General features: G+C 70.1%; 101 protein-coding genes and 1 pseudogene (2 of these 102 running past the window's edge). 53 read left to right on the forward strand and 49 right to left on the reverse strand.

Going from position 1 to position 114,281, the window contains the following annotated elements:
• A protein-coding gene (locus tag E5843_RS12900; protein WP_208542753.1) for a serine hydrolase domain-containing protein crosses the window boundary here: on the forward strand, window positions 1-801 show its 3' portion. 441 nt of this gene lie to the left of the window's left edge; the window shows 801 of its 1,242 coding nt (coding positions 442-1,242); its start codon lies off the left edge, out of view; the stop codon is at window positions 799-801.
• A 64-nt stretch (window positions 802-865) separates the two neighbouring features.
• Here E5843_RS12900 and E5843_RS12905 read toward each other — a convergent pair whose 3' ends face one another.
• The 3 genes from E5843_RS12905 to E5843_RS12915 form a co-directional block, all read right to left on the reverse strand.
• Window positions 866-1,705 (reverse strand): SDR family oxidoreductase, encoded by an 840-nt coding sequence (locus E5843_RS12905; RefSeq protein WP_141066063.1) that lies wholly within the window; start codon window positions 1,703-1,705, stop codon window positions 866-868.
• On the reverse strand, window positions 1,702-2,868 hold the full coding sequence (locus E5843_RS12910; RefSeq protein ID WP_141066064.1) for a catalase family protein: 1,167 nt from the start codon (window positions 2,866-2,868) through the stop codon (window positions 1,702-1,704). Before E5843_RS12910 ends, E5843_RS12905 begins: the two co-directional genes overlap by 4 nt.
• 180 nt (window positions 2,869-3,048) lie before the next feature.
• Window positions 3,049-3,756: an outer membrane protein gene (locus tag E5843_RS12915; protein WP_136412864.1), complete on the reverse strand. Its 708-nt coding sequence runs from the start codon at window positions 3,754-3,756 to the stop codon at window positions 3,049-3,051.
• A 274-nt stretch (window positions 3,757-4,030) separates the two neighbouring features.
• Here E5843_RS12915 and E5843_RS12920 point away from each other — a divergent pair, with 274 nt between their 5' ends.
• Window positions 4,031-4,867: a class I SAM-dependent methyltransferase gene (locus E5843_RS12920; RefSeq protein WP_136412865.1), complete on the forward strand. Its 837-nt coding sequence runs from the start codon at window positions 4,031-4,033 to the stop codon at window positions 4,865-4,867.
• 31 nt (window positions 4,868-4,898) lie between these two features.
• On the opposite strand, the gene E5843_RS12925 is transcribed toward E5843_RS12920, so the two are convergent.
• The 3 genes from E5843_RS12925 to E5843_RS12935 all read right to left on the reverse strand — a co-directional run bounded on the left by E5843_RS12925 (window position 4,899) and on the right by E5843_RS12935 (window position 9,244).
• The gene (locus E5843_RS12925; protein ID WP_244240785.1) at window positions 4,899-7,502 is read right to left on the reverse strand and encodes a bifunctional diguanylate cyclase/phosphodiesterase; all 2,604 of its coding nucleotides are present in this window, start codon (window positions 7,500-7,502) and stop codon (window positions 4,899-4,901) included.
• A gap of 891 nt (window positions 7,503-8,393) precedes the next feature.
• A complete protein-coding gene (locus tag E5843_RS12930; protein ID WP_136412866.1) occupies window positions 8,394-8,642 on the reverse strand; it encodes a hypothetical protein in 249 nt (82 codons plus the stop codon).
• 101 nt (window positions 8,643-8,743) lie between these two features.
• Window positions 8,744-9,244, reverse strand: a complete 501-nt coding sequence (locus E5843_RS12935; protein ID WP_136412867.1) for a hypothetical protein — start codon at window positions 9,242-9,244, stop codon at window positions 8,744-8,746.
• A gap of 302 nt (window positions 9,245-9,546) precedes the next feature.
• Here E5843_RS12935 and E5843_RS12940 point away from each other — a divergent pair, with 302 nt between their 5' ends.
• Complete coding sequence (locus E5843_RS12940; protein WP_136412868.1) at window positions 9,547-10,491, forward strand: manganese catalase family protein; 945 nt, start codon at window positions 9,547-9,549, stop codon at window positions 10,489-10,491.
• A 106-nt stretch (window positions 10,492-10,597) separates the two neighbouring features.
• Here the strand turns inward: E5843_RS12940 and E5843_RS12945 are convergent, their stop codons facing one another.
• Window positions 10,598-12,196, reverse strand: a complete 1,599-nt coding sequence (locus tag E5843_RS12945) for an MFS transporter (RefSeq protein WP_136412869.1) — start codon at window positions 12,194-12,196, stop codon at window positions 10,598-10,600.
• Between the two features lie 195 nt (window positions 12,197-12,391).
• On the opposite strand from E5843_RS12945, the gene E5843_RS14450 reads away from it, so the two are divergent.
• Window positions 12,392-12,742, forward strand: coding sequence for an excalibur calcium-binding domain-containing protein (locus E5843_RS14450; protein ID WP_141066066.1), 351 nt, complete (start codon window positions 12,392-12,394; stop codon window positions 12,740-12,742).
• Window positions 12,743-12,828: 86 nt separating this feature from the next.
• Here the strand turns inward: E5843_RS14450 and E5843_RS12955 are convergent, their stop codons facing one another.
• Both E5843_RS12955 and aceE read right to left on the reverse strand, forming a co-directional pair.
• On the reverse strand, window positions 12,829-13,644 hold the full coding sequence (locus tag E5843_RS12955) for a DUF4142 domain-containing protein (RefSeq protein ID WP_136412871.1): 816 nt from the start codon (window positions 13,642-13,644) through the stop codon (window positions 12,829-12,831).
• Window positions 13,645-14,130: 486 nt separating this feature from the next.
• A complete protein-coding gene (aceE, locus tag E5843_RS12960) occupies window positions 14,131-16,818 on the reverse strand; it encodes a pyruvate dehydrogenase (acetyl-transferring), homodimeric type (protein ID WP_141066067.1) in 2,688 nt (895 codons plus the stop codon).
• Window positions 16,819-17,146: 328 nt separating this feature from the next.
• Here aceE and E5843_RS12965 point away from each other — a divergent pair, with 328 nt between their 5' ends.
• From E5843_RS12965 to E5843_RS12980, 4 genes are all read left to right on the forward strand, one after another.
• Window positions 17,147-18,955, forward strand: a complete 1,809-nt coding sequence (locus E5843_RS12965) for a sensor histidine kinase (RefSeq protein WP_134674324.1) — start codon at window positions 17,147-17,149, stop codon at window positions 18,953-18,955.
• Window positions 18,952-19,392 (forward strand): response regulator, encoded by a 441-nt coding sequence (locus E5843_RS12970; RefSeq protein ID WP_134674325.1) that lies wholly within the window; start codon window positions 18,952-18,954, stop codon window positions 19,390-19,392. Before E5843_RS12965 ends, E5843_RS12970 begins: the two co-directional genes overlap by 4 nt.
• Before the next feature lie 2 nt (window positions 19,393-19,394).
• Entirely contained in the window at window positions 19,395-19,766 is a 372-nt protein-coding gene (locus E5843_RS12975; RefSeq protein ID WP_136412872.1) for a response regulator, read from the forward strand.
• 97 nt (window positions 19,767-19,863) lie between these two features.
• On the forward strand, window positions 19,864-21,126 hold the full coding sequence (locus tag E5843_RS12980) for a cation:proton antiporter (protein WP_141066068.1): 1,263 nt from the start codon (window positions 19,864-19,866) through the stop codon (window positions 21,124-21,126).
• A 250-nt stretch (window positions 21,127-21,376) separates the two neighbouring features.
• Here the strand turns inward: E5843_RS12980 and E5843_RS12985 are convergent, their stop codons facing one another.
• The 3 genes from E5843_RS12985 to rsgA form a co-directional block, all read right to left on the reverse strand.
• Window positions 21,377-23,668 carry an NADP-dependent malic enzyme gene (locus E5843_RS12985; RefSeq protein ID WP_134674328.1) on the reverse strand — a complete coding sequence of 764 codons (2,292 nt, stop codon included), beginning with the start codon at window positions 23,666-23,668 and terminating at the stop codon, window positions 21,377-21,379.
• A gap of 74 nt (window positions 23,669-23,742) precedes the next feature.
• Window positions 23,743-25,011 carry a peptidase MATCAP family protein gene (locus E5843_RS12990; RefSeq protein ID WP_136412873.1) on the reverse strand — a complete coding sequence of 423 codons (1,269 nt, stop codon included), beginning with the start codon at window positions 25,009-25,011 and terminating at the stop codon, window positions 23,743-23,745.
• 282 nt (window positions 25,012-25,293) lie between these two features.
• Complete coding sequence (gene rsgA / locus E5843_RS12995) at window positions 25,294-26,367, reverse strand: ribosome small subunit-dependent GTPase A (RefSeq protein ID WP_341867478.1); 1,074 nt, start codon at window positions 26,365-26,367, stop codon at window positions 25,294-25,296.
• A gap of 140 nt (window positions 26,368-26,507) precedes the next feature.
• On the opposite strand from rsgA, the gene E5843_RS13000 reads away from it, so the two are divergent.
• Genes E5843_RS13000 through E5843_RS13010 form a run of 3 tightly spaced genes read left to right on the forward strand, consistent with a single transcriptional unit; the run spans window position 26,508 to window position 29,120 of the window.
• Window positions 26,508-27,758, forward strand: coding sequence for an aminotransferase class I/II-fold pyridoxal phosphate-dependent enzyme (locus E5843_RS13000; protein WP_134674330.1), 1,251 nt, complete (start codon window positions 26,508-26,510; stop codon window positions 27,756-27,758).
• A complete protein-coding gene (locus E5843_RS13005; protein WP_134674331.1) occupies window positions 27,758-28,375 on the forward strand; it encodes an SGNH/GDSL hydrolase family protein in 618 nt (205 codons plus the stop codon). Before E5843_RS13000 ends, E5843_RS13005 begins: the two co-directional genes overlap by 1 nt.
• Before the next feature lie 31 nt (window positions 28,376-28,406).
• Window positions 28,407-29,120 (forward strand): methyltransferase domain-containing protein, encoded by a 714-nt coding sequence (locus E5843_RS13010; RefSeq protein WP_136412874.1) that lies wholly within the window; start codon window positions 28,407-28,409, stop codon window positions 29,118-29,120.
• Window positions 29,121-29,196: 76 nt separating this feature from the next.
• On the opposite strand, the gene E5843_RS13015 is transcribed toward E5843_RS13010, so the two are convergent.
• Window positions 29,197-30,174, reverse strand: coding sequence for a transaldolase (locus E5843_RS13015; RefSeq protein WP_136412875.1), 978 nt, complete (start codon window positions 30,172-30,174; stop codon window positions 29,197-29,199).
• A 255-nt stretch (window positions 30,175-30,429) separates the two neighbouring features.
• On the opposite strand from E5843_RS13015, the gene E5843_RS13020 reads away from it, so the two are divergent.
• Both E5843_RS13020 and E5843_RS13025 read left to right on the forward strand, forming a co-directional pair.
• Window positions 30,430-31,125, forward strand: coding sequence for a hypothetical protein (locus tag E5843_RS13020; RefSeq protein ID WP_136412876.1), 696 nt, complete (start codon window positions 30,430-30,432; stop codon window positions 31,123-31,125).
• 65 nt (window positions 31,126-31,190) lie between these two features.
• Window positions 31,191-31,451 carry a hypothetical protein gene (locus E5843_RS13025; protein WP_136412877.1) on the forward strand — a complete coding sequence of 87 codons (261 nt, stop codon included), beginning with the start codon at window positions 31,191-31,193 and terminating at the stop codon, window positions 31,449-31,451.
• Window positions 31,452-31,651: 200 nt separating this feature from the next.
• Here the strand turns inward: E5843_RS13025 and E5843_RS13030 are convergent, their stop codons facing one another.
• The gene (locus tag E5843_RS13030) at window positions 31,652-32,560 is read right to left on the reverse strand and encodes a polysaccharide deacetylase family protein (RefSeq protein WP_136412878.1); all 909 of its coding nucleotides are present in this window, start codon (window positions 32,558-32,560) and stop codon (window positions 31,652-31,654) included.
• A gap of 59 nt (window positions 32,561-32,619) precedes the next feature.
• Between E5843_RS13030 and grxD the strand changes: the two genes are divergently transcribed.
• A complete protein-coding gene (gene grxD, locus E5843_RS13035) occupies window positions 32,620-33,552 on the forward strand; it encodes a Grx4 family monothiol glutaredoxin (RefSeq protein ID WP_134674337.1) in 933 nt (310 codons plus the stop codon).
• A gap of 546 nt (window positions 33,553-34,098) precedes the next feature.
• Here grxD and E5843_RS13040 read toward each other — a convergent pair.
• Genes E5843_RS13040 through E5843_RS13050 form a run of 3 tightly spaced genes read right to left on the reverse strand, consistent with a single transcriptional unit; the run spans window position 34,099 to window position 36,010 of the window.
• Window positions 34,099-34,632, reverse strand: a complete 534-nt coding sequence (locus E5843_RS13040; RefSeq protein ID WP_136412879.1) for a DUF924 family protein — start codon at window positions 34,630-34,632, stop codon at window positions 34,099-34,101.
• Window positions 34,629-35,213, reverse strand: a complete 585-nt coding sequence (locus E5843_RS13045; RefSeq protein WP_208542755.1) for a DUF411 domain-containing protein — start codon at window positions 35,211-35,213, stop codon at window positions 34,629-34,631. The genes E5843_RS13040 and E5843_RS13045 overlap by 4 nt, the downstream gene beginning before the upstream one ends.
• A gap of 20 nt (window positions 35,214-35,233) precedes the next feature.
• A complete protein-coding gene (locus E5843_RS13050; RefSeq protein ID WP_134674339.1) occupies window positions 35,234-36,010 on the reverse strand; it encodes an AMP nucleosidase in 777 nt (258 codons plus the stop codon).
• Window positions 36,011-36,131: 121 nt separating this feature from the next.
• Between E5843_RS13050 and E5843_RS13055 the strand changes: the two genes are divergently transcribed.
• The 8 genes from E5843_RS13055 to E5843_RS13090 all read left to right on the forward strand — a co-directional run bounded on the left by E5843_RS13055 (window position 36,132) and on the right by E5843_RS13090 (window position 44,372).
• Window positions 36,132-37,556, forward strand: a complete 1,425-nt coding sequence (locus tag E5843_RS13055; RefSeq protein ID WP_136412881.1) for an amidohydrolase — start codon at window positions 36,132-36,134, stop codon at window positions 37,554-37,556.
• Window positions 37,553-38,845 carry an amidohydrolase family protein gene (locus tag E5843_RS13060; RefSeq protein WP_141066069.1) on the forward strand — a complete coding sequence of 431 codons (1,293 nt, stop codon included), beginning with the start codon at window positions 37,553-37,555 and terminating at the stop codon, window positions 38,843-38,845. The genes E5843_RS13055 and E5843_RS13060 overlap by 4 nt, the downstream gene beginning before the upstream one ends.
• Before the next feature lie 180 nt (window positions 38,846-39,025).
• Window positions 39,026-39,469, forward strand: coding sequence for an SRPBCC domain-containing protein (locus tag E5843_RS13065; RefSeq protein WP_136412882.1), 444 nt, complete (start codon window positions 39,026-39,028; stop codon window positions 39,467-39,469).
• 97 nt (window positions 39,470-39,566) lie between these two features.
• Window positions 39,567-39,998, forward strand: a complete 432-nt coding sequence (locus E5843_RS13070) for a DUF1801 domain-containing protein (RefSeq protein ID WP_136412883.1) — start codon at window positions 39,567-39,569, stop codon at window positions 39,996-39,998.
• A 398-nt stretch (window positions 39,999-40,396) separates the two neighbouring features.
• Entirely contained in the window at window positions 40,397-41,182 is a 786-nt protein-coding gene (locus tag E5843_RS13075; protein WP_136412884.1) for a hypothetical protein, read from the forward strand.
• Between the two features lie 132 nt (window positions 41,183-41,314).
• Window positions 41,315-41,785, forward strand: coding sequence for a hypothetical protein (locus tag E5843_RS13080; protein WP_136412885.1), 471 nt, complete (start codon window positions 41,315-41,317; stop codon window positions 41,783-41,785).
• Between the two features lie 198 nt (window positions 41,786-41,983).
• Window positions 41,984-42,376 (forward strand): CopL family metal-binding regulatory protein, encoded by a 393-nt coding sequence (locus E5843_RS13085; protein ID WP_141066070.1) that lies wholly within the window; start codon window positions 41,984-41,986, stop codon window positions 42,374-42,376.
• Window positions 42,377-42,473: 97 nt separating this feature from the next.
• The gene (locus E5843_RS13090) at window positions 42,474-44,372 is read left to right on the forward strand and encodes a copper resistance system multicopper oxidase (protein ID WP_136412887.1); all 1,899 of its coding nucleotides are present in this window, start codon (window positions 42,474-42,476) and stop codon (window positions 44,370-44,372) included.
• Here E5843_RS13090 and E5843_RS14455 read toward each other — a convergent pair.
• Window positions 44,321-45,145: a hypothetical protein gene (locus E5843_RS14455; protein WP_244240786.1), complete on the reverse strand. Its 825-nt coding sequence runs from the start codon at window positions 45,143-45,145 to the stop codon at window positions 44,321-44,323. The two genes, E5843_RS13090 and E5843_RS14455, sit on opposite strands and share 52 nt — an antisense overlap.
• Between E5843_RS14455 and E5843_RS13100 the strand changes: the two genes are divergently transcribed.
• From E5843_RS13100 to zupT, 3 genes are all read left to right on the forward strand, one after another.
• On the forward strand, window positions 45,137-45,775 hold the full coding sequence (locus E5843_RS13100) for a copper resistance protein B (protein WP_244240787.1): 639 nt from the start codon (window positions 45,137-45,139) through the stop codon (window positions 45,773-45,775). The two genes, E5843_RS14455 and E5843_RS13100, sit on opposite strands and share 9 nt — an antisense overlap.
• Before the next feature lie 118 nt (window positions 45,776-45,893).
• Complete coding sequence (locus E5843_RS13105; RefSeq protein WP_136412890.1) at window positions 45,894-47,177, forward strand: NAD(P)/FAD-dependent oxidoreductase; 1,284 nt, start codon at window positions 45,894-45,896, stop codon at window positions 47,175-47,177.
• Between the two features lie 98 nt (window positions 47,178-47,275).
• Window positions 47,276-48,097, forward strand: coding sequence for a zinc transporter ZupT (gene zupT / locus E5843_RS13110; RefSeq protein ID WP_136412891.1), 822 nt, complete (start codon window positions 47,276-47,278; stop codon window positions 48,095-48,097).
• Window positions 48,098-48,167: 70 nt separating this feature from the next.
• On the opposite strand, the gene rpoH is transcribed toward zupT, so the two are convergent.
• The 6 genes from rpoH to rhlB all read right to left on the reverse strand — a co-directional run bounded on the left by rpoH (window position 48,168) and on the right by rhlB (window position 54,479).
• The gene (rpoH, locus tag E5843_RS13115) at window positions 48,168-49,046 is read right to left on the reverse strand and encodes an RNA polymerase sigma factor RpoH (protein WP_134674351.1); all 879 of its coding nucleotides are present in this window, start codon (window positions 49,044-49,046) and stop codon (window positions 48,168-48,170) included.
• A gap of 181 nt (window positions 49,047-49,227) precedes the next feature.
• Window positions 49,228-49,986: a uracil-DNA glycosylase gene (ung, locus tag E5843_RS13120; protein ID WP_136412892.1), complete on the reverse strand. Its 759-nt coding sequence runs from the start codon at window positions 49,984-49,986 to the stop codon at window positions 49,228-49,230.
• A 5-nt stretch (window positions 49,987-49,991) separates the two neighbouring features.
• A complete protein-coding gene (locus tag E5843_RS13125) occupies window positions 49,992-50,870 on the reverse strand; it encodes a response regulator (RefSeq protein ID WP_136412893.1) in 879 nt (292 codons plus the stop codon).
• Between the two features lies 1 nt (window position 50,871).
• Window positions 50,872-51,825, reverse strand: a complete 954-nt coding sequence (gene ftsX, locus E5843_RS13130) for a permease-like cell division protein FtsX (protein WP_141066071.1) — start codon at window positions 51,823-51,825, stop codon at window positions 50,872-50,874.
• Entirely contained in the window at window positions 51,818-52,507 is a 690-nt protein-coding gene (gene ftsE / locus E5843_RS13135; RefSeq protein WP_134674355.1) for a cell division ATP-binding protein FtsE, read from the reverse strand. Before ftsE ends, ftsX begins: the two co-directional genes overlap by 8 nt.
• Before the next feature lie 112 nt (window positions 52,508-52,619).
• Entirely contained in the window at window positions 52,620-54,479 is a 1,860-nt protein-coding gene (gene rhlB, locus E5843_RS13140; RefSeq protein ID WP_136412895.1) for an ATP-dependent RNA helicase RhlB, read from the reverse strand.
• A gap of 242 nt (window positions 54,480-54,721) precedes the next feature.
• Here rhlB and trxA point away from each other — a divergent pair, with 242 nt between their 5' ends.
• Window positions 54,722-55,048: a thioredoxin gene (gene trxA, locus E5843_RS13145; RefSeq protein ID WP_141066072.1), complete on the forward strand. Its 327-nt coding sequence runs from the start codon at window positions 54,722-54,724 to the stop codon at window positions 55,046-55,048.
• A 182-nt stretch (window positions 55,049-55,230) separates the two neighbouring features.
• Window positions 55,231-57,000 carry a transcription termination factor Rho gene (rho, locus tag E5843_RS13150; protein ID WP_141066073.1) on the forward strand — a complete coding sequence of 590 codons (1,770 nt, stop codon included), beginning with the start codon at window positions 55,231-55,233 and terminating at the stop codon, window positions 56,998-57,000.
• Window positions 57,001-57,079: 79 nt separating this feature from the next.
• Here the strand turns inward: rho and E5843_RS13155 are convergent, their stop codons facing one another.
• The 6 genes from E5843_RS13155 to E5843_RS13180 form a co-directional block, all read right to left on the reverse strand.
• On the reverse strand, window positions 57,080-57,844 hold the full coding sequence (locus tag E5843_RS13155) for an energy transducer TonB (RefSeq protein ID WP_136412898.1): 765 nt from the start codon (window positions 57,842-57,844) through the stop codon (window positions 57,080-57,082).
• A 34-nt stretch (window positions 57,845-57,878) separates the two neighbouring features.
• Window positions 57,879-58,736 carry an energy transducer TonB gene (locus tag E5843_RS13160; RefSeq protein WP_136412899.1) on the reverse strand — a complete coding sequence of 286 codons (858 nt, stop codon included), beginning with the start codon at window positions 58,734-58,736 and terminating at the stop codon, window positions 57,879-57,881.
• Window positions 58,737-58,892: 156 nt separating this feature from the next.
• Entirely contained in the window at window positions 58,893-62,156 is a 3,264-nt protein-coding gene (locus tag E5843_RS13165; protein WP_141066074.1) for an ankyrin repeat domain-containing protein, read from the reverse strand.
• Complete coding sequence (locus E5843_RS13170) at window positions 62,149-62,421, reverse strand: YcgL domain-containing protein (RefSeq protein ID WP_136412900.1); 273 nt, start codon at window positions 62,419-62,421, stop codon at window positions 62,149-62,151. The genes E5843_RS13165 and E5843_RS13170 overlap by 8 nt, the downstream gene beginning before the upstream one ends.
• Window positions 62,422-62,572: 151 nt before the next feature.
• Window positions 62,573-63,586, reverse strand: coding sequence for a cytochrome d ubiquinol oxidase subunit II (cydB, locus tag E5843_RS13175; protein WP_134674363.1), 1,014 nt, complete (start codon window positions 63,584-63,586; stop codon window positions 62,573-62,575).
• Entirely contained in the window at window positions 63,586-65,013 is a 1,428-nt protein-coding gene (locus tag E5843_RS13180) for a cytochrome ubiquinol oxidase subunit I (protein ID WP_136412901.1), read from the reverse strand. The genes cydB and E5843_RS13180 overlap by 1 nt, the downstream gene beginning before the upstream one ends.
• Window positions 65,014-65,401: 388 nt before the next feature.
• Between E5843_RS13180 and E5843_RS13185 the strand changes: the two genes are divergently transcribed.
• On the forward strand, window positions 65,402-67,786 hold the full coding sequence (locus E5843_RS13185; protein WP_136412902.1) for a S9 family peptidase: 2,385 nt from the start codon (window positions 65,402-65,404) through the stop codon (window positions 67,784-67,786).
• A gap of 184 nt (window positions 67,787-67,970) precedes the next feature.
• Entirely contained in the window at window positions 67,971-68,903 is a 933-nt protein-coding gene (hemF, locus tag E5843_RS13190; RefSeq protein WP_136412903.1) for an oxygen-dependent coproporphyrinogen oxidase, read from the forward strand.
• Window positions 68,904-69,096: 193 nt separating this feature from the next.
• On the opposite strand, the gene E5843_RS13195 is transcribed toward hemF, so the two are convergent.
• Window positions 69,097-71,142, reverse strand: coding sequence for a S46 family peptidase (locus E5843_RS13195; RefSeq protein WP_136412904.1), 2,046 nt, complete (start codon window positions 71,140-71,142; stop codon window positions 69,097-69,099).
• 139 nt (window positions 71,143-71,281) lie between these two features.
• Here E5843_RS13195 and E5843_RS13200 point away from each other — a divergent pair, with 139 nt between their 5' ends.
• Both E5843_RS13200 and E5843_RS13205 read left to right on the forward strand, forming a co-directional pair.
• The gene (locus E5843_RS13200; protein ID WP_136412905.1) at window positions 71,282-71,527 is read left to right on the forward strand and encodes a hypothetical protein; all 246 of its coding nucleotides are present in this window, start codon (window positions 71,282-71,284) and stop codon (window positions 71,525-71,527) included.
• 79 nt (window positions 71,528-71,606) lie between these two features.
• Window positions 71,607-72,347, forward strand: a complete 741-nt coding sequence (locus E5843_RS13205) for an SDR family NAD(P)-dependent oxidoreductase (protein ID WP_244240788.1) — start codon at window positions 71,607-71,609, stop codon at window positions 72,345-72,347.
• A gap of 6 nt (window positions 72,348-72,353) precedes the next feature.
• Here E5843_RS13205 and E5843_RS14535 read toward each other — a convergent pair whose 3' ends face one another.
• Window positions 72,354-72,545: a universal stress protein gene (locus E5843_RS14535; protein ID WP_341867479.1), complete on the reverse strand. Its 192-nt coding sequence runs from the start codon at window positions 72,543-72,545 to the stop codon at window positions 72,354-72,356.
• Window positions 72,455-72,850: a universal stress protein gene (locus E5843_RS14540; RefSeq protein ID WP_341867480.1), complete on the reverse strand. Its 396-nt coding sequence runs from the start codon at window positions 72,848-72,850 to the stop codon at window positions 72,455-72,457. Before E5843_RS14540 ends, E5843_RS14535 begins: the two co-directional genes overlap by 91 nt.
• 90 nt (window positions 72,851-72,940) lie before the next feature.
• On the opposite strand from E5843_RS14540, the gene E5843_RS14180 reads away from it, so the two are divergent.
• Entirely contained in the window at window positions 72,941-73,117 is a 177-nt protein-coding gene (locus E5843_RS14180; RefSeq protein ID WP_166432767.1) for a hypothetical protein, read from the forward strand.
• Between the two features lie 7 nt (window positions 73,118-73,124).
• On the opposite strand, the gene uvrD is transcribed toward E5843_RS14180, so the two are convergent.
• Together uvrD and E5843_RS13220 are read right to left on the reverse strand one after the other, a co-directional pair.
• The gene (gene uvrD / locus E5843_RS13215; protein ID WP_136412906.1) at window positions 73,125-75,326 is read right to left on the reverse strand and encodes a DNA helicase II; all 2,202 of its coding nucleotides are present in this window, start codon (window positions 75,324-75,326) and stop codon (window positions 73,125-73,127) included.
• 38 nt (window positions 75,327-75,364) lie between these two features.
• Window positions 75,365-78,325, reverse strand: a complete 2,961-nt coding sequence (locus tag E5843_RS13220; RefSeq protein ID WP_166816028.1) for a bifunctional diguanylate cyclase/phosphodiesterase — start codon at window positions 78,323-78,325, stop codon at window positions 75,365-75,367.
• Between the two features lie 177 nt (window positions 78,326-78,502).
• Here E5843_RS13220 and E5843_RS13225 point away from each other — a divergent pair, with 177 nt between their 5' ends.
• The 6 genes from E5843_RS13225 (at window position 78,503) to E5843_RS13250 (ending at window position 86,085) form a co-directional block, all read left to right on the forward strand.
• A complete protein-coding gene (locus E5843_RS13225) occupies window positions 78,503-79,192 on the forward strand; it encodes a glutathione binding-like protein (protein WP_136412908.1) in 690 nt (229 codons plus the stop codon).
• A 51-nt stretch (window positions 79,193-79,243) separates the two neighbouring features.
• Window positions 79,244-81,484 carry a S9 family peptidase gene (locus E5843_RS13230; RefSeq protein WP_136412909.1) on the forward strand — a complete coding sequence of 747 codons (2,241 nt, stop codon included), beginning with the start codon at window positions 79,244-79,246 and terminating at the stop codon, window positions 81,482-81,484.
• A 91-nt stretch (window positions 81,485-81,575) separates the two neighbouring features.
• Window positions 81,576-82,778 (forward strand): beta-ketoacyl-[acyl-carrier-protein] synthase family protein, encoded by a 1,203-nt coding sequence (locus tag E5843_RS13235; RefSeq protein WP_136413112.1) that lies wholly within the window; start codon window positions 81,576-81,578, stop codon window positions 82,776-82,778.
• A 55-nt stretch (window positions 82,779-82,833) separates the two neighbouring features.
• Entirely contained in the window at window positions 82,834-83,625 is a 792-nt protein-coding gene (locus E5843_RS13240; protein WP_136412910.1) for a beta-ketoacyl synthase chain length factor, read from the forward strand.
• Window positions 83,618-84,448 (forward strand): glycosyltransferase family 2 protein, encoded by an 831-nt coding sequence (locus tag E5843_RS13245; RefSeq protein WP_136412911.1) that lies wholly within the window; start codon window positions 83,618-83,620, stop codon window positions 84,446-84,448. The genes E5843_RS13240 and E5843_RS13245 overlap by 8 nt, the downstream gene beginning before the upstream one ends.
• 2 nt (window positions 84,449-84,450) lie before the next feature.
• A complete protein-coding gene (locus E5843_RS13250) occupies window positions 84,451-86,085 on the forward strand; it encodes an NAD(P)/FAD-dependent oxidoreductase (RefSeq protein WP_136413113.1) in 1,635 nt (544 codons plus the stop codon).
• A 41-nt stretch (window positions 86,086-86,126) separates the two neighbouring features.
• Here E5843_RS13250 and E5843_RS13255 read toward each other — a convergent pair whose 3' ends face one another.
• The 10 genes and pseudogenes from E5843_RS13255 to E5843_RS13300 form a co-directional block, all read right to left on the reverse strand.
• The gene (locus E5843_RS13255) at window positions 86,127-86,579 is read right to left on the reverse strand and encodes a DUF4156 domain-containing protein (protein ID WP_134674376.1); all 453 of its coding nucleotides are present in this window, start codon (window positions 86,577-86,579) and stop codon (window positions 86,127-86,129) included.
• A 75-nt stretch (window positions 86,580-86,654) separates the two neighbouring features.
• Complete coding sequence (fabG, locus tag E5843_RS13260) at window positions 86,655-87,404, reverse strand: 3-oxoacyl-ACP reductase FabG (RefSeq protein WP_136412912.1); 750 nt, start codon at window positions 87,402-87,404, stop codon at window positions 86,655-86,657.
• A gap of 832 nt (window positions 87,405-88,236) precedes the next feature.
• A complete protein-coding gene (locus E5843_RS13265; RefSeq protein ID WP_141066076.1) occupies window positions 88,237-88,662 on the reverse strand; it encodes a hotdog family protein in 426 nt (141 codons plus the stop codon).
• Entirely contained in the window at window positions 88,659-90,995 is a 2,337-nt protein-coding gene (locus E5843_RS13270; RefSeq protein WP_141066077.1) for an MMPL family transporter, read from the reverse strand. Before E5843_RS13270 ends, E5843_RS13265 begins: the two co-directional genes overlap by 4 nt.
• Window positions 90,992-91,698, reverse strand: a pseudogene (locus tag E5843_RS13275) (LolA-related protein). The gene E5843_RS13270 and the pseudogene E5843_RS13275 overlap by 4 nt, the downstream one beginning before the upstream one ends.
• On the reverse strand, window positions 91,607-92,638 hold the full coding sequence (locus E5843_RS13280) for a lysophospholipid acyltransferase family protein (RefSeq protein ID WP_141066078.1): 1,032 nt from the start codon (window positions 92,636-92,638) through the stop codon (window positions 91,607-91,609). Before E5843_RS13280 ends, E5843_RS13275 begins: the two are co-directional and overlap by 92 nt.
• Complete coding sequence (locus E5843_RS13285; protein ID WP_134674381.1) at window positions 92,635-92,931, reverse strand: ApeI family dehydratase; 297 nt, start codon at window positions 92,929-92,931, stop codon at window positions 92,635-92,637. The genes E5843_RS13280 and E5843_RS13285 overlap by 4 nt, the downstream gene beginning before the upstream one ends.
• Before the next feature lie 84 nt (window positions 92,932-93,015).
• Window positions 93,016-93,771 (reverse strand): lysophospholipid acyltransferase family protein, encoded by a 756-nt coding sequence (locus E5843_RS13290; protein WP_134674382.1) that lies wholly within the window; start codon window positions 93,769-93,771, stop codon window positions 93,016-93,018.
• Between the two features lie 60 nt (window positions 93,772-93,831).
• On the reverse strand, window positions 93,832-94,515 hold the full coding sequence (locus E5843_RS13295) for a COG4648 family protein (RefSeq protein WP_244240790.1): 684 nt from the start codon (window positions 94,513-94,515) through the stop codon (window positions 93,832-93,834).
• 106 nt (window positions 94,516-94,621) lie between these two features.
• Window positions 94,622-94,906, reverse strand: a complete 285-nt coding sequence (locus tag E5843_RS13300; RefSeq protein ID WP_136412915.1) for a phosphopantetheine-binding protein — start codon at window positions 94,904-94,906, stop codon at window positions 94,622-94,624.
• Between the two features lie 96 nt (window positions 94,907-95,002).
• Between E5843_RS13300 and E5843_RS13305 the strand changes: the two genes are divergently transcribed.
• From E5843_RS13305 to E5843_RS13325, 5 genes are all read left to right on the forward strand, one after another.
• Window positions 95,003-96,358 (forward strand): NAD(P)/FAD-dependent oxidoreductase, encoded by a 1,356-nt coding sequence (locus E5843_RS13305; RefSeq protein WP_136412916.1) that lies wholly within the window; start codon window positions 95,003-95,005, stop codon window positions 96,356-96,358.
• The gene (locus E5843_RS13310; protein ID WP_166816030.1) at window positions 96,355-97,347 is read left to right on the forward strand and encodes a chorismate transformation FkbO/Hyg5 family protein; all 993 of its coding nucleotides are present in this window, start codon (window positions 96,355-96,357) and stop codon (window positions 97,345-97,347) included. Before E5843_RS13305 ends, E5843_RS13310 begins: the two co-directional genes overlap by 4 nt.
• Window positions 97,348-97,413: 66 nt before the next feature.
• Window positions 97,414-98,403 (forward strand): porphobilinogen synthase, encoded by a 990-nt coding sequence (gene hemB, locus E5843_RS13315; RefSeq protein WP_136412917.1) that lies wholly within the window; start codon window positions 97,414-97,416, stop codon window positions 98,401-98,403.
• A 108-nt stretch (window positions 98,404-98,511) separates the two neighbouring features.
• Window positions 98,512-99,381, forward strand: coding sequence for a shikimate dehydrogenase (aroE, locus tag E5843_RS13320; protein WP_134674385.1), 870 nt, complete (start codon window positions 98,512-98,514; stop codon window positions 99,379-99,381).
• A gap of 5 nt (window positions 99,382-99,386) precedes the next feature.
• Complete coding sequence (locus E5843_RS13325) at window positions 99,387-99,641, forward strand: YkgJ family cysteine cluster protein (protein ID WP_136412918.1); 255 nt, start codon at window positions 99,387-99,389, stop codon at window positions 99,639-99,641.
• Window positions 99,642-99,740: 99 nt separating this feature from the next.
• Here E5843_RS13325 and E5843_RS13330 read toward each other — a convergent pair whose 3' ends face one another.
• Window positions 99,741-100,283: a gamma carbonic anhydrase family protein gene (locus E5843_RS13330; RefSeq protein ID WP_136412919.1), complete on the reverse strand. Its 543-nt coding sequence runs from the start codon at window positions 100,281-100,283 to the stop codon at window positions 99,741-99,743.
• Window positions 100,284-100,483: 200 nt separating this feature from the next.
• Here E5843_RS13330 and xth point away from each other — a divergent pair, with 200 nt between their 5' ends.
• Entirely contained in the window at window positions 100,484-101,275 is a 792-nt protein-coding gene (gene xth / locus E5843_RS13335) for an exodeoxyribonuclease III (RefSeq protein WP_134674403.1), read from the forward strand.
• Between the two features lie 138 nt (window positions 101,276-101,413).
• Here the strand turns inward: xth and E5843_RS13340 are convergent, their stop codons facing one another.
• Entirely contained in the window at window positions 101,414-102,799 is a 1,386-nt protein-coding gene (locus E5843_RS13340) for an FAD-binding oxidoreductase (RefSeq protein ID WP_136412920.1), read from the reverse strand.
• 119 nt (window positions 102,800-102,918) lie between these two features.
• Between E5843_RS13340 and serA the strand changes: the two genes are divergently transcribed.
• A complete protein-coding gene (gene serA, locus E5843_RS13345) occupies window positions 102,919-104,163 on the forward strand; it encodes a phosphoglycerate dehydrogenase (protein WP_136412921.1) in 1,245 nt (414 codons plus the stop codon).
• Window positions 104,164-104,263: 100 nt separating this feature from the next.
• Here serA and E5843_RS13350 read toward each other — a convergent pair whose 3' ends face one another.
• Together E5843_RS13350 and E5843_RS13355 are read right to left on the reverse strand one after the other, a co-directional pair.
• A complete protein-coding gene (locus E5843_RS13350) occupies window positions 104,264-104,533 on the reverse strand; it encodes a GlsB/YeaQ/YmgE family stress response membrane protein (RefSeq protein WP_134674406.1) in 270 nt (89 codons plus the stop codon).
• A gap of 106 nt (window positions 104,534-104,639) precedes the next feature.
• A complete protein-coding gene (locus tag E5843_RS13355; RefSeq protein WP_136412922.1) occupies window positions 104,640-106,010 on the reverse strand; it encodes an AMP-binding protein in 1,371 nt (456 codons plus the stop codon).
• An 86-nt stretch (window positions 106,011-106,096) separates the two neighbouring features.
• On the opposite strand from E5843_RS13355, the gene E5843_RS13360 reads away from it, so the two are divergent.
• From E5843_RS13360 to E5843_RS13400, 8 genes are all read left to right on the forward strand, one after another.
• Window positions 106,097-106,732 (forward strand): 4'-phosphopantetheinyl transferase family protein, encoded by a 636-nt coding sequence (locus E5843_RS13360; RefSeq protein ID WP_136412923.1) that lies wholly within the window; start codon window positions 106,097-106,099, stop codon window positions 106,730-106,732.
• Between the two features lie 4 nt (window positions 106,733-106,736).
• Window positions 106,737-107,384, forward strand: a complete 648-nt coding sequence (gene rsmG / locus E5843_RS13365; RefSeq protein WP_136412924.1) for a 16S rRNA (guanine(527)-N(7))-methyltransferase RsmG — start codon at window positions 106,737-106,739, stop codon at window positions 107,382-107,384.
• 96 nt (window positions 107,385-107,480) lie between these two features.
• On the forward strand, window positions 107,481-108,302 hold the full coding sequence (locus tag E5843_RS13370) for a ParA family protein (RefSeq protein WP_134674410.1): 822 nt from the start codon (window positions 107,481-107,483) through the stop codon (window positions 108,300-108,302).
• An 82-nt stretch (window positions 108,303-108,384) separates the two neighbouring features.
• The gene (locus E5843_RS13375) at window positions 108,385-109,293 is read left to right on the forward strand and encodes a ParB/RepB/Spo0J family partition protein (RefSeq protein ID WP_134674411.1); all 909 of its coding nucleotides are present in this window, start codon (window positions 108,385-108,387) and stop codon (window positions 109,291-109,293) included.
• A 482-nt stretch (window positions 109,294-109,775) separates the two neighbouring features.
• Entirely contained in the window at window positions 109,776-111,587 is a 1,812-nt protein-coding gene (locus E5843_RS13380) for a DUF885 domain-containing protein (protein WP_425480749.1), read from the forward strand.
• 314 nt (window positions 111,588-111,901) lie between these two features.
• Complete coding sequence (gene rpmB, locus E5843_RS13385) at window positions 111,902-112,138, forward strand: 50S ribosomal protein L28 (protein ID WP_134674413.1); 237 nt, start codon at window positions 111,902-111,904, stop codon at window positions 112,136-112,138.
• Between the two features lie 13 nt (window positions 112,139-112,151).
• Window positions 112,152-112,316: a 50S ribosomal protein L33 gene (rpmG, locus tag E5843_RS13390; RefSeq protein ID WP_036137644.1), complete on the forward strand. Its 165-nt coding sequence runs from the start codon at window positions 112,152-112,154 to the stop codon at window positions 112,314-112,316.
• A 445-nt stretch (window positions 112,317-112,761) separates the two neighbouring features.
• Window positions 112,762-114,281 carry the beginning of a hybrid sensor histidine kinase/response regulator gene (locus E5843_RS13400; protein ID WP_141066079.1) on the forward strand. 1,918 nt of this gene lie beyond the right edge of the window, so 1,520 of the gene's 3,438 nt are visible here — the first part of the coding sequence; its start codon is at window positions 112,762-112,764; its stop codon lies beyond the right edge, outside the window.

Here is a 114,281-nt window from a genome sequence, read left to right on the forward strand (position 1 = left end):
GCCGCGCATGCGCCAGGGCAGTACTTCCGCTACGCCAACCTCAACTTCCCGATCGTCGCCTCGGTGATGGAACGCGCCACCGGCGAGCGCTTCGACCTGTTGATGCAGCGGCTGCTGTTCGCGCCGCTGGGGCTGTCGGCCTGCTACGGCTGGGCCAGCTGCGACGACGCCCGCGTGTCGCGCGCGGTGATCCTCTACGACAGCGACCGCGAGTCCGGTACCGACGACATGCGTGCGGGCCGTCCTGCATGTGCGGTGCGCCCGGCCAGCGATGGCAGCTGCGACCTCGCGCACTGGCAGGCGGGTCGCAACGGCGCGTTGTTCTCGCCGCAGGGCGGACTGCGCATTTCAGCGCGCGAGCTCGCCACCATCGGGCGCCTGCTGCTGGGCGATGGCGAGGTCGACGGCGTGCGCCTGCTGTCGCCGGCATCGGTGGCGACGCTGCTGGCACCCGCATGGACGCGCGCCGGCGACAACGGCGTCACCGCGGAAGAGGACGCCAGCGGGCAGTCGCGCGAGGGCTTCTTCTGCCGCTACGGCCTGGCGGCGCAGACCCTCGCGACCGCCATGCCCGGCTGCCGCGACGATCCCTTCGGCGATGGCCGCGAGCGCGTCGGCCACGCGGGCTCCGCATACGGCCTGCTGTCCGGGCTGTGGCTGGACCGCGCCGACGGCACCGGCGTGGTGTACTTCGCCACCGGCATGCACGACGCCGCGCCGGGCACGCGCTCCGCGTTCACCGCGATCGAAGAGCGTCTTGCCGCCGGCGGGATTCCCGCCGCCACCACCGGCAGCGAATAGCCGTAGCCCGGAGGACAAGCGCAGCGCATCCGCGAGGCGCCTGCCCGTAGCAACCGATCCGCGTTTACAGGATCGGCGTGCCACCGGTGACCGCGTAGCGCCCACCCGTCATGTAGCTCGCCTCGTCGGAGGCCAGCAACACGAAGATCGGCGCCACTTCCGCCGGCTGGCCCGGACGCTTCAACGGCACCTGGTTGCCGAACTCCTTCACTGAATCCGGCGGCAGCGTGGCCGGGATCAGCGGCGTCCAGATCGGGCCCGGTGCCACCGAGTTCACCCGGATGCCCTGGTCGGCCAGCATCTGCGCCAGGCCCGCGGTGAAGTTGGCGATCGCGCCCTTGGTCGCGGCGTACGGCAACAGCCCCGGGTTGGGCTTGTCGGAGTTGATCGAGGTGGTGTTGATGATCGACGCGCCCGACTTCATGTGCGGCACCGCGGCCTTGCACAGGTGGAACATCGCGGTGATGTTGACCTGGAAGGTGTAGTCCCACTCCTCGTCGGGGATGTCGTCCAGCGACTCGCGCGACATCTGGAAGGCGGCGTTGTTGACCAGCACGTCGATGCGGCCGAATTCATCGACCGCCTGCTGCACGATCGCGCGGCAGTGCGCGGGATCGGCGAGTTCGCCGGGCACCAGCACGCAGCGGCGACCGGCCTCCTCGACCCAGCGCTTGGTTTCCGCGGCGTCCTCGTCCTCGCTGAGATAGCTCACCAGCACGTCGGCACCTTCGCGTGCAAACGCGATCGCGACGGCACGGCCGATGCCGCTGTCGCCACCGGTGATCACCGCGACCTTGCCCTCGAGCCGGCCGCTGCCGCGATAGCTGGTCTCGCCATGGTCGGCCGGCGGATCGAGCTTCTTCTCGACGCCGGGGACTTCCTGCTGCTGTGCGGGCTGGTTCATGTCGCCTCCGGAGGTCTGGGGGCGCCCACGCTAGGCCCGGCGCCGTCCAGATGCCGTGAGCCATCCACCCCGTGCATGCCCTCGAACGGGCAACCGATGGCGAACGGTCCCATCCGGTCCTCGCGGAACGCCTGCGAACGTTCGTAGGTGCGGCGACGCAGACGCATGATCTGCCCCAGCGGACGGTGCGCTTCCACGCCGAGCCACGGACTGAAGGCCATGCCGTCGTCGACCACCGCACTGCGCGCCTCGCTCCACGCGGTCTGAGCGGGTACACGCACGGTGGCGATGGTGCGGTACGGGCTGAGGCCGGTGTCCCATTCCGCACTGGCGTCCTCGAGCGGCATCTCGTCGATCGAGGTGCACAGCTGCGCACGCAGCTCCCACACCGCCTCGTCGCGGGCGAAGTGGTCGATGAGCGCGGTGCGCAGGGCGTCGTCATCGGCAAGATCGAGCCGCTGGTCCGCCAGCGCCTGCATCGTCGGCGTCATCGGCACCAGTTGCAGTTTCGCGATGTGGTCGCCGAAGCGGTGCGGCACCTGGGTGAAATACGCCTCGCCCAGCGGATGCACCGGCGGCTGGCCACCCATCGCCTTGAGCGCACTGCTTTCGCCGCCCAGCGCTTCCAGCGCGCGCTCCGTGCCGCGGGCAATCGCCGAGACCAGCTCCTTGGTGCGCGGCACGCGGTCGGTGGTCTTCGCCAGCAGCCGCAACCCCTGCAGGAAGGCGTGCCCGTCGGGCGCGTTGAAGCGCGGCGCGTTGACCAGCAGGAAATCCTGGCTGCGCAGGTGTTGCGCGCCGTCGAGGCGCTCGCCAGGCACGTCGCACAGGCGCAGCGCGATGCCACGCGGCGTCGATACGCGGTCCGGCAGCAGGTCGCCCGGCGTGGTCGACAACCGCAACATCGCGCGGTACTTGGCCGGCTGCCCGAACACGCCCTGCGCAAGCTCGGGTGGCAACGCCGGCACCTCGACTTCCGCGGCCAACAACGCATGGCTCTTGGCATGCACGGCGCGCAACGCACGACCCTCGTGCTCCCAGGTCGTGCGGACGATCTCCATCAGCACATGGCCAAGCTCGAGCTCGAGTTCCGCTTCGCCTTCGCGCGGTTCGGCCATGCGGTCGTCATAGCGCGCGTAGTGAATCGCGTCGGATGCGGTCATCGGGCAGCTCCATCGGGACCAGGGCAGCAGACAGTGCTGCGCGGCCGGTCGCGGGATCGTGCACGTCGCCGATGTCGCCCCACACCGGAGCCCGGGCTTCTGGCGCGATGGCGCGCACGACTCTCCGTAAGGAACGGGCGCCACGAGGTGGCGCCCGTTCGGGGACTGCTGGACGTCAGCTCAGAACGCGTATTCCGCCGTCAGTCCAAGCAGCGCGGTGGAGCGCTTGGGACCCTCGAAGGTCACGCCGCTGACCGGATCGCGCAGGTCGCCGGACTTGGCGCGGAAGTAGTCGTAGTGCAGGCCGACGCTGAAGTTCTCGGTGGCGTTCCAGCCCGTGCCCACGCCGGCGTACCAGCTGTTGCGGCCATCGCGGCCGCCACTCTCGAGGCCGAGGTCCTGGCCGACCGAGTTGTAGTAGGTCGCGCTGTTGTCGGAGGCACGGAAATAGCCGCCGCGCGCACCGACGTACCACGCCGGGGTGACGTGCCAGCGCGCGTTGCCGCCGACATGCCAGCCGCGCAACGCGTTCTCGTCATCACGCTGGTCGACGCTGTCGTCGCGGAACGCATTGCGTACTTCGAGGTTGCCCAGGTCGGTGTAACCGCCTTCGATACCGAGGCCAAAGGCCGGCGCCAGCTTCCAGCGATACCCGGCGGCGAGGCCGTAACCGGTGCGGCGGCCTTCGCGGCTTTCGAAGACATTGAAGTCGCCGGTGCCGAAGCGATCGGCGGTGCCGCCATCGGTACGGCCGACGTTGCCAGCCACGAACCAGTTGCCTTCGCCCACGGCAAGATCCGGGCGATAGGTATCGCCACCGGACTGGGCGAACGCAGCGGGGCTCAAGGCGATGGCCGCAAGCGCGACCGGGAGCATGGATTTCTTCATCGGGGGACTCTCCTGTTCTTTGGCATTGACCCGCGACTGCGCGGGTGAGCGGTGGCCTGATGGCGAAGCCGCGGCGGCAGTTAAGGGATGCCCGACTGAAGCGCATCACAACGTTGACGCCGTGCTGACGCGTCGTTAACGCGCGGGTTCAAGGCCTGTTCAAGGCGATGACACCGGCGTGTGCATGCACGGGCCCTGCGCCGTGATCGCCGACACATGTCGCGGCCAGGACGCGACCGTTTACGATGCGCGCCTCCCCGCGACTCCCATTGCCATGTCCCGATACGACGGACCGTTGCTCACCCGCGAAACCGCGACCGCACTGCTGTCCGCACGCGCTGCAGGCACGTGGACGGGCTCGCTGGATCTGGGACGCAGCGAAGACACCGTGACGCTCGGCGATGAAGACTGGCTCTGGCGGAGCCAGCCGCAGCCGTATCCGGGCGTGCTCAAGGACCGCACCATCTACATCCGCGACGGCACCGACTGGATGCCGGCCGCGCGTTACGCGCGCTCGCTGATCAAGCTGGTGCCGACACCGTGGGGCGTGCCGACGTTCGAGATCGACGGCATCAAGATGCTGCCGACCGCGCGCGAATCGCCGCTCGACGATGCGCGCCGCAAGGTCGCGCTGGTGGCGCCCCGCGGTAAGGTGATCCTCGATACCTGCGGCGGTCTCGGCTATTTCGCCGCCTGTTGCCTGGCCGCGGGCGTCGCGCGCATCCATTCGTTCGAGAAGAACGAGGACGTGCTGTGGCTGCGCAGCCTCAATCCGTGGTCGCCCGATCCCGATGCGGCCGACACGGGCGGTCGCCTGCAGCTGCAGCATGCCGATATCACCGCGGCGATCACCGCGCTGCCGGCGGCATCGATGGATGCGGCGCTGCACGATCCACCGCGCTTCGGCATCGCCGGCGAACTCTACGCCCAGGCGTTCTACGACCAGCTGGCACGGGTGCTGCGCCCGCGCGGCAGCCTGTTCCACTACACCGGCAGTCCCAACCGCCTGACCAGTGGCCGCGATGTGCCGCGCGAAGTGGTGCGCCGGCTGGAGAAGGCGGGCTTCCGCGCCCGGCCCGAACTCGACGGCGTGTTCGCCACGCGCCGCTGAGCTCGCGTTCCGGGCGCGCGCACGGCCGGCCTCAGTCGCGCTGGAACACCACCCGTTCCGGCATGTGCAGGGCGAAACCCTGGCCGTAATCGACGCCGAGTTCGTCGAGCACGCCGCGGGCGCCATCGTTGTCCACCCATTCGGCGACGACCTTCAGCCCGCGCTGGTGGCCGATCTGCACGATCGCGCTGACGATGGTGCGACTCATGGCGTCGGTATCGACTTCGCGGATGAAGCTGCCGTCGATCTTGATCACGTCGACCGGCAGGTTCTTGAGGTAGCCGAACGAGGACATGCCCGAACCGAAGTCGTCGAGCGCGATGCGGCAGCCGGCCGCACGCAGGCGCTCGATCACCCGGGTGACCTTGAGCAGGCTGCGCACGGCGACGGTCTCGGTGATCTCGAAGCAGATCCGCTGCGCCGGCACCTGGTGGCGGGCGATGCACTCGAGGATGAAATCGGCGAGGTCCTCGTCGTCGATGCTCGCGCCGGAAAGATTGATGGCGCAGGTCTGCAGACCGGCCGCGGCGGGGTGCAGCCGGGCGAAGTTGGACAGCACCGTCCCGATGACCCAGCGGTCCACCGCCGGCATCAGGCCATAGCGTTCGGCCGCGGGCAGGAACGCGCCCGGCATCACCACCGTGCCCGCCTCGTCGCGCAGGCGCAGCAGCAGTTCGATATACGGACCATCCAGCACGGCCGTGGTCAGCGGCACCACCTCCTGGTAGTCGAGCAACAGGCGGCCCTGTTCGAGCGCGCCGCGCATGCGGTTGGCCCATTCCATTTCGCCATGCCGGCGGGTGGTGTCGTCGTCCTCGCGGTACAGGTGCACGCGGTTGCGGCCGTTCTCCTTGGCCAGGTAGCAGGCGCTGTCGGCCCAGGCCATCACGTCCTGCAGCGTCGCGCCGGCGCGGTCGGACATCACCACGCCGATGCTGGCGCTGACCGAATGCGTGCGGCCCTCCCAGACGAAGCGCACGCTGTCGATGCAGCGGCGCAGCCGCTCCGCCAGCGCCAGCGCTTCCTCCTCGTTGACCGCGTAGGCCAGCAGGCCGAACTCGTCGCCGCCCAGGCGCGCGAACAGGTCGCCTTCGCGCAGGTTCTGGCTGATCGCCAGCACCATTTCCACCAGCATCTGGTCGCCGGCGCGGTGCCCGGACAGGTCGTTGATCAGCTTGAACTGGTCAACATCGAAGTACAGCAGTGCGAACGGCGGCGTCTCGGGGTGCGCGCGGTGCGTGGCCAGCGCCAGCGTGAGCCGGCGTTCGAATTCGCGGCGGTTGCACAGCTCGGTGAGCGCGTCGTGCGAGGCCTGGTAGCGCAGCCGCGCATTGAGTTCGCGCTGCTCGCTGATGTCGGTTGCGGTCAACAGCATGTGCGGCTGGCCGTCGACCACGACCGGCGCCAGCGACACCCGCGCCCAGAAGGTGCCTTCGCTGGTGGTGATCTCCATCTCGCGCTCGTCCCAGCCGGCCTCGCGCCCGCTGGCATCGGCCACCTCCATGCGCGGTCCGGGGTCCTTGTAAAGCGCATCCAGGCGGGTGCCGACCACCTCGCCAAGGCGCCTGCGCGCGAACTGGTTGGCGTAGGTGATGGTGCCGTCGCTGCCGGCCAGCAACACCAGTGCCGGCAACAGCTCGTTGAGGGTGCGGAAGCGCGCCTCGCTCTCGATGAAACGCGCGCTCATCCGCTGGCCCAGCGCCAATGCCCGCCGGTGGGTACCGGCGATCGACCACAACAGCAGCGCCGCAAGCACGCTGACCAGCGTGCCGAACAGCAGGATCGACCGCGAACGATCGCTGTCGAGTCGCGGCGCCAGCGGCTGCAGCCGCAACTCCCAGCGACGGTCGCCGAACTCCAGCAGGCGGGTCAACGTCGGCGTCGGTCCGCCGGCTGCCGGCTGCGTCCGGCTGGTGAACACACGATCGTCGCCGACGGCGTCGAGGTCGCGCAGGTCGACGTGCATGTATTCGAGGATCCGCCCCTGCAGCGCGGTACGCACCAGCGGCTCCAGCCGCAGACTGATCGCCAGGGCACCGAGTTCGCGGGCGCGGCGCTCTTCCACGCTGTCGGGCACCTGCCCGCGCGAGTACACCGGCAGGCGCAGGGTGATGCCGCGGCCGGCATCATCGGCGTCACTGAACTGGGCGAGGTGGAACGGTGCCGACATCGACGGGTGGTCCGCGTCGCGCGCTTTTTCCAGCGCGGCGAGGTTGTCGGGCTGGGTGGTGACGTCGAGCCACAGCAGCGCTTCGTTGCCTTCCAGCGGCGACAGCAGTTCGTACCGGTAGAACGGCGCGCTGTCGGGCACGCCGGGGTAGCGTCGCGCGAACGCGGTGACGATGTACCCGGGCAGGTCGTCCACCGCGCGCAGGTTGTCGTGGTAGCGGGTGAAGGTCGGCTGGTCGATGTCGCCGGCCGACAGGAACACGGTCTGCATCGCCCGCAACGCCACTGCGGCATCGTCGAGCCCGTCGCGCAACCGTGCCTGCGCGGCATCAGCCAGGGAGTTGTAGAGCATGTCCGCACGCGCGCCGGCATCACGCATCTCGCGCCGTGCCAGCTCGGCGGTCAGCGCAAGCCCCACCACCAGCACCAGCAGCGCCCACACCAGCGGCGGCAGGGCCTGGAACACTCCGCGGCCGGCAACACGCTCTCCAGGTGGCTGGGCTGGAACGGAAACGGCCTGTCTGTCCTTGTTGCGCATGGCTGGCGTCGATCGGCGTCAGGCCGACCCGTGGCTCCTGCGACCCGTGGCCGGCGGTGACCCTGGCGGTATCGGGTTGAACAGGATTTTCTTGACCATCGGCAGGGTTCCATTCCGGCAGCGAGCGACCCGCACGTCCGCCGCGAGGCCCGCAGTCATCCTAGCCCGGAGCCGCGTACGCGGCGCAAGACGCAAGGCCGGCGATGACGAAACCGTGCAATCGAACATCGACGTCGACGGCGTTGCGTGGCTGAACAGCGCGCGCCATGTCGACGCGTCATCGCGGTGTTGAGCGCCGATTAAACGCATGGCCGGGAAGTCACATCGGGATCACCGGACGCATGTCCATTCTGCGCACCCGTCCAGACAAATGGAGACAGAAATGGGACTTTTCCGATTGATCGCGGCCAGTGCGGTGGGCGTGGTTGCCTATCGCGCATGGCAGCGCCGCCAGGGCACCGGCAACACGATGTTCTCCAGGAGCCACTCCAGCAGCGCCGACGACGGTGGACGCACGCAACCACATGGCGATCCGCTCGATGACATGGAAGGCTCGACCTACGGCAAGTCCGGTTCCTCTTCGATGGGGAACGGCGGCCAGTCCGGTCGCGGCGCAGGTGGCGCCGGCGGCAGCGGCAGCGCCGGCTCGTCCGCGGGCGGCATGGGTGGCTCCAGTTCTTCGGGCACGTCCGGCATGGGCGGCTCGGGCTCGGGCAGCTCGGGCAGCCAGGGCGGTTCCAGCGGCAGCGGTGGCGGGTCCACGACGGGCAGCCACGGTAGCGGCGCCACGGGCGGCGCCGGCGGCTCCAGCGGCTCGGGTTATTCGGGCAGCGCGGGTTCGGGCAGCAGCAGCGGTTCGAGCGGAAGCAGCGGCTCGGGCAGCAGCACCACGGGCTCCGGCTCGGGCAGCAGCTCGGCTTCGGGCAGCACCGGTTCGGGCAGCGGCTCGGGCAGCAGCGGCTCCAGCGGTTCGGGCAGCACGGGCTCCGGCTCGGGCGGTAGCTCCGGCTCGGGCAGCAGCGGTTCGGGCAGCACGGGCTCGGGTAGCACGGGCTCTGGCAGCGGCACGTCCGGTTCGGGCAGCAGCGGCTCCGGCAGCAGGATGTAGGTTCCACACCCGCCCGGCGCATTGCCGGGCGGGCGTTGGTTGGCCAGTAGCCCGCTATCCGTCAGCCACCATAGCTCCAGGTCTGCGCCTGACCGCCATGGTCGCGCACCCGCCACATCGAACGTGACAGTTCTCCCTTGGAGCGGCTGCGGCTCAGCAGTCGTCCACCAAGGCGCGCAGTGCTGGTCGCCTCGACCACCGCCCTGCGTCCACCCGGCATGATCTCGATCCGGGTGATCTCATAGCCGAAGTCGATGCCCACCAGACCACCGGTCTGGTTGTTGATCACGCGCATCAGCGCGATCGCGTCTTCCATCTGCTGGCATGCCGCGCGACGGTCCATCGTCTGGCGATGCGCGGTGCCGTCCACGTGCTCGACATTGCGCAACTCGAAATCGGCCGCCATCGGCTTGCAGATGGCCTCACTGTCGAACGCGATCAACGCTTCCAGCTGTTGGCGGTAATGCGCACGTACGTCGGCTTCCGAGATGCGCCGGCCGTTCTCGTGCGCCACCAGCGCCACCACGGCAAGCAGCAATGCGACAAGCAAGTTCCTGACCATTCCTTTTCCCCCTTGGTGTCCATGCGATGGCTGCCAATGCAGCCCTGCAGCCGGACATCCCCATGCCGGTTGCAGGCGGCCATCGTAGTCGCTGTGCTTCATTTTTCGAATCACCGGCGGCCGATGGATCGACGCAGCCAATCACTGCGCGGGGCTGCGCATGTGCCCGCATGAAGCCATGCGCGCGCCGGTCGCTGTTTTCCACGCCGCATGCGCGGAGGTTCGCATCGCCTTGATCCCCTGCAGGCGGAGACTGGCTCCCGGTTGTCGTCCTGGCAGCCGGCCACAGGAGAGAACCCCCCATGTTCAGCCACAACAAGCGACTGCAATACACGGTCCGCGTGAGCGATCCGAATCCCGCGCTGGCCAACCTGCTGCTGGAACAGTTCGGCGGCCCGCAGGGCGAACTCGCCGCTGCGATGCGTTACTTCACCCAGGCCCTGGCCGACGAGGATGCAGGCCGTCGCGACATGCTGTTCGACATCGCCACCGAAGAGCTCAGCCACCTCGAGGTGATCGGCTCGCTGGTCGCGATGCTCAACAAGGGCGCCAAGGGCCGCCTGGCCGAGGCGGTCGAGACCGAGGCCGAACTGTTCCGTTCGCTGCAGGGCAACGGCTGCAGTTCGCATGTCACCCAGGTGCTGTACGGCGGTGGTCCGGCGCTGATCAACTCCGGTGGTCAACTGTGGAACGCCGGCTACATCGACAGCATCGGCGAGCCCACGGCCGACCTGCGCTCCAACATCGCTGCCGAGGCGCGCGCGAAGATCGTCTACGAGCGGCTGATCAACGTCACCGCCGATCCCGGCGTCAAGGACGCGCTGACCTTCCTGATGACGCGCGAGATGGCGCACCAGAAGTCGTTCGAGAAGGCGCTGTACTCGATCGAGCCGAACTTCCCGCCGGGCAAGCTGGCCGGCATGCCCGAGTTCGAGGAGATGTACGTCAACACGTCGCAGGGTGAGGGCGACATGCGCGGCCCGTGGAACAGCGACGAGAACTTCCGCTTCGTCTCCGACCCCGAGCAGTACACTGCGGTCGACGGCGGCGACGGCAGCGCGTCGGTGGCGCTGGATGGCATCGAGGCGAAGACGCTGGCGGCAATGGCCATGCGCGGTACTTCCGCACCGGACGGGAACCCGTTGACCGGCATCGAGCTGGGCAAGGCCGAAGGCACCATGGCGATGACCGCACCGGTGAAGCAGGACGCTCCTGTCCAGGGTGACGACACCGATCGCCTGGGCTGATGCATCACGTCCCCGGTCGTCTCACGACCGGGGACGCATACGCATGGAATGCGCCCGCGTGACCGCTGCAATCCATCATGATCGCGCGTCGCCCCGGCATCCGTGATCAGGCGAAGCGCGCCTGGATCTCTTCCAGCCGCTGCCCCCGCGTCTCCACGCCGCTGCGGCCGAGCATGAGCGCCGAGGCCGCCATCGGCAGCGCCAGCAGCGCGGCCGACAGCGCGAAGTGGTCGAAGAACCCGAGTACGCCCAGGCCCGCGCCGAGGATGCCGCCGAATTTGGAACTGGCGGCGATCACGCCCGAGCCGGTGCCGCGCAGCCGCAGTGGATAGATCTCCGCGGCATAGGGAATCAGCATCGCGATCACGCCGCTCACGCTGATCAGCAAGGCGGCGATGGTGGCGGTTGTCAGTGACGCCGAACGCACGCCCAGCGCATCGAGCGCGGCGAACGCCATCAGCGTCGCCGCCGTCAGGCCCAGGAACAGCACCAGCGACCTGAAGCTGCTCCAGCGGTAATACAGCCAGATCACCAGTGCGATCCCCGGTAGCGCGTAGAACGCCGAGCGCGCAAGCAATGCGCTGGCCGCCGCCGCATCGACGCCGAGTGCGGTGAGGTTGGTCGGCAGCCACAGCAGGAAGCCGAAGTTCACCAGGCCCCAGGCGGTGCCCGCCACCAGCAGGCTCCACGAGATGGCCGCGTGGCGGCCGCGGACGAGATCGCGGGTGCCCAGCACCGGATGGCTTTCATCGATGACCGGTGGCGGCGGGTGCGCATCGTCGTCGCGCTCGACGCGGCCACCCGGGCCGGCGAAACGCGCCAGCAACGCGCGCGCCTGCGCATGCATGCCCATGCTCGACAGGAAGCGTGGCGATTCCGGAATGAAGCGGTTGAGCACGATGATCAGCGCGCCGGTAGGCAGGCCCAGCAGCCACAGCACCCGCCAGCTGAACATCGGTTCCAGCACCGCTGCCGCGCCGGCGGCCAGCAGGTAGCCACCGGACGTACCCAGGCCACCCAGCGCCACCAGCAGCCAGCCGCGGTGATGCGCCGGCACGGTTTCCGCCATCAGGGTGAAGGTGATCGGCAGCAGGCCACCTGCCGACGCGCCCATCAGGAAACACATCGCGAGGTTCCAGCCGAACGACGGCATCGCGCCGCAGATCGCCGTGCCGATGAACATCAGCGCCGACAGCAGGATGGCCGAGCGTCGTCCGAAGCGGTCGGCCACGCGCCCCCACACCACCGAGCCGACGGTGGTGCCGGTGAGCGCGAACAGCGCCAGCACGCTGGCGCCCGAACTGTCCATGCCGTACTCGGCGCGCATGCCCGGCATCACGAAGCCCAGCGTCGCCGGCTTCATCACGTCGATCGCCAGGGTGACCACCAGCACCGTCACCAGCGTCCAGTGCGCGCGATTGAGCGGCACCCCATCGGCCACGTGGAAGTTGAGCGGCGCGCTCATGCCCGGCTGCATGCCGGTCGGCGCGCGCGGCAGCATGCCCCAGGCCGACAGCGCCAGGCCGATCGGAATGATGGTCATGCCGACCCACATCTCCGTGGTCATCGCCATGCCGACCATCTGCCAGTGGGTGTGCTGGCCCATCATGAACATCGGCCCGTGCGACAGCACACCCGCCGTGATCAGCGCGCATCCCATCCAGAACGCGATGGGATGGTGGAACGAAAATCCTGCTCGACTCATGGCGCCTCCCCGGAGAGCGCGCATGGTAGCGCCGGCGACGACGGGCGATCGCCGGTGATTTGCGATGGCGCCCGCCGGACGGCAGGTGCGTATGTCGAAGGTGGGCGTTGCCGTCGATCCGCGGGGCGCGGGCACATCCACCGGACGGCACGCGCCATGCAAGGGTTCCGTGGTCGAATGACCGGGGACCCGTCCATGCGAACGCTCTTCCACCTGTGCACGGCGGCGCTCGCGCTTGCGGCTGGCACGGTGCACGCACATGGCGGCGGCCTCGATCGCCACGGCTGCCATCACGACCGCAAGAACGGCGGCTACCACTGCCATCGCGCGTCCGCCGCGGCCCCGCCCGCCCGCCCGTCGCCACAGCGACTGGCACCGGCCCGCATCGACTCCAGCCCGGTGCCTGCGTCGCGGGGTGCATTCCGCAACTGTGCCGAAGCGCGCGCCGCGGGTGCAGCCCCGGTTCGCCGCGGCGACCCCGGTTACGCTCCCCACCTCGATCGCGACGACGACGGCATCGGCTGCGAGCCGTATCGCGGGCGCTGAAGCAGCGCACCGGTTTCGCGGATCACGACGAAAAAAACGCAGGACCCGAAGGCCCTGCGTGCATGTCCGCGCTGGTCAGCCAGTGATCAGCGCTTCGCAGACTGCAGCGAGCGCGCCGTTTCCAGATGGCTGGCGATGGCGGTGCGGGTGGTCTGCAGGTGGCGGGTCACCCCGGCGTCGGTGGCATTCGGGATCAGCTCGTTGTCGAGCTTCGCCAGCGCCTCCTCGTGGCCCTTCACCATCGCCGCGAGCCAGGGGGTCACGTACTCCTCGCCCTGCAGCTGCGACAGGCGCTGGCGCTCGGCCTCGTGCTTTTCGCGCATCACGCGCAGGTCGGCGTCCTCGGCCATCCCGGAGCCGCCGGCCATCGCGTCGGTCGCGGTGGTGCCGGTGGTACCGGCGCCGGCCGGCCCGGTGGTCGAGCCCGCGGCGGCACCGGTGGTCCCGCTGGTGCCCATGCCCGTGCCCGTGCCCGTGCCCGTCATGGCGTCATGGCCGGCCATGCCGGTGCCGGCGCCGCTGCTGCCGAGCAGGCGCTGCGTGGCATCGAGGTTGCGGGTGTGCTCGTCGCGCAGGGTCTCGGCGTAGGCGCGCACATCGCCTTCGACGTTCTTCGCCAGCGCATCTTCGGCCGCGGCGATTTCGTGGCGATCGACTTCCTGCACGGCCGCGAGCGCCTTGTGGTCACCCTGGGCGCCCCGCTGCCCGGCCGTCGCGGACGTGGCTGCGGCCATGGTGGAGGCATCGGCGCCGGTATCCATCGGCGTGGTGGCCGCGGCGGTGTCGCCTGCGGTCATGCCGGCGCCGACGGTTTCGTCGCCGGTTTCGTCGTTGTTGTTGCCACCGCAAGCGACAAGGCCAAGCGCAAGCGAGGCGGCAAGCAGGGTGGTTGCGGATTTCATGGCGATAGCCTGGGGGAGGTGGAGTCGCGAACCTACGCCCGGCCATGGAATAGCGCAGTGAACGCCAAAGACAGCGCGTTCGTGAAGGACTCGCGAAGAAAGAGCAGGCTCCAGCAAGCGACCCCCGCGCCATGTCCTTGGCAATCAACGTCCCACGTCATCCCCGCGAAGGCGGGGATCCAGGGACTTTGTTACCAACCACGACCGCAACGTCCCCCGTGCTTCTGCCGCCGAGGATCACGCCCACATCCGTGCCGAGGTGCGCAGTCCCACCAGCGGGCCCGCCCGATGGATACCGAACCTCGTGCTCGAGACCCTGCAAGTCATCGAGCTTCTCCGGGTCGGCGTGGTCGCCTATGCCCGATGCGGTGCCCGCGGCAGCGACGCTCCGGTTGGCTGAAGCGGCTTCCCGACAGCCAGGCGTGCAACCCTCGAATGAAGAAGGCGGCCAATGGCCGCCTTCTTCCCTTGCGCGAATCCGGCGAATCAAACCCCCAACGGATTCGGCTTCCCGCTGTCGATCCTGTACAGCTTGATCGCCCGCGCCACGTCCTTCGCCGTCATCTTGCCGTCCTTGGCCAGCGCATCGATCGCCGCATGCGCGATATGGAAGCGGTCGACCTCGAAGTGGCGGCGCAGGTTGGCGCGGGTATCGGAACGGCCGAAGCCGTCGGTGCCGAGGACGGTGTAGGTCATCGGCACAAAGGCGCGGACCTGGTCGGCCACGGCGCGCACGTAGTCGGTCGCGGCAATCGCCGGGCCCTGGCGGCCTTCCAGCAGGCTGGTGATGTAGGGCTTCTTCTGCCCGCCTTCCGGATGGAAGCGGTTGTGGCGCTCGACGTCGTAGCCGTCGCGGCTGAGTTCGGTGAAGCTCGGGCAGGACCAGATGTCGGCGGTGACGCCGAAGTCCTTGTCCAGCAGCGCAGCCGCTTCGATGGCCTCGCGCAGGATGGTGCCGGCGCCCAGCAGCTGCACGCGCAGCTCGTTCTTCTTCGGCTTGCCGGCATCCTTGAGCAGGTACATGCCCTTGATGATTCCGGCCTCGGCGCCCTCGGGCATGTCCGGGTGGCCGTAGTTCTCGTTCATCAGGGTCATGTAGTAGTACTCGTCCACCTGCTCTTCCAGCATGCGCTTCATGCCGTGCTGCAGGATGACCGCCACTTCGTAGCCGAAGGTGGGGTCGTAGCTGCGGCAGTTGGGGATCGCGCCGGCCAGCAGCAGGGCGTGGCCGTCCTGGTGCTGCAGGCCCTCGCCGTTGAGGGTGGTGCGGCCGGCGGTGGCGCCGAGCAGGAAGCCGCGCGCGCGCATGTCGGCCGCCTGCCAGGCAGCGTCGCCGATGCGCTGGAAGCCGAACATCGAGTAGTAGATGTAGAACGGCAGCAGCTGCAGGTCGTTGGTGCTGTAGCTCGTGGCCGCGGCCATCCAGCTGGCGAACGCACCGGCCTCGGTGATGCCTTCCTCCAGCACCTGGCCGGCCGCGTCCTCGCGGTAGTACATCAGCTGGTCGCGGTCGACCGGCTTGTACATCTGGCCCTGCGGCGAATAGATGCCGAGCTGGCGGAACAGGCCTTCCATGCCGAACGTGCGCGCCTCGTCGGCGACGATCGGCACCACCCGCGGCGACACTTCCTTGTCGCGCAGGATGATGCCCAGCGCCTGCACGAAGGCCATCGTGGTGGAGATCGAACGTTCGCCGGTGGACTTCAGCAGGCGGTCGAACACCTCCAGCTTCGGCGCGGTGAGCGCCTGGCTGGCCTTGCGGCGGCGCTGCGGGATGTAGCCGCCGAGTGCCTTGCGGCGCTCGCGCATGTACTGCACTTCCTCCGAGTCCTCGCCCGGGTGGAAGAACGGCACCGCGCCGTCCTTGAGCATCTCGTCGGTGACCGGGATCTTGAAGCGGTCGCGGAACGCACGCACGGCGTCGTCGTCGAGCTTCTTGGTCTGGTGGGTGGGGTTGAGCGCCTCGCCGGCGGTGCCCATGCCGTAGCCCTTGACCGTCTTGGCCAGGATCACCGTGGGCTGGCCCTTGGTGTCCATCGCGTTCTGGTAGGCCGCGTACACCTTGTGCGGGTCGTGGCCGCCGCGGTTGAGGCGCCAGATGTCCTCGTCGCTCAGGCTGGCGACCAGGTTGGAGGTCTCCGGGTACTTGCCGAAGAAGTTCTCGCGCGTGTACGCGCCGCCGAAGGCCTTGCAGTTCTGGTACTCGCCGTCGACGGTTTCCATCATCAGGCGCTTGAGCATGCCGTCGCGGTCGTTGGCCAGCAGCGGATCCCAGTAGCTGCCCCAGATCAGCTTGACCACGTTCCAGCCGGCACCGCGGAAGTTGCCTTCCAGCTCCTGGATGATCTTGCCGTTGCCACGCACCGGGCCATCAAGGCGCTGCAGGTTGCAGTTGACGACGAACACCAGGTTGTCGAGGCCCTCGCGGCCGGCGATCGAGATCGCGCCCAGGCTCTCCGGCTCGTCGGTCTCGCCGTCACCGAGGAAGCACCACACCTTGCGGTCGGTCTTCGGCATCAGGCCGCGCGCCTCGAGGTACTTCCAGTTGCGCGCCTGGTAGATGGCGGCGATCGGGCCCAGGCCCATCGACACCGTCGGCAGCTGCCAGTAATCGGGCATCAGCCACGGATGCGGGTAGGAGCTGATGCCGAGGCCGTCGACCTCCATGCGGAAGTGGTCGAGCTGCGACTCGTTGATGCGCCCTTCCAGGAACGAGCGGGCATAGACGCCGGGCGAGCTGTGGCCCTGCACGCCGATCAGGTCGCCGGGGTGGTCGCCCTCAGGGCCGCGCCAGAAGTGGTTGAAGCCGACGTCGTACAGCGTGGCGCCGCTGGCGAAGCTGGCGATATGGCCGCCGAGGTCGCCCGGGCGGCGGTTGGAGCGCACCACCATCGCCATCGCGTTCCAGCGGATGATCGAGCGGATCCGCCATTCGAGGTCGGAATCGCCCGGCATCTTCGGCTCGAGGTGCGCGGGGATGGTGTTGATGTATTCGGTGGTCGGCGCGAACGGCATGTGGGCGCCAGCGCGACGGGTCAGCTCGACCATGTTCTCGAGCAGGTGGTGGGCGCGCTCCGGGCCGTCGGCATCGATCACCGCCTTGATCGACTCGACCCACTCGCGGGTCTCGGTGGGATCGGTGTCGTGTTCCAGAAGCTCGTTCAACCAGTTCATCGCTAGCTCCGCTCGCGGCCGTGCGGCCGCTGGGTCATCGGGAAAGAGACCCCGGATTCTAACAGGGGCGTCACCCTTCCACCGGTCCGGTGGAAGCGGTTACCACCGCGGCAACCGTGATTTTTTTCCATGCGTGGCGGTACGTTAGCGCGCCGGCGGCGCCGCCGGCACGGCGCACCTGTGACGACATTCTTCACGCGATTTTCACGCAATCCGGCGATGATCCCGCGGTTGCCCAGCCGGCCCACGGACGCGCTGCTGCGCGACCACTCCTTGGGGGGAGGACCATCGGTACCGACGCCCATCCGCCGCGCCCAGTCCCGAGTCCATGTTCGCCTCCCCAAACCCCACCACCTGGTCGAAGCTGCAGTTGCCGGGCCTCGTGCTCGCGATCGCGGCCATTGTTATCGCGCCGTTCCTGCTGACCCAGGCGGCGGCGCTGGCCAGCCGCGACGCACAGCGCCTGGTCGCCCACAGCCTGCAGGTGGAGGCGCGGCTGAGCTCGCTCGCCGCCGACGTGCGCAACCTGGAATCCAGCGCGCTGGGCCACGCCTACGGTGTGCAGGCCCAACTGCTGACCGAGCGCATGGACCTGAGCCGTCCGCGCATCGCACCGCAGCTCGCAGAGCTCGAGGAGCTGACCCGCGACAACCCCGTGCAGCAGCGCCTGCTGGGGCAGTTCCACTCGATGCTGGACCTGCGCCTGAGCGAAGTGGAGCGGATGATGAACGCCCAGCGGCGGCCCACCACCGACGAGGTGGCGACCCTGCTCACGCGCTACCCGATCCACCACCTGATCGAGGACATCAACACCGAGGAGCATCGCCTGCTGCAGGAGCGCCAGGCAACTGCCGCCACCGCGATGCGCCGTGCCGATGCGCTGGGCTGGTTCGCGCTGGCCGCACAGCTGGTGCTGCTGGGCACGCTGGCCTGGTTCGCCCTGCGCCAGGGCCAGCAGCGCCTCGAGGCCGAGCGCGACGCCGTGCTGGCCAGCGGCCGCGCCACCGTGGTCCTCGACACCGTGCGCGAGCCGATCGCGCTGGTCGATGCCGATACCCGGGTGCTGATGTACAACGCGGCGTTCGCCGAGCTCTACGGCGTGGACGTGGAGGATGCGCGCGGGCAGCCACTGGTCGAGTTCGGCGGCGGCGCCTGGAACGATCCGCAGGTGCTGCGCCGCCTCACCGACGTGCTCACCCGCGGCCGTGAGCTGTGGGATTTCGAAGTCACCCAGCGCACCGCCGACGAGGTGGAACGGGTGATGCTGCTGTCGGCGCGGCGCATGGTGCTGCCCGATTCCGACGACATGGCGGTGCTGCTGACCGCCAGCGACATCAGCGCGCAGAAGATCCACGAGCGGCAGATCCGCGAGCTCAACCGCCAGCTGGAAGGCAAGGTGGAGCAGGTGTCCGACGTCAACCGCGAGCTGGAGGCGTTCAGCTATTCGGTCTCGCACGACCTGCGCGCGCCGCTGCGCCACATCGCCGGCTTCGCCGACAAGCTCGGCCGCCATATCGGCGACCAGGCCGATGACAAGAGCAGCCACTATCTGGAAGTGATCTCGGGCTCGGCGCGGCGCATGTCGGCGCTGATCGACGACCTGCTGGTCTATTCGCGCCTGGGCCGCAGCGCGCTGCGGCTGCAGATGGTGGACGTGCAGTCGATGGTCACCGACACCCGCGCGATGCTCGATTCCAATGCGCATGCCGAGAACCCGGACCACGGGATCGTCTGGGACGTCGGCCACCTGCCGGTGGTGATCGCCGACGAGAACATGTTGCGCCAGGTCTGGCTGAACGTGCTCGGGAACGCGGTCAAGTACAGTGCGAACTCGGAGCCGGCCCGGATCAGGGTCAGCTACGAGCAGACCGACGACGGCGGCCACCTGTTCCATGTCACCGACAACGGTGCCGGCTTCGACATGCAGTACGCGAACAAACTCTTCGGCGTGTTCCAGCGTCTGCACGCGCCGAGCGAGTTCAGCGGCACCGGCATCGGCTTGGCCAGTGTGCGCCGCGTGCTGTCGCGCCATGGCGGCCGCATCTGGGCCGAATCCGAGCCCGGCAAGGGCGCCTCGTTCCACTTCACCCTCCCCGCGACCGGCGAAATCGCCACCCAGCCCGAGAAGACGCAATGACCGAGATCCGCACGATCCTCCTCGCCGAGGACAGCCCGCACGATGCCGAGATGGCGATCGATGCGCTGCGCGAGGCCCATCTGGTGAACCCCATCGTCCACGTCGAGGACGGCGTGGAGACGCTGGACTACCTGTTGCGTCGTGGCAAGTACGCCGACCGCACCGACCCCGATCCGGCGGTGCTGCTGCTCGACATCAAGATGCCGCGCATGGACGGGCTGGAAGTGCTCAAGCAGCTGCGCGAAGAGGAATCGCTCAAGCGCCTGCCGGTGGTGATCCTGTCGTCGTCGCGCGAGGAAAGCGACCTGGCGCGCAGCTGGGACCTCGGCGTGAACGCCTACGTGGTCAAGCCGGTCGACGTCGACCAGTTCTTCGAGGCCGTGCGCACGCTGGGCAAGTTCTGGGCCGTGTTCAACGAAGCGCCCGAGAACGACTGACCATGTCCGACGGCGCGGGGCCCTGGCGCATCCTCCTCGTCGACGATTCGCGCGACGACGCCGAGCTGACCGAGATCGCCCTGCGCGACGCCGGGCTGGCGTTCACCTGCCGCCGCGCCGACACCGCCGACACGGTGCGCGCGGCACTGGCCGGGTTCGCGCCGCAACTGGTGATCTCCGACCTCAACCTGCCGGGATTCTCCGGCGAGGAAGCGCTGGCACTGGCGCGTGCGCATGATCCGGCGCTGCCGTTCGTCTACCTGACCGGTTCGCTGTTCCTGGGCGAGCCGCCGCCGGAGCCGGTCGAAGGCCTGCTGCTGAAGGACGACCTCGCCCCGCTGCCGGGCCTGGTCCGGCAGCTGCTCAAGGCCTGATCCACCGCGCCGGGTATCGCGCCTGACGGCCGGATCGCGCGTGCGATGCGCGGGCGCGCGCGTATGATCGGCCCCCGGTTTCCGCGAGCCTCCCCGCATGCCCACCGCACAGCTGTCGGTCTATTTCTTCCTGCAGGCGGCGGTGATCCTGCTCACCTGCCGCCTCGTCGGGGCGCTGGGGCGGCGGTTCGGGCAGCCGCAGGTGGTCGGCGAGATGATCGCCGGCGTCACCCTCGGCCCATCGCTGCTGGGCTGGCTGATGCCGGAGACGCAGGCCGCGCTGTTCCCGCGCGAGACCCTGGGCACGCTGTATGTGTTCGCCCAGTTCGGCGTCGGCTTCTACATGTTCCTGGTCGGTACCGAGTTCAGTACCGAACACTTCCGCAACCGCTTCCGCGGTGCGCTGCTGGTGTCGCTGGCCGGCATCATCGCGCCGTTCGCGCTGGCGTTGCTGCTGACACCGTGGCTGCTCGGCGTGCCCGGCCTGTTCGCCGCTGATATCGCCTGGCGCGAGGCGGCGCTGTTCCTCGGCGCGGCGATCGCGATCACCGCGTTTCCGATGCTGGCGCGGATCATCCACGAGCGCGGCATGGCCGGCACCCCGCTGGGCACGCTGGCGCTGACCGCGGGTGCGGTGGACGACGCCGCGGCGTGGTGCTTCCTCGCCATCGTGCTGGCGAGCTTCGGCGGCAGCTGGGACAGCGCCTGGTGGGCGATCGGCGGCGGCGTGGCCTATGCGGTGTTCATGCTAACGGTGGGCCGGCGCGGGTTGCGGATGCTGGCCGAGCGCGTCAGGCCCGACCAGCCGTTGTCGTCGACGGTGCTGGCGATCGTGCTGGTGCTGTTCTGCCTGAGCGCCTGGGCGATGGACGCGATCGGCATCCACGCGGTGTTCGGCGGTTTCCTGCTCGGCGCCTGCATGCCGCGTGGCGCGCTCACCGCGCGCCTGCGCGAGATGCTGCAGCCGTTCGTGGTGGTGTTCTTCCTGCCGATGTTCTTCACCTACTCCGGGCTCAACACCCAGCTCGGGATGATGCTGGACCCGGACATCCTGCTGGCCGCGATCGCGATCCTGGTGGCGTCGTTTGCCGGCAAGGGCCTGGCGTGCTGGGCCGCCGCGCGCGCCTCCGGCGAAAGCCCGCGCGATGCGCAGGCGATCGGTGCGCTGATGAACGCACGCGGGCTGATGGAGCTGATCCTGATCAACATCGGCCTGCAGGCCGGGGTGATCCAGCCGGGGCTGTTCTCGATCCTGGTGCTGATGGCGATCCTCAGCACCCTGATGGCGACGCCGCTGTTCAACTGGATCATGCGCCGGCACGCGGCGCGTGACGCGGTACTGGCGGCGGGAACGCAGTAGCGGATTCACCCCTGCGGTAGCGGGCCCGGACCCGACTTCAACCACCAGGCAGGTCCTGCGGGTGCCCGCGCGGTAGCGGTCAATGCCGCCGCAGAAAAGGGGCTTCAATCCAGGAGGCCCGCCAAACTTCCCTCTCCCGCCGGCGGGAGAGTGTGCAAGGCCGGAAAAGCCTTTGATTTCCCCTCTCCCGCCTGCGGGAGAGGGGGTAACCACGGGCCGCCGTGGGCCTGGGCCCGACTTCAATCAGCCGTCAGCCCTGTTCCTGCCCGCGCTGGGCCTTGCGGATCTGCGCGTCGACCGCCGCGATCGCGGTCATGTTGATCACCCGCCGCGGCGTGGCCGTGGAGGTCATCACGTGCACCGGCGCCGACAGGCCCATCAGGATCGGCCCGAGCGCGGCGCCATCGGTCATCACCCGGATCATGTTGTAGGTGATGTTGGCGGCGTCCAGGTTCGGCAGCACGAACAGGTTGGGCCGCCCCGACAGCGTGGAGTTCGGGAAGATGCGCCGGCGCAGGGTCTCGTCCCATGCCGCGTCGCCCATCATCTCGCCGTCCACTTCGAGCTTCGGCGCGCGGCGGGCGAGGATTTCGCGCACCTCGCGCATCTTGCGTGCGCTGGCGTTGTCGTGGCTGCCGAAGTTCGAATGCGACAGCAGCGCCACCTTGGGCTCGATGCCGAACAGCTTCAGCCGGTAGGAGGCCTGCAGCGTGCTCTCCGCCAGCTGTTCGGCGGTCGGGTCGAGCTGCACATGGGTGTCGAGGAAGAACCAGATGCCGCGCTCGTTGACCACGCCGGTCATCGCCGAGGTGCTCTGCACGCCGGGCTCGAGCGGGAACACGCTGCGGATGTAGCCGAGCTTCTTGTGGAAGCGGCCGACGATGCCGCACAGCATCGCGTCGGCCTCGCCGCGCCTGACCATCAGCGCCGCGATCAGCGACGGCCGCGAGCGCAGCAGGCTCTTGGCCGAATCGGGGGTCACGCCCCGGCGTTCGACGATCGCGTGGTACTGCTGCCAGTACTCGTTGAAGCGCGGATCGTCGTTGATGTTGGTGATCTCGAAATCGCGCCCGGCCTGCATGCGCAGGCCCAGCCGGCGGATGCGGTTGTCGATCACCTCCGGGCGGCCGATCAGGATCGGGAACGCCAGGCGGTCGTCGATAACCGTCTGCACCGCACGCAGGATCTGCTCTTCCTCGCCCTCGGCGTAGACCACGCGCTGCAGGTCGGACCGCGCGCGGTCGTAGATCGGCTTCATCGCCAGGCCGGTGCGGTAGAGGAACTGCTTGAGCTTCTCGCGGTACACGTCCATGTCGTGGATCGGCCGCAGCGCGATGCCGGAATCCATCGCCGCCTGCGCCACCGCCGGTGCCAGGTGGGTCAGCAGGCGCTGGTCGAACGGGCGCGGAATGATGTATTCCGGGCCGAAGCTCGGGATCTCCTCGCCGTACGCGCTGCCGAGGTCGCTGGCCTCTTCCTTCGCCAGCTGCGCGATGGCGCGCACGCAGGCGAGCTTCATCGCTTCGTTGATGCCGGTGGCACCGACATCGAGCGCGCCGCGGAAGATGTACGGGAAGCAGACCGCGTTGTTGACCTGGTTCGGGTAGTCCGAACGCCCGGTGGCGATGATCGCGTCGGGACGCGCGCGCTGGGCATCGGCCGGCATGATCTCGGGATACGGGTTGGCCAACGCCAGGATCACCGGCTTCGGCGCCATCGTGGCGACCATCTCCGGCTTGAGGATGCCGCCGGCCGACAGCCCCAGGAACAGGTCGGCACCATCGACGATCTCGGCCAGGCTGCGCTTGTCCGTGTCGCGCGCGTAGCGCGCCTTGGCCTCGTCGAGATCGGTGCGCCCGCTGTGGATCACGCCCTCGCGGTCGAACGCGAGGATGTTGTCCGGGCGCGCGCCCAGCGCCACCAGCATGTCCAGGCAGGCGATGCCGGCGGCCCCGGCACCGGTGGTGGCGATGCGCACGTCCTCGATCTTCTTGCCGGCGATCTCCAGCGCATTGACCACCGCCGCGCCGACGATGATCGCGGTGCCGTGCTGGTCGTCGTGGAACACCGGGATCTTCAGCCGCTCGCGCAGCTTGCGCTCGACCACGAAGCACTCGGGCGCCTTGATGTCCTCGAGGTTGATGCCGCCGAACGTGGGTTCGAGCGAGGCGATGATGTCGACCAGCCTGTCGGGATCACGCTCGTCGATCTCGATGTCGAACACGTCGATGCCGGCGAACTTCTGGAACAGCACGCCCTTGCCTTCCATCACCGGCTTGCCGGCGAGCGGGCCGATGTCGCCAAGGCCCAGCACCGCGGTGCCGTTGGAGATCACCGCCACCAGGTTGCCGCGCGCGGTGTAGTCGCTGGCAGTGGTGGGATCGGCGACGATCGCTTCGCAGGCATAGGCCACGCCCGGCGAATACGCCAGCGCCAGGTCGCGCTGGGTGAGCATGGGCTTGGTGGCACTGACCTTGATCTTTCCCGCCGGCGCCTGGCGGTGGTAGTCGAGGGCGGCCTGCTTGAAATCGTCGTTGGACATCGGGAGCGGTCTGCCGGAATACGCGAAGGGGCTCCGGATTCTAACCCCCGCGCCCGGACCGGGCCTGCGGCCGCCTACCCCGGCGCCGGGGCGATCGGCCCCTTGCCGGTGGGCCCGTCGACGGCGCCCAGGCGGATGCGGTTGGCGAACAGCGAGAACGCCAGCATCCCCGCCAGCCCGTTGGCGCGCGCCACCCACGGCGGCAGCCAGTGCGGCGGGAGCAGCGTGCCATCGTCGAACAGCGGCTCGAAGCGGATCACGTCCTCCAGCGTCATCTTGCCGGCGAACAGCAGCCGGCACAGGCGCAGCCGGCCGGCGGCCAGCGCACGGCGGAAGAACGTGTGCACGTCGATCAGCCCGCGCAGGTACACGGTGTCCTTGGTGAAGGCGTAGCCGCCTTCCACCGGCACCCCGCGGAACACGCGCTGCGCGGAGGCGAAGCTCTCGGCCGCGGTCTGGCCCGCATCGAGGAAGTAACGGTAGACCTCGATGAAATCGGCGCCGTCCAGCGCCAGCGCCACCGCTTCGATGCGCAGGCCGATGCGCTTGAGGCGCTCGATGTCGATGTTGCCGGTGATCTGCTCGGCCATCGTGGCCAGCCCTTCCTGCACCGCGGTGATGCGCGGCGACGACAGCGCGAGGCTGCCCAGCACCGGCTGCTCGCGGCCGTTGAGCGCGGTGAGCGAATGCACCAGCGCCTCGTGCTGCAGCAGCTGGTGGCGGTCGTAGTCGGTATAGGCCGCGCCGCTGCGCAGGCGGATGCGGTAGGCGCCCGCGGCGGCCTTGGCGATCAGTTCGGGATCGAGTTCGACCGCCACCACGCGACCGGCGAAGAACTGGTCCAGTTCGCCCTGCAGCCACAGCTGCAGCGCGGTGGCGGAGATCTCCACCTGCTCATGCGGGGCGATCAGCTCGGTATCGAACTCGTCGGCGATGCCGATGAAATGGCGCGCGGCATCGCGCGCGGTCACCTCGCCACCGGGCAGCGCGTCGCCGGGGCCGCCGTAGAGCGCAAGCGAGTGCGCGCCCACGGCCGGCGTGCCGAGCGATTCCACCAGCTCGGCGGCGATCGACCACTGCCGCGCGGACTCGACCAGGTAGATCCCCAGCGGATGCGCGGCGTCGGCTTCGGCGGCGATCGCATCGAACTCGTGTCGCGCCTGGCTGAAGTCATGCGGCGGATAGACCACCCGCGGCAGCGCCAGGCGCCCGGCCATCACCTCGTCAAGGAAGCGCCGCTGCACGCTGGCGGGCCAGCTGGCCAGCGCCAGCACGCGTACCCCCCGCGCGGCCGCGACCATGCGCCGGTCGAGCGCGGCGTGGTGGGCGACGGGGTCGGTCATCGGAGCGGTTCCGCGGGTGGCAGGCGCCCCACGCTAGCCGATCGCGTGCGCCGCTCCAATGCGGAAATCGCGACCGGCGCACCCAGCGGCGGATGCTCGAGCCCGGACAGGCACACAGCGCATCCGGGGTTCAGGCCCGAGGCAATGCGACCGGCGTGGCAGGCACCAACATCCCCGGCTGCGGCCACTGCCCTGTTCGCGGTACGGGCCTGCAGCGGTCGCGGTCGCCCTCACCCGCCCCTTCGGCTTACCCGCTCTCGGGAGCGGGCCTGGCGAAGTCCCTCAGCGACGCCGCTTCGACCCCGAGGTCGGCTGCGGATTGCGCCGACGCTCTTCCAGCTGGCGCGCAGCCGCGGCGTGTTCGTCGCTCAGCTTGAGGAAGTTGGCGAAACGCGCCGGGTCGAGGGTGCCGGCCTGCACCGCGGCACGCACCGCGCAGCCCGGTTCGTTGCAGTGGCCGCAGTCGCGGAAGCGGCACTGCTCGGCCAGCGCTTCGATGTCGGTGAAGTTCTCGGCGATGACTTCCTCGCCGGTGGGCTTGAGCTCGCGCATGCCCGGGGTGTCGATCAGGCAGGCGCCCGACGGCAGCGGAATCAGTGCGCGATGGGTGGTGGTGTGGCGCCCGCGGTCGTCGGATGCACGCACCTCGCCGGTGCGCATCCGTTCGCGCCCGAGCAGGGTGTTGGTGAGCGTGGATTTGCCGGCGCCGGAGCTTCCCACCAGCACCGCGGTCACGCCCTCGCCCAGCCACGGTGCCAGTGCAGAGGCGCTGGCGGCATCGCGTGCGTTGACCGCGATCACCGGCACGTCCGCACCCACCACGTCGGCCAGCGCTTCACGTGCGGCGTCGACCTCGGCGCTGCCGTGGTCGGCCTTGGTCAGCACGATCAGCGGTTCCGCACCGCCGCCGCGCACCAGCAGCAGGTAGCGCTCGATGCGGCGCGGATTGAAATCGCCATCGAGCCCGCACACCACCAGCACGCGGTCGATGTTGGCGGCGATCACCTGTTGGCGGTAATGCTCGCCGGCGGCGCCGCGCTTGATCACCGTGCGTCGCGGCAGCAGCACGACCACGCGACCGTCCTCGACCAGCACCCAGTCGCCGACCGCGGCGCGCTGCTCCGGCGGGCAGCGCGGCAGCTGCCACTCGGGCAGCGATTCCACGCCGACAGCCTCGTCAGGCGCCTGTGCAACCAGATATCCGGTGCGGTGCTGCTCGACCACGCGCGCCGGCGCGGCCCGCGGATGCGCGTGCATCGCCTCGCGCCATGGTCCATCGGGCACGGCGCCGGCATGCGGCCAGCCGATCGCGCGCAGCGCGTCGTGGGCGGGGGTGGTGATGGCGGAGGCGGTCACGCGCAGGGTGGCAGGCAGGTCATGCGCGCAGTCTATGCGTCGGACGGCCGCATGGCTGCACGGCTGTCGTGCGGCACAACGCGCGAGGGGTTTCCGCTAGGCTTGCCGCTGCGGTCCCGCCCACACTCGCGCCCACACCGATGCCCACGATCAAGACCCGCGAACGCCTGTCCGAAGTGCGCTACGAGATCCGCGGCGAGCTCGCCCGCCGCGCCCGCGAGCTGGAAGCGCAGGGCCGCACCCTGATCAAGCTCAACATCGGCAACCCCGGCGCGTTCGGGTTCCGCGCGCCTGCGCACCTGCAGCGCGCGATCGCCGACCACATCCACGACACCGATCCCTACACCCACCAGCAGGGCCTGCCGGCCGCGCGCGAGGCGATCGCCGCCTTCCACCGCGCGCGTGGCGTGCACGGGGCGACGCCGGAGCGGGTGTTCGTGGGCAACGGCGTCAGCGAGCTGATCGACATCTCGCTGCGCGCCCTGCTCGATCCCGGCGACGAGGTGCTGCTGCCCTCGCCCGACTACCCGCTGTGGTCGGCGGCGACGATCCTCAACGACGGCCGCCCCGTCTATTACCGCTGCCGGGCCGATGCAGGCTTCCTGCCCGATCCCGACGAGATCGAGGCGCTGGTGTCGCCGCGTACCCGCGCCATCGTGCTGATCAACCCCAACAACCCCACCGGCGCGGTCTACCCGCGTGCGCTGCTGGAGCGCATCGTCGCGATCGCGGCGAAGCACCGCCTGCTGCTGATGTCCGACGAGATCTACGACGGCATCCTCTACGACGGCGCGGTGTTCGAACCGCTGGCGCCGCTGGCCGGCGACGTGCCCTGCCTGTCGTTCGGCGGGCTGTCCAAGGTGCATCGCGCCTGCGGCTGGCGCGTGGGCTGGGCGGTGCTGTCGGGCGATCCGCTGGCCAGCGGCGACTACCACCACGCGATGGACCTGCTCGGCGCGCTGCGCCTGTGCGCCAACGTGCCGGGACAGTTCGCGATCGAGGCGGCGCTGCACGGCACCGACACCATCGGCGCGCTGTGCGCACCCGGCGGGCGCCTGTACGAGGCGCGCCGTGCGGTGATCGAGAGCTGCGCGGCGAGTGCGCACCTGTCGCTACATGCACCGGCGGGCGCGCTGTACGCATTCCCCGCCGTGCATGGCCCGGCGGCGATCGGATTCGACGACCACGCGTTCGCGCTGGAACTGCTGGAGACCGAGGACGTGCTGGTGGTGCCCGGGTCCAGCTTCAACCTCGCCGAACGCAACCGCTTCCGCGTCACGCTGCTGCCGGAACCGGCGCAGGTGCGCGAGGTGTTCGGCCGCATTGACCGCGTGCTCGAACGCCGCGCCGTGGCGGTGCGCGACGACATCGACTGCGCGGCGGTCGCCTGATGGCCGGCACCGGCATCGCGATGCTGTCGCTGGGCGACAGCTACACGATCGGCGAAGGTGTCGCCGAACACGAACGCTGGCCGCAGCAACTGGCGGCGGCGCTGCGCGACGAAGGCATCCCGGTGGCGCCGCCGCGCATCGTCGCGCAGACCGGCTGGAGCACCGACGAACTCGACGCCGCGATCGATGCCGCCGGCATCACCGGCAGCTATGGCCTGGTGACGCTGCTGATCGGCGTCAACAACCAGTACCGCGGTCGCGACGTGGACGACTACCGCGCGCAGTTCGACGGCCTGCTGCAGCGTGCGATCGGCTTCGCCGGCGGTCGCGCCGACCGCGTGCTGGCGCTGTCGATCCCGGACTGGGGGGTGACGCCGTTCGCCGCCGCCTCCGGCCGCGACACCCGGCATATCGCCCGCGACATCGACGCCTACAACGCCACCGCCGGCCAGTGCTGCAAGGCACGCGACGTGGCCTGGGTGGACGTCACCTTCGCCACCCGCAACCCGGAGGCATCGCGGATGCTGGTGGCCGACGGCCTGCATCCGTCGCCGGCGATGTACGCGCAATGGACCGCGCTGGCTCTGCCCGAGGCACGCCGGCTGTTGACCGCATGACCCCGGCGTTGCCGGCCAAGGATTCCCACGCATGACCCACACCGCCGGCGCCATCGCCGCCGACCACGGACGCCCGCTCGAACCGGCGCGCGCGCGCAGCATTGCCCGCGCATTCGCGCCTGCGCATCCGTTGGGCAACCGCCATGACTACTACTACACGCTGATCAAGCTGCGCAGCGACCCGCTGTATCCCGGCGTGCTGGCCGCGTTGCGCGGCACCACGGCGCCGGTGCTGGATCTCGGCTGCGGGCTCGGCCTGCTCGCGCATGCGCTGCGCCAGGACGGACAATCGATGCCGTATCACGGCGTGGACATCGACGCCGACAAGATCGGCCGCGGCCGTCGCGTGGCGACGAGCAGCGGGCTGGAAGACGTGCACTTCGACGTCGTCGACCTGGCGCGCACCACGCCCGCGCATGCCGGCAGCGTGGCGATCCTCGACGTGCTGCAGTACCTGCAGCAGCCGGCGCAGCAGGCGCTGCTGTCGACCGTCGGCGCGATGCTGACGCCCGGCGCACGCCTGGTGATCCGCACCGGCCTGTCGGAGGAAAGCCGGCGCAGCCGCACCACCCGCATCGCCGACCGCCTTGCCAGCCTGGTCGGCTGGATGCAGGAGCGCGCACGCTGCTATCCGACCCGCGACGGACTGGAGGAGATGCTCGCCAATGCCGGGATGCGCGCAACCTTCGCGCCGCTGTACGGCAACACCCCGTTCAACAACTGGCTGGTGGTGGCGGAGCGCTAGGGCGTCGACCCCTCTCCCGCTTGCGGGAGAGGGTGCCCCCGCAGGGGCGGGTGAGGGCGCATTTGCTCCGGAACGATCAACCCTTCAACCGCGCCGCCACCGACGCACGCAGCGCGTCGAGATCGGCGGCGAATGCCTTGATGCCGTCGCGCAGCTTCTCGCTGGCCATCGCATCGGCCTCGAGGTCGGCGGCGAACCGCCCCGCGTCGATCGGCGTGCGCGGTTCGTCATCGGGTGCTTCGGGAACCAGCACGCGCGGCAGGTCGCCGTAGTCGGTGTCGAGCTTCTCCAGCAGCTCCGGCGAGATCGTCAGGCGGTCGCAGCCGGCGAGCGCCTCCACCTGCGCGGTGGAGCGGAACGATGCGCCCATGACCACGGTCCGCGATCCGCGGCGCTTGAACTCGGCATAGACGTCGCGCACGAAGCGCACGCCGGGATCCTCGTCGATGCTGGCCGGCGTATCGCCGCGGGCCACGTGCCAGTCGAGGATGCGGCCCACGAAGGGCGAGATCAGGAACGCACCGGCCTCGGCGCAGGCGATCGCCTGGCTGTGGTTGAAGATCAGCGTGAGGTTGCAGTCGATGCCCTCGCGCTGCAGCTGTTCGGCGGCGCGGATGCCTTCCCAGGTGGCGGCGATCTTGATCAGCACGCGGTCGCGCTTCACGCCCGCCGCCTCGAACAGGGCGATGAACGCGCGCGCCTTGGCGACGGTGGCGTCGGTGTCGTACGACAGGTCGGCATCGACCTCGGTCGAGACGCGCCCCGGCACCAGCCCGCTCAGGTGCACGCCGACGCCGATGGTGAGCCGGTCGACCACGCTGCGCGCGGTTTCAGCCGGATCGCCACCCTGCGTGCGCGCGGCTTCGAGCTCGCGCTCCACCAGCTCCGCGTACACCGGCAGGTCCAGCGCCTTGCGCACCAGGGTCGGGTTGGTGGTGCAGTCCACCGGCCTCAGCCGTTCGATCGCGCCCGCATCGCCGGTATCGGCCACCACGACGGTCATGTCGCGCAGCTGCGCGAGTTTGGACGGGCTGGCGGTGGCGGATGCGGACATGGCGGGGCTCCGGCGGAATGGGGTCGCCACCATAGCCGGTGGGTCGTCAGGGCGGAACATGCAGCCTGCGCTGGCGCGTGAATGGCGCGCATCGCGGCGGTGCCGCGTGTCGGCATCGCGCCCACGCGGGCGGAACTGTTGCAGACTGGCCACGCGCACCGCACGGCCGTGTCGCTGCTGCGGATGCCAGGCCCGGCCCGAACGGCCACGGCCACCCTTCCCGGCAGTCCCGTTGTCCACGACAAGGAGCCCGTGATGAGCATGCCCACGTTGCCGCAGGCGCTGTACAAGGCCAACCTCGATCTCTGGTTGCGCATCGGCGAATTGCTGGAAGACAACCGCACGCAGTGGACCGCCCTGCTGGCCCGCGAGCTCGATGACGGCGCCGCCGGTGCCAACGTGGATCTCGAGGCCCTGCGCGCGGGTGACTGGCAATCGCTGGCGGCGCTTCCGGCGCAGGCGCTGCAGCGGCTGGCGTCGCACGGCCTCGGGGATCTGCAGGCCACGGCGCAGACCGCGCTGGGCGGGCAGATGAACTTCGCCACCGGGTTCCAGGCCGCGCTGGCCGACTGGCAGCAGGCCACTGCCGCCGCGCTGGGGGATGCGGGTGCCGGTGCGGGCGACCTGCAGTCGATCATCGAACAGGCGCTGCAGGCTTTCGGTGCCGGTACCGGTGCGCCGGGTGCGGCCTCGCGATCGGATGCAGCGGCCGACACTGCCGACACTGCGGCAGACGCCGCAGGCACGGGTCCGGCACGCAAGGCTGCTGCACGGCCGCGCAAGAAAGCCGTGGCGAAGAAGGCTCCTGCCACCGCAACCGCCACCAAGGGCGCAGCGCGCCGTGCGTCCGGCAACAACGACAGCGGCAAGCAGGCGGCGCGCAAGGTGGCCAAGCGCGCGGCGCCGCGCAAGGCGGAAAAAACGCCGGCAAAGCGCGGCCGCACCCGCTGACGACCTTGCCGCGGCCGCGACACCGGCGGTGCCAGCCTGCATGCCCCCACATCGAGGATGCAGCCATGAACAAGGACACGCACGAGCCCGCCCCGGAGTCGCCGGAACAGACCCGCGACCGCAACGATGCGGTCGCCTCGCGCGGCGGGCCGCCATTGCGCGACCCGCGCTCGCAGGCGGCGCTGGACAACGTCGGCCTCGACGACCAGGCCAACCTGCTCGATCCCGAGCTCGACGACCAGATTGGCGACGACGGCCCCGGCCCGTCCTTCATGGACGACGTGCGCAGCGACGTGGGACGTGGCAACAACAGCGAGCCGCGCTGAGCGGGCCGCCGGCCTTGCCCCTCACCCCGGCCCCTCTCCCGTGGGAAAGAGAGGGGTTCAAGTACCGCGGACCGGGACCACACGTCCCGGACCCAGGCACCTGTCGTCGTCACTCCCGCGGAAGGCGGGAGTCCATGGACGTCGGTTGTCGAAACCTCGCACCGCCGGCTCCGGCAGGGTTCCCGGAGCGCTGGGCGACTTCAGTGCTCGTCGGCGATAGCGACGGGCAGCGACGGTTGCTGACGTTCCATTGCGGCCGCGCACGGTGCCGCCGACGCCCCCATCAGCGCCTCCGGCAGCACGCTGCCGTAGCCCAGCGCATCCAGCCGCCGCAGCAGCAGGGCGATGGTCTCCGCGCTGCGGCCGTGCGGCGCGCCCTCGTGCAGCAGCACGATCGCGCCGGGGGCGAGGTCGCGTTCGATGCGCGCCACCACGGTGGCGGGGTCGGCGCGTACCGCGTCGTAACCGCGTGCATTCCACGCCACCCGCGTCAGCCCGCCATCGCGCAATGGCGCCGCCACGAAGGGATTGGTCATCCCCACCACCGAACGGAACCAGCGCGGGGGCTGCCCGATCAGCGTGGTCAGCGTGGCCTGCGCGCGCAGCACCTCGTCGCGCATGCGGCGCGGACCCAGCGCCCAGAACCAGGCCTGCAGATGCGTGTGGCTGTGGTTGCCGACGCCGTGGCCGCGACGGACGATCTCCGCGACCAGCTGCGGCCGCGCCTGCGCGCGCGCACCGACCAGGAAAAACGTCGCCTTCGCCTGGTGGCGATCGAGCAGGTCGAGGATGGGCAGGGTGTCGTCGGACGGGCCGTCGTCGATGGTCAGCCACACCCGGCGCGTGTCGATCGGCAGTCGCGACAGCACCGGCGCATACACCTGCGAGCGCGCACGGAACACCGGCACCAGCACCAACGCATGCGAGAGCAGCAACGCCGGCAGCCCTGCGCGCCAGCCCCACGCCAGCCAGATCGCGATCACCGCCAGCTGCGATGCGCCCACCCACCATATCCACGCATGCGGGTGGCGCGGCACGCGCAGCAGGTCCTCGCCGGCAGCCGGCGTCGGGTCATGTTGCGGGGGCCGCTGTGTTTCCCGGGCGCTCATGCCCGGATGATGCCACGCGGGTAAAATGCCCAGTTCTTCCGCAACGCCGAGCCGATGCCATGTCCCTGTCCCCCGCTGTGCGCGAGCGCATCGAATCCCTGCTGCAGTCCAACCAGGTGGTGCTGTTCATGAAGGGCCAGCCGTCGATGCCGCAGTGCGGCTTCTCGGCCAAGGCGGCCGGCATCCTCGATGACCTCGGTGTCGAATACGCCCACGTCAACGTGCTGGCCGACCCGGAAATCCGCGACGGCATCAAGGCCTACGGCAACTGGCCGACGATCCCGCAGCTCTACATCGGCGGCGAGCTGGTCGGTGGCAGCGACATCATCGAGGAGATGGCCAACTCCGGCGATCTCAATACCGCGCTCGGCATTGCCGCGCCCGACCGCACGCCGCCGTCCAACGTCACCGTGACCGCCGAGGCGGCGAAGATGCTGCGCGAGGCACTCGACGGTGCCGGCACCAACACCGCGCTCGCGCTGGCGATCGACGGCCGCTTCCAGCCGCGCTTCCAGATCGCCCAGGCCAGCGACAGCGCGATCGCGGTGGAAAGCGCGGGCATCCGCATCCAGTTCGACGCCGCCAGCGCGCGCCGCGCCGATGGCATCACCATCGACTGGGTGGACGACGTGCGCGGCAAGGGCCTGGTGGTGGAGAACCCGAACGCGCCGAAGCCGGTGCTGCCGCTGGTGTCCGCCGAAGCCGATGCGCAGGTGCGCACCGGCACGCTGACGCTGGTCGACGTGCGTCCTGCCGACGAGCGCGCGCAGGCGTCGGTGAACGTGGCCTTCGAGACCCTCGACGGCGGCAACCGTGAACGCCTGGAAGGCCTGCCCAAGGACACCGCGATCGCGTTCCTGTGCCATACCGGCGTGCGCAGCCGCCAGGCCGCCGAGCAGTTCCACGCGCTGGGCTTTACCCGCGTCTACAACGTCGAAGGCGGCATCGACGCGTGGTCGCAGACCGTCGACGCCACGGTGCCGCGCTACTGAGTTCGCGCAACGCCGCGCAGCATAGGTACACACAGGGGCGGTCGCGAAAGCGGCTGCCCTTTTTGATGGGTCGGAGAAGTCCTTTCTCCAGCGACCGCGTGACGATGCGCAGCTGCGGCACTTGTGCGGCCGCATTGCTCCGTTGTGATGCGCGCTACCCGTCGCGCGCCCCGGCGGGTGTGCTCCCCCGGCCGAAGTCCGCATCCAGCTACCACGGCCGGCCGCCGGCCATCCATGGCCGGCTGGGAGCACACCCGCCGGGGCACGCGACGGGCTCTGGCATGCGCCGGCTTCGGCACGAGGATCAACAGCGGCTGCACTTGAACCTGTCACCGCCCGGCGCCCGTTCGGCGCCCTTGACCTCGGTCCAGACGCGACGACAGGTCGGGGCCCGCCGCGGCCACAGGGGGATGTCCAGAGCCGGCCATGGATGGCCGGCGGCCGGATGTGGGAGCAGGACGCGGAGATATCCGGCTGGGCATCCCCCTGTGGCCGCGGCGGGCTGCCGCGAACTTCAACTGGACGTCTTCGATCCGGCCGCGGACTTCAGAACCCGCCGCCCGCATCCAGCCACGCCTGCTCGTCGGCGGTATTGATGCGTCCGAGCGCGGCGTTGCGGTGCGGGAAACGGCCGAAACGCTCGATGACGTCGAGGTGGGCCAGCGCGTAGCGGTCGTATTCCGCATTGCCGAGCGTGCGGAACAGGCGCACCGCCTCGTGCTGGTCGGCCAGCACTTCCGAGTGTTCGAACGGCAGGTACACGAACGCGCGCAGCTCCGTATCCACCTGCACGTCCATGCCGCGCGCGACCGCACAGCGCGCGTAGTGCAGCGCCAGGCCGTCGGTGGCGAATGCGTGGCCACTGCCGCGGAACGCATTGCGCGGGATCTGGTCGAGCAGGATCAGCAGCCCGGCCAGACCCTCCGGCGTGTCCTGCCAGTGCTCGTACTCGCGACGCGCGGCCGCGTGGTGGGCATCCAGAAAGCGCAGGCACTCGCGGTCGAACGCTTCACCGCCGTTGAACCACTTGCCCGGGCCTGCCTCGCGCCAGAACGCCGCCACCTCGTTCCCGGCGCTCATCGCGCGTTTCCGTCGCGCGCCGGGTGGTGCGCCCAGTCGCTGGTGCTGCCGTCGGCGGCCACCAGCTCCACGGTGAATGCCTGGCGGCGCCCGTCGGGCATCTCCATCCCGGGCGATCCTGCGGGCATGCCCGGCAGCACCAGCCCCCGCGCCTGCGGACGCTCCTGCAACAGGCGGTGGATGTCGGCGACCGGCACATGGCCTTCGATGAGGTAGCCATCGATGTGCGCGGTATGGCACGACCCCTTTCCGTAGGGCACGCCAAGCTGATGCTTGATCGGCCCCATGTCGTCGGTATCGACCACTTCAACCGGCACGCCTGCACCGCGCATGTGCTCGACCCACACCACGCAGCAGCCGCAGGAGGGACTCTTGTGGACGGTCATCGTCGGCCACGCGAACGCGGCGGCGGCCGGATCCGCAACCTCGACGCTGACCGGACCCGCTGCCGGCGGCCCAGCCTGTGGAGCGGGGGCTGCGGTCGCGGCGGTCGCGGCGGCCGGCAGGGTGGCGTCTTGCGCACACGCGGACAGCGAAACCGCGGCGAGCGCGACGGCAAGGGTCAGGGCGTTGTGATGCATGGGCAGGCTCCGTGAGGGCGCTATTCGTCGAACCGCAGGTGGCGCACCGACTTGCCATGACGGCGGATCAGCCGCAGCGCCTCGATGCCGACCTGGATGTGGTTTTCCACGTACTCGGCACTGACCTTGGCATCGCTGGCTTCGGTCTTCACCCCTTCCGGCACCATCGGCTGGTCCGACACCAGCAGCAATGCGCCACACGGGATGCGGTTGGCGAAGCCGGCGGCGAAGATCGTCGCGGTCTCCATGTCGATCGCCATGCAGCGCAGCCGACGCAGGTAGGCCTTGAACTCGTCGTCGTGCTCCCACACCCGGCGGTTGGTGGTGAACACGGTGCCGGTCCAGTAATCGTGGCCGAGGTCGCGGATCGTGGTCGACACCGCGCGCTGCAGCGCGAACGCCGGCAGCGCCGGCACTTCCGGCGGCAGGTAGTCGTTGCTGGTGCCGTCACCGCGGATCGCCGCGATCGGCAGCACCAGGTCGCCCAGCTGGTTCTTGCGCTTGAGCCCGCCGCACTTGCCGAGGAACAGCACCGCCTTGGGCGCGATCGCCGACAGCAGGTCCATCATCGTCGCCGCGTTGGGGCTGCCCATGCCGAAGTTGATCATGGTGATGCCGTCGGCCGTGGCGCTGGGCATCGGGCGATCGGCACCGACGATCTCCGCACCGGTCAGGCGGGCGAAATGGGCGAGGTAGCCGCCGAAGTTGGTGAGCAGGATGTGCTCGCCGAAGCCGTCCAGCGGCACGCCGGTGTAGCGCGGCAGCCAGTTGTCGACGATCTGGGACTTGTTCTTCATGCGTTCTCCTTTTTGCGCCCCATTCTAGGTGCTGCCGGCGTGGAGCCCATGACCAACGTCAGGTTGGCAGCCTCCACCGCAGCGGCTAGCGTTGGCGATTCGACGTCCCGGGGAACCACCGATGCTCAAACCACTGTCCGCGGCGCTGGCCGCGGTGCTCGCGATCGCGCCTGCCATGGCACAGGACGCGCCCCAGGGCGTGGCCCGCTTCGCCCACGATCCCTACACCAGCACCTATGCGCCGATCGCCAGCGCGCCGGTGCTGATCCGTGGCGCGACGGTGCTCACCGGCACCGGAGAACGCCTCGACGGCGCCGACGTGCTGCTGGTCGACGGCCGCATCGAGGCGGTGGGCCCGGGCCTCGAAGCGCCGCAGGGCGCGACCGTGGTCGACGGCACCGGCAAGTGGGTCACCCCCGGGCTGGTCGACGTGCACTCGCACCTGGGCGTCTACCCCAGCCCGGGCGTGCGCGCGCACAGCGACGGCAACGAGATGACCAACCCCAACACCGCCGCGGTGTGGGCCGAGCATTCAGTGTGGCCGCAGGACCCGGGCTTCGCCGCGGCGCTGGCCGGCGGCGTCACCTCGCTGCAGATCCTGCCCGGCTCGGCCAACCTGTTCGGGGGCCGCGGGGTGACGCTGAAGAACGTTGCCGCCACCACCGTGCAGGCGATGAAGTTCCCCGGTGCGCCGCACGGGCTGAAGATGGCCTGCGGCGAGAACCCCAAGCGCGTCTATGGCCAGAAGGGCGGCCCGGCCACGCGCATGGGCAATATCGCCGGCTTCCGCGCCGCGTTCGCCGAGGCTGCCGAGTACCGCACCCGCAACACCCCGAACGAGGACGCGCCGCGCCGTCGTGGTCGCAACAGCGGCAGTGGCAGCGAGAACGGCAACGGCAACGGGGCCGGCAAGCGCGACCTGCGCTTGGACACGCTGGCCGGCGCGCTCAATGGCGACATCCTCGTCCACATCCACTGCTACCGCGCCGACGAGATGGCCAACATGATGCAGCTGGCGGACGAGTTCGGCTTCCGCATCGCCGCCTTCCACCACGGCGTGGAGGCCTACAAGCTCGCCGACGACCTCGCCCGCGAAGGCATCTGCGGCGCGCTGTGGGCGGACTGGTGGGGCTTCAAGATGGAAGCCTTCGACGGCATCCAGGAGAACGTGGCACTGGTCGACCGCCCCGCCAACGGCTGCGCGATCGTGCATTCCGATTCCAGCGAGGGCATCCAGCGCCTCAACCAGGAAACCGCCAAGGTGATGGCCAGCGCGCGCCGCGCCGGCATCGACATCGCGCCCGAACGCGCGATCACCTGGGTCACCGCCAACCCCGCGCGCTCGATGGGCATCCTGCATGAAACCGGCACCCTGGAGCCCGGCAAGATGGCCGACGTGGTGGTGTGGAACCGCGACCCGTTCTCGAGCTACGCGCTGGCCGAGCACGTCTACATCGACGGCGCGCGCGTCTACGACCGCGAGGACCGCGGCCGGCAACCGGTGTCCGATTTCATGCTGGGCCAGTCGGCCGGAGGTACCCGATGAGCCGCCGCCTCCCGGTCCTGCTCGCCACCGCGCTTGCCGCGGCCCTCGCGCTGCCGGTTGCCGCGCAGGACGTGCTGATCCGCAACGCCACCGTGCACACCGCAACCGCCAGCGGCACCCTGCAGAGCGCTGACGTGCTGGTGCGCGGCGGGCGCATCGTCGAGGTCGGCAGCGGCCTTGCCGCCGGTGGCGTGCCGGTGGTGGAGGCGGCCGGCAGGCCGCTGACGCCGGCGCTGTTCGGCGGCATCAACGGCCTCGGCATCGAGGAGGTGTCCGGCGAGGACAGCACCAGCGACGGGCGCCTCGCGCTCGGAGACGGCGCCAAGGACATGGTGGTGCGGCCGGAGTTCGACGTGACCCTGGCCTACAACCCGGATTCGATCCTGCGCCCGGTCGCCACCGCCGAAGGCATCGGCTTCACCCTGCTGGCGGCCGGTGCGACGGCCGGCGGTTCGATCATCGCCGGCCAGGGTGCGCCGATGCGGCTGGACGGCAGCATCGACCCCGCCGGCCCACGCCTGCTGTTCCTGCAGCTGGGCGCGCGCGGGGCGGAACTCACCGGCACCTCGCGCGCGGCGCAGTGGATGCTGCTCGACCAGATCATTGACGAGGCGCGCGGCCGCATCCCGGTCGGCTCGCACGTGTCGCTGCTGACGCCGGCCGGCCGCGGCGCGCTCACCCGCTACCTCGACGGCAACGGCCGCGTGCTGGTGGCGGTTGACCGCGCCGCCGACATCCGCCAGCTGCTGCGCTGGGCGCAGCGCCACAACCTGCGCATCGCCATCGCCGGTGGCAGCGAAGCCTGGCGCGTGGCAGGCGAACTCGCCGCGGCCAACGTGCCGGTGTTCGTCGATCCGCTCGACAACCTGCCGGCCGGCTTCGACCAGCTGCACGCCTCGCTGGAGAACGCCGCCCGCCTGCACGCCGCCGGCGTAAAGGTGTCGTTCGCGCAGGCCAGCGACGCCGCCCACAACGCGCGCAAGCTGCGCCAGCTGGCCGGCAACGCGGTCGCCAACGGCATGCCCTGGGATGCAGCGCTCGCAGGCCTCACCCGCGTGCCCGCGGAAACCCTGGGCGTGGACGGCGTCGGCACGATTGCAGTTGGCCAGCGCGCCGACCTGGTGCTGTGGAGCGGCGACCCGCTCGATGTCATCCACACCGCCGAGCAGACCTGGTTCGACGGCCGCGCCATCCCCATGCGCTCGCGCCAGACCGAACTGCGCGACCGTTACCTGCGCGAGGCATCGCCGCGCGAGCAGGGCGGACTGCCGCGGGCCTACAGCCGCTGAGGTACTGCAGGCGGCTATCACCCCGCACCGGGTGATAGCCGCCGTCGCTGCATGATCCGTGGCGCCAACACCAGGCCGTCGGTAGCGTGCACGGCCGCTTTGACCGGTGCCTGCGTCGCACGGACCATCGGGCCACCCCCGACCCGGGGGGTCTGTATGGGTCAAGCCGGAGTCACTGTCATGGCTGAAGACCGGACACTGCGCACCTCGAGAACGTTGCCGTATTCCCCTGCACAGATATACGGCGCCTTTGCGTCGCCCGACCTGCTGTCCCGATGGTGGGGCCCGGACGGGTTCACGAATACCTTCGAGGTGTTCGAGTTCACTGCAGGCGGCCGCTGGAAGTTCGTCATGCACGGCCCCGACGGCAATGACCACGTCAATGAAAGCGTCTTCGTGGCCCTGGTGCCCGACGCCAGGATCGTCATCCGCCATGACTGCGCTCCGCACTTCACGCTGACGGTCGAACTCGCACCGGTCGGTGATGGGACGCTCCTGACCTGGGCGCAGGTCTTCGAGGATGCGCGGACAGCGCAGGCGGTGAAACAACGCGCCGGACCGGCGAACGAGCAGAACCTGGATCGGCTGACCGAAGTGCTCGGCCGGGATCGTGGCGCCACCTGATTCGATGCCGACGTCCCAGGGGCGAGGTCCATACTCCGGGGTGGCATCGCTTTGGCGGGCAGCAACCCACGCAGGTCGGATCACGGAGGGGGCAGGAATGTCCGGGAACAAGACGCAGTCCACCCACGCCAGCGTGGAAGAGCACATCGCCTCGCGGGCCAGTGCGCAGCAGCGCGCCGACTGCCAGGAGCTGCTGGCGCTGCTTGGCGCAGCCACCCGGGCCCCTCCCCGCATGTGGGGACCGAGCATCGTCGGCTTCGGCTCCTACCGCTACACCTATGAGAGCGGCCGCAGCGGTGAGGCGCCTCTTGCCGCCTTTGCCATCCGGGGCCGCGAACTCGTGCTGTACCTCGATTGCGAGGGCGACCCGCAGCAGGCGCTGCTGTCCAGACTCGGCAGGCACCGGATGGGAAAATCCTGCCTGTATTTCAAACAGTTGGCCGACCTGGACACATCGGTGCTCCGGCAACTGGTCGATGACTCCATCGCCCAGGTGAAGCGCCGTCATGGACCACAGGATGGAGCCTAGCGGTCCGTCGGGCCGCTGATGTCTTGCGCTACGCACGACGCTTACGGCGCGGCGCTTCCACCTTGCGCGCGAGCGGTGGCGCTTATTTCGCCACTGACCGGGCTCCACGACGCCTCCTGAGCGTCCTGCGGGGCCATGCATGGCGCTTTTTTCGCCACCGCTCGCATGTCCAGTGCGGTCGCTTGCGCTTTTTCCGCCAAGCCCTGGGCATCGTGCGCATCCGGAGCGTCGCCCGGCGCCATCGATGGCGAAAACAGCACCTCTTGTGGCCTTCCGGACGGCGAATGTACAAGCTCTGTACAGCTTAATGTTTTATCAACATCTAACGGCCCCGGCCCTAGCGTCTACGCCGTCGCCATCGCGGCGTCGTCCCCCTGACTGCTGGACTGGAGCTCCCCATGCACGCTTCCTGGTTGCTTGTTCCCCTTTCCGCCCTGCTGGCCACCTCCGCCCACGCCGCCGGCCCGGAGGCCGGGCGCTACTCGCTTTCGCTGGTGGGTGGTGTGGATGCGCCGCTCAGCGGCGATGTCCACGATGGCGCCGTCGCCCAGGTGCCCGACCTCGGGCCGCTCAACCCCGCACTCGCCGGCGTTGCCGCGGAGTTGCGCATCGGCGCTCGCGGGCATGACCGCATCTACGATCAGGCCACCACGATCGGCCTCGAATTCGGCTACGGCCTGAGCGACAGCGCCGAAGTGTTCGGCTCCGTTCGCAAGACGATGGCCGAGGAAGGCAGCGTGCAGGTGGGCGGAGCGTATGTGCCGGCGCTGGACACCGAGCTGCCGGTATACGGCACCTTCGGCGACTACGAGGCCCTGTCGGCCGAACTCGGCTACCGCCATTACTTCGGCACCGTCGGCTTCGCGCGACCGTTCGTGGGGGCGCGCATCGGTGCGACCCGCACCAACGGGATCCGCGCCACCTTCGAGATCCCGGATGCCGGCATCACCATCGCCGGGGCACCGTTCTACGAGACGGGCTGGTCGGCGATCGGCGGAGTCGACCTCGGCGTGGTCATGCCGGTCTCGGACACCTTCAGCGTCACGCTGGCCAGTGGCGTGCGCTATGTCGGTGACCTCAAGGACGACGACAGCGCGATCGGCGGCCTCGGCCTCGCCTCGATCAACGACACCGGCAGCCGGCTGTCGGTGCCGGTGACGCTGTCGGCGCGCTGGGACTTCTGACCTTGGAACCCGTCCCGCACACGCGGGGCGGGTGTTCTTGCATATGCCCGGAACGACGCAGGACGGTTCCGTCGTGTGCGGGGTGGCCCGCTGTGATGCATTATCGGGCATCCGCATCCCGGGGACGGAAGCATGCGACGGCTCCTCTATGTACTCGTCCTGCTCGGCTTGCCGCTGCCGGGACACGCTGACTCTCCGTTGATCACAACGTGGGTGGAGCTGCGCGTGTACTCGTGCGTGCCTGCAACGTTCGAAGCATCTCCGTTCGATGACATCGACTACGTCGGCGGTCGCTCGCACCGCACGGCCGTCGTCACCGGGGACGTCACGGACGCCGGCCTGCTGCCGTACGCGAGTCTGCGGGCACACTATCCGGAAGAGGAAGTACAGCGCATCGCCGACGAGGTCACCGCAACGCTTCCACGCGTCAGCAGCCGGTTGAGTGTGACGCTGCGCCAATGGGACGCGGAGTTCTGCAAGGCAGCGCAAGACCGGATCATCCGCTTCGACTCGGATCACCACTGCGACATCCTGACCGCGGGAGGCGCTTGCCTGTCGCCGCTGCCCAGGGTGCAACCTGCACGCATGCGGCCACAACCCTGACCGCGGTCAGGGTCCGCTGTGCTCGACCGCGCGCCGGAGGGCGTGCCGCACAGTCGGTTTCCGGGATGACGTTGGCGTTGATCGGCATGCCCGCACAGCCGGGCGTGAGCCAGCGATATCGTGAGTAACGAACCCGACAGGTTGCAATGCGCCGACGCAGTATCCTGTCGCCCCTGGTCGCTGCCAGTGCACCTCCACATGCGCCCGCTGCTCCTCCGCCTGTTCCTCTGCATCACGCTGCTGCTCAACGGCATCGGCTCGGGCATGGCGTCGGTGCATGTGCAGCTGGGCGCACTCGCCGGCGACGCGGTGGCCGAAGCAATGGCATCGGCCGCGGATCCTGATTGCCCACATGCGGGCGGAGCCGTGCCCTCTCCGGCTCCAGCCCTCCATCCAGCTGCGCCCGGGCCCGGGGACACCGACTGCCTGAAGCTGTGCATGGACCTCAGCCTGCAACCGGCGCAGGCGCTGGCGACACCACCCGGCCTGCTTCCAGCGGCGCAGCCGCCGGATGCACCCGCGCTGCGGGCGACGGCCGGCGTGGCATCCGCCGCGGGCCCGCCGCCGCTGAGACCGCCGATCCGCGCATGACGTCACGGTCGCCTGCCGACCATCCCCGCCCTGCGTGCATCCGCGCAGGTGCGCTGACCGATGTCATGACGGCACGCATGCGTGCCTGGAGTTTCCGATGAACCACGACCCTTCCCGTCCCCGCGGGTGGCAGGCGCCGCTGTCGCGTCGCCGCTTCGTGCAGGGCCTGGCCCTTGGCGGCCTCGCGCTCGGCACCGCCGGCGTTCGCCTGCCTGCGCACGCCGCTACCGACGCACGCAGTGGACCGCAGGTGTTGCGCGGCAATGCCTTCGACCTGTCGATCGGCAGCACGCCGGTCAACTTCACCGGCCGCACGCGCCCGGCGATCACCGTCAACGGCAGCCTGCCGGCGCCACTCCTGCGCTGGCGCCAGGGTGAGACCGTGACCCTGCGCGTGGCCAACCGCCTGCCCGATGCGGTGACCTCGATCCACTGGCACGGGATCATCCTGCCGGCCAACATGGATGGCGTGCCGGGACTGAGCTTCGATGGCATCGCGCCGGGCGAGGCGTATCTCTACCGCTTCACCCTCGGGCAATCGGGCAGTTACTGGTACCACAGCCATTCGCTGTTCCAGGAACAGGCCGGCCTGTACGGCGCGATCATCATCGACCCCGCCGAGCCGCTGCCCTACCACTGGGACCGCGAGCATGTGGTGCTGCTGTCGGACTGGACCGACCTCGACCCCGGTCGGCTGTTCCAGCGGCTGAAGAAGGAATCCGAGTACGACAACCGCTACAAGCCCACCGTTGGCGACTTCGTCCGCGACGTGCGCGAGCACGGCTGGTCGCAGACGGTCGCCGACCGCCGCGCTTGGGCGCGGATGCGGATGACGCCGACCGACATCTCCGACGTCAACGCGCACACCTACACCTACCTGATGAACGGCACGACGCCGGCATCGAACTGGACCGGCCTGTTCCGCTCCGGCGAGAAGGTGCTGCTGCGCTTCATCAATGCCGGCGCGATGACCTATTTCGACGTGCGCATCCCGGGGTTGAAGATGACCGTGGTGGCCGCGGATGGCCTGCCGGTGCACCCGGTGACGGTGGACGAGTTCCGCATCGCCGCGGCGGAGACGTTCGACGTGATCGTCGAACCGTCGGGCCAGGATGCGTACACGATCTTCGCCCAGGACATGGGCCGCACCGGTTTCGCGCGCGGCACGCTGGCGGTGCGCCCGGGGCTGGAAGCGCCGTTGCCGGCGATCGATCCGCGACCGCGCCTGACGATGGCCGACATGGGGCATGGCGACCACGCGATGCATGGGGCGTCGTCCGCCATGCCATCCACGCCATCGGCGCAGGGCGTGCACGCCGATGGGCACGCCGTCGATGCGCATGCGGGCGCGCACGCGGCGCAGGATATGCAGGCAGGCCATGGCGCACCTGAGACGCCTGGCATGCACGCGCATCGCGATGCACAGCCCGTCCACGACATGCATACGGGCCACGGCAGCGATGGCATGCAGGCGCACCCGGCCAGCGAGTCCCGCAATCCGCTGGTCGACATGCAGACGATGACGCCGACGCCACGCCTCGACGATCCCGGCATCGGCCTGCGCGACAACGGCCGTCGCGTGCTGGCCTATGCCGATCTCGCCAGCATCGCCGGCGACCAGGACGGCCGCGATCCCGGTCGCGAGGTGGAACTGCACCTCACCGGCCACATGGGCAGGTTCTCGTGGTCGTTCGACGGCATCCCGTTCGCCAGCGCGCAGCCGTTGCAGCTCAACTACGGCGAGCGCGTGCGCATCGTGCTGGTCAACGACACCATGATGACCCACCCCATCCATCTGCATGGCGTGTGGAGCGACCTCGAGGACGCGAATGGCGACTTCATGGTGCGCAAGCACACGGTGGACATGCCGCCGGGCACGCGCCGCAGCTACCGCGTGCGTGCCGATGCCGCCGGCCGCTGGGCCTTCCATTGCCATCTGCTGTATCACATGGAGGCCGGCATGATGCGCGAGGTCCACATCGGGGAGGCCGCATGAGCGCGCACCGGCTGTTCGGCATCGCCCTCGGCGCGCTTGCGATGGTGGCGGATGCACAGGCTCGGCATCCAACAGGCCAGACCCACGACACCGCGACTGTCTGCACGGCGGAACACGCAGCGATGGGCCATTCCACGCGCCCGGTGCCGGCGGATGCTCCGAGGCAGGGTGGAGAAGCCACGCACCGCGGACATCGCGCGCACGGTGGACTTGGCAGGCACCACGCACACGATGGGCACGCGCGGGCTACGCATGGCACGCAACAAGGCGCGCAAGGTGGGCACCATGGCGGCCACCACGACGAGCACCGCCGGCACGTCGGACATGCCGCACATGGTGGGCATAACGGGCACGGCACGCACACGGACGCTCACGGGCCGAACGCCGTCACCCCCGCGAAGGCGGGAGTCCATGGACCGTCCCGTCCCCGTGGCCCGACGTCCATGGATCCCCGCCTTCGCGGGGATGACGTGCAGGGGCAGGACATGCAGGGACCGGCGCGCGAGGGTGAGCATCGCGGACACACCGGGCATGGAGAAGCCGCACACGCACAACACGGTGAGCACGGCGCGCATGGCGGAGACTCCACGCACGGCCAACACGGCGCGCATGGCGGACATTCCGCGCACGGCGAACACGGCACTGTCGGACATCCGGCGCATGACGAGTACGGAACGCATGCCGGACGTGACGGGCACACCCCGGTCCCGCCGCTGACCGATGCCGACCGCGCGGCCGCGTTTCCGCCGCTCGCGCCGCACGCGATGACGCACGCATCGCAGGTCGCGTGGCAGATCGAGGTCGACCGCCTCGAGGTGTGGGACACGGATCAGGGCACGGGTGAGCTGTGGGAAGTCGAGGCCTGGGTCGGTGGCGACCTGCAGCGGTTGTGGCTGAGAAGCGAGGGCAGCCGCAGTGATGGCCGTACCGACAACGCCGACATCGAACTGCTGTTCGGCCGCAGCGTGACGCCGTGGTGGGAGGTGCTGGCCGGCGTGCGCCAGGACACCCGACCGGCGTCGCGCAGCTGGGCGGCGATCGGGGTCGAGGGCACCGCGCCGGGCATGATCGAGCTGACCGCGATGGCGTATGCGGGCAGCGGCGGCCAGGTGCAGCTGAAAGCCGAGGCCGCGTACGACGTGCGCTTCAGCAACCGGCTGATCCTGCGGCCGTCGCTGGAGGCCACCGCCGCGCTCGACGACGAACCCGACCAGGGCATCGGCAGCGGCCTCAACGGCATCGAGGCCGGCTGGCGCCTGCGCTACGAGATCAGCCCGCGGTTCGCCCCGTACGTCGGCGTGGTGCACGAGCGGCTGTTCGGCGGCACCGCCGCGCATGCGCGCGCGGCAGGCGACGCCGCGCGGGACACGCGGGTGGTCGCCGGCTTGCGCGGCTGGTGGTGACGAGTCGCGACCGGCGCGCGGAGGGACGCAGCGGAAACGCCGTGCCCGCGCCCACCGTTCCACGACGATCCCCGCCCTGCTCACGCGTGCTGGCACGGCCCAGCTCTAGGCTGCATCCATGCCCGACGCCGTGAACACCAGCAGCCACCATGTCGTCATCGTCGGCGGTGGCTTCGCCGGCCTGTGGGCCACGCGCGGCCTGGCATCGGCGCCGGTGCGCATCACCCTGGTCGATCGCGGCAACCACCACCTGTTCCAGCCGCTGCTCTACCAGGTGGCGACGGCCGGCCTGTCGGCGCCCGACATCGCCGCACCGCTGCGCCATATCCTGCGCACGCAGCGCAATGTCGAGGTGCGGATGGCCACCGTCACCGGCATCGACCGCAACACGCGCTGCATCGCGCTCGCCGATGGCAGCACGCTGGCCTACGACACGCTGCTGCTGGCCAGTGGTGCCACCCATGCCTATTTCGGCAACGACCAGTGGGCGGCACACGCGCCCGGGCTGAAGACGCTCGAGGACGCGCTGATGCTGCGCCGCCGCCTGCTGCTGGCGTTCGAGCGGGCCGAGGCGGAACCGGATCCGGAGCGTCGCGCGGCGTGGCTCAGCTTCGCCATCGTCGGCGGCGGGCCGACCGGCGTGGAGCTGGCAGGCACGCTGGCGGAAATCGCGCGCCACACCCTGCGCGAGGAGTTCCGCAACATCGACCCGGCCAGCGCGCGGGTACGGCTGGTGGAAGCAGGCCCGCGGGTGCTGTCGGGGTTTCCGGAAGCGCTGTCGGCGAAGGCACGCCTGCAGCTGCAACGGCTCGGCGTCGAAGTGATGACGGGCATTCCCGTCACCCACATCGACGCCGCGGGCTTCCATCTCGGCGCGCGCGTGGTGCCGGCACGCACGGTGGTGTGGGCGGCCGGCGTGGCGGCCTCGCCGCTGGGCGGCATGCTCGACGTGGAGCTCGATCGCGCCGGCCGCGTACCCGTCACTGCCGACCTGTCGGTACCCGGCCACCCGGAGATCTTCGTTGCCGGCGACCTCGCCAGCGTGCAGCAGGACGGCCGCCCGGTGCCCGGCGTGGCGCCAGCGGCCAAGCAGATGGGCCGGCACGTGGCACGGGTGGTGCGCTCGCGCCTGGCCGGACGCGGCGCGGTCCCGGCGTTCCGCTACCGCGATCTCGGCAACCTCGCCACCATCGGCCGGCGTGCGGCGGTGGCCGACCTCGGTCGCCTGCACCTGTCGGGCGCGCCAGCGTGGTGGTTCTGGCTGTGGGCGCACGTGTTCTTCCTGATCGGCTTCCGCAACCGCCTGTCGGTGCTGCTCAACTGGACCTGGGCGTACTGGACCTACCAGCGCGCCGCACGGATCATCCTCGACCCGCCGGGCGCGGGATCCGATGAAGGTTGAAGGCGCCATCCGCTTGTCGCCAAGAGCGCGGCCGCTGACTACGATTGCAACGCAGTCGCGCGCATTCCTGCGCCCGCTGTAACGGGAACGCGCAGCGCATGCTCGACATCCAGCTTTCCAACGTCCTGATCGCGCTTGCGGTCACCACCGCCGCGGGCCTCGCCACCGGCATCGGCGGCCTGCTGGTGTTCACCACCAGGGCACCGAACGCACGCCTGCTGGCGTTCGGGCTGGCGTTTGCCGGCGGCGCGATGGTGTTCGTCTCGCTGTCGGAAATCCTCAACAAGTCGATCCTGTCGTTCTCGCGCGCGTACGGCGACGACCTCGGCTTCACCTGCGCGATCCTCGCCTTCCTCGCCGGCCTGCTGATCATCATGGCCATCGATCACCTGGTGCCGAACCCGCACGAGAGCCTGGAAGCCGACGATCCCTTCTTCCGCGAGCACAACCGCGAGTACATCAAGCGCGTCGGGCTGCTGACCGCGATCGCAATCACCGCGCACAACTTTCCGGAAGGCCTGGCCACGTTCTTCGCCACCGTCGGCGATCCCGCCGTGGGCCTGCCGCTGGCGCTGGCGATCGCGATCCACAACATCCCCGAGGGCATCGCGATCGCGGTGCCGGTGTACTACACCACCAACAACAAGTCGCTGGCCTTCCTCGCCTCGCTGCTGTCGGGCATGGCCGAACCGGTGGGCGCGATCATCGGCTATGCGCTGCTCGCCCCGGTGATGTCGGAGGCGGTGTTCGGCGGCGTGTTCGGGGTGATCGCCGGGATCATGGTGTTCCTCGCGCTCGATGAACTGCTGCCGGCGGCCAAGCGCTACGCCAAGGGCCACGAGACCGTCTACGGCCTGGTGGCGGGCATGTCCGCGCTGGCGCTGAGCCTGGTGCTGTTCAAATGGGGCACGTCGCCGTAAGCGGCGCGCCGGGACCACACGCAAAAGGCCCGGATCACTCCGGGCCTTTTGCTGTCGCCGATGGCGCGGCTCAGGCCGCGAACAGCGCCTTCATCTTCTTCAGCGCATTGGCCTCGACCTGGCGGATGCGCTCGGCCGACACGCCGTACTCGTCGGCCAGCTCCTGCAGGGTGATCTTGGCGTCCGCGTCCAGCCAGCGGCGCTTGATGATGTCGCGCGAGCGCGCATCCAGCCCGGCCAGGCCTTCGCGCAGCAGGGCCAGCTGGTTGTCCTCGCTGTCGGCACGCTCGTAGGCCTGCGCGGGATCGGCATCGTGCGCCTTCAGGTACCCGGCCGGCGCCGGCGGCGCGCGGTCGTCATCCTCGTCGGCACTGGCATCGAAGCCGATGTCACGGCCGGACAGCCGCGACTCCATCTCCAGCACCTCGCGCTCGGAGACGTTGAGGTCCTTCGCCACCGCGGTGACTTCCGCCGCGTTCAGCCAGCCCAGGCGCTTCTTGCTCTTGCGCAGGTTGAAGAACAGCTTGCGCTGCGCCTTGGTCGTGGCGACCTTGACGATGCGCCAGTTCTTGAGGATGTACTCGTGCATCTCGGCACGGATCCAGTGCACCGCGAACGACACCAGGCGCACGCCCACGGCGGGATCGAAGCGCTTCACCGCCTTCATCAGGCCGATGTTGCCTTCCTGGATGAGGTCGCCCAGCGGCAGTCCGTAGCCGTTGTAGCCACGCGCCACATGCACCACGAAGCGCAGGTGCGAGTGCACCAGGTCGCGGGCGGCGTCGAGATCATCGTGCTCGCGGAAACGGCGCGCCAGCGCCTGCTCGTCCTCGACCGACAGCACCGGGATCTGGTGCACGGCGTTGACGTAGGCGTCCAGCGAACCGAGTGCGCTGGGAACGGGAAGATTGTTGGCAACCAAGGCGTTGGAAGTCATCGTCTGGCTCATGGACCTCATGTTAGCAGTCGAACTATTGGACTGCCGGGTACAGAAAAAGTTCCTCTGTTGCGCCCGTGGAACGGCAGCATCGGATCAACAGGGGGTGTTACCTGAGCCATGATCCTACCCGCCCCGGCCTCAACAGCACGTGGACAGCAAACCCCACCGGCGGCGCCGGTGCAGGCGGCGGTCAGATACCGCCGGGCTCAAGGGCGGACCGCGGTGGCAGGCGCCAGTCGATCTCCCCCAGCCCACGCCGGCGCAGGTAGTCGTTGGTGGCGGAGAAGTGCCCGCAGCCGTTGAAGCCGCGATGCGCCGACAGCGGCGACGGGTGGGTGCTGCGCAGCACCTTGTGCCTGCGCGGGTCGATCACCCGCCCCTTGGCCTGGGCATAGCTGCCCCACAGCAGGAACACCAGCCCGTCGCGTTCGTGGTTCAGCATTTCCACTACGTGGTCGGTGAAGCCTTCCCAGCCCCGTCCCTGGTGTGCGCCGGCCTTGCCGTGCTCGACGGTCAGCACCGCGTTGAGCAGCAGGACCCCACGCTGGGCCCAGGGCAGCAGGTAGCCGTGGTCGGGCCGCGGCAGGCCGAGGTCGCGCTCGATTTCCTTGAACATGTTGAGCAGCGACGGCGGTACCGGGACGCCCGGGGGCACCGAGAACGCCAGCCCGTGCGACTGGCCGGGGCCGTGATACGGGTCCTGGCCGAGGACGACCACCTTCACCGCATCGAAGGGCGTCGCATTGAAGGCGGCGAAGATCCGCGGGCCCGGCGGATAGATCGCCGCGCCTGCCGCAGTGCGTTCGCGCAGGAAGGCCGACAGCGCCCGCATCTCCTCGCGCAGCAGGTAATCACCGATCCGGGCCTTCCACGACGGTTCCAGACGGATGCGGGCGTCCGCCTCCCCGTCGGGCGTGCCGCCGTTGTCCGTCGGTGTCGGGTCCGTCATCGGATTCAGCCGGCGGCCGGCGCAGGCGCCCCGGTCGCGTCCTGCGTCGCGACGCCCAGCCGCGCCAGGCGCAACTGGAACAGCGCCTTGGTGACCAGCAGGCGTTCCTCGATGGGCTTGAGCACCAGGTCGTTGGCGCCATCGCGCAGCAGCGCCATCTGGTTGACCCGGTTGTCGTCGCCGGTCATCACCAGCACCGGCAGCCGGCGCTTGCCGTAGCCGAGTTCGCCACGCACGGCCTGCAGCAGGTCGCGACCGCTCAGCTCGCCCTTGAGGTAGACGTCGGTCAGCAGCAGGTCGGCACCGGGTGCGTCGGCGCCATCGCGTCGCTCGCGCAGCCATTCGATGGCTTCCTCGGCGCTGATCATGTGGATCACTTCCATGCCATGCGACTGCAGCATGCGGCGGGTGGCGAGCGCGACGGTGCGGCTGTCCTCCACATACAGCACGCGTGCGCCGGGGATCGCCTGCGGCATCACATAGCCGCGCACGAAGGTTGCCAGCGCCTGGTGGCCTTCGCCCTTGTCGAAGTAGTCGGTGACGTCCTCGGTGAAGCGGCGGCGCTCCAGGTGCGCCTGCGCTTCCGCCGAGACCACGATCACCGGCACGTATTTCTGTCCCGCGGTTTCGCGCACCGCGCGCGCCAGCTGCTGGCCATCGCCGTCGGGCAGCACCAGCGAGGTGGTGACGAGATCCACCGGCGCGGCGGCCAGCGCCTCGCGCGCCTCGGCGAGGCCGGCGCAGGCGACCACGTCGACGTTGGGCACCTCCTGCCGCAGCACGTCGCCGATCAGGCGACGCACCAGCTTTGAACCGTCGACCACCATGATCCGCGGCGATTCGCTCACCAGGTGGCGCAGGTCGGGCGCGGCGGGGTGGCTCATCTCAGGCCTCCGTGGGTCGGGTCTGTCGCAGATAGTGGCCGGTCACGACACCGGCACCGAGCCAGCCCAGCAGCGCGGCGCCGGCCACGACCGCGAGCGATTGCGGGAGGCCGAAGCCGTGCAGGGCGAAGCCGCTGCCGTAGCCCGCGACCAGTTCCGCCAGCGGTGCCTGCAGCGCCAGCCCGGCCAGTGCCAACAGGCCAAGCGCGAGTGCGCCGGCGGCGAGTCCGTACCACGCACCCTGGTAGAGGAACGGCCGGCGGATGAAGCCATCGGTGGCGCCCAGCAACTGCAGCACGGCGATTTCCTCGCGCCGCGACTGGATGTCCAGGCGCACGGTATTGCCCACCACCAGCAGCGCGCCGATGCCCAGCAGCGCCGCCAGCACCCAGGCCACGCGCGCGGCGAAGCGCATCCACGCATCCAGCCGCTGCCGCCAGGCGGCGTCGTGCACGACCAGCTCGGCTTCGGGCAACGCGCCCAGCGCCGCGGCGAGCGTTGCATTGTCCATCGCAGGCACCACCACCAGCACCGCCGGAAGCGGATTGGCGTCCAGACCGCCGAGACCGTCGATGGCGTCGCCAAGGCCGCCGCGGGTGCGCAGTTCCTCCAGGCCCTGCTCGGGCGTGCGCAACTCCACTGTCGCCACGTCGGCGCGCGCGGCGATGTCGCGCTCCAGCGCCTGCAGGCGTTCGGCACTAGTGTCCATGGCGAGGAACACGCTGATTTCCTGCGACTGCTGCACGCTGCCCGACAGCCGCGCCACGTTGCCCAGCACCAGCAGCAGGCCCAGCGGCAACGCCAGCGCCACCGCCATCACGCCGATGGTGAGCGCAGTGGCCCACGGACGGCGCAGCAGGCGCCCGAGGCCCGAGACCACGCTGTAGGCGTGGTGGTCGATCCAGGTGCCGAAGCCCGACTGCGACTTCGCGGGCTTCGCGGCCGGTTCACTCATCGGCGAGTTCCTCGGGCCTGATGTCGTCCACCAGCCGCCCCTGGTCGAGCACCAGCACGCGCTTGCGCATGCGCCGCACCAGCGCGAGATCGTGGCTTGCCACCAGCACGCTGGTGCCGCGTGCGGGTAGGGTTTCGAACAGGGTCATGATCTCCGCCGACAGGGTGGGATCGAGATTGCCGGTGGGCTCGTCGGCCACCAGCAGCCGGGGCTCGCCGACGATCGCGCGGGCGATGCCGACGCGCTGCTGCTCGCCGGCCGACAACTGCGTCGGCAGTGCGCGTTCGCGTTCGCCCAGGCCCAGGCGCTCGAGCGCGCTGCGCACGCGGCGGGCGATGTCCGCCCGGCGCAGGCCGCGCAGGATCAACGGCAACGCCACGTTCTCGGCGACGGTGCGGTCCGCCAGCAAGCGATGGTCCTGGAACACCACGCCGACATCGCGCCGGTGCAGCGCGACCTTGCGGCCGTGCACCCGCAGCAGGTTGCGCTCGGCGAACAGCACCGCGCCGCGGCTGGGCCGTTCCGACAGGTGCACGAGTTTCAGCAGCGTGCTCTTGCCGGCGCCCGAATGGCCGGTGACGAACAGCATTTCGCCTTCGCCGACGTCGAAGCTGACATCGGCCAGCGCGACATGGCCGCCGGAATACTGCTTGCTGACGTTGTCGAATCGAAGGACGCCCATGGCGGTCGATTATGCCCGCAACGCCTGTGCACGTCCGTCGTGCGCACCACCGTCAATAGCCGCAAACGACGACGGCCCGGACATGCCGGGCCGTCGTGATCCGCCGTGTCGCTCAGCGGGCGTCGGTGGAACCGCCAACCAGACGCTTCAGGCCGCGTCCGATGCGCGACAGCAGTGACGGCGACGGCTGGGTGGACGCAGGTGCCGGGCGCGCAGCGGCAGGAGCCGCCGCGCTGTCCCGCGGGGCACGTGGCGTTGCGGACGACGCCGCGCTCTCGCGTGGTGCCCGCGGCGCGCGTGTCGCGCCACCTTCCGTACCACCCTGGCGCGGCGGTCGCGGACCGCGCGCTGCAGCGGTGCCGGCCTCGCCGGTCGCCGGTGCCGCCGCCTGCGCGGAAGCGCCTGCGGCATCCCCGTCCTTGCGCGGGCCACGGCGGCGGCGACGCTTGCGCGCCGGTGCCGCGGCATCACCCGCATTGGCCGGTGCGCCCTCGGCCGTGACGACCGCAGCAGCTGCGCCACCATTGGTGACGGCTGCAGGTGCCGCGTCCGGCGACGCCGCGACATGGGCGTCGTCGCTGCTGCGCGGACCACGACGCTCGCCCGACCCGGCTGCGCCCGACGAACCACGCCCACCGTTGCTGCGGCGGCCGGCGCCTGCGCCACCCGTTCCGCCCTTGCGCGGCCCGCCGCGGCGGGCATCGTCGGCGGCGCGCTGCTCGCGCGCCTCGCGGAAGATCTCGCCGATGCTCTCGCCCTCTTCCGCCTGCAACTCGACGCCTTCGCGCGGCTTGCGCGGCAGCGCGGTCAGCAGCTCGGCGGTGACCGGCTCCAGCGGCAGCTTCTGCTCGATGAAGGCCTCGATGTCGGGCAGCGACATCGCATAGCGCTCGCAGGCGAAGCTGATCGCGTCACCTTCGGCCCCCAGGCGTGCGGTGCGGCCGATGCGGTGGACGTAGTCCTCGGCATCGAACGGCAGGTCGTAGTTGTAGACGTGGCTGACGCCGTCGATATGCAGGCCACGCGCGGCGACGTCGGTGGCCACCAGGATCTCGAGCTGGCCGGCCTGGAACTTCTTCAGCAGCGACTCGCGCTTCTTCTGCGGCACGTCGCCCGACAGCACGCCGACGCGGTAGCCGGCCTTTTCCAGCGAACGCGCCACCCGCTCGACGAATGCCTTGGTGTTGACGAACACCATCGTGCGCGCGCCTTCGCTGCGCGACAGCAGGCCCAGCAGCAGCGGGATCTTCTCCTCGTCCGAGGGGTAGTACACCTTCTGGCGCACCTTCGCCGCGGTGATGAACTCGCTCTCGACGACGATCTTCTCGGGCTCATTCATGTGCTCGTAGGCGAGCTCGAGCACGCGGTGCGACAGCGTCGCCGAGAACAGCAGCGTCTGCCGCTCGGTGCGGATCGGCATGCGCCGCAGCAGGAAGCGGATGTCCTTGATGAAGCCGAGGTCGAACATGCGGTCGGCCTCGTCGAGCACGCACATCTCGCAGGCATGCAGGGACACGACCTTGTGCTGCTTGACGTAGTCGATCAGGCGGCCGGGCGTGGCGATGATGACGTCGGCGCCGTCCTGGAGCTGCTGGCGCTGCTTGTCATAGTCGACGCCGCCGTAGACCAGGGCGAACTTCAGCCCGAGGTCGAGCTTCATCGCATCCTTGTGGATCTGGATGGCGAGCTCGCGGGTCGGCGCCAGGATCAGCGCGCGCGGATCCTCGGGCTTGCGGTCGGCCAGCGCCGGGCGCTTGAGCAGGCGGTCGATCACCGCGACCAGGAAGGCGAGGGTCTTGCCGGTGCCCGTCTGCGCCTGGCCAGCCACGTCGCGTCCATTGAGCGCGAGCGGCAGGGTCAATGCCTGGATCGGGGTGCAGCGGAGGAATCCGGCGGCTTCGAGGCCGGCCAGCAACTGCGGATGCAGGTCGAATTCCGAAAAGGTGATGTCGGTAAGAGGCTTGTCGCTCATGCGTTGGGAGTGCTCGATGTGGCTGGGCTCGCCGCTTGCGTGCGGCGGGGATGCGCTTGCGCGGGGGAGACCCGCGTCGCAGACTGCCGGCCGGAGGAAGGGCGCCGCTGTGGGCCCTGGACGGTCGGGCCTCGATCAGGCCTTGACAGCCGGCCTTGGTTTTTGGCCGGAAGCACCCAAGTCTAGCATCCATGCGGGTTGCGCGGCCGTGCGCCCTGCCCCGATCCTTTCAGGAGAATCCAGTGAGCGACAAGGTCATCCACGCCGGCGATGCCGATTTCGAAACCACCGTGCTGCAGTCCGACGAACCCGTGCTCGTCGATTTCTGGGCGCCGTGGTGCGGCCCGTGCCGGATTATCGCGCCGGCCCTCGACGAGCTGGCCGAGAGCTACGCCGGCCGCGCCAAGGTGGTGAAGGTCGACATCGACCAGCACCAGGCAACCGCGCTGAAGTACCACGTGCGCTCGATCCCGATGCTGCTGCTGTTCAAGGGCGGCCAGGTGCAGGCCACCCAGATCGGCGCGGTGGGCAAGGCCCAGCTCGCGCAGATGATCGACAAGGCACTCTGATCCACCCATGGCGCCCCGCCGGGCGCCTTCGATGCGGCCAGCAAGGTCGCTTGCCGCGCGACCGTGGCGGTGCTAGTTTTGACCGATCCGGCGTGGAGTACCGCGCCGCACCCTTCTGAAGGTTCCCCTTCCATCCCTCGCCCGCATCCCAGCGGGCGCTCGCAGCAGCGAGGAATTCGCACTTGTCCGAGAACACCCCCGACGCCGGCCAGCCCGGCGACTCCGGCGACACCGCCGAAAAGCGCGTGCGCAAGCCGCGTGCCCCACGTGCACCCCGCGCCGCCAAGGCCGACGGCGACACTCCCGTGCAGCAGGCGCTGCCGGTGGATGCGCCGGCCCCATCTGCGCCCTCGGCGCCGAGCGCTCCGGCATCCACGCCGTCCGAACCTTCCGCGCCCACGCACAACGCCCAGCCCGGCAATGGCGGCAATGGCGGCGGCGGGCGTGACCAGGACGGCCAGGACAACCGCGGGCAAGGCCAGCAGCAGGGCCAGGGCCAGGACCAGAATCAGGGTCAGAACCAGGGCCAGGGTCAGGGCCAGGGCAACAATCGTCGCGACCGTTTCCGCAACCGCCGTGACCGCCAGCGTGGCGACCGCTTCCGCGACGACGGCCTGCCGCAGGAAAGCGGCAACGAGCAGCAGCAGGCGCACCGCATGCCGCCGCCGAACATCCCGGAAGGCTTCCCGCAGTACTCGCTGGGCGACCTCAAGCGGATGCCGGCGCACAAGCTGCTCGACATCGCCGAACAGCTCAACATCCACGAAGGTGTCGCCCGCGCCCGCAAGCAGGACGTCATCTTCGCCCTGCTCAAGGTGCTCACCCGCACCAGCGAGGGCGTGCAGGCCGACGGCGTGCTGGAAATCCTGCCCGACGGCTTCGGCTTCCTGCGCGGCGCCGAGGCGAGCTATCTCGCCGGCCCGGACGACACGTACATTTCGCCCAGCCAGATCCGCCGCTTCAACCTGCGCACCGGCGACCACCTGAGTGGCCGCATCCGCTGGCCCAAGGACGGCGAGCGCTACTTCGCGCTCAACGTGGTCGACACCATCAACGGCGAGCCGCCGGAAGCCAGCAAGGGCAAGGTGCTGTTCGAGAACCTGACCCCGCTGTTCCCGCGCAAGCGCTTCAGGCTCGAGCGCGGCGACGGCTCCACCGAGGACATCACCGGCCGCATCCTCGACCTGATGGCCCCGCAGGGCAAGGGCCAGCGCGCCCTGATCGTCTCGCCGCCCAAGGCGGGCAAGACGATGATGATGCAGCAGATCGCCACGGCCATCACCACCAACCATCCCGAAGTGCACATGATCGTGCTGCTGGTGGACGAGCGTCCGGAAGAAGTGACCGAGATGCAGCGCACCGTGCGCGGCGAGGTCGTTTCCTCGACGTTCGACGAGCCGGCCGCGCGCCACGTGCAGGTCGCCGAAATGGTGATCGAGCGCGCCAAGCGCCTGGTCGAGCACAAGCGTGACGTGGTGATCCTGCTCGACTCGATCACCCGCCTGGCGCGTGCCTACAACAACGTCGTGCCGTCGTCGGGCAAGGTGCTCACCGGTGGCGTGGACGCGAACGCGCTGCATCGTCCGAAGCGCTTCTTCGGCGCCGCGCGCAACGTCGAGGAAGGCGGTTCGCTGACGATCATCGCCACCGCGCTGGTCGATACCGGCAGCGCGATGGACAAGGTGATCTACGAGGAGTTCAAGGGCACCGGCAACTCCGAGATCCACCTGGATCGCCGCATCACCGAGAAGCGCGTGTACCCGGCGATCAACGTCAACCAGTCGGGCACCCGCCGCGAGGACTACCTGATCGAGCCGGAGCTGCTGCAGAAGATCTGGATCCTGCGCAAGCTGCTGCACCCGATGGACGAGATCGCGGCGATGGAGTTCCTGCTCGACAAGATGAAGACCACCAAGTCCAACGACGAGTTCTTCTCTTCGATGAAGCGCTGATCCGGCAACGGATGCAGCAACGAAAAGCCCCGCGTCCGCGGGGCTTTTTCGTATCCGGCGAAGACCGGTCTCGCGCCGGTTACCCGGCGTCCGCTTCGCGCACCACAAACGGCGACTGCGCGGCGACGGCCTGGCCCGAAGGGCGCTCGGCTGCCAGACATTCCGGCTGGTCGACCCAGGAACGGCGCGCCGCCTCCAGCATCTCGCGGGCAGCTCGCGTGCCGCTGCGTCCCACGGTCAACTCCAGCGGCATGCTGACCGGGGTGCTGACCGGCTGGCCGTCCACCTCCTCGGGAAGCAGGCGCATACCACCCACCCATTCGCGCGCCATCCGCTCGAATATGCCCGTGCCGCGCTGGCCCTCGCCGTTGAAATCGACCTTGTCCAACGTCGCGGAGCCATCCTCTCCCACCGTGTAGCGGATCGTCATGTCCGCGCCCCACCCGCGCTTCAGGGCATCGACGGGATACCGCGGCGGATCGGGGTACGGCACGCCGCCTGCACGACCGGGCCCATTGTTGCGGTATTCCGCCGCCATGCGCATCTGCCCGCCATCGGGGATCGCGCATACGCCCATCACCACATAGGTGACCCCACCACGTGCGTGGCCATCGATCATCGCAGGCTGGAACTCCAGTTCGCGCGTGCGCGCCTCGACGAAATCGCGCACGGGACCCGGCAGCGGCGCCATCGCCTCGACGGCACCCGGCCTGCCGGCCTCGTCGACGGCGACCTTGACCATCGTGGTGAACGCCAGCGGCGTATCGGCCTGCCGTGCCGGTGCGGGTGCGGGTGCGGCCGCTGCCAGCATGGCACCGCAGGCCACCGCAAGCATCGTCTTCATGAGTGTTGCTCCTGGAACGATCGCTGGGCGTGGCTCAGCCATCCAGCGGCGTGAGCAGGCGGAAACGCGACGTTTCCGGTGTCAGGCTGTCGGCCAGCAGCAGATCGGGGCTGAAGGCCGGCGACGTTGGCCCGGCCCAGTCGGGACGCATGCGGGGACCGGGATGGTAGGACGCCCATTCGCCATACCGGGGCCGGCGATGGTTGTCGATGAAGAACTCGACCGGCACCCGCACCACCCAGTGATCTCGTTCCACCTCCGGCCCTTCCGATGGTGGAATGAAGCTCCATCTGCGCGCGCCGCTGATCGAGGCGCGGGCCAAGGCCTCGCGAATGGATTCCATGGCACGCGCGGTGCCGACCACCGTCAGGTTCACCTGTTCGGCGGCGACGTCCTCGACGCGGCCGTCGCGGCCGACCCTGACCAGCAGATAGACCGTGCCCGCGCCACCCGCAACCAGCACGTTGGAGGGATACTGCGGCGGACGCATGTTCTTTCTGCGCACGCTGCCCGCATCAGTATCCGAATACGTTTCGCCGAAATGCGCGCTGCGGATGGCGACGTTCATGCTGCCATCGCCGGCCTGCGTGGCGACCAGGCGCAGGCTCATCTTCGCCTGCCCCGACGCGGGTGACCCGTCGACCAGCAGCGGTTCGAAGCGGAACGCGGGGACCGCGCGATCGACCAGCTCGAGCACGTAGTCGGGGAGTTTGTCCGGCTGGTCCACGACGTGCGCGGTGACCTCGCCCTGCGCGTCGATGTCGATGACACCGGTGACCACCATGCTGGCCTCGACTTCCTGGCGGGCCTGGCGTGCGGTCTGCGATTCGGCGCGGATGGGCAACGCCAGCAACGATGCCGCAAGCAATGCGGCGGCGACGATTCGGAACATGATGGCTTCCTGCGCGGTCCGGGACAGGGAGGATGCAACGCCGGTGCCGGTGTCGCAACCGCGGGGACTGGCAGCCCGGCTGCGGACGCAACGCATCGGGTCGGCGCTATGCGCGCACGCCCCACCCTGGGCGTGCACGTTCGGGCGACGCCGGAATCAACCCTGGTCGCGCAGGAACCTCGCCATCGAGACATCGCCGCCGGCCTGGTGGCTGGGCGCGAGTTCGGCGGCAACGTCGACGAAGCCACGCATGATCGCGATGTCGCGCGGCACGCGGTTGAGCGCATCACGCAGGCCCGGGTCGGCGCCTGCACGCAGCAGGCGGCGCGCGAGATGCAGCAGGCCGTGCAGCGCGGCCAGGTGCAGCGGGCCGAAGCCACGCGGATCCTGGGCGTCCAGCGAGGCACCTTCGTCGAGCAGATGGTCGAGTACGGCGGCCACCACGTTCTCATCGCAGGCGGTGCCGGGTTCGGCGCGCGCGCCCAGCAGCAGCAGCAGCGGCGTGACCCCGCCCGCCGCCGCGGCGTCGATCTCGGCACCGCCGTAGAGCAGCGCGTCGAACAGGGCGGCCAGGCGCGGGCGATCCCGCGCGGTGAAGCCGTAGAGGGCGGCACAGTGCAGCGCGGTGAGTCCCTGCGCATCGGTGGCGTGGATGTCCGCACCGGCCTTGATCAGGCGCCCGCACAGGTCGGGCAGCCCGAGCGCGGCGGCCAGCATCAGCACCGTGACCTCGCCGGGCAGGCGCTGCTGGTGGCCGGCACCGGCTTCGAGCAGGCGATCGACGATGTCGAGCTCGCGCATGCTCACCGCGGCCGAAAGCGGGGTGGCACCGCTGTGCGCGGCCAGTGCCGGGTCGGCACCGCGCGCGAGCAGCAGGTCGACGACGGCGCGATGGCCACCGCCGGCGGCGCGCAACAACGCGCTGCATCCCTGGGCATCGACGGTATCGACCGGGAAACCAAGATCGAGCAGGCGGCGCACCGCATCGGCGTCGCCGGCCATTGCCGCGGCCGGCAGGTCGTTCGCCTGCAACGCGCGGCGCGGCAATGCCCAGCCACGCCAGTCGAGCCAGTCGGCGAGGTCGCGGCGACCGCCGGCCAGTGCCACCCCGAGTGGCGTCTGCCCGTCGGCAGCGCGCATGCCCGGGCTGGCGCCGGCGCGCACCAGCGCCTTCAACGCGGCCTCGCGCCCGAGCGCCGCGGCCAGGTGCAGGGCGGTCATCCCACGGCCGTCGCGGGCGTCGAGATCGACACCGGTGGCAACCAGGCGTTCGAGCAGCTGGTGCCATCCCAGGCGCACCGCCAACGACAGCGGCGGGTCGCCTTCAGGCGATGCCGCGAACGGATCCGCACCCCGCTCCAGCAGTTCCAGCGCGAGATGTTCGAGCGCCCGCGCGGCATGGTCGCCGTGTGCGCAGGCGGCAAGGAAGCGCGCCAGTCCGCCGGCACCGGCGGGCGAAACGTTGTGGCGCAGCAGCGCCTGCACGGCCTCGATGGCGTCCGGACCACGATCGAGCAGCCGGAACATCGCGGTGTCGCCGCCGTCGGCACGCACGTCCGGATCGGCGCCCTGCGCCATCAGCCAGTCGATGCGCGCCGGCGTCACCGGCACTTCGTCGTCGTCGAGCAGGCTGCCGAGCTCGCGGGCGTCGACCAGGGCCAGCAGCGCGTCGAGGCGATCGGTCCGTGACTCGCGCAGCGCGTCGCGCAGCAGCACCAGCGGGGCGCGGTCGGGCACGTCGGCCTCGCCGGCGTCGGGCACCACGCTGGCCGGCAGCGCATACGCCGGGTCCAGCAGCGCCACCAGCGACCAGCGACCGGCGGCGGCGGCATGCTCCACCGGCGTCCGCCCGGCGGCATCCGCCTGGCGGGGATCGAGACCGAGTTCCACCAGGCGGCGCACCAGGCTCGCCGACGATGGCTCGGCCAGCGTCGCCAGCGCCAGCGCGCCCTGCCCGTGCGCATCGACCGCATGCACATCGGCACCGGCGGCGAGCAGGGCCTCGAACGTGGCCAGGCGTCCGCCGCGCGCGGCCTCGAGCAGTGGCGTACGCGTGTTGGCGTCGGCGAGGTCCGGCGCGGCACCGGCATCGAGCAGCGCGGCCACGATGTCGCTATGGCCGGCGAACGCGGCTTCGTGCAGTGCGGTACGCCCGCGGGCGTCGCGCGCATCCACCTTCGCCTTGTGGCGCAGCAGCAGCTGCACGCCGGCGGCGTCGTCCTCGTCGCCACGGGCGGCGGCCAGCAGCGCCGGGGTGGCGTCAACCGCGTGGGTGGCGGCACCGCGCTCGAGCAGGAATTTCGCCAGCCGCCAGTTGCAGGCGGCGCAGGCGACGCCGAGCGGCGTCAGGCCCTCGTCGTTGCGCGCATCCAGCTCGGCGGCGGCATCGCGCAGCAGCGCGGCGACCCCGGGATCGGTGCTGCGCGCGGCATGGTGCAGCGGCGTATTGCCCTCGTGGTCGCGTGCACGCGGGTCCGCGCCATTGGCCAGCAGCGTCATCACCGCTTCCGGGCGGCCGTGCCAGCTGTCGCGCGTGGCGGCCAGCAGCGGCGTCATGCCGGCGCAGGCGCTGTTGAGGTCGATGCCGCGGGCGATGAGCGCGCGCAGCAGGCGCAGGTCCGGCAGCACCGCCGCCAGCACCACCAGCGCGCGCTGGTCGCGTTCGCCGGCGGGCGGCGACGCCATCGGGTCGGCGCCGTGTTCGAGCAGTTCCAGCGCGCGGTCGACGCGACCGGCGCGCGCGGCGGCATACAGCGCGGCGTCGACATCACCCTCGATGACGGGCTCGACCGCCTTCGGCATGTCGATCTCGATGACCGGCATCGGCAGGCGCGCCGCCGGGGCCAGTGCCTGCAGCCCCCGATGCGCCATGCCACTCCACACCGCGGCGAGCGCTGCCAGCAGCCAACGTGCGCCGCCATCGACCAGGCCCGGCCACGCCAGCACCACCGTCAGCCCGGCGATGCCACCCGCGCCCAGCGCCAGCCACAGGCCGCGCAGGGCGCCGGCATCGTGTTCGGCCAGTGCCTGCCAGTGGGTCGACAGGCCACCACCGTCGCGTTCGAGCGCATGCCAGAACGGCCACGTCCGCCACAGGCCGATCAGGACCAGGCCGGCACTCGCGCTCAGTCCCAGCGCCGCACCGAGCGAGCCGCTCTGGCGCAGTGCCGACAGCGGCCACGCGACCAGCACCGCGGTCGCCAGCAGCAATCCACCCCAGGCCAGCAGCAGGGGAACGGCCTGCGTCGCCGCTGCGCGGTCGACACGCGCGCCGCGCGCGGCCAGTGCGAATACCGGCTGCGCGATCCACAGACCCACCATCGCCAGCCAGGGCGCGAAGCCCGCCAGCAATGCCAGCCCCGCACCGAGCGCATACAGCGCCGCGCGATCGCGCCTGGTGGTGGATGCCGGCTCAGGCATCGGTGCCCCAGTCCCCGGTCAGCGGATCGGCGGCGGCGGACGGTGGCATCTGCAGATGGAAGCGATTCGCGGCCAGGTTCGCACGCACGGTCGCGACGTCCTCGCGCGCGAGGCGACGCTCGGGGGTCAGCGCCACGTCGAGGACGAAACGGAACGGCCCGAGCCGTTCCATCAGGCCCTTGGGCAGTACGGAGAAGTCGTCGCGGGCGGCAAGATAGACGTAGGTGTCGTCCTTGCGCTGGCTCTTGTAGACGTAGGCGTGCATGGCCCGGAATACGGCTCGATGCCCATGATTGTGCGGGAAACGGCCTGCACAAGGAACCGCGCCCCGCGTTGCGCGCGGTGATGCCGCGGCGCTGCCGGCACCAGTCCGCGCACCAGCCGTCGGCATGGCTCCGCGTGCCAGCGTGCAGCGCTCAGTGGTAACCGGAATCCGACTCGATCTTGCCGCGGAACACGTAGTACGACCAGCCGGTGTAGCCGAGGATCAGCGGCAGCAGCACGACCAGCCCGGCCAGCAGGAAGCCCTGCGAGGATGCCGGCGACGATGCCTCCCAGATCGACATCGCCGGCGGCACGATGTTGGGCCACATGCCCAGCACCAGCCCGACGAAACCCAGGAAGAAGAAGCACAGCGTCCACAGGAACGGCATCGCATCGCGCCCCTCGCGCATCGCCGCGCGCCACAGCAGCACTGCATTGGCCAGCACCAGCAGCGGCACCGGCGACAGCCAGAGGAAGTTGTTGCCCTCGAACCAGCGCTCCATGACCTGCGACTCGAGGAACGGCAGCCACGCGCTGACCAGCCCCATGAAGGCCGCGACCACCAGCACCAGCGGCCGGGTGAGCGTGCGGGCGATCTGCTGCAGCCGGCCCTCGGTCTTGACGATCAGCCAGGTACTGCCCAGCAGCGCGTAGCCGAACACGACCGCCATGCCGGTCAGGATCGAGAACGGGCTGAACCACCCCAGCGCCCCGCCGACGTAACGGCCTTCCTGCAGCGGCATGCCTTCCACCAGTGCACCGAGGATGACGCCCTGCGCGAAGGCGGCCAGCAGCGAGCCGACCGCGAAGGCGCCGCCCCAGAAGCGGCGGCCACGCCTGGCCTTGAAGCGGAACTCGAACGCCACGCCGCGGAAGATCAGCGCGATCAGCATCAGCAGCACCGGCAGGTACAGCGCCGACAGCAGCAACGCATAGGCGGCCGGAAACGCGGCCAGCAGGCCGACGCCCCCCAGCACCAGCCAGGTCTCGTTGCCGTCCCAGATCGGCGCGGCGGTGTTGATCATCTGGTCGAGCTGGTGGCCGTCCTCGGCGAAGGGCGCAAGGATGCCCAGGCCGAGCACGAAGCCGTCGAGCAGCACGTACATCAGCACGCCGAAGCCGATCACGCCGAACCAGATCACCGGCAATACGGTTTCCATGTCCATCAGCCTGGCCTCCGGGCGGGCTTCGCCACGTCTACTTCGTGCTCGTTGGGATCGGCGGCGGAGATCGGACGCCGTGGCGTGCGCTCGCCGTCGTCGGATTCGGGCGCGGGCTCGAACGGCAGCGGGCCGCGGCGCAGCAGCTTGTAGATGTAGCTGCCGCCGGCGCCGAACACGATGGCGTAGGCGAGCAGGAATGCGCTCAGAGAGATCACCACGCTGGAGACCTCGAGGTCGCTCACCGCGTCCTCGGTCCGCAGCAGGCCCTGCACCACCCACGGCTGGCGGCCCATCTCGACGACGAACCAGCCGGCAAGCACGGCGATGAACCCGCTGGGCGCCATGATCCGCCAGCCATCGAGCAACCAGCGCGTGTCGTACAGGCGGTCGCGTCGCCACGCCACCAGCGACAGCGCGCACAACAGCAGCATCAGCATGCCGATGCCGACCATGACCCGGAACGACCAGAACACCGGCACCACCGGCGGACGCTCCTCCGGCGGCACCGCGGTCAGCGGTTCGATCTCGCCATCCAGGCTGTGGGTCAGGATCAGGCTGCCCAGGCGCGGGATCGCCAGCTCGAAGTTGTTGCGCTCGTTGGCCTCGTCGGGCAGGCCGAACACCACCAGCGGCACCCCGGCACCCGGCGCACCGTGGTGCCAGTGTCCTTCCATCGCCGCGAGCTTGGTCGGCTGGTACTCGGCGGTCGCCAGGCCATGGAGGTCGCCGACCACGATCTGCAGCGGCACCGCGATGGCGGCGAAGGCCACCGCCAGCTTCAGCATGCGCCTGCCCGGCTCCAGGTGATCGCCGCGCCGCAGGTACCACGCACCGACGCCGCCGATGACGAAGCAGGTGGTGATGAACGCGGCCAGCACCATGTGCGCGAGCCGGAACGGGAACGACGGGTTGAAGATGATTTCGCGCCAGCTGGCCGGGTGGAACATGTCGCCGACCATCTCGTAGCCGGCCGGCGTGTGCAGCCAGCTATTGGCCGACAGGATCCAGAACGTCGAGATCAGCGTGCCCAGCGCGACCATGCAGGTCGAGAAGAAATGCAGTTTCTCCGGCACCTTGCGCCAGCCGAACAGCATCACCCCGAGGAACGATGCCTCCAGGAAGAACGCGGTCAACACCTCGTAGGCCAGCAGCGGGCCGAGGATATGGCCGGCCCGCTCCGACAGCACCGACCAGTTGGTGCCGAACTGGAAGCTCATGACGATGCCCGACACCACGCCCATGCCGAACGAGATCGCGAAGACCTTCATCCAGAAGAAGAACATGTCGCGCCAGATCGTGTCGCGCGTGCGCAGCCAGCGCCATTGCAGGAACGCCAGCCACGACGACAGGCCGACGGTAAACGCCGGGAACAGCACATGGAACGAGATCACGAACCCGAACTGGATACGCGACAGCATGAGTGCGTCCACAACGTACCCCTCGCTGCTGACCGGTGACGCAGGCTAGTCCGGCGGAATGTGAGCCCGACGTGCGGTCGAGGATGCCGGAAAGTCGACGCCCGGGACTGACACATTGCGTCACCTGGTTCGCGATCCACCTCTATCGACGACAGAATGGGACCTGTTGCGTCATCGAGTGTGACGCGTGTCGCATACTTTCAGGATCGATTCACGTACGGTGCACCCACAGGATGATCCGGATGCTTCCGGCGAACAGGGACGTGCAGACGGGGACGCGAAAGCGTCCCCGTCCTTTTTGGGGAATCGCCATTCCGCCCGTTCGACCGTGACCTGTGGCCCAGCCCTCCGGCAGGGGCCGGCTGCTAACCTGCTGCGGTTTGCCTGTCACGGAAGTCCCATGATCCGCCTGCTCCCGCTGCTCTTCCTGGTTGGCGCCGCCGCCGCGCCTGTCCTCGCCCAGCCTGCCCAGCCATTGACGCTCGACCGGATCATGGCCGACCCGGACTGGATCGGTCCGCCGGTCGAACAGGCCTGGTGGTCCTGGGACGGCCGGCGGGCGTTCTATACGCTCAAGCGTGCCGACAGCAGCGTGCGCGACACCTGGGTGCTGCCGGTCGACGGCGGCGAGGGCGTGCGCGTCGATGGCCCCGCCCGCGCCGACATCGATGGCATGCAGGCGGCCTACGACCGTGGCCGCACGCGCATGGCCTATGTGCGCAATGGCGATGTCTTCGTCCGCGACCTGCGGACCGGCGCCGTCACCCAACTGGGCCGCGGCGACGAGCGCGCGGCTTCCCCGCTGTGGGGCGACGATGGCGCGCTGGTGTGGCGCGTCGGCAACGATCGCTGGTTCCGGTGGGACCCGCGCGAGGGCGTGACCACCGCGATCGTGCTGCGTGCCGAGGAGGACCCGTCCGCGCCGCCCAAGGAGGACGGCCTGCGCGACCTGCAGCTGCGCCTGGTGGACACGCTGCGGCTGGAGCGCGAGCGTCGCGATGCCCAGCGCGAGCAGGACGCCGACTGGCGCCGCGTCGATCCGACCCGCGCGCCGGCACCGATCCACCTCGGCCGCGACGTCACCATCGCCGCCAGCGCGCTGTCGCCGGACGGCCGCTGGCTGCTGGTCGCCACCGAGCCCAAGGCCGCCGACAAGGGCCAGGCCGGGCGCATGCCGAAGTACGTGACCGAATCGGGTTACGAGGAATTCGAGGACGTGCGCACCCGCGTCGGTCGCAACGACCCCGTCGCGCAGACGCTGTGGATGATCGATGTCGCCAGCGGCAAGGCCGAGAAGCTGGTGCTCGACGCGCTGCCCGGGATCGACCGCGATCCGCTCGCCAGCCTGCGCCGCAGCGCCGGCCAGGAGCCGCTGAAGGGCGTGCGCGCGGTGCGCCTGGAAGGACAGGGCCCGGACGTGCTGCGCTGGGCCGGCGACAGCCGCCAGGCCGCGCTGATGCTGCACTCGGTCGACAACAAGGACCGCTGGCTGGTGACCGTGGAGGCCGGCGCCACCGCGCCGCGCCTGCGCCACCGGCTCACCGATGACGCCTGGATCAACTGGGGCTTCAACGACTTCGGCTGGATGCCGGACAACCGCACGCTGTGGTACCTGTCCGAGCACAGCGGCTGGTCGCACCTCTACACCACCGACGGCGCCGCCACCCGCGCGCTGACCTCCGGCCGCTGGGAGGCCTCGGCGCCGGTGCTGGCCGCCGATGGCAACACCTTCCTGTTCGTGTGCAACCGCGCGCGGCCCGGCGACTACGAGGTCTGCCAGGTGCCGGCCGGCGGTGGCGAGGTGCGCGAGATCACCGACCTCGACGGCGTCGAGGACTTCCGCGAGTCGCCGGATGGGCGTCGCCTGCTGGTGCGGCAGTCGTCGAGCTACACGCCGCCGCAGCTGGCGGTGATCGATGTCGACGGTTCCGGATACCGCCAGCTCACCGACACCCGCAGCGCCGAGTTCCGCGGCTTCGACTGGCTCGAGCCGCAGACCGTGCAGGTGCCGTCCAGGCACGGGGCGGGCACGATCTGGGGCAAGTACTACGGCCCGGCGACGATGGAGCCCGGTCGCGAGTATCCGATCGTGCTGTTCGTGCACGGCGCCGGCTACCTGCAGAACGTCAGCGACCGCTACCCGAACTACTTCCGCGAGCAGATGTTCCACAACATGCTCGTGCAGCAGGGCTACATCGTGCTGGACCTGGATTTCCGCGCGTCGGAAGGCTACGGCCGCGACTGGCGCACGGCGATCTACCGGCAGATGGGCCATCCCGAACTCGAGGATTACCTCGACGGCATCGACTGGCTGGTCGAGACCCGCCAGGGCGATCGCGACCGCGTCGGCATCTACGGCGGCAGCTACGGCGGCTTCGTGACCTTCATGGCGCTGATGCGCGAGCCGGGCGTGTTCAAGGCCGGTGCGGCGCTGCGCCCGGTCACCGACTGGACGCAGTACAACCACGCCTACACCGCCAACATCCTCAACACGCCGGCGATCGACCCCGAGGCCTACCGGATCTCGTCGCCGCTCGAGTACGCCGACCGCCTGCAGGACCACCTGCTGATCGCGCACGGCATGATCGACGACAACGTGTTCTACAAGGACTCGGTGATGATGGCGCAGCGGCTGATCGAGCTGCGCAAGGACAAGTGGGAGCTGGCGAGCTACCCGCTGGAGCGCCACGCCTACCAGCACGCGGCATCGTGGTACGACCAGTACCGCCGCATCCACGAGCTGTTCGAGCGGGCGTTGAAGGCACCGGAAACGTTGGAGCGGTAACCGTCGGAGGGCGCGCTTCTCGGCGCGGCTCCCGCCGGCATGCGGACGGCTTTCCTCCGCCCCATGCGGGGACGCAGATCGACGAAGAAACCTGCAGTGGTCCCGCGCTGCAACCCCTCTCCCGCCTGCGGAGAGGGCACGGGTGAGCGCGAAGCCGGTCGCACGGTGCCGATACAATCGGCGCATGGACGATATCGATACCGTACGCAACTACCTCACCGGCCTGCAGGACCGCATCTGCGCGGCCATCGAGGCGGCCGACGGCGCCGCACGCTTCCGTGAAGATGCCTGGACGCGCGAGCCCACGCCCGGAAGCACCGCACTCGGCGGTGGTGGCCGCACCCGCGTGCTGCGCGATGGCGCGGTGTTCGAACAGGCCGGGATCGGCTTTTCGGACGTGTTCGGGGAGCGGCTGCCGCCCTCGGCAACCGCCGCACGCCCTGAACTCGCCGGTGCTTCGTGGCGCGCAACGGGCGTATCGCTGGTGTTCCATCCGCGCAATCCGTACCTGCCGACCACGCATGCCAACGTGCGCCACTTCCGTGCCAGCCGCGATGGCGAAACCGTGGCATGGTGGTTCGGCGGCGGTTTCGACCTGACGCCGTTCTACCCCGTCGACGAGGACGTGCTGCACTGGCACCGCACCGCGCGCGACCTGTGCGAACCGTTCGGCGGGCAGGCGCGCTACGACGCGCACCGGCAGTGGTGCGATGACTATTTCTTCCTGAAGCACCGCGACGAGACCCGCGGTGTCGGCGGGCTGTTCTTCGACGACCTCGGCGAGGATTTCGACCGCGACTTCGCCTACATGCGCGCGGTCGGCGACGGCTTCCTCGATGCCTACCTGCCGATCGTGGAGCGCCGCAAGGACACGCCGTACGGCGAACGCGAGCGGGACTTCCAGCTCTACCGGCGCGGCCGCTACGTCGAGTTCAACCTGGTCTGGGACCGCGGCACGCTGTTCGGCCTGCAGTCGGGCGGGCGCACCGAATCGATCCTGATGAGCCTGCCGCCACTTGCGCGTTGGGAATACGGACACACGCCGGAGCCGGGCAGCGCCGAAGCCAGGCTGGCCGACTACCTGCGGCCGCGCGACTGGCTCGCGGAGTGGGGCTGAGGGATACGCGGACGCCTGCAGACCTGCCGGGTCGGAATGAGGTCCCCAGCCACCGCCCTGCCCTCACCCCTACCCCTCTCCCACAGGCGGGAGAGGGGTGACGGCATGTGCTGAAGCAGGCGCGGCAAGCAGAGAAGCGCTTCCCCTCTCCCGCGCGGGAGAGGGTGCCCGGAGGGCGGGTGAGGGCGGCGCCTCAGCGCGCGCCCACCGGGTCGATTTCCTCGACCAGGTGCGTCGCACCGTAGACCTTGTCCAGCGCTTCGATCATCGCCGCACTGTGCACGGACACGGTGCGGTTGAGCGTCTCGTCGTACCAGAAGCTGCCGCCCAGCGAATGGATGTTGCCATCGAAGGCCAGCCCCACCACTTCCGCGTTGCGGTTGATCACCGGGCTGCCGGAATTGCCGCCGATGATGTCGTTGGTGCTGACGAAGTTGAAGCGGGTGTCGAGGTCGAGCCGATCCTTCGCGTCCAGCCAGCGCTGCGGCAGCGCGTACGGCGCGAAGCCGGTGGCACGCTCGAACAGGCCGCCGATCCGCGTGTACGGCGCGATGTCGTTGCCGAGCTCGTTCCAGCCGCGCACCTCGCCATAGGACAGGCGCAGGGTGAAGGTGGCATCCGGATAGACACCGGTGCCGTACCTGGCGAAGCGGGTGCGGGCGATGGATTCGGCGTTGCGCCCTTCCACCGCATCGACCTCGGATTCGAAACGGCTACGTAGCGCACGCGATTCCGCGTCCAGCGCACGGGCCAGGCGGATGAACGGATCCTGCGAGGCGTCGACCGCGGCCTTGCCGCCACGCCACAGGCGCTCGCGTTCGGCGGCGTCGCCAAGCCTCGTGCCGTTGACCAGTTCCGCGGCCAGTGCTTCCGGCGACTTGCCGCCGAACACCTGCTGCACGGTCGGGTGATCGGTACCCAGCAGCTCGCGGAACTTGGTCAGCGAATGGGTCAGCTTGACGGTCTCGAACTCGGGGTACACCGGCGACTTCGAGAACAGCGTCTGCTCCAGCCGCGTCAGGCCCGCATCCTGGAACTCCGGCAGGCGCTCGGCATTCGGCTTCGGCCGCTCGTCGCCGCCACGCAGCAGGATCGAGGCGAACTGGAAGTAGCGGCTGTCGAACGCGCGCTGCTGGCCGATGAGCATGTGCGGGTAGTACAGCGTGCGACGCACCTGCTGGGCCTGGGCGATCTCGTCCCACGGCGTGGACGATTCCGCGGCCGTGCGCAGCTCGGCTTCCTCGCGACGCTTGGCAGCGAACACCTGCGGATCCAGCAGCGCCTGCAGCTGGCCGCGGAACACCTTGTAGCTGTTCTCGGTGAAGGTGAGGTCCGACTGCGCCTGGCGCGCGGCTTCCTCGCCGCCGCGGCTGTACTGCGCCAGCAGCGCGCGCCGCTCGGCCAGCAGCAGCAGGTTGTTGATCAGGTCGAGGTCGCGCACGCGTTCGAGCTGGGCGACGGTGAGCTGGCGCTGGGTGCGGCCGGGATGGCCGGTGACCATCGTCAGTTCGCCCGGCTGCGCGCCGGCCGGGTTGAGGCGGAAGTGGTGTTCGACCTTGGCCGGCTGGCCGTTCTCGTAGGCGCGCAGCAGACCCATGTCGAGGTTGTAGCGCGGGAAGTTGAAATTGTCCGGATCACCGCCGAAGAAGCCCGCCGCGTATTCCGGCGAGAACACCAGGCGCACGTCCTGGTAGCGCTTGTAGGCATACAGATGATGCTGGCCACCGGCATACAGCGACACCACGTCGCAGCGCTTGCCCGATGCGTCGCCCGCCACGCACGCGTCCTCGATCCGCGAGACTTCGGCGTTGCGTGCATCGATGTATTCGCGGCCGGACTTGCCGGCGGTCACCTTCGCGATGCGATCGGTGACGTCGGTGATCTCCTGCAGGACGTTGAGTTCCTCCGCCGGGCACTGCAGTTCCTCGGCGCGCGACGCGGCCACGAAGCCATCGTTGAGGCGGTCCTCCTCGGCCGACGACAGGCCCTGCACGCAACCGACGATGCAGTGGGCATTGGTCAGCACCAGGCCTTCGTCGGAGACGAACGAACCCGAGCAGCCACCGGCCAGGCGGACCGACGAGCGCATCGCATTGCGCACCCAGTCGGCATCGGGGCTGAAGTCGTAGGCCGACTGCAGCGCGCGGGTGGGCAGGTTGTCGAGCGTCCACATGCCCTCGGCGGCGGACGCGGAAGCGGAGACCAGACTGGCGACAGCCAGCGCAAGCACGTGTTTCATGGGCGGGCCCCCTGGGCGGATGAACAGGATCGCATCGTAGCGGAATCGCCCGTCGCGCCACCGCCCGCTGGGCTGCGGTTCACCGCGGGTCGACCCATTCAGGGGAAAATGGCCGCCTTCCCTTCCTCGGGATGGCTCCATGTACGGTCGCGAACGCCGCACTTCCCCCGACATCGACCAGGACGCGCTGCGCGCCGCGCTCACGCCCGCGCAACGCGCGGCACTGCCGTTGCTGGAACGTTTCGGCTGGGAGCTGCGCTTCGTCCGCCGGCCGTTGTTCATGGAACCGGTGCCGGTGCTGTTCGACCGCGACGGCAAGCGTTGGGTCTCGCTCGAGGCCGACGGGACGGTCAACGAGAACTCGGGGTTCAAGCTGCGCGACTGACCACGCGCTTGCGCGCGATCAATGCGACGCCCGCGGCGGCGGTGGCATCCTCTCGTTCCACCCGGACAGGAGGCGGGCAATGACCATCCAGATACTCGAAGGCCGGACCGCGCTGGTGACGGGCGGCGCACGTGGCATCGGCGCGGCCATCGTGCGCCGGCTGCATGACCTTGGCGCCGGCGTGGTGATCACCGACCTCCTCGACGCCGAGGGCGAAGCGCTGGCTGCGGCACTCGGCCAGCGGGCCCTGTTCGTCCACCACGACGTCGGCGACGAGGCCGCCTGGCAGGCGGCCGTGGCTGCCGCGGTGGAGCGTTTCGGCGCGCTGCACGTGCTGGTCAACAACGCCGGCGTGTACCAGCCCGGCGCGGTCGAGGACACCAGCGTCGCCACCTTCGAGTGGATGGTCCGGGTCAACCAGACCGGCACCTTCCTCGGCATGAAGCACGTGCTGGCGCCGATGAAGGCCGCCGGCGGGGGCAGCATCGTCAACATCTCCTCGATTGCCGGCATGGTGGGCTTCCCCGGCGCCTGCGCCTATGTCGGCACCAAGTGGGCAGTGCGCGGGATGACCAAGACCGCTGCGGTGGAGTTCGCCCCGCATCGCATCCGCGTCAACTCGGTGCACCCGGGGTTCATCGACACGCCGATGCTGGCCGGCAACTCCGACGAGGCGAACGCGGCCGGTATCGCCGCGACGCCGCTGAAGCGGGTCGGGCAGCCGGACGACATCGCGGCCGCGGTGGCCTATCTGGCCGCGGACGGCGCCTCGTTCATCACCGGCACCGAACTGGTCGTCGACGGCGGCTACGTGCTCTAGGACGGGTCAGTGCACCACCAGCACCGGCACGCTGCTGCGTCCGACCACGGCCTGGGTCTGGCTGCCCAGCAGCAGCCGGCCGAACCCGCTGCGGCCATGCGATGCCATCACCACCAGGTCGCAGCCGTGTTCGCGCGCAGCGTCGATGATCGCCTCGGCGGGGACGCGCTCCTCGATATGCAGCACCTGCGCCGCCACCCCGTGCCGGCAGGCAAGCCCGGCTGCGGCGGCCAGGCATGCATCGGCTGTTCGCGTGCGCCGGCGCGGTATTCGTGCACCAGCTCGCCGGCGGCACCGAATCCGGTGGGGTCGGCCAGGGCCGTGTTCCATGGTTCCGAGACCGTTACCACTGTCAGCCGTGCGTCCAGTGCGGCGGCGAGGGCGGCGGCGTGCCCGATCCCACGCAGGGCAAGTTCCGAGCCGTCGGTGGTGGCGAGAATGTGGGTGTACATGGGCATGCTCCATACCGGTCGGCCACCATGCTGCCATGACGGAACGCGCATCCGGGCCGGACGCGGCGTCCACACCGGCTCCACGGACCTGCATTCAGCATGCGCGCCACCCTCGCGCCCATCCCGGGCATGGAGTCGCACATGTCCTCATTCGCCATCTATCTCGCCGGAATGCTGGTCCTGATCGTCGGTCTGGCGTTCGGCGCCTACTTCGCCGGGCTTGCCATGCAGTGGATCATCGTCGGTGCCGTCGTGCTGCTGGGCATCGGCATGGTCACCGCGGTGTCGCGTACGCGGCAGAAGGATCCGGCCGCCTGAGCCGGCCTTACGCCGGCTGCAGGTTGGCGTAGGCCAGCACCAGCCACTTGCTGCCGGCGTCGTCGAAGTTCACCTGCACGCGCGCGTGCGCGCCGTTGCCTTCGATATCGGTGACCACGCCGCTGCCGAACTTCGCATGGGCCACGTTCTGGCCGAGGCGGAAACCCGGTGCGGCATCGTCGACGATGGCGTGACCGGCACGCCGTGGCATCGCATACGACGGTCGCGCGGCCGGCGCGCGCGGGCGCACCTCGTTCAACAGCTGCGACGGGATCTCGCGCAGGAAGCGCGACGGCAGGCCGAGCATGTCCTGGCCATGCAGGCGGCGTGACTCGGCGTAGCTCAGCACCAGCTTCTGCCGCGCGCGGGTGATGCCGACGTAGGCCAGCCGGCGCTCCTCTTCCAGCCGACCGCTTTCGTCGATCGAGCGCTGGTTCGGGAACAGACCTTCCTCGACACCGGCCAGGAACACCAGCGGGAACTCCAGGCCCTTGGCGCTGTGCAGGGTCATCAGCTGCACGCCGTCCTCGCCGGCCTGCGCCTGGCCCTCGCCGGCCTCCAGCGCGGCATAGGCGAGGAACGCGACCAGCTCGGTAAGCGCGGCGGATTCCTCGTCGTCGCCGGGCACGAAGCGCGACGCCACCGACACCAGCTCGTCGAGGTTGTCGATGCGTGATTCGGAATCGAGCCCGCCGCGGCTTTCCTTGGCCCAGTGCTCGCGCAGCCCGGAGCGCGCGAGCATGTGGTCGATCTTCTCGGGCAGCGCCAGGTCGGCCACTTCGCCCGCGAGCGTGTCGATCAGGGCGTGGAAACCCGCCAACGCGTTGCGCGCGCGTGCCGCCAGCACGCTGTCGTGCTGCGTGCGCAGCGAGGCATCCCACAGCGAGAGGCCGTCGGCGCGTGCGCGCATCCGCACCTCGTCGAGCGTGCGCCCGCCGATGCCGCGTGCCGGCGTGTTGACCGCGCGCTCGAACGCGGCGTCGTCGGCGCGGTTGGCGAACAGGCGCATGTAGGCCAGCGCGTCCTTGATCTCTGCGCGCTCGAAGAAGCGCACGCCGCCGTAGACGCGGTAGGGGATCTGTTCGGCGACCAGCTGTTCCTCGATCGCGCGCGACTGCGCGTTGCTGCGGTAGAGCACCGCGCAGTCGCCATAACTGCCGCCATCGCGCACCCACTGGCTGGCGCGCTCGACGATGAAGCGCGCCTCGTCGATCTCGTTGTAGGCGGCGTAGAGGTCGAGCGGATCGCCCTCCCCGCTTTCGGTCCACAGCTGCTTGCCGAGGCGGTCGGGGTTGTGCGCGATCACCGCGTTGGCGGCGTCGAGGATGTTGGCGGTGGAGCGGTAGTTCTGCTCGAGGCGGATGGTCTGCGCGCCGTTGCCGTCGGCGCCGCCGAAGTCGTGCAGGAAGCGCTGCACGTTCTCGACCTTGGCGCCGCGCCAGCCGTAGATCGCCTGGTCGTCGTCGCCGACCACGAACACCTGGCCGCTGTCGCCGGCCAGCACCCGCACGAAGGCGTACTGGATGGCGTTGGTGTCCTGGAACTCGTCGATCAGCAGATGGGTGAAGCGGCGCCGGTAATGGGCGAGGATCGCGGCGTTGTCGCGCAGCAGTTCGTGCGCGCGCAACAGCAGCTCGGCGAAATCGACCAGCCCGGCACGGTCGCAGCGCTCCTGGTACAGCGCATACGCACGGCGCATGGCATTGCCCCACTCGTCGCCGGGCTCGTCCTGCAGGTGCTGCGCACGCCGCCCCTCGTCCTTCTGCGCGTTGATCCACCACGCGATCTGCCGCGGCGGGAACCGCGCCTCGTCGAGCTCGAGCTGCTGCACGACGCGCTTGACCAGCCGCAGCTGGTCCTCGGAATCGAGGATCTGGAACCCTTCGGGCAGCTTCGCGTCCTGCCAGTGCAGCCGCAGCAGGCGATGGGCGAGGCCGTGGAAGGTGCCGATCCACAGCCCGCGCGCCGCGCCCGGCAGCAGCGGCTCGGCGCGATGGCGCATCTCCGCTGCCGCCTTGTTGGTGAAGGTCACCGCGAAGATGCCGTGCGCCGGCACGCCGTGCACCGCGTTCAGCCAGGCGATGCGGTGGGTCAGCACGCGGGTTTTGCCGGAGCCTGCGCCGGCGAGCACGAGGTAATGCCCCGGCGGCGCCGATACGGCCTCGCGCTGGGCCGCGTTGAGGCCGTCGAGCAGGTACGAAACATCCATCGACGCAGTTTACGCGAGCGCGTCGCGCCGCCCGCGACTCAGCCCGGCGCGCCCAGCCGCGCCAGCACCGCGTCGAACGGTTCCGGACGCGCCAGCAGATAGCCCTGGAACTCGCCGCAACCCCGCGCGTGCAGCCAGCTGAACTGGGCTTCGGTCTCTACTCCCTCGGCCGTCACCGCCAGCCCGAGGCTGCGCGCCATGCCGAGGATCGCCTCGCTGATCGCCTCGTTGCCGGGATCACGGCCCAGGTCGCGCACGAACGACTGGTCGAGCTTGAGCCGCTGCAGCGGCAGCTCCTTCAGGTAGGCGAGGCTGGAATAGCCGGTGCCGAAATCGTCGATCGCCAGCGAGACACCCTGCGTGCTGAGCTCCTGCATCACCGTACGTGCTTCCACCGGGCTCGCCAGCAGCACGCTTTCGGTGAGTTCGAGTTCCAGGCGCCCCGGCGGCAGACCGCAGCGGCGCACGGCGCCTCCCACGTCGGCCACCAGCCCCTCCTGGAACTGCAGCGCGGACACATTCACGCCCATCCGCAGGCCGCCCCAGCCGCGTTCGTCGAGCTGGCACCAGCGACGTGCCGCCTCGCCCAGCACCCAGCGGCCCAACCGCAGTACCAGCCCTGATTCCTCGCAGGCTTCCATGAAGGCGCCGGGACCGAGCAGGCCGCGCTCGGGGTGCCGCCAGCGCACCAGCGCCTCCATGCCGCGGGGCTGGCGCCGGTGGTCGAACTGCAACTGGAACGCGAGTTCGAACTCGTCCTGCTGCAACGCGCGGTGGAGGTCCTGGATCAGCTCGAGGCGCTCGCCAGCGCGCGGATCGAACGCCGCGCGGTAGGCGACGCTGCGGTTGCGTCCCAGCCGCTTGGCCTGCGCGCCGGCCTGGCTGGCCGCGCGCAACAGGGCCTGTCCGTCCTCGCCGTCCACCGGGTGGCGGGCGTAGCCGATGCTCGGCGTTACATGCAGCGCGACCCCACGCACGGTGCAGGCTTCGGCCACCGCGGCGCGCAACGCTTCCACCTGTGCCGACAGCGCGGCCTCGTCCGGGCAACGCAGCAGCACGCCGAACTCGTCTCCACCCAGCCGCGCCACCATGCTGCCGGCACCGGCGGCAGCCTCCAGCCGCCGCGCGGACGCGACCAGCAGCTCGTCGCCGACGCCATGGCCCAGGCTGTCGTTGACCAGCTGGAACCGGTCCAGATCGAGGAAGCAGGTGGCGACTACACCGTCGTGTTCGGTCACTGCACGGTCGATCGCCTCGATCAGGCAGTCGCGGTTGGCCAGGCCGGTCAGCGCGTCGTGGCTGGCGCGGAAGGCGCGCTCCTCGGCGTCGCGACGCCGCGCGGTGATATCGGCCACCAGGCCGACGTAATGGGTGACCACGCCCGCGGCGTCGGGCACCGGGCCCATGCGCACTTCGAGCCAGCGCGGGTCGTCCGGGTCACGTTGATCGTGGACCTCGGCTGCGGCCTCCTCGCCCCGCCCGATCGCCTCCCGCAGCGCCGCGGTGGCGCGGGCGTCGACGACCTCGGTGGTGCTCGGGTCGATCTCCAGCCCCTCCCCGGTCACCCCGGTGCCGGTCAGGCGGTTGAAGGCTGCGTTCGCGTACACCAGCCGGTCGGGAGCGACATCGAGGACGAACAACCCTTCCTCGCTGGCGGCCACTGCCCGGCGCAGCAAGCGCAGGTCGGCTTCGGCGCGCACCCGGTCGCTGACGTCCATGGCGATCACCAGCCGCGCCGGCCGGTCCCGGAACGAGAGCAGGTCGCTGGCGAAGATGAGGGCGTGGAAGTGGCTGCCATCGCGCCTGCGATGGAGCCAGATGCGATGGCCGTAGGCCCGCGGGTAGGCCTGGACCTCCTCGCGCACGTCCTCGAGCCGGCCCTCGGCAAGCAGCTCCGCGGCATTGAGCGCGAGGAACTCGTCGCGACTGTAGCCGTACTCGTGCACCGCCGCCTCGTTGGCCTCGAGGATCGCCAGCGTCTCGCGGTCGAACACGCAGGCCGGCAGGGGGTGCTGGTCGTAAAGGAAGCGGTATTGCGCCTCCACATCGCGCACCCGTTCGCGCAAGTGGCCAACCGCTTCCTCCGACGCCTCGATACTGCGGCGCATCCGGCGCTCACGGCGTGCCGCCACCTGCAGGAAACGCAACCCCGCCAGCCACGCCAGCAGCAGGCTGATGAAGCCGGCCGCGAGCACCGCGACAAATGTCCACCAGCCGCCGTACAGCGCCCGCGGTGTCATGCCCACCGTGGCCACCAGCGGCAGGCCCTCGACGGCGGTGAACGCCACCACGCGGTCGCGGCCATCGAGGCGGCTGCGGGCGTCGACCACCGAGCGCGGCGCTACCTTCAGGCGGCTGAAGACGGGCGATTGCGCAGCGTTCAGGCCGGTGTGCCTGGTTCCGGTGTCCGACCGCGCCACCAGCAGCGCATCGCGGGTGAGGATGGTCGCCACCCCGTGCTCGCCCACTTCGTGGTCGGCGAGGATGCCGTCGAAGAATTGCAGTCCCAGCCTGCCGGCCAGCCAGCGCGGCGCATCGCTGCCCGGCGCGGGATGGATCCGCATCGCAATGCCGAGCTCCCAGTCGCGGCCGTCCTCACGAACCAGCGGGCCAAGCTGCAAACGCATCGCCGGCACGGCCGGGTCGACGAACGCAGGCAACCCGGCGCGTTCGACGACCTGCACACTGCGCGCATGCGGATGGCGGTCCAGTAACGCCGCGAGCGCCTCGCGGGTGATCGCCTCCTCATCGGCGAACCCGCCGCTTTCAAGGAAGGCCACGCTCGAGGAGACGCTCCGCATCCCCCGCGCCAGGCTGTCGAATGCGAGGCCGATCTCGCGCGCGTGGCCGTCGGCCAATGCAAGCACATAGCGTTCGCCCGCCGCGCGGCGCACGCGATAGTCGTTCCAGCCGACCGCGGCCGCCACCACCGCCACACAGGTGAGGATCGTGGCGCCCACGCGCAGCGCACGCCGGTGACGTCGGTCCGCCGCTCCCATCCCTGCCCGGTCCGCCACCATCGGCAACCCCGTGTCCGCCCGCGTTCCGGACGTTCCCTGTTCCATGGAGCCATCGTGAGCGCGTTTGCGTCAAGCCGGGATTCACCTTGCCATCGCTGCATCGGCACGCCACGTCGGCCGGCCTAGACTCGGGTGCCCCATCACGAGCCTGCCCACATGATCGACCTCTTCTACTGGCCCACCCCCAACGGCCACAAGATCACCCTGTTCCTCGAGGAGAGCGGCCTCGACTACACGCTGCATCCGGTCGATATCGGCCGCGGCGCGCAGTTCGAGGACGCCTTCCTGGCGATCTCGCCCAACAACAAGATGCCCGCGATCATCGACCGCGCTCCGTCCGACGGCGGCGAGCGGATCACGGTGTTCGAATCCGGCGCGATCCTGCAGTACCTGGCGGAAAAGACCGGCCGCTTCCTGCCCACCGCCCTGCGCGAACGCGTCACCACGATCGAATGGCTGATGTGGCAGATGGCCGGTCTTGGGCCGATGACCGGCCAGTACGGCCACTTCAACGTGTACGCGCCGGAGAAGATCGACTACGCGATCGAGCGCTACACGCGCGAGGTGGAGCGCCTGCTCGGCGTGCTCGACCGCCGGCTGCAGGGCCGCGCGTTCATCGTCGGCGACGACTACACCATCGCCGACATGGCCGCCTATCCGTGGATCGACGTCTACGACAGGGCGCCGATCGATCTCGCCCCGTTCGCCGAGGTGCGTCGCTGGCATGCCTCGATCGCCGAACGTCCGGCCACGCAGCGCGCCTATGCGCTGGCGACGGAGGTCAACCCGAATGCCGGGCAGCCGATGAGCGACGAGGAAAAGAACGTGCTGTTCGGCAAGCGCTGAGCGGCACGGCCCCAGCCGATACACTGGCTCCCCCGCTCCACCGGATCCGCCATGCGTTCGATGTTCGCCGCTGCCGCCGTGATGCTTGCCATCGCCGCCACCTCACCCGCCGCCGAGCGCAGGCTCACCCTGGAAGCGATCACCGGCGACGCGCCGCTCTCCGGCCCAACCCTGATGAAGCCGCAGGTCGCGCCGGACGGCTCGCGGGTGACCTTCCTGCGCGGCAAGGACGCCGACCGCAACCGGCTCGACCTGTGGGAATACCACGTCGACAGCGGCGAAACCCGGATGCTGGTCGATTCGGCGACGGTGTTGCCGGGCGAGGAGACCCTCAGCGACGAGGAGAAGGCGCGGCGCGAGCGCCAGCGCATTGCCGGGCTGTCGGGCATCGTCGACTACCAGTGGTCGCCCGATGCGGCGACGCTGCTGTTTCCGCTTGGTGGCGAGCTCTACCTCTACGACCTGGCGCAGCAGGGCGCGGCTGCGGTGCGCCGGCTCACCGACGGCGGCGGCTTCGCCACCGACCCGAAGATCTCGCCGCGCGGTGGCTACGTGAGCTTCGTGCGCGCGCGCAACCTGTGGGTGATCGAGCTCGCCTCCGGCACCGAACGCCAGCTGACCTTCGACGGCAGCGACAGCATCGGCAACGGCGTGGCCGAGTTCGTCGCCGACGAGGAAATGGGCCGCCACACCGGTTACTGGTGGGCGCCCGACGATTCCGCGATCGCCTATGCGCGCATCGATGAATCCCCGGTGCCGGTGCAGAAGCGCCCGGAGGTCTACGCGGACCGCACCGAGATCGTGGAGCAGCGTTATCCGGCCGCGGGCGACGACAACGTGCGCGTGCAGCTGTTCGTGGTCGCGCCGGACGCGGAGAAGCCTGCCGCACGCGGGATCGACCTGGGCAGGAACCCGGACATCTACCTCGCCCGCGTGCAGTGGCGAGATCCGCAGCGGCTCACCTTCCAGCGCCAGTCGCGCGACCAGCAGACGCTGGAACTGATCGAAGTGGCGCTCGCTGACGGCCGCCAGCGCACGCTCGTCACCGAGACGTCCGACACCTGGGTGCCGCTGCACGACAACCTGCACTTCCTGCGTGACGGCCGCTTCGTCTGGGGCTCCGAGCGCAGCGGGTTCGAACACCTGTACCTCGCCTCGGAAGACGGCCGCGCGCTGACGCCGCTCACCTCCGGCGAATGGGTGGTCGATGGCCTGCTCGCCGTCGACGAAGACCGCGGCCTCGCCTGGTTCGCCGGCACCCGCGACGACGCCACCCAGCGCCACGTCTATTCGGTGCCGCTGGCCGGTGGCGAGCCGACCCGGCTGACCCGCGCATCCGGCATGCACAACGCGAGCTTCGCGCGCAATGCCAGCGTGTTCGTCGACAGCTGGTCGAACACCACGACGCCGCCGCAGATCGACCTGCTGCATGCCGATGGCCGCCCGATCGCCACCCTCGTCGCCAACGACCTTGCCGATCCGCAGCACCCGTACGCGCCGTTCCGCGCCGCGCACCTGCCGACCCGGTTCGGCACCCTGCCCGCCGCCGACGGCACCACCGAACTGCACTACAGCCTGATCCGACCGGCGGACTTCGATCCGTCGAAGCGCTATCCGGTGGTGGTGTTCGTCTATGGCGGCCCCGCCGCGCAGACGGTGCTCGACAGCTGGCCCGGGCGCGCCGACGCGTTCTTCAACCAGTACCTCGCCCAGCAGGGTTACGTGGTGTTCTCGCTCGACAACCGCGGCACGCCGCGGCGCGGCAAGGCCTTCGGTGGCTCGCTGTACCGTCGCCAGGGCACCGTGGAGATCGACGACCAGCTGGCCGGCATCGAATGGCTGCGCGCGCAGCCGTGGGTGGATGCGGACCGCATCGGCGTGCACGGCTGGTCGAATGGCGGCTACATGACGCTGCTGCTGCTGGCCAAGGCCCCGGACGCCTATGCCTGCGGCATTGCCGGCGCACCGGTTGCCGACTGGGCGCTCTACGACACCCATTACACCGAGCGCTACATGCACCTGCCCGAGGACAACCCGGACGGCTATCGCGAGGCCAGCGTGTTCACCCACGCCGGCAACATCCGCCCGGGTGCGCTGTTGCTGGTCCACGGCATGGCCGACGACAACGTGCTGTTCTCCAACTCCACCCAGCTGATGGGCCAGCTGCAGCAGGCCGGGATCCCGTTCGAGCTGATGACCTATCCCGGTGCCAAGCACGGCCTGCGCGGCGCCGATGCGCTGCACCGTTACCGCATCGGCGAGGCGTTCCTGGGGCGCTGCCTGACGCGCTGAACGCCGCGCCGGAACGCGGCGGCCGTGAACGGAATGCTTGCGAACCGCTCCGTATACTCCGCCTCCTTCCGCCATGGGCCCCACCGCGCAGATGCCGTTGTCCACTGATCCGGCGCCGATCGAGGCGCTCGCCATCCGCGCATACACCGCCACCACCGCCCTCGGCCGCGGACGCCAGGCGCAGGCCGATGCCCTGGCGGCGCGGCGTGCGGGCCTGCGCCGCAACGACTTCGGCGCCGATCCGCTCGACACTTGGATCGGCCGCGTGGACGGGCTCGAGGATGCCGCGCTGCCACCGGCGCTGGCGGCATGGGAATGCCGCAACAACCGTCTTGCCTGGCTGGCCCTGCAGCAGGACGGGCTGATGGCAGCGGTGGAAGCGGTGCGCACGCGCCACGGCGCCGACCGCGTCGCGATCGTCATCGGCACGTCCACCTCGAGCATCGGCGCCACCGAGGAAGCCTATGCCCGCGCGGTGGACAGCGTGGTGCCGGCGGACCTGCAGCGCCCCGCCGTGCACCAGCCGCATTCGCTGGGCGGCTTCGTGCAGGCCGCGACGGGGCTCGCCGGACCCAGCATCACCGTGGCCACCGCCTGTTCGTCCAGCGCCAAGGTGTTCGCGCAGGCGGCGCGGCTGATCCAGGCCGGCATCGTCGACGCGGCACTGGTCGGCGGCGTCGACACCCTGTGCGGCAGCGTGCTGTTCGGCTTCAACTCGCTGGGCCTGGTGTCGGCGCAGCCGGCACGCCCGTTCGACCGCGACCGCGACGGCCTGTCGCTCGGCGAGGCCGGCGGCTTCGCGGTGCTCGAGCGCGACGATGGCAGCGCGACGCTGCGCCTGTGCGGCTATGGCGAATCCAGCGACGCCCACCACATGTCGGCACCGCACCCGGAAGGCCTCGGGGCGCGGCTGGCGATGGGCGATGCGCTCGCACGCGCGGCGATCGCGCCGGACCAGGTCGGGTACCTCAACCTGCACGGCACCGCGACCCCGGCCAACGATGCGGTGGAAGCGCGCGCGATCGATGCGCTGTTCGGCGATGGACTGCACGCCAGCTCCACCAAGGGCTGGACCGGGCACACGCTGGGCGCGGCCGGCATCGTCGAATCGGTGTTCGCGCTGATCGCGCTGGAAGACGGCCTGCTGCCGGGCACGCTCAACAGCCAGGTGCCGGATACCGCCTGCGGGCCGCAGCTGCGCTTCGACAACGCGCAGCGTCGCATCGACTATGCAATGAACAACTCGTTCGGCTTCGGCGGCAACAACTGCTCGCTGGTGTTCGGGCGCGCATGAAGGACGTCTCCGGTTTGATCGATTCTCCGTTCGACATCGCCGCCGGATGCGCGCGATGAATCCGCTCGACGCCCGCATCGCCGGGATCGGTTTCTGGGCCAGTGGGCTGCCGTCGTGGGAGGCCGCGCAGGCATTCGTCGCCGATGGCCGCCTGCCGGACGCCGCGCCGCGCCGCCCGTCGCCGGAACTGCTGGCGCCCAACGAACGCCGCCGCGCACCGGAATCGGTGGCGGTGGCGCTGGAGGTCGCGCTCGCGGCCACTCGCGCGGCGGGCCACGACCCGACGACGCTGGCGTCGATCTTCACCTCCGGCCACGGCGATTTCGCGATCACCGGCTATATGTGCGAGACGCTCGCCGACGATCCACGCGCGATCTCGCCGATCCGCTTCCACAACTCGGTGCACAACGCCGCAGCGGGCTACTGGACCATCGGTGCCGGCTGCACCGCCACCACCACCGCGATCAGCGCCGGCCCGGCGACGTTTGCGCAGGGCCTGCTCGAAGCCCTCGTGCAGCTGGCCACCGGCACCCCGGCGGTGCTGCTGGTGGCCTATGACGTCGAGTCGAGCGGCCTGCTGGGCACGCTGACACCGAGCCGTGGCCTGCTGGGGGGTGCGCTGGTACTCACCCGTGCGGACGCCGGGGACGGCCCGCTGCTGCGCGCTTCGCTGCGGACCGGCGCGGGCGCCCCGCCGGAAGGTCCGCTGGCGTTGCGCTTGCGCGACAACGCGATGGCACCGATGCTGCCGTTGTTCGATGCACTCGCCGCCGGTGCCGGACGCGTGTTGCTCGACGCCGGCGCGGCACAGGCCCTGGAGGTTGAAGTGGAGGGGATGCATGTCTGATCCGGCGCGCCTGCACCGCGGCAACGTCGCGGTGGTGATTCCCGCGCTCAACGAGTCCTTGCGCATCCGCGAGGTCGTCACCGGTGCGCTGGCGGAGTGCGATCGCGTGATCGTCATCGACGACGGTTCCAACGACGGCACCGCCGACCTCGTCGCCGACCTGCCGGTCACCGTGCTGCGCCATCCGCAGCGGCTGGGCAAGGGCGCCAGCCTGCGCGACGGCTTTGCCGAAGCGCTGCGCCAGGGCGCGCGCGCGGTGCTGACCATGGACGGCGACGGCCAGCATTCGGCGGCCGATATCCCGCGCCTGATCGCCTCCGCCAACCGCCATCCGGACGCCATCATCGTCGGCGCGCGGCTGCGCAAGCGCAGCTGCCAACCCTGGTATCGGCGGCTGGGCAACGACTTCGGCGACTGGGGCATCGCCATCGGCTGCGGCTACCGGCTGGTGGATTCGCAGAGCGGCCAGCGCCTGTATCCGGCCGCGGTCTGCGCGCTGCGCGACGTGCCCGGCGAGGGCTTCGTGTTCGAGGCGCAGATGCTGATCTCCGCCGCGCGCGAGCTCGGCATGCGGGTGGTCGCGCTGCCGGTGGAAACCCGTTACGCAGTGCCCGGGGCCGGCGTGCAGTTCCGCAAGAGCCACTTCCGCCTGTGGCACGACCTCTACTCGATCACCTCGCACGTGGTCGGCCAGGTGCTCGACCAGGGCCAGCTGCTGCGCCGCTACCGCACCACGCGCGCCAATCCACCGCTGATCGACGACTCCGACACCCCGCCCGAGGCCGCACCGCTGCGTGCCGGGCACCCCACGCACACCGGATGACCATGGACGGAGCCGCCTCCACCCCCGACGTGCTCGTGCTGGGCGGCGGCCTTGCCGGGCTCACCGTCGCCCTGCAGCTGCGCCAGCAGCATCCCGCCCTGGCCATCACCGTGGTGGAGCGTCGCCAGCACCCGTTGCGCGAAGCCGCGCACAAGGTCGGCGAATCGACGGTGGAGATCGGCGCCTACTACTTCGCCGACGTGCTCGGCCTGCGCGAACATCTCGACCAGGCGCAGATCCGCAAGTTCGGCTTCCGCTTCTTCTTCTCCGAAGGCCGCAGCGACATCGACCACTGCACCGAACTGGGCGTCAGCCAGTTGCTGCCGACGCCGTCGTGGCAGATCGATCGCGGCCGTTTCGAGAACTTCCTCGGCGAACGCGCGCGCGCGGCGGGCATCGAATTCCTCGACGGCGCGGTGGTGCGCGCACTCGACATGGACGAGGGTGGCGCGCGCCATGCGGTCACCGTGGAACATGCGGGCGCCAGCCGTCGCTTCGATGCGCGCTGGGTGGTGGACGCCAGCGGCCGCGCCGGCCTGCTCAAGCGCAAATTCGGCCTCGCGCGTGCCAACGCGCACAACGCCAATGCGGTGTGGTGGCGCGTCGATGGCGTGGTCGATCCCAACGAGTGGTCCGACGACCCGGCATGGCTGGCGCGCTGCACGCCGCCCGACCGCTGGCGTTCGACCAACCACATGTGCGGGCCGGGTTACTGGTTCTGGCTGATCCCGCTGGCGTCGGGCGCGCACTCGCTGGGCATCGTCTGCGATGCCGACATGCATCCGCTCGAGACCATGAACACCCATGCGAAGGCGATGGACTGGCTGCGCGAGCACCAGCCGCGCGTCGCCGAGTCGCTCGATCGCGAACAGCACACGCTGCAGGACTTCCTGTTCCTGCGGCACTTCTCCTACGACTGCACGCAGGTGTTCAGTGCCGACCGCTGGGCCATCACCGGCGAGGCCGGGTTGTTCCTGGATCCGTTCTATTCGCCGGGCAGCGATTTCATCGCGATCGCCAACACCTATATCTGCGACCTGGTGGCCAAGGACCTCGCCGGCGAGCCGTTCGCGCCCTACGCCGAGATCTACCAGCAGATGTATTTCTCGTTCTACGCCAACACGCTCACCCTCTACCAGGACCAGTACGCGCTGTTCGGCGATGCCCAGGTGATGCCGGTCAAGGTGATCTGGGACTACACCTATTACTGGTCGCTGCTGGCGCCGCTGTTCTTCTCCGGGCGCCTGACCGACCTGCGCACGATCGGGCGCCTGCGCCCGGTGTTCGCGACGGCCTCGGCCCTGAACCTGGCGATGCAGCCGCTGCTGCGTACCTGGGGCGAACGCAACCTGGCCGTCGAGGAGCCGGCAACGCGCCTGCTCGACCAGGCGCGGATCGACTGGTTCCACGCGTTGAACGGGGCGCTGGGGGAGTCACCCACCCTCGATGACGACGCCTTCGTGGCGGCGCTGGAGGCCAATGTCGAACGCATGCGCGTGCTGGCGGCGGAAATCCTCGACCGCGCACGGGACATGCACGCGGAGATCGATGCGAACGGATTGGAGGCGTTGGTGGCCGGCGCCCGTGGTCCCGCCCTGCTGGCGCCGCACTGGTACGGCGAGGCCGTCGCCGCCTGAGGCCCGCGGGGTCTTTCGCCCACGCGGGCTGGCGCCTGTCTTCAGTTGCCCTGCATGGGCGGCGGGTTGGCGATCCAGATCGCGATGCCACTGCCGTACTGCTGGCTGGGGCTGACGTTCACGCCGACGCCGGCACTGCTGAAGCTGCGACCACCGAAGCGACCACCGCCTGCACCGACGCTGACACCGCCGCCACCCGGGCCCTCGTCCGCGACGCCCTGCAGCAGCACGCCGTTGGCACCGAGCTTCGCCGCTTCCTCGCGCAACTTGCGCAGCACCGAATCGGTCTTGTTCTGCGCGCCATAGGTGAACGCACCCGACTGCGTGCGCAGCACGGCGATTTCCTCGTAGCTGCCGGGCGGCGCGCCGTGGTAGATGCGCACCTGCGCCGGATCGATCGGCGCGCGCGGGGTGCCGGTCAGGATGTGGGAGGACGCGCAGGCCGCCAGCAGCGACACCGCGGCAAGGAGAAAGAGGGTACGCATCGCACGCATGGCGGCAGTCCTCGGGGATGTGGCGGCGAGCATGCGCCGCGCCGGCTGAATTCTGCGTGGAGGACGCGCGGAGCGTCAGCCCATGCCGCCGTTGATGCCGATCACCTGGCCGTTGATGTAGCCGGCCTCGTCGCGGCACAGGAACGCGACCAGCGCGGCGACCTCGTCCGGCTGGCCGGCACGCGCGGCGGGCACCAGTTGGCGGATCGTGGCGGGATCGAAACTGCCCTCGGCCATCGCCCCGGCGATGACCCCGGGCGCGACCACATTGACGGTGATGCCGCGGCTGGCCATCTCGCGCGCCAGTGAGCGGCTGGCGCCATGCAGGCCGGCCTTGGCCGCGGCGTAGTTCGTCTGGCCGCGATTGCCGAGCACCGCGGCCACGCTGGAGACGCTGACGATCCGCCCCCAGCGGGTGCGCGCCATCGGCAGCAGCAACGGCTGGGTGACGTGGAAGAAGCCGTGCAGGGACACGTCGACCACCCGCTTCCACCGGGCATCGGTCATGCCGGCCATCGGCGCGTCGTCGTGGATGCCGGCGTTGTTGACCACGACCTGGATCGCGCCCGCCTCGAGCAGCGGTTCCAGCGCGGCGCGGGTGGCATCGCCATCGGCGACGTCGAATGCGATCGCCTGGGCATTGCCGCCGGCCTCATGGATCGTGGCCACCACGGCTTCGGCGCGGGCGATGTTGGCGTTGGCGTGCACCAGCACATGGAAGCCGTCGGCGGCCAGGCGGCGGCAGATCGCGCCGCCGATATCGCCGCTGCCGCCGGTGACCAGGGCACGGCGTGGCGGAGTTGTCGCTGCGGTTGATGTCGTCATGGATCGGATTATCCATCGTGTGGCCGGGTCGGGCGTTCGCTGATCGACCGAGGTGGCGAGAGAGTTTCGACGCCCACTTCAAGGGTTGTTCGCGCGCCCTCCGGGACTGGCATGGTCTTCGATGCCCGGGCTTCGGACAGGCGCCCACCCCGCCCGGGATCTTCGCTTACCGCTCGGCCAGAACATGCCGCTACGCTTTCTTTGGTTCTTCAAGCTCCGGTGCAAGGACCAGACCGCAGTACTCCTGCGTCCGTAGCCGCTCGGTCGCGATCCGCGCTGCCCGTCACGCGCACCGGCGGGTGTGCTGCCCCGGCCGAAGTCCGCGTCCAGCTACCACGGCCGGCCGCCGGCCATCCATGGCCGGCTGTCAGCACACCCTCCTGGGCACGCGACGGGCTCCTGCGTCCGCCGGCTTCGGCACGGAGATCAACAGCGCTTACAGCAGCCCCTCCTGCAGCCACCACGCAGGCGTTCCTCGTCGTTGATTTTGATTCTTCCCCCGATCAGACGACAGCTCGGAGCCCGCCGCGGACGCAGGGGGATGTCCAGAGCCGGCCATGGATGGTCGGCGGCCGGATGTGGTAGCAGGACGCGGAGATATCCGGCTGGGCATCCCCCTGTGGCCGTGGTGGGCGGCCGGGACTCACACCGGCGTCCACTGGATCGGGAGAAGAACCTTTTTTGTTCAACCATTTCGCGGGTCTGCTCTACGCGAACATGCTCCGGGCCCTCCAGGAACGATTGACACAGCCGGTCTTGCGTGACGCAACGCTGCACGCGGCGAGGTCCGACCGACGCCATGCTGTCGTGCTCACCCGCTGCCGTCAGGCAATCAACCCAGCATCACCGCCGCGCGCCCTTCGGCCAGCACCTGCTCGCCATGGAGGATGCGGAATGCGTACTGCTGGCTGTCGGCACCTTCGGCCACCGCTTCGGCCTCGCCAGTGAGTTCGCCGTCGAGTGCATCGACGTACGGTACGTGCAGCCTGATCCCGCGCAGCGCCACCAGCATCCCCGGACGCACCGGCAAACCCGCGGCGCGACCACGCAGGCCGCCGTGCACGGCCATCGCCTGCGCCCCGTATTCGCACAGATGCACCGCGCGCAGACCATGTGCGCCGCGCAGCGGATGAGAAGGATCACGGTGCGTGGCGCTGGCCAGACGGATGCGGGTGTCGTCCCAGTCGAGCACGCGGTCCCAAAGGCACATCGCACCCTGGTGCGGGACCAGGCCCAGCAACGTGTCGCGATCGATCATGCCGCCTGCGTCCGTGCCGGCCCCGCGTGGCCGGCCAGCAGCACCGCGAACACGAAGTTTCCGATCACCCCCAGCGTGACCGTCATGCCGATCGCGCGCAGCACCGGGATCGACGACAGCGCCAGCAGGCCGAACACCAGCGCGGTCATCGACGAGCACACGACGATGGCGTGCAGCGTGCGCAGGTGCTCGTCGCGGTCGGCGGAGGCACGTTCGAAGAACAGCGCGTAGTCGAGCCCCAACCCCGCCGCCAGCACCAGCGACACCAGGTGGAACAGGGTGAGTTCGATGCCGGCCCCGCGCAGCAGCGCCAGCGTCAGCAACAGGGTCAGGCCCATCGGCAACAGCACCCGCCACACCCGGCGCGGGGTGCGCAGCGACACCCACACCGTCGCCGCCAGCAGCAGTGCGGCGAGCGCCAGCGACAGCAGCACGCCACCGCGCCATGCCGAGACCAGCGATTCCGAGGTGGTCTTGAGGTCGAGCAGCTCGGCGCCATGCGCACGGGCGACGTCGGCCACGCGCTGCGGATCGTCGAGGCCCCCCAGCGATACCAGCGCGGTCGCGCCGTCGCCGCCGGAGAGCAGCATCCCCGATACCGCGGCATCCAGTGGCGTGCCCGCGAGGTCGGCCGCAACCAGCGGCGCCGCCGCGCGTGCGGTTTCGACATCGGCGAGGAACGGCGCGAACGCATCGGCGCGGAACGGACTGTCGAGGAGCGCGGTGTCGAGCGCGGTGCGCAGCGCATCGGGGGTGGGCAGGCGCGCCTGGCGCGCGCGCTGCACCTCGACGGTCGGCAGGTAACGCGCGGCAAGTTCGTAGCTGCCCAGTGCACCTTCGTCGACCAGCGCGTCGAGTGCGGGCAGCAACGTGGCCGATGCGGCAAGCACCGCCTGCTCGTCGGCACCGTGAAGGACCATCAGGTAGCGCACGTCGGGCGCACCCAGCGCCTCGCGCAGGCGCATGTCGTCGCGCATGCCCTGCTCGGGCACGGGGGTCAGCTTCGACAGGTCGTTTTCCCAGAACGGCGCGGGCGCCAGCACCACGACCGCCAGTGCAAGCACTGCGACGACCGACAGCGCCACCGGGCGCGGGCGCGGCACGCGATCGAAGACCCGCGCGCAGGCACGCACCCAGCGCGCCTGGCCGACGTCGTCGGCGCGCGGCGCCAGCAGCGGCGGGAGCAGGTAACGGGTGGCCAGCGCGGCCGCCAGCAGGCCGACGATGGTGAACACCGCGAGCTGGCGCAGGCCGTCGACGCCGGCGACGAAGAACGTGAGATAGGCGATGCAGGTCGAGATGACGCCGGTCAGCAGCGTCGGCCACAGCTCGCGCGCCGTGGTTGCCGGCGCATGGCGGCCATACAGATGGCTGAAGAGATGCACCGGATAGTCCTGTGCAACCCCGATCAGGGTGAAGCCGAACGCCAGGGTGATGCCGTGGATGCCGTCGAACAGCGCCGCCACCGCGGCGAAGCCGGCGAGGCCAGCGGTGGCCAGTGGCAGCACGCCCAGCAGCAACAGGCGCGCACTGCGGTAGGCGAACACGAACAGCAGCACCAGCCCCAGCGTGCCGATCGCGCCGATCGTTGCCGCCTCCTTCGCGGTGCGGTTGCCGATCTCCACCGAAAACGCGCCCGGGCCCGTAAGCGTGAGGCGGCTGCCGCTGTCGCCGGCAGCATCTGCGAACGCCGCTTCGATGGTGGCGACGATCTGCGCTTGCCCAGTGGGATCGAAGCCGGCGGCATGGGTGCGCACCACCAGCAGCGCCTCGGCACCCGCGGCGTCGAACCACACGCCATGCAGGCGTTGTGGTCCGTTTTCCGGCTCCCAGCTTTCAGCCAGGTGCAGAATCTCCAGCGTCGGATCGGACGGCAGCAGCGGCTCCACCAGCGCGCCGGCGGGCGAGCCCAGATCCTGCAGGCGTGCGTCCAGTGCTTCGCGCAACATGTCCGCGTCGAGCGGGGTGTCGTCGAAGCGCTCGCTGAGCAGATAGCGGTAGGGCAACAACTGTGGCGGGATCGCTGCGAGGTCGGACGCGGCGCCATTGGCGACGAACTCGATCAGCGGGTCCGCGGCCAGCGCCTCGCGCAGCGATTCCGATTGCGCGGCAAGCTCGCCGGCATCGGCGCCCGACAGCCCGACCAGCAGCAGCCGCGAGCCCGGGCCGTCGCCAAGCTCCTCGATCAGCAGCCGTTGCGCCGGCGTCTCCGGTGCCGGCAGGAACGCGCGCAGGTCACCGGAGATCTCGAGCCGCTGCGCCGCCCACAGACCAAGCGCCGCCAGCAGCGCCGCCCACAGCAGCGCCAGCATCCACTGCGTTGCAGGCTTCATCCGTTGCGGCCGCCACCCGTGGCTGCGGCGGCAGCGCCTGCGTCGCCATGGCACAGCGCAGCCAGCGCCGCGCCGTCATGCGCCGGCGTCGCCGCGCGCGCGGCGGGGTGGCCAGCAGGGTGCGCTGGATGTCTCCGTCCACCGGGCGGGTCTCGATGCAGCGCAGCTCGGCGCCGCGGCCGTACAGCGCGACCTCGCGCACGCGCGCGGCCAGCGCCGCATCCTTCGGCGCCATGGTCAGGATCCAGCGCTCGCGCACGCCCTGGCTGCGCACCGTGTAATGCCGTTCCAGCGCGACGCGGTCGCCACCGAGCAGTGCGCCGAAGCTCGCCTGCAACGCCGCGAGTTCGGGCGCACGGGTGAGCTTGAACCGGCGCGGGGCGCGGCCTTCGCGGGCGATGGTGGCCTGGTCGCCACGGATCGTGGTGGTTTCGCGGTACGGCGACTGCACCTCGCGCACGAGGGTGGCGTCGTCCGGGCGCTGGTATTCGCCGCTCACCCGCAACGGCGCCTTCAGCATCGGCGAATCGCGCACTTCGAGGAACGACGTGCTCACCGGCGCCGGCCGAGCGATGCGTTCCAGGATCCAGCCCGCCTCGACGGCCGGGCGTTCAGTCGCCGCCGGCTGCGCGAGGACCGAGTACGGCAGCAGCGCGCACAGCGCGATCGCCGCCCATGCCGGCAGACGCCGGCCCGGGCGCATGCACAGGACCCGCCTCTTCGGCGGAAGGATCGACGCCATCATCGCCACGCTCCCAGAAATCGTAGAAGTTGAACCAGTTGTAGGGCGCATCGCGCACGCGATCTTCCAGCTGCGCGGCATAACGCGTGATGAGCGCCGGCAAGGCGGTCGCGCGTTCGCGACGGGCGAGCTGGATGCCGTCGCTAAAGGATTCGAACACCAGATCGTAGCGGTTGCCGCCGCGGTACAGGCCGAAGGCCAGCACCACCGGGATCTTCAGCACCGCGGCGATCAGCCACGGCGCCATCGGGAAACGCGCCGGCGCACCGAGGAACGGCACGCTTGCCGATGGCTCGCCCGGCTGGGCGCGGTCGGCCAGCAGCGCGATCATCGCGCCCTGCGCCGCGGCCTCCTGGATCGCCAGCATGATCGCCGGGCCGTCCTGGCCGGCATCGATCACCGTTGCCGCGATCTCCGGATTGATCTGCTCCAGCAGCGCGGTGACGCTGGCACTGTGGGCACGGTCGAGCACCACCCGGATCGGGACATCCGGACGTTGCCGCGACAGCACCCGCAGCACCTCGAAACTGCCCAGGTGCGAGCCGAACAGCAGCACCCCGCGCCCGCCATCGATATGGCGGTGCAATGCATCGAGGCCGTGGGTGCGCACGTCGAAGCGGCGCATGTCCTCGCTGAGCAGGAACAGGCGGTCGAGGATGGTCTGCGAAAAGGTGTGGATGTGGCGGAACACCTCGCCGGTGGTGGCCGGACGTCCGTGCAGGCGCGACAGATAGGCGCGCGAGTCGCGACGTTCTTCCGGACGCCGCCACATGAAGTACAGCGATACCGGATACAGGACCGCGCGTGCGAATCCGCGGCCGCCGTAACGCCCGATCACGCTGATCGCGGCAACCGCCCAGCGCGCGCCGGCCTCGCGGCGCCACTTCCACTGCGCGCTCACGCCACGGCCGCCGCGTCGTCGACGATCTCGCCGGAGGCCAGCAGCACGTCGTCGCGGGTGACGCGGAAACGCCAGCGACCCGGGGCGGGCACGTCGAGCGCGACGTGTGCGCACTGTCCGGGCAGCAGCGGCTGCAGGAACTTCACCTGCGGCAGGCGCAGCGCGCGCGGCGCCGCGCCGGTGGCCTCGACGGCCTCCAGCACGCGCTCGAGCAGGAGCACGCCGGGAACCACGGGATTGCCGGGAAAATGGCCGGGGAGGCTGGGATGGTCAGGCGCGATTTCGAACTGCATGGTCGTTCCGGCACGCCCCCCTGGCGCGGCTGGTGAAAAGCGGCCAGAGGATACCGGATCGGCGCGGAGCGACCGGCGCGCTGTTCAGCTGCGACGCTGCAGCAGGGCCAGCACCTGCGCGCGGGCCTCGTGCGCAAGCGCCTGGCGGTCGCGATCCGCGACCGCGATCGGCGTGCCGATGCGGACCCGGATCGTGCCCGGGCGCACGCGGAAGAAGCCGGTCGGCGGCAGCACGGCGCCGGTGCCTTCCAGCGCCACCGGCAGCACGTCCACGCCTGCCGCCAGCGCGGTCTGGAACGCGCCGGGCTTGAACTCGCCCACGCTGCGGTCGCGACTGCGCGTGCCCTCGGGGAAGATGCACAGGGTGGCGCCATCGCGGACCAGTTCGGCCGAACGCCGCAGGCTGGCGCTCGCGGCGCGGCGGTTGTCGCGCGGGATGAACACCATGCCCATGGCCCGCGCGTACCAGCCAACGAAGGGCACGCGGGTCATCTCGTGCTTCAGCAGGAAGTGCAGCGGCACCGGCACCGCGCGGAACAACGCGCAGATGTCGATCACCGACTGGTGGTTGGCGACCAGCACGTAGCGGCGCGACCAGTCCACGCCATCGGCGCCTTCCACCTCGAAGCGCGCGCCCGCGCCCCACATCAGTCCGGGCGCCCAGCACCACGAGGCCATGCGCAAGGGCAGGCGCCGGCGTCCGCCGGTGAACACCCACAGCAGCAGCGCGATCGTGATCAACCCCGCCGTCCACGCCAGGGTGAAGCCGAACTGCACGGCATTCGCCGCAGCCCAGGCCAGCCGCTGCATACGCGCCGGGCCGAATTCGATGGAGTCCATTCGCTGATTCACGCGCGCAGCATACCGTGCGTGCACCGCAGCGTCCGCGCGCGCGGCGCCTCAGCGCAGCAGGTCGCGCCAGAACGCAGGTCCAAGTCCGCCCATCCGGCGCAGGAAATCCGCAAAGCTCGTGTAACGGTTCGGAAACCGCCGGCTGCGCCAGGCGTATTCGCCGATGAAGGCGCCGCCGACGATGCCGTAGTTGGCCAGGTTGGCGAACCACGACCACTGGGTGCGGGTGATCGACACCGGTGGCGTGACGCCCAGCGAGGCGAGCAGGCCGTCCGGCGTGGCAATGGCGGCGAGACCCAGGTTGAGCAGCGCCAGCAGCACCAGCAACACGGCCCAGAACGCGGTCAGCGCACGCGTATAGGCGATCAGCTCCGGTGCCAGCGGAGCATCCGGTCCACCTTCAAGCGCGAGCACGATGCGGGTGATCAACGGCGTGCGGCCATGTCGCAGCGTGCGTCCGAACATCCAGGCGATCAGCAGCACGAACGCCACCGGCACCAGCAGCAGCGGCACGCCGGCATGGCCGGCCCCATACAACCAGAAGGCCGCGCCCACCAGCAGCGGCAGCACCAGCCATGACCACGCGCGACGTGCGGCGATCGGTGCGGCCAGCAGCATCGCCACCAGCGCCAGCAGCGCGGCCAGCGACAGCACGTCGCTGCGCCACGCCGCGGCGAGGTGTGCGAGCACGCCATAGGCCAGCGCCAGCGCGATTTCAACGATCAGCAGCATGCGGCAGCGCCGTGCGGAGTCATGGGCGCGGGGCGCTCGGCATCGGGTCAGTGGGGTCGAGGTGGCGCACGACTACCCAGCCGACACCGGATGCTGTGTCCGGCGATCAGGCGGCGCGGTTTGCTTCGATATGCGCCGACAGCGCGCGCAGCGAGGCGAAGATGCGGCGGTTGTCGTCGTTGTCGGAACGCAGCTGGAAGCCGTAGCGCTTGCTGATCGCCAGCGCGAGTTCCAGTGCGTCGATCGAATCGAGGCCGAGCCCGGCATTGAACAGCGGCGCCTCGGGATCGATGTCGGCCGCGGCCACGTCCTCGAGGTTGAGCGCCTCGACCAGAAGTTCGGCGAGTTCCTGCTCTGCGGGGGTCTGGGAGGCGGAGGTCTGGCTGGACATGCGGGTTTCCATGGCTGGACTGGAGGACGGGCCGATCGCCGCGCCGCGCTATGATGCGCGCCCGGAATGATGGCATGGGCCGGCACCCGCCGCGAGATGACAGACCCCAACAGGAACGAAACCGCGGCGCCGGCACTGCTGGAGACCGATGTGCTGGTGATTGGCGGCGGGCCTGCCGGCAGCACCGTAGCGACCCTGCTTGCACGCCGCGGCTGGCGGGTGACGATGCTCGAGAAGGACGCCCACCCGCGCTTCCATATCGGCGAATCGCTGCTGCCGATGAACATGCCGATCCTCGAACGCCTCGGCGTGCTGGAGCAGGTGCGCGCGATCGGCGTGCTCAAGACCGGTGCCGATTTCCCGGTTGGCGGTGATCCCAAGCGGATCAACATGTTCCGTTTCTCGCGTGCGCTCGAACCCAAGGCCGACTACGCCTTCCAGGTGCGGCGTTCCGAATTCGACCAGCTGCTGTTCGAGCACGCACGCGCCAACGGCGTCGACGCGCGCGAACAGGTCAAGGTGGAGGCGCTGGAACACGACGCATCCGGCCGCCCGTCGCATGCGCTGGCGCGCGACGGCGCAGGCAACGCGCTGCGGGTGGGCTTCCGTTACCTGGTCGACGCCAGCGGCCGCGACACCTTCCTCGGCAACCGGCTCAAGCTCAAGCAGCGCAACCGCGGGCACCAGTCGGCGGCGCTGTTCAGCCACTTCCGCGGGGTCGAGCGGCGCCCCGGCGACGATGCCGGCAACATCACCATCGACCGCTTCGAACATGGCTGGTACTGGCTGATCCCGCTGCGCGACGACGTCATGAGCGTGGGCGCGGTGTGCTCGCCGGCGTACCTGAAGCAGCGCCGCGGCGACAACGCCGGCTTTCTGATGCAGACGCTGGCCGCGCGCCCGTCGGTGATGGCGCGCATGCAGGGCGCCGAACGCGTGGCGCCGGTGCACGCCACCGGCAACTATTCCTACCGCTGCACGCGCATGCACGGGCCCGGCTGGCTGATGGTCGGCGATGCCTACGCCTTCATCGACCCGATCTTCTCCTCCGGCGTGTTCCTGGCGATGGACGCCGGCGAGCGCGCCGCCGAGGTCGTCGACGGCGCGCTGCGCGACCCGTCACGCGAGGCGTCGCTGCAGAAGGCGATGGCGCGGCGCGCCGATCGCGGGCTGCGGCATTTCTCCTGGTTCATCCACCGCTTCACCACCCCGGTGATGCAGCGACTGTTCGCCACCCCGCGCAACGACTTCCAGATGGAGCAGGCGGTGATCTCGATGCTCGCCGGCGACGTCTTCGACAACCGCCCGGTGCGCCTGCGCCTGTACCTGTTCCGGCTGCTCTACCTCGCCAACGCGGTGGCGATCGCGCCGCAGGCACTGCGCGGCTGGCGCCAGCGCCTGCGCCGCGGCGACGTGTTCACCGGCGACACCCTGCAGGAGGGCAATCCGTGAGCCATCCATTGCCTTCCGTCTCCGACGATGTCGCGCGCCTGCGCGTCGACTACGTCGATGCCGGGATCGGGCACCTTGACGATGACGTGCTGGCCGCTTTCGTGTTCGGCCATGCAACCCCGGCGGGCAGCGACCCGCGCGTGCTGCGGGTGCCGCTGGCACCGTTCGGCGACAGCCCGGCCGAAATCTGGCGCGTGGCCGGGCCGGTCCGCCACGGCGTGGACGGCGCGATCCGCTGGGCGGCCGACGACCACCTCGCGTTCGGGGTGATCGAGCTTGCCGAAGGCGACGACGGCATCGAGGCCGCGGCTCGGCGCGCGTATGCAGCGCTGGTCGAACACGTCGGCTCCAGCGCGATGCCGCACCTGCTGCGGATCTGGAACTACTTCGACGCCATCACCCTGGGCGAAGGCGATGCGGAGCGCTACCGGCGCTTCTGCGTGGGCCGCGCCGAAGGCCTGGGTGCGTTCGACCTCGGGCGGCTGCCGGCGGCGACCGCGATCGGCCGCTGCGATGGCGAGCGCGTGCTGCAGGTGTACTGGTTGAGTGCGCGCGAGCCGGGCATCCCGGTGGAGAATCCGCGCCAGGTCAGCGCCTACCGTTACCCGCGCCAGTACGGGCCGCAGCCGCCGAGTTTCGCGCGCGCGATGCTGCCGGCCGACGGCCATGTGATGCCGCTGCTGCTGTCGGGCACCGCGGCGGTGGTGGGGCATGCCTCGCAGCACGATGGCGAGCTGCTGGCGCAGATCGAGGAAACATTCGCCAACTTCGACGCCCTGCTCGACAACGCCCGCCGGCACCGGCCCGGGCTGCCGGCGGCATTCGGGCCCGGCACGCGGCTCAAGGTGTACGTGCGCGACCGTGCCGACCTGCCGCTGGTGGCCGACGCCCTGCAGCAGCGCTTCGGCGACCGGGTGCCGCGGGTGATCGTGCATGCGGCGGTGTGCCGGCGCGAGCTGGCGGTGGAAATCGACGGCGTACACGGCTGAGCGATCGCTGCGGGCGCACCTGCGCCGGCCCACGGCCCTTCAGCAGCCGCGCGCTAGAATCCGCCCATGAATCGCCTTCCCCACCGCCCCCGGCGCATGCGCCGCGACGACTTCTCGCGCCGCCTGATGCGCGAGCACGTGCTCACCGCCAACGACCTGATCTGGCCGGTGTTCGTCCACGAACCCGCCGGCCGCGTCAAGGTGCCCTCGATGCCGGGCGTCGAGCGGGTGTCGGTCGACGAGCTGCTGCGCCTGGCCGAGGAGGCCTGCGAGCTGCGCATCCCGGCGCTGGCGCTGTTCCCGGTGACCGCGCCAGAGGCCAAGTCGCTCGATGCCGCGGCGGCGTTTGATCCGGATGGCCTCGTGCAACGCGCGGTGCGGGCGTTGAAGGCACGCTTCCCGGAGCTCGGCGTGATCACCGACGTCGCGCTCGATCCGTATACCGCGCACGGCCAGGACGGCCTGCTCGACGACGGCGGCTATGTGCTGAACGACGCCACCGTCGAGGTGCTGGTGAAGCAGGCGCTGTCGCATGCCGAGGCCGGTGCCGACGTGGTCGCACCCAGCGACATGATGGACGGCCGCATCGGCGCGATCCGCGACGCGCTCGAAGACGCCGGCCTCATCCACACCCGCATCCTCGCCTACGCGGCCAAGTACGCCTCGGCGTTCTACGGCCCGTTCCGCGATGCGGTGGGCTCAGCCGGCGCGCTCGGCAAGGCCGACAAGACCACCTACCAGATGGATCCGGCCAACGGCGACGAAGCCCTGCGCGAGGTGCAGCACGACCTCGACGAGGGCGCCGACATGGTCATGGTCAAGCCGGGACTGCCCTATCTCGACGTGGTGCGGCGGGTGAAGGACGCCTTCGGCGTACCGACCTTCGCCTACCAGGTGAGCGGCGAGTACGCGATGCTCAAGGCCGCCGCCGGCCATGGCTGGCTCGACGAGCGCGCCTGTGCGCTGGAAGCCCTGCTCGCGTTCAAGCGTGCGGGTGCCGATGGCGTGCTGACCTATTACGCCCCGCAGGCCGCGCGCTGGCTGCGCGAGGGCTGATCGCACAGCTGTCGGCCGGCTCTTCCCGCGCGTTCCGTTCGCCGGGAGTAGACTCGACCGGGCGCTGCCATGCAGCAGCCGGTGACTCTCCCACGTGACGAGGAACCCATGAGCCCCGCCGACGCAGACGCCTATCCCAGCCCGCGCTATGCCGTATTCGGCCAGCCGGTCAGCCATTCCCTCTCGCCCGCCATCCATGCCGCCTTCGGCCGCGCGCTGTCGATCCCGCTGCGCTACGAGGCCATCGAGGCCGCGCCCGCGGACTTCGCCGACGCGCTGGCGGCATTCGCCGCCGGTGGTGGTCGCGGCGGCAACGTCACCCTGCCGCTGAAGGAGCTTGCCGTCCCGCTGTGCGCAAGCCTCGGCGACAGCGCGCGCCGCGCCGGCGCGGTCAACACGCTGGTCCGCCGCGGCGACGGCTGGCATGGCGAGAACACCGATGGCCGCGGCCTGGTGCGCGACCTCACCGATCGCGCCGGGCTCGACCTGCGCGCGCGCCGCACCCTGCTGATCGGTGCCGGCGGCGCCGCCCGCGGGGTGGCACCGGCCCTGCTGGATGCCGGCATCGGCGATCTCTACATCGTCAACCGTACCGGCGGCCGCGCCGATGCGCTGGCCGATGCACTCGGCCAGCCCGGGCGCGTGCACCCGCGCTATCTCGACGATGCCGGCAAGCTCGGCGAGTTCGACCTCGTCATCAATGCGACGTCCGCCGGCCGCGGCAGTGGCCTGCCGATACTGCCGCGCAGCGTGCTCGCCCACCGCGCGGTGGCGGTGGACCTCAACTACGGCGAGGTCGCGGTGCGCTTTCTTTCCTGGGCGCGGGCCGCGGGCGCGCACGACGTGGTGGATGGCCTCGGCATGCTGGTGGAACAGGCCGCCGAGGGCTTCGCGCTCTGGCATGGCGTGCGCCCGGACACCGACGAGGTGTACCGGCAGTTGCGTTCGCGCAACGCGCTGCTGGTCACCGCGGACTGATCACCATGCATTGCCGCGACCACTGCGGCGCCTGCTGCATCGCACCGTCGATCAGCTCGCCGATCCCGGGCATGCCGCATGGCAAGCCCGCTGGCGTGGCCTGCGTGCAGCTCGACGAGCAGCTGGGCTGCCGGTTGTTCCGCGACCCGCGCCGCCCGGCGGTCTGCGGTTCGCTGCGGCCGTCGGATGCGATGTGCGGCGGCGGTCGCAGGCAGGCGCTGGAGATGCTGCTCGCACTGGAAGCGGCGACCGCGCCCTAGGCCCCGGCCTGCCGGGACCGGCAACCGCGGCCGCGGCCCCGTCCCTGCGCACGCAGTCCGCGAGGCGCCGCGCGTACCCGGGCCACGACCCCTGCAGTATCAGGGAGTCGCCGCGCGCAGGTACTCGTCCTTCAACCGCACGTAGTGGACCGCGCTGTAGCGCAGGCCTTCGATCTGCGCATCGGTGAGCATGCGCACCGGGCGTGCGGGATTGCCCACCCACAGCTCGCCATCGCCGACCACCTTGCCCGGCGGTACCAGCGCGCCGGCGCCGATCATCGCGTGGTCGCCCACGCGCACGCCGTCGAGCAGGATCGCGCCCATGCCGATCAGCGAGGCGTTGCCGATCGTGCAGGCGTGGATGATCGCCTTGTGGCCGATGGTGACGTCCTCGCCGATCACGGTGGCGAAGCCGCCGAGCCTGGCGTGCGGGCCATCATGGCTGACGTGGATCACGCTGCCGTCCTGCACGCTGGTGCGCGCGCCGATGCGCACGAAGTTGACGTCGCCGCGGATCACCGTGCCCGGCCACACCGACACGTCATCGCCCAGTTCGACATCGCCGATCACGGTGGCGGCGGGATCGACGTACACGCGTGCGCCGAGGCGTGGGTGGCGGTCGCGGTAGGGACGCAGATGCATGGCGGCACGCTTGCGGATGGGGGCCGCAGGATAACGCGGTGGTCGCGCCCACGGCGGCGTCGCGTTGCTCGGCGCGGGTGCAGTGCCGTGCCCGGCCGCAGTCACCCCGCCTGCTGCAGCGTGCGCAGCACCGACGGCAACAGCCGGAACTGCAGACGGGTCTTTCCTACAATGGCCGCGGACCGCCGAGGACATCGCCCGTGAAAATCGCCAGCTGGAACGTCAACTCGCTCAACGTGCGGATGCCGCATCTGCTGCGCTGGCTGGAGGCTGCACAGCCCGACGTCGTCGGGCTGCAGGAAACCAAGCTGGAGGATCCGCGGTTTCCCTTCGAGGAACTGCAGGCGCTTGGCTACAGCAGCGTGTTCTCGGGCCAGAAGACCTACAACGGCGTCGCCCTGCTCGCCCGCGGCATCGCGATCGAGCAGGTGCAGATCGGCATCCCCGGCTTCGAGGACGACCAGCGGCGGGTGATCGCCGCCACCATCGGCGACGTGCGCGTGATCAACCTCTATGTGGTCAACGGGCAGTCGGTGGGCAGCGAGAAATACCTCTACAAGCTGCGCTGGCTGGATGCGGTGCGCGACTGGATCGCCGACGAGATGCGCGCACATCCGCGGCTGGTGGTGATGGGCGATTTCAACATCGCCCCGGACGCGCGCGACGTGCACGATCCGGAGCTGTGGCATGACGCGCACATCCTGACCTCGGCGGCAGAACGCGCCGCGCTGCAGCGACTGCTGGCGCTCGGCCTGCACGACGCGTTCCGGCTGCACCATGACGAAGGCGGCGTCTTCAGCTGGTGGGATTACCGCCAGGCGGCCTTCCGCCGCGACATGGGGCTGCGCATCGACCTGACCCTGGTCTCCGACGGCCTGCGGGGCGCGGCCGTGGCATCGGGCATCGACCGCGAACCACGCACCTGGGAACGGCCCAGCGACCATGCGCCGGCGTGGGTGCAGCTGGTTTCGGCGCTGGACCAACGCGGATAGCCGGGCGGATCCATCGCGCCAGGAACGGGGCCGGAAGCGCTCTACCGCCGTCTCCGCGTTGACCCCGCCAAGAAGGCCACCCCTCTCTGCGTCGATCCGCGTGCATCCGCGGCAGAAGGGTTCGCGCTCTCCCCGCCTTCAGTCGAACAGCTTGCCCGGGTTGAGGATCCCGGCCGGGTCGAATACCGCACGCATCCCGCGCATCAGCGCGATCTCCTCCGCGCTGCGGGTGCTGCCGAGGTAGGGCTTCTTGACCAGGCCGATGCCGTGCTCGGCGGAGATGCTGCCGCCGTGTTCGGCCAGCAGCGCGGCCAGCAGTTCGGTGACGTGGCCGCACTGGCGCATGAAGGCGTCATCGTCGCTGCCGTCGGGCTGCAGCACGTTGATGTGCAGGTTGCCGTCGCCGATATGGCCGAACCACACCACCTCGAAATCCGGATACGCCGTTGCCAGCAGCGCCTGCGCCTGCGCCAGGAACGCCGGCATCGCGCCGATGCGCACGGCAATGTCGTTCTTGTACGGGCGATAGCGCGCGACCGCCTCGGTGATGCCCTCGCGCAGGCGCCACAGCTGCTGTGCCTGCGCCTGCGATTGGGCGATGACGCCATCGACGATCCAGCCGGCTTCCGCGCAGGCCTCGAACGCTGCCAGCCCGGCGGCCTGTTGCACGTCGTCGACCGCATCGAATTCGGCCACCACGTAGTAGAGATGCCGCGCGTCGAACGGATCCACGCCACCGTGGGCAACCACGTGCGCCAGTCCGTCCGCGGTGAGGAACTCGAACGCCTGCAGGCGCACGCGCGCGCGGAACTCGGCGAACACCCGCATCAGCACCTCGAACGAGGGCAGCGCCAGCAGCAGGGTCTGCGCCGGCGGCGGTGGATCGGTGAGTTTCAGCGTGGCCTCGACGACGATGCCGAGCGTGCCTTCCGAACCGATCGCGAGATGGCGCAGGTCATAGCCGCTGGAGTTCTTCACCAGCCCGCGGTTGAGGTCGAGCACTGCGCCGCTGCCGGTGACGAGCTTCAGCCCGGAAATCCACTCGCGCGTATTGCCATAGCGCAGCACGCGGATGCCGCCGGCGTTGGTGGCGATGTTGCCGCCGATCGTGCACGAGCCACGCGCGCCGAAATCGACCGGGTACTGCAGCCCGTGCGCGGCCGCCGCCTCGTGCACCGCCTGCAGTGCGATGCCCGGCTGCACCGTCAGCGTGCGGTCGACCGCGTCGAAGCCGAGCACGCGGTTCATCCGTTCCAGGCTCACCACCAGTTCGCCGTTCGCGGCGACGGCGCCGCCGGACAGGCCGGTGCGCCCGCCCGAGGGCACGATCGCCACGCCATGGTCGTGCGCCCAGCGCAGCAGCATCTGCACCTCGCCGGTATCGGCCGGCCACGCGATCGCCAGTGGCGCCGGTGTCCAGCGCCGGGTCCAGTCGCGGCCGTAGTGTTCGAGGTCGGAGGGGTCCACCGACACCCGCAGGGCCGGCAGTGCCTGGCGCAGGATGTCGAGTCGCGGGTCGGTCATGGGGGCAGTCGGGCGGCGGAGCGCTCAGGCTGCCAGTGCCGGCACGGCGCGTCCATCGCGTGTTGCGACGCACACAGGCCGCGCGTACCGTGGGCTCCCGCCCGCGCCGCCGCTTGCAGATGGCTGACGACCGCAAGACCTCGTTTCCGCGCCAGGACATCCGCGTGCTGCTGCTCGAAGGCATCAGCCCGACCGCGGTCGACGCGTTCCGCGCCGCCGGCTATACGCAGATCGAACTCCACGACACCTCGCTTGCCGGTGACGCGCTCGAACGCGCGATCGCCGAGGCGCATGTGGTGGGCATCCGTTCGCGCACGCATCTCGATGCCGACGTGCTCCAGCATGCGCGCAAGCTGATCGCGATCGGCTGCTTCTGCATCGGCACCAACCAGGTCGACCTCGACGCCGCCGAGCTCGCCGGCGTGCCGGTGTTCAACGCGCCGTATTCCAACACCCGCAGCGTCGCCGAGCTGGTGATCGCCGAGACGATCCTGCTGTTGCGCGGCATTCCTCGCCGGAATGCGGAGTGCCATCGCGGCGGCTGGTCGAAGAGCGCGGCCGGCAGCCACGAGGCGCGCGGCAAGACCATCGGCATCGTCGGCTACGGCCATATCGGTACTCAGGTCGGCGTGCTGGCCGAAGGCCTCGGCATGCAGGTGCTCTTCCATGACATCGAGACCAAGCTCGCACTGGGCAATGCACGTGCCGCAGCCGACCTGCACGACCTGCTGTCGCGCAGCGACGTGGTCACCCTGCATGTGCCGGAAACCGCCAGCACCCAGCGCATGATCGGCGCCACCCAGCTGGCGGCGATGAAGCCGGGTGCGCACCTGGTCAACGCCTCGCGCGGCACCGTGGTCGATATCGATGCGCTGGCGGACGCGCTGCGTTCGGGTCACGTGGGCGGGGCCGCGGTCGATGTGTTCCCGGTCGAGCCCAAGGGGGCGAGCGAGCTGTTCGAATCGCCGTTGCGCGGCCTGGACAACGTGATCCTGACCCCGCACGTGGGCGGCAGCACGCTGGAGGCGCAGGACAATATCGGCCTCGAGGTCGCCGCCAAGCTGATTCGCTACAGCGACAACGGTTCAACCCTGTCGGCGGTGAACTTCCCGGAAGTCGCCCTGCCCGGCCACGAGGGCTCGCGGCGGCTGCTGCACATCCACCGCAACATGCCGGGCGTGCTGTCGCAGGCCAACGACGTGTTCCGCGAGCGCGGCATCAACATCGACGGCCAGTACCTGCGCACCGACAGCCTGGTGGGCTATGTGGTGATCGACGTGACCGCGACCGAGTCGCAGGCGAGCGAACTGCGCGGCGCGCTGGCGGCGATCCCGGGCACACTGCGCACGCGGGTGCTGTACTGACCGCATCGCTGTACGCGGAAAACGGGGCCGGTGGCAGGGCACGGAAACGACAAGGGCGGCACATGGCCGCCCTTGTCGAACATCACGAACGCGATGCGTATCAGCGCACGCGGCCGCGACGGAACAGGTTCACGATCGCCAGCAGGATGATCGCGCCGATCAGCGAGACGACGAAACTCATGACGCTGATCTCGCCGCTGTTGATCGACGGCGCGCCCAGCATCGGTCCGATCAGCAGGCCGCCGATGAAGGCACCGATGATGCCGACGACGACGTTGAGGATGATCCCCTGCTGACCGTCCGTCCGCATGATCATGCTCGCCAGCCAGCCCACGATGCCGCCCACGATCAACCAGATGATGATTCCCATGTCCTTGCTCCTCCGTAGTCCGGGCCCAAATGCCCCTCGGGGTCGGAGTCTGCGATGGGCTGCCGTGACGACGATGTAAGCGGCGGCTGTAACCGCACCATTGCGGTCAATCCGCGCGCAGCAGGGCCAGCACGGTGTCGCGAGGGAGTTTTCCGGTGGCGTTGCGCGGCAATGCATCCACGCGACGCAGCCGCCGCGGCAGGAAGACGGGATCGATGCTGGCACGCAGGGCGGCATGGATCGCCGCTTCGTCGAGCGTCGGCGCCACCACCAGCGCGGCGATGCGACGCACGCCGCCGGCGTCGGCCTCGTCGAGCTGCACCACCACACCGTCGACCACGCCCGGCACCGCGAGCAGGCGTGCGGTGAGGTCGCCCAGCGAGGCGCGCTTGCCGGCGATCTCCAGCAGGTCGGCCTGGCGCCCGCGCAGCAGGAAGCGGCCATCGGGCAGCAGCTGCACCAGGTCGGCCAGCACCACCGGCGCCGGCAGGTGCGCGGCTTCCACCGCCGTGCCATCGGGCTGCGGCTGCAGGCGCACGCCCGGCAACGGCGTCCAGGCGTCGTCGATGGCGGTGCGGCGGCGCGCGATGATGCAGGTCTCGGTGGAGCCGAACATCTCGCGCACCTCGCCGCCGAAACGCGCCTCGGCCGCGGCCGCCAGCGCCCGTGGCAGCGGCGCGGTGGCGCTGACGATGCCCGCCAGTTCGGGCAATGCGACGCCGGATTCGACCAGCGCGCGCAGGTGCACGGGCGTGGTCACCAGCAGCCGCGGCGCATCGATGGCCGCCAGCGCGGTCGCGATGTCATCGGGAAAGAACGGCCGCCCGCTGTGCACCGCGGCGCCCCCCAGCAACGGCAGCAGCACCGACATCTCCACCCCGTACATATGCTGCGCCGGCACCGTGGCCACGATCGCCGGCGCATCACTGCCGTGCAGGCCTGCCAGCGCCGCCAGGTTCTGCTGCACGCCGTCGGCAAAATCGCGCCAGCGCTTGGGATTGGCCTTCGGCGCACCGGTGCTGCCGGAGGTGTAGCCGATCGCGACCACGTGGTCGCAGGGGATCCGTGGCACGCCGCCGGGAGCCTGCGGAAGCTCGAGCGGTACCGGCACGAAATGCGGCAACGGCGCCAGGGCGTCGCAGCCGCAGGAGTCGGCATCGCCGAGGCAGTAGCTGTCGGGGTGCCCGGCGCGCACGTCGTCGATCGCGGCGCGCGTGCGCGACGGCGGCAGCAGGGTGGTCTGCCCACGCGCGGCCACCGCGCAGAACGCGACCAGGAACCGGTAGCGGTCCTCGCACAGGTTGACCGCGTAACGCCGATCCGGCAGCCGCGCGGCCAGCCCACGGACTTCGGCGAGGAATCGGCTGAGCGACACTCGCACCCCGGCGACGATGGCGATGGTGCGGCCGGCGTCGCCGATGGCGAGCGGCAGGTCGCGCAAGTCGGCGCGGGCGGGGCTGTCGATGATGGCGGACATGCGTGCGGCGGACGCCGGTTCCTCGTGTGCGGAGAGGCAGGGCGCGGCCGGGCGCGCGAACGTCGATAGCTTACGCTGCGCGCCTGATGCGCACGCAAACGCCCGCCCGCGATCCCGACGCGCCGCTGTCCGCCGGCGCCCTGCGCCTGGGCACGATCGACTGCGCGTGGCGCCCGTACACGCGCGGCGATCGCGCCGAGCCGCAGGTGCGCGCCTGGCTCGCGGACCTGTTGCCCGGCGACGTGCCTGCACTCGAACGCGACATCCACGGCCGCCCGCGCTGGCCCGATGCCATCGGCGCCGAGGTCAGCTGGAGCCACAGCGGCGGCGGCCTGCTGATGGCCCTCGCACGCGGGCTGCGCGTGGGCTGCGACCTCGAGTGGATGCGGCCGCGCATGCACGGCCTGGAACTCGCGCGGCGCTTCTTCCACCCGCGTGAGGCCGCCTGGCTCGAGTCCCTGCCGGTACCGGTGCGCGAACGTGTCTTCGTGCGCCTGTGGTGCGCCAAGGAGGCGGTACTCAAGGCGCATGGCCGCGGCATCGCCTTCGGCCTGCACCGGCTGGAGTTCGCCGAGCGCGGCGATGCGCTGGCCCTGGTCGACTGCGATGCGGCGCTGGGACGGCCGCAGGACTGGTCGCTGCATGCGTTCGAGCCGGCGCCGGGCTACCTCGCCACGCTGGCATGGTCGCCGCTGCCGCCGGCGGGCGGCGACCTACAATAGGCCGATGCCCACCTCCGCCCATCCGCAGCAGCAACGCCTGCTCCACGGCCTCGACGCGCTCGGCCTCGACCCCGCCCTGGCCACCCCGCTGCTGGCCTATCTCGACCTGCTGCAGCGCTGGAACCGCACCTACAACCTCACCGCGATCCGCGACCCGGACGCGATGGTGGTGCTGCACCTGCTCGATTCGCTGGCGATGGCCGCCCATGTCGGCGGGCTGCGCACGCTGGCCGACCTCGGCACCGGCCCCGGGCTGCCCGGCATCCCGCTGGCGATCACCCATCCGCAGCTGCAGGTGGCGCTGGTCGAATCCAATGGCAAGAAGGCGCGGTTCCTGCGCGAGGCGGTGCGCACCCTCGGCCTGGGCAATGCGCGGGTGCTGGAAGCGCGCGCCGAAGCCGTTGCCGAACCCGGCGCATTCGAGGCGATCACCGCGCGCGCGCTGGCCACCCTGCCGGACATCCTCGCGGTGGGTGGACACCTGCTCGCCGCCGACGGCCAGCTGCTGGCGATGAAGGGCACGCGCCCCGACCAGGAGATCGCGGCACTGCCGGCCGGCTGGCGCCTGCTGTCGGTGGAGGCACTGTCGGTGCCCGGCCTCGGTGCGGAGCGCCATCTGGTGCGGGTGGGACGGGCCAGCGCACCGGCCTGAACCCGCGCCCTGCCCACGCGTCCCGGGTCCGGCATAATCCCGGGCCGGCCCGCTTTTCACGCGCGTGCCGTTCCCTAGTCTTCGAGACACGCTGCAATGGCCCGGATCATCGCCATCGCCAACCAGAAGGGCGGCGTCGGAAAGACCACGACGTCGGTCAATCTGGCGGCGGCGCTCGCTGCCACGCCCAAGCGCGTGCTGCTGGTCGACCTCGATGCACAGGGCAACGCGACCATGGGCAGCGGCATCGACAAGCGCGACCTGCACGCCTCCACCTACGACGTGCTGCTTGGCGGATTGCTGGCCGAGGACGCGCTGATGGAGACCGCCGAGCACTTCGACCTGCTGCCGTCCAACACCGACCTCACCGCGGCCGAGATCGAGCTGATGGACGAGGAAGGCCGCGAACAGCGCCTCAAGCGCGCGCTCGAGCCGCTGAAGCCGCGCTACGACTTCATCCTGATCGACTGCCCGCCGGCGCTGTCGCTGCTCACGCTCAATGCGCTGACCGCGGCGGATTCGGTGCTGGTGCCGATGCAGTGCGAGTACTACGCGCTGGAAGGCATCAGCTCGCTGCTGGAAACCATCGACGCGCTGAAGGCGCGGCTGAACCCGGCGCTGGAAATCGAGGGCGTGCTGCGCACCATGTACGACGTGCGCAACAACCTCACCAATGCGGTTTCCAACGAGCTCGACCAGCACTTCGGCGACAAGATGTTCCGCACCGTGGTGCCGCGCAACGTGCGCCTGGCCGAGGCCCCGAGCCATGGCCAGAGCATCATCGGCTACGACCGCGGTTCACGCGGCGCGATCGCCTACCTCGGGCTGGCCGGCGAGATCCTGCGCCACCAGCGCGAGCGCGGGCAGCCCGCGGCAGCGCCGCTGGGTGCGCCCGCCGAACTGGTGCAGGCGGGTTGAGCATGCGCATGCATCGGTCCGTCCGCATCCACGCCGCGCGCAGCGCGCACGGCGCCCGCCATGTCCGCACAGGGGGAGCGGCATGACCGCAACGAAGAACCGTCCAGCCACCAAGAAGGGCACGCTGGGCCGCGGGCTGAATGCCCTGCTCGGGCCGCAGGGCGCCGCCGCGCCGGCGCTGGAGGCGACGCCGGCCGACACCCTGCAGAACCTGCCGATCGACGCACTGTCGCCGGGCAAGTACCAGCCGCGGCGGACGATGAGCGAGGACAAGCTCGACGAGCTCGCGGAATCGATCAGGGCGCAGGGGGTGATCCAGCCGATCGTGGTGCGCGATCTCGGCGGACGGAAGTTCGAGATCATCGCCGGCGAGCGTCGCTGGCGCGCCTCGCAGCGCGCCGGCCTGGCCGAAGTGCCGGTAGTGGTGCGCGAGGTCGACGACCGCACCGTCATCGCGATGGCGCTGATCGAGAACATCCAGCGCGAGGACCTCAACCCGCTGGAGGAAGCACAGGCGCTGCAGCGGCTGATCGACGAATTCATGCTGACCCACGCGCAGGCCGCGGCCGCGGTCGGCCGCTCGCGTGCGTCGGTGTCCAACCTGCTGCGCCTGCTGGAACTGCCGCCGGCGATCCGCATCCTGGTGGAATCCAGGCAGCTGGAGATGGGCCACGCCCGCGCGCTGCTGACGCTGTCGCCGGAACTGGCCAGCAAGCTCGCCTCCGAGGCGGTGGCCAACGGCTGGTCGGTGCGCGAGGTGGAACACCGTGCGCAGCAGTTCGCCGAAGGCCGCATCCCCGCGCGCAAGCCGAAGTCCGGCGCCAAGGCGCGCCCGCAGCAGGCCGATATCGCGACGCTGGAAAACGAGCTGTCGGCGTCGCTCGGCGCCAAGGTCGCCATCGCCCACGGCCGCGGCAACAAGGGCCGGCTGGTAATCCACTACACCGACCTCGACACGCTCGACGGGCTGCTGGAGCGGCTGCGGCGGTAGGTCACAGCGCACCGGGGTCCGGTGCTGACCATCAGGCGTTGTTCGCGGCCATGCCCTCGGCCGGGCTGAGCGCGGCGCCTCGGGGTCGCGGCGGGGCGGAGCTGCGTGCACAGGTCGAAGCCGCGTGGGCTGGGCGGAAAGAGACATCGCCAGACCCGGCACGACGGCAGACAGCAAGTTGCTCGGTTTGACTCCGCGCTGCCCGTCGCGCGCATCGGGCGTGTGCTCCCCCGGCCGGAGTCCGCGTCCAGCTACCACGGCCGGCGCCGGCCGTGGTAGCAGGACGCGGAGATATCCGGCTGGACATCCCCCTGTGGCCGTGGTGGGCGGCCTGGACTCCGGATGTGAGTCCGGAACAACCGGACAAATGGGCTGACGGGCGCTCGCAGGCTCGAGTCACCACGACTTCCGACCCCTGCATGCCGTGCCCGCCGATGCCATGATCGGCGGTTGTCGCATTGCCGGATCACGCCATGAAGTCGTTGCTGCTGCCTGCCCTTGTCGCCACCGCCCTCGCCCTGCCGGCCGCCCACGCGGCGCCGTCGCCGCAGGCCGCGTCGGCCACGCCGTCGCCTGCCAGCAGCGCGCCGCGCAGCGAGGCGGATGCCCGTTTCGAGGCGATCTACACGGCGGAGTGGGCGTGGCGGCAGGCGGAATTCGGCCGTGGCGAGGACGACGCCGGTACCGAGGTGCGTCGCGGCCTGCCCGATGTCGGCCCTCAGGCCCAGGCCGCGCGGCTGGCACGCTGGGAGCAGGTGCTGGCGGAGCTCGACACCATCGATGCCGACGCGCTGTCGGCCGAGAACCGCATCAACCTCGCGGTGTACCGGCCGCAGATCGAGAACCTCGCCGACAACGTGCGCCTGCGCAGCTACGAGATGCCGTTCAATTCCGACAGCTCGTTCTGGGCCAACCTGTCGTTCATGACCCGGCGGCCGTTCCGCACCGCCGCCGACTATGAAACCTACATCGCGCGGCTGGCCGACGTGCCGCGTCATTTCGACCAGCAGATCGACAATATGCGTGCGGGCCTGGCGCGCGGCTTCAGCGTGCCGCGCGCGGTGCTCGATGGCCGCGACGTGTCGATCGCGGCGGTGGCCGGACTCGACGATGCCGAGGCGGCAACGTTCTGGTCGCCGTTCGCGCGCATGCCGGCCAGCATTCCGGCCGCCGAACAGGAACGCCTGCGTGCGCAGGGCCGCGCGGCGATCGAATCGGCGGTGATCCCCGCGTTCGCCAACCTGCTGACTTTCTTCCGCAACGAATACGTGCCGCAGGCGCGCACCACCCTGGCCGCCGAGGCGATGCCGGGCGGCGAGGCGTTCTACCGCCAGCAGATCCGTGAATACACCACGCTCGAGCTGTCGCCGCAGCAGATCCACGACATCGGCCTGGCGGAAGTGGCGCGGATCCGCGCGCAGATGCAGGAGATCATCGACGGGCTCGACTTCAACGGTGATTTCGACGCATTCCTGGCTTTCCTGCGCACCGATCCGCAGTTCTATGCGAAGACCCCCGAGGAACTGCTGCATCGCGCGGCGTGGATCTCCAAGCGCGTGGACGGGGTGATCGGCCAGTACTTCGATCCGCTGCCGCGCGGCCGTTTCACCATCGTGCCGGTGCCCGACGACATCGCCCCGTTCTGGACCGCCGGTCGCGGCGGCATGGGCACCTACTGGCTCAACACCTACGACCTGCCCTCGCGGCCGATGTACAACCTGCCGGCCCTGACCCTGCACGAATCCGATCCGGGCCATGCCTTCCAGGCGGCGCTGGCGCGCGAGCAGGGCGAGCAGCCTGACTTCCGCCGCAACAGCTATATCTCGGCCTACGGCGAAGGCTGGGGCCTGTACGTGGAGAAGCTGGGCGAGGAGATGGGCATCTACGAGACGCCGTACGAGCACTTCGGCCGGCTGACCTACGAGATGTGGCGCGCGGCGCGCCTGGTCATCGACACCGGCGTGCACCACAAGGGCTGGAGCCGCGATCAGGCACTGGCCTTCCTGCGCGACAACACCGCGCTGTCCGAGCACGAGGTCACCACCGAGGTCGATCGCTACATCTCGTGGCCGGCGCAGGCGCTGTCCTACAAGCTCGGCGAGCTTGCGATCCTCGCGCTGCGTGCCGAGGCCGAGGCGGAACTGGGCGACCGCTTCGACATCCGCGCCTTCCACAGCGCGGTACTGCGTGAGGGTTCGGTGCCGCTGCCGGTGCTGGAATCGCAGATCCGGGGATTCATCCGTGACGCCAAGGCGGCACCGGCCACCGGAGCGCAGGCCACCGCGGCGCCCTGAGCCTGACGACCCGGGGCCATGCCACGCAGCCCCGTGCCGATCCCGCTGCGGCATGGGCCGGGATTGTGGATAACTTGCCGGGAACGCGGCGTCCCGGCATAATGCCCGGCTCGCTGTGCCCGCCTTCCTTGACCGGCAGGCAGGGTGGCCGTTTCCGGAAGCGCGATTCCGGCCCACCCGGCGCAGCCGCCGCACCCGCGGCGCAAGCCCGCATCGCGCGCCGCCACGCTTCATTGCGTGGCCGGCGGGGCCGTCGCCTCCCTGGCCAAGGGGGGCATCCACGCGGAATTTCCGCGACCTACCAGAGGTGCACCATGTCCCGAGTCTGCCAAGTCACCGGCAAGCGTACGACGACCGGCAACAACGTCTCGCACGCGATGAACAAGACCCGCCGCCGTTTCATGCCGAATCTCCACGAGCGCCGCTTCTGGGTCGCGTCGGAGAACCGCTGGATCAAGCTGCGCGTGTCCACCAACGCACTGCGTACCATCGACAAGAACGGCATCGATGCCGTGATCGCCGAGCTGCGCAAGCGCGGCGAAAAGATCTGAGGAGGATCTGACCATGGCTTCCAAGCGCGACAAGATCCGCCTGATTTCGTCGGCCGGTACCGGCCACTTCTACACCACCGACAAGAACAAGAAGAACACCCCCGGCAAGATGGAGATCAAGAAGTACGATCCCGTCGTGCGCAAGCACGTGCCGTACAAGGAAGGCAAGATCAAGTGATGTGACCGCCTGCGCTGCAGGCGTTCGATCACCGGCCCGCGCAAGCGGGCCTTACCGGAACCCGCCGCAAGGCGGGTTTCGTGTTTGTGGGACGGGCCTTCCCTGGTCCACCTGTCGCGACATCAGCCGCCGATACGCGGCTGACTGCAACCAGCGACAGCGGCGCTCCCCGCGCCGGACGAAAACGAAGCCGCGCCAGTGAAGCGTCGACGCGGCATCCGGACCGGGATTTGCGATAGCGGCCCATGGATGGGCCGCGGCGGCGAGTCAGACAGGACGTCTGACCGAGCCGGGGAGCAAGATCCCGGTTCGGAGGCCGCCTAACCGAAGCCGAGGCCCTGCTCCTGCTTTTTCCGTATCCGGACAGGAGACGGACTCGACTCGCAGTCGCCACTCCGGCTCCGCGTACACTCCAGCCGGTCTCGACGTCGGCCGGGGAGCGCTGATGCTGCCGAGCTGGATGCTGCTGCTGGTGTCGGTGGGCTATGCCGCGCTGCTGTTCGCGGTGGCGTGGTGGGGCGACCGCAATCCGGCGCACGTCCAGCGGCCGGCACTGCGGCCGGTGGTCTACAGCCTGGCGCTGGCGGTGTACTGCTCCTCGTGGACGTTCTACGGCGCCGTGGGCAGCGCCGCGCGCCACGGCCTGGGCTACCTACCGATCTACCTCGGTCCGTTGCTGCTGCTGGTGTTCGGCTGGCGCATCCTCGAGCGGATGGCGCTGATCGCGCAGTCGCAGAGCACGGTCTCGATCGCCGACTTCATTGCCGCCCGCTACGGCCGCTCGCAACGCCTGGCGGCGATGGTGGCGGTGATCGCGCTGGTCGCGGCGGTGCCCTACCTCGCGCTGCAGTACAAGGCGGTGGCGCTGTCGCTGCAGGTGCTGGGCGGGCCGGAGATGGGCAACAGCAGCTTCGGGGACCCGGCGCTGTACGTGGCGCTGCTGATGGCGCTGTTCGCGATCCTGTTCGGCACCCGCCAGGTCGATGCCACCGAACATCGCCCCGGCATGATGCTGGCCATCGCGCTGGAGTCGCTGGTCAAGCTGGTGGCGCTGATCGCGGTCGGCGTGTTCGCCCTGACCTGGCTCGGTGGCGGCGAACGCATCGCTGCCGCCACCGGAACGCTGTTCGCCCATGCCGCGCCCGACGGTTTCGTCGCGCAGACCCTGCTGGCCTTTGCCGCGATCTTCTGCCTGCCACGCCAGTTCCACGTCGCCATCGTCGAATGCGGCGATGTCTCGGAGATCCGCCGCGCGCGCTGGCTGTTCGGCGGCTACCTGGTGATCGTGAGCCTGATGGTGGTGCCGATCGCCGCGGCCGGCATCGCCCTGTTCGACGACAGCGCCGCGATCGCCGACACCTACGTGCTGGCGCTGCCGCTGGCGGAACGCCGCGAAGCACTGGCGCTGTTCGCCTATGTCGGCGGGTTCTCCGCCGCCACCGGCATGGTGATCGTGGCCAGCGTGGCGCTGGCGATCATGGTCTCCAACGACCTGGTGATGCCGCTGCTGCTGCGCCGTCGCGGCTGGGCGCAACGCCACGGTGGTGACCTCGCCGGCACCGTGCTGTGGGTGCGGCGGGTGGCCATCCTGTGCTTTGCCGGGCTGGCGTACGGCTATTACCGGGCCAGTGGCTCCAACACCACGCTGGCCTCCTACGGGCTGATGGCGTTCGCCGCGGTCGCGCAGTTCGCGCCGGCGCTGATCGGTGGGCTGTACTGGCGCGGCGCCAGCCGCCAGGGCGCCGAGGCCGGCCTGCTGATCGGCTTCGCGGTGTGGATCTACACCCTGCTTCTGCCCACCCTCACCGATGCCGGCTGGTTCGACGGTGCATGGCTGGAGGCCGGGCCGTTCGGGTTCGCCTGGCTGCGGCCGCGCGGGCTGTTCGGCATGCAGGGCTGGGATCCCCTCACCCACGGCACGTTCTGGGCGCTGCTGTTCAACATCGGCACCCTGCTGCTGGTGTC

It is taken from the genome of Luteimonas yindakuii (assembly GCF_004803715.2).
Taxonomy (GTDB): domain Bacteria; phylum Pseudomonadota; class Gammaproteobacteria; order Xanthomonadales; family Xanthomonadaceae; genus Luteimonas; species Luteimonas yindakuii.

Excerpts from the sequence above, each read along its gene's own strand:
- E5843_RS12905 (WP_141066063.1), bottom strand. The coding sequence starts at position 1,705 with ATGAACCAGCCCGCACAGCAGCAGGAAGTCCCCGGCGTCGAGAAGAAG.
- E5843_RS12910 (WP_141066064.1), bottom strand. The coding sequence starts at position 2,868 with ATGACCGCATCCGACGCGATTCACTACGCGCGCTATGACGACCGCATG.
- E5843_RS12915 (WP_136412864.1), bottom strand. The coding sequence starts at position 3,756 with ATGAAGAAATCCATGCTCCCGGTCGCGCTTGCGGCCATCGCCTTGAGC.
- E5843_RS12920 (WP_136412865.1), top strand. The coding sequence starts at position 4,031 with ATGTCCCGATACGACGGACCGTTGCTCACCCGCGAAACCGCGACCGCA.
- E5843_RS12935 (WP_136412867.1), bottom strand. The coding sequence starts at position 9,244 with ATGGTCAGGAACTTGCTTGTCGCATTGCTGCTTGCCGTGGTGGCGCTG.
- E5843_RS12940 (WP_136412868.1), top strand. The coding sequence starts at position 9,547 with ATGTTCAGCCACAACAAGCGACTGCAATACACGGTCCGCGTGAGCGAT.
- E5843_RS12945 (WP_136412869.1), bottom strand. The coding sequence starts at position 12,196 with ATGAGTCGAGCAGGATTTTCGTTCCACCATCCCATCGCGTTCTGGATG.
- E5843_RS14450 (WP_141066066.1), top strand. The coding sequence starts at position 12,392 with ATGCGAACGCTCTTCCACCTGTGCACGGCGGCGCTCGCGCTTGCGGCT.
- E5843_RS12955 (WP_136412871.1), bottom strand. The coding sequence starts at position 13,644 with ATGAAATCCGCAACCACCCTGCTTGCCGCCTCGCTTGCGCTTGGCCTT.
- aceE (WP_141066067.1), bottom strand. The coding sequence starts at position 16,818 with ATGAACTGGTTGAACGAGCTTCTGGAACACGACACCGATCCCACCGAG.
- E5843_RS12965 (WP_134674324.1), top strand. The coding sequence starts at position 17,147 with ATGTTCGCCTCCCCAAACCCCACCACCTGGTCGAAGCTGCAGTTGCCG.
- E5843_RS12970 (WP_134674325.1), top strand. The coding sequence starts at position 18,952 with ATGACCGAGATCCGCACGATCCTCCTCGCCGAGGACAGCCCGCACGAT.
- E5843_RS12975 (WP_136412872.1), top strand. The coding sequence starts at position 19,395 with ATGTCCGACGGCGCGGGGCCCTGGCGCATCCTCCTCGTCGACGATTCG.
- E5843_RS12980 (WP_141066068.1), top strand. The coding sequence starts at position 19,864 with ATGCCCACCGCACAGCTGTCGGTCTATTTCTTCCTGCAGGCGGCGGTG.
- E5843_RS12985 (WP_134674328.1), bottom strand. The coding sequence starts at position 23,668 with ATGTCCAACGACGATTTCAAGCAGGCCGCCCTCGACTACCACCGCCAG.
- E5843_RS12990 (WP_136412873.1), bottom strand. The coding sequence starts at position 25,011 with ATGACCGACCCCGTCGCCCACCACGCCGCGCTCGACCGGCGCATGGTC.
- E5843_RS13000 (WP_134674330.1), top strand. The coding sequence starts at position 26,508 with ATGCCCACGATCAAGACCCGCGAACGCCTGTCCGAAGTGCGCTACGAG.
- E5843_RS13005 (WP_134674331.1), top strand. The coding sequence starts at position 27,758 with ATGGCCGGCACCGGCATCGCGATGCTGTCGCTGGGCGACAGCTACACG.
- E5843_RS13010 (WP_136412874.1), top strand. The coding sequence starts at position 28,407 with ATGACCCACACCGCCGGCGCCATCGCCGCCGACCACGGACGCCCGCTC.
- E5843_RS13015 (WP_136412875.1), bottom strand. The coding sequence starts at position 30,174 with ATGTCCGCATCCGCCACCGCCAGCCCGTCCAAACTCGCGCAGCTGCGC.
- E5843_RS13020 (WP_136412876.1), top strand. The coding sequence starts at position 30,430 with ATGAGCATGCCCACGTTGCCGCAGGCGCTGTACAAGGCCAACCTCGAT.
- E5843_RS13025 (WP_136412877.1), top strand. The coding sequence starts at position 31,191 with ATGAACAAGGACACGCACGAGCCCGCCCCGGAGTCGCCGGAACAGACC.
- E5843_RS13030 (WP_136412878.1), bottom strand. The coding sequence starts at position 32,560 with ATGAGCGCCCGGGAAACACAGCGGCCCCCGCAACATGACCCGACGCCG.
- grxD (WP_134674337.1), top strand. The coding sequence starts at position 32,620 with ATGTCCCTGTCCCCCGCTGTGCGCGAGCGCATCGAATCCCTGCTGCAG.
- E5843_RS13040 (WP_136412879.1), bottom strand. The coding sequence starts at position 34,632 with ATGAGCGCCGGGAACGAGGTGGCGGCGTTCTGGCGCGAGGCAGGCCCG.
- E5843_RS13045 (WP_208542755.1), bottom strand. The coding sequence starts at position 35,213 with ATGCATCACAACGCCCTGACCCTTGCCGTCGCGCTCGCCGCGGTTTCG.
- E5843_RS13050 (WP_134674339.1), bottom strand. The coding sequence starts at position 36,010 with ATGAAGAACAAGTCCCAGATCGTCGACAACTGGCTGCCGCGCTACACC.
- E5843_RS13055 (WP_136412881.1), top strand. The coding sequence starts at position 36,132 with ATGCTCAAACCACTGTCCGCGGCGCTGGCCGCGGTGCTCGCGATCGCG.
- E5843_RS13060 (WP_141066069.1), top strand. The coding sequence starts at position 37,553 with ATGAGCCGCCGCCTCCCGGTCCTGCTCGCCACCGCGCTTGCCGCGGCC.
- E5843_RS13065 (WP_136412882.1), top strand. The coding sequence starts at position 39,026 with ATGGCTGAAGACCGGACACTGCGCACCTCGAGAACGTTGCCGTATTCC.
- E5843_RS13070 (WP_136412883.1), top strand. The coding sequence starts at position 39,567 with ATGTCCGGGAACAAGACGCAGTCCACCCACGCCAGCGTGGAAGAGCAC.
- E5843_RS13075 (WP_136412884.1), top strand. The coding sequence starts at position 40,397 with ATGCACGCTTCCTGGTTGCTTGTTCCCCTTTCCGCCCTGCTGGCCACC.
- E5843_RS13080 (WP_136412885.1), top strand. The coding sequence starts at position 41,315 with ATGCGACGGCTCCTCTATGTACTCGTCCTGCTCGGCTTGCCGCTGCCG.
- E5843_RS13085 (WP_141066070.1), top strand. The coding sequence starts at position 41,984 with ATGCGCCCGCTGCTCCTCCGCCTGTTCCTCTGCATCACGCTGCTGCTC.
- E5843_RS13090 (WP_136412887.1), top strand. The coding sequence starts at position 42,474 with ATGAACCACGACCCTTCCCGTCCCCGCGGGTGGCAGGCGCCGCTGTCG.
- E5843_RS13100 (WP_244240787.1), top strand. The coding sequence starts at position 45,137 with ATGACGCACGCATCGCAGGTCGCGTGGCAGATCGAGGTCGACCGCCTC.
- E5843_RS13105 (WP_136412890.1), top strand. The coding sequence starts at position 45,894 with ATGCCCGACGCCGTGAACACCAGCAGCCACCATGTCGTCATCGTCGGC.
- zupT (WP_136412891.1), top strand. The coding sequence starts at position 47,276 with ATGCTCGACATCCAGCTTTCCAACGTCCTGATCGCGCTTGCGGTCACC.
- rpoH (WP_134674351.1), bottom strand. The coding sequence starts at position 49,046 with ATGAGCCAGACGATGACTTCCAACGCCTTGGTTGCCAACAATCTTCCC.
- ung (WP_136412892.1), bottom strand. The coding sequence starts at position 49,986 with ATGACGGACCCGACACCGACGGACAACGGCGGCACGCCCGACGGGGAG.
- E5843_RS13125 (WP_136412893.1), bottom strand. The coding sequence starts at position 50,870 with ATGAGCCACCCCGCCGCGCCCGACCTGCGCCACCTGGTGAGCGAATCG.
- ftsX (WP_141066071.1), bottom strand. The coding sequence starts at position 51,825 with ATGAGTGAACCGGCCGCGAAGCCCGCGAAGTCGCAGTCGGGCTTCGGC.
- ftsE (WP_134674355.1), bottom strand. The coding sequence starts at position 52,507 with ATGGGCGTCCTTCGATTCGACAACGTCAGCAAGCAGTATTCCGGCGGC.
- rhlB (WP_136412895.1), bottom strand. The coding sequence starts at position 54,479 with ATGAGCGACAAGCCTCTTACCGACATCACCTTTTCGGAATTCGACCTG.
- E5843_RS13155 (WP_136412898.1), bottom strand. The coding sequence starts at position 57,844 with ATGAAGACGATGCTTGCGGTGGCCTGCGGTGCCATGCTGGCAGCGGCC.
- E5843_RS13160 (WP_136412899.1), bottom strand. The coding sequence starts at position 58,736 with ATGTTCCGAATCGTCGCCGCCGCATTGCTTGCGGCATCGTTGCTGGCG.
- E5843_RS13165 (WP_141066074.1), bottom strand. The coding sequence starts at position 62,156 with ATGCCTGAGCCGGCATCCACCACCAGGCGCGATCGCGCGGCGCTGTAT.
- E5843_RS13170 (WP_136412900.1), bottom strand. The coding sequence starts at position 62,421 with ATGCACGCCTACGTCTACAAGAGCCAGCGCAAGGACGACACCTACGTC.
- cydB (WP_134674363.1), bottom strand. The coding sequence starts at position 63,586 with ATGGACATGGAAACCGTATTGCCGGTGATCTGGTTCGGCGTGATCGGC.
- E5843_RS13185 (WP_136412902.1), top strand. The coding sequence starts at position 65,402 with ATGATCCGCCTGCTCCCGCTGCTCTTCCTGGTTGGCGCCGCCGCCGCG.
- hemF (WP_136412903.1), top strand. The coding sequence starts at position 67,971 with ATGGACGATATCGATACCGTACGCAACTACCTCACCGGCCTGCAGGAC.
- E5843_RS13195 (WP_136412904.1), bottom strand. The coding sequence starts at position 71,142 with ATGAAACACGTGCTTGCGCTGGCTGTCGCCAGTCTGGTCTCCGCTTCC.
- E5843_RS13200 (WP_136412905.1), top strand. The coding sequence starts at position 71,282 with ATGTACGGTCGCGAACGCCGCACTTCCCCCGACATCGACCAGGACGCG.
- E5843_RS13205 (WP_244240788.1), top strand. The coding sequence starts at position 71,607 with ATGACCATCCAGATACTCGAAGGCCGGACCGCGCTGGTGACGGGCGGC.
- E5843_RS14540 (WP_341867480.1), bottom strand. The coding sequence starts at position 72,850 with ATGCGCGTTCCGTCATGGCAGCATGGTGGCCGACCGGTATGGAGCATG.
- E5843_RS14180 (WP_166432767.1), top strand. The coding sequence starts at position 72,941 with ATGTCCTCATTCGCCATCTATCTCGCCGGAATGCTGGTCCTGATCGTC.
- uvrD (WP_136412906.1), bottom strand. The coding sequence starts at position 75,326 with ATGGATGTTTCGTACCTGCTCGACGGCCTCAACGCGGCCCAGCGCGAG.
- E5843_RS13220 (WP_166816028.1), bottom strand. The coding sequence starts at position 78,325 with ATGGGAGCGGCGGACCGACGTCACCGGCGTGCGCTGCGCGTGGGCGCC.
- E5843_RS13225 (WP_136412908.1), top strand. The coding sequence starts at position 78,503 with ATGATCGACCTCTTCTACTGGCCCACCCCCAACGGCCACAAGATCACC.
- E5843_RS13230 (WP_136412909.1), top strand. The coding sequence starts at position 79,244 with ATGCGTTCGATGTTCGCCGCTGCCGCCGTGATGCTTGCCATCGCCGCC.
- E5843_RS13235 (WP_136413112.1), top strand. The coding sequence starts at position 81,576 with ATGCCGTTGTCCACTGATCCGGCGCCGATCGAGGCGCTCGCCATCCGC.
- E5843_RS13240 (WP_136412910.1), top strand. The coding sequence starts at position 82,834 with ATGAATCCGCTCGACGCCCGCATCGCCGGGATCGGTTTCTGGGCCAGT.
- E5843_RS13245 (WP_136412911.1), top strand. The coding sequence starts at position 83,618 with ATGTCTGATCCGGCGCGCCTGCACCGCGGCAACGTCGCGGTGGTGATT.
- E5843_RS13250 (WP_136413113.1), top strand. The coding sequence starts at position 84,451 with ATGGACGGAGCCGCCTCCACCCCCGACGTGCTCGTGCTGGGCGGCGGC.
- E5843_RS13255 (WP_134674376.1), bottom strand. The coding sequence starts at position 86,579 with ATGCGTGCGATGCGTACCCTCTTTCTCCTTGCCGCGGTGTCGCTGCTG.
- fabG (WP_136412912.1), bottom strand. The coding sequence starts at position 87,404 with ATGACGACATCAACCGCAGCGACAACTCCGCCACGCCGTGCCCTGGTC.
- E5843_RS13265 (WP_141066076.1), bottom strand. The coding sequence starts at position 88,662 with ATGATCGATCGCGACACGTTGCTGGGCCTGGTCCCGCACCAGGGTGCG.
- E5843_RS13270 (WP_141066077.1), bottom strand. The coding sequence starts at position 90,995 with ATGAAGCCTGCAACGCAGTGGATGCTGGCGCTGCTGTGGGCGGCGCTG.
- E5843_RS13285 (WP_134674381.1), bottom strand. The coding sequence starts at position 92,931 with ATGCAGTTCGAAATCGCGCCTGACCATCCCAGCCTCCCCGGCCATTTT.
- E5843_RS13290 (WP_134674382.1), bottom strand. The coding sequence starts at position 93,771 with ATGGACTCCATCGAATTCGGCCCGGCGCGTATGCAGCGGCTGGCCTGG.
- E5843_RS13295 (WP_244240790.1), bottom strand. The coding sequence starts at position 94,515 with ATGCTGCTGATCGTTGAAATCGCGCTGGCGCTGGCCTATGGCGTGCTC.
- E5843_RS13300 (WP_136412915.1), bottom strand. The coding sequence starts at position 94,906 with ATGTCCAGCCAGACCTCCGCCTCCCAGACCCCCGCAGAGCAGGAACTC.
- E5843_RS13305 (WP_136412916.1), top strand. The coding sequence starts at position 95,003 with ATGACAGACCCCAACAGGAACGAAACCGCGGCGCCGGCACTGCTGGAG.
- hemB (WP_136412917.1), top strand. The coding sequence starts at position 97,414 with ATGAATCGCCTTCCCCACCGCCCCCGGCGCATGCGCCGCGACGACTTC.
- aroE (WP_134674385.1), top strand. The coding sequence starts at position 98,512 with ATGAGCCCCGCCGACGCAGACGCCTATCCCAGCCCGCGCTATGCCGTA.
- E5843_RS13325 (WP_136412918.1), top strand. The coding sequence starts at position 99,387 with ATGCATTGCCGCGACCACTGCGGCGCCTGCTGCATCGCACCGTCGATC.
- E5843_RS13330 (WP_136412919.1), bottom strand. The coding sequence starts at position 100,283 with ATGCATCTGCGTCCCTACCGCGACCGCCACCCACGCCTCGGCGCACGC.
- E5843_RS13340 (WP_136412920.1), bottom strand. The coding sequence starts at position 102,799 with ATGACCGACCCGCGACTCGACATCCTGCGCCAGGCACTGCCGGCCCTG.
- serA (WP_136412921.1), top strand. The coding sequence starts at position 102,919 with ATGGCTGACGACCGCAAGACCTCGTTTCCGCGCCAGGACATCCGCGTG.
- E5843_RS13350 (WP_134674406.1), bottom strand. The coding sequence starts at position 104,533 with ATGGGAATCATCATCTGGTTGATCGTGGGCGGCATCGTGGGCTGGCTG.
- E5843_RS13355 (WP_136412922.1), bottom strand. The coding sequence starts at position 106,010 with ATGTCCGCCATCATCGACAGCCCCGCCCGCGCCGACTTGCGCGACCTG.
- E5843_RS13360 (WP_136412923.1), top strand. The coding sequence starts at position 106,097 with ATGCGCACGCAAACGCCCGCCCGCGATCCCGACGCGCCGCTGTCCGCC.
- rsmG (WP_136412924.1), top strand. The coding sequence starts at position 106,737 with ATGCCCACCTCCGCCCATCCGCAGCAGCAACGCCTGCTCCACGGCCTC.
- E5843_RS13370 (WP_134674410.1), top strand. The coding sequence starts at position 107,481 with ATGGCCCGGATCATCGCCATCGCCAACCAGAAGGGCGGCGTCGGAAAG.
- E5843_RS13375 (WP_134674411.1), top strand. The coding sequence starts at position 108,385 with ATGACCGCAACGAAGAACCGTCCAGCCACCAAGAAGGGCACGCTGGGC.
- rpmB (WP_134674413.1), top strand. The coding sequence starts at position 111,902 with ATGTCCCGAGTCTGCCAAGTCACCGGCAAGCGTACGACGACCGGCAAC.
- rpmG (WP_036137644.1), top strand. The coding sequence starts at position 112,152 with ATGGCTTCCAAGCGCGACAAGATCCGCCTGATTTCGTCGGCCGGTACC.